At 72.4% G+C, this 103,399-nt stretch carries 92 protein-coding genes, 3 tRNA genes and 1 pseudogene (1 of these 96 cut by a window edge); 42 read left to right on the top strand and 54 right to left on the bottom strand.

All coding sequences use genetic code 11. The features are described from left to right. The first annotated feature begins 152 nt into the window (after positions 1-152). The gene (gene era / locus ACZ62B_RS23835) at positions 153-1,106 is read left to right on the top strand and encodes a GTPase Era (protein ID WP_344564485.1); all 954 of its coding nucleotides are present in this window, start codon (positions 153-155) and stop codon (positions 1,104-1,106) included. Here era and ACZ62B_RS23830 read toward each other — a convergent pair whose 3' ends face one another. Genes ACZ62B_RS23830 through ACZ62B_RS23820 form a run of 3 tightly spaced genes read right to left on the bottom strand, consistent with a single transcriptional unit; the run spans position 1,107 to position 3,834 of the window. Next, positions 1,107-2,417 carry a GH1 family beta-glucosidase gene (locus ACZ62B_RS23830; protein ID WP_469691981.1) on the bottom strand — a complete coding sequence of 437 codons (1,311 nt, stop codon included), beginning with the start codon at positions 2,415-2,417 and terminating at the stop codon, positions 1,107-1,109. Between the two features lie 58 nt (positions 2,418-2,475). Then, positions 2,476-2,742, bottom strand: a complete 267-nt coding sequence (locus ACZ62B_RS23825; protein WP_344564489.1) for a protealysin inhibitor emfourin — start codon at positions 2,740-2,742, stop codon at positions 2,476-2,478. A gap of 21 nt (positions 2,743-2,763) precedes the next feature. Beyond that, entirely contained in the window at positions 2,764-3,834 is a 1,071-nt protein-coding gene (locus ACZ62B_RS23820; RefSeq protein ID WP_344564491.1) for a M4 family metallopeptidase, read from the bottom strand. Positions 3,835-4,180: 346 nt separating this feature from the next. Between ACZ62B_RS23820 and leuA the strand changes: the two genes are divergently transcribed. Both leuA and ACZ62B_RS23810 read left to right on the top strand, forming a co-directional pair. Continuing rightward, positions 4,181-5,902, top strand: a complete 1,722-nt coding sequence (leuA, locus tag ACZ62B_RS23815; RefSeq protein ID WP_344564493.1) for a 2-isopropylmalate synthase — start codon at positions 4,181-4,183, stop codon at positions 5,900-5,902. A 185-nt stretch (positions 5,903-6,087) separates the two neighbouring features. Beyond that, the gene (locus ACZ62B_RS23810; protein WP_344564495.1) at positions 6,088-6,789 is read left to right on the top strand and encodes a TerB family tellurite resistance protein; all 702 of its coding nucleotides are present in this window, start codon (positions 6,088-6,090) and stop codon (positions 6,787-6,789) included. 42 nt (positions 6,790-6,831) lie between these two features. On the opposite strand, the gene ACZ62B_RS23805 is transcribed toward ACZ62B_RS23810, so the two are convergent. Continuing rightward, positions 6,832-7,377 (bottom strand): GNAT family N-acetyltransferase, encoded by a 546-nt coding sequence (locus ACZ62B_RS23805; protein WP_469691979.1) that lies wholly within the window; start codon positions 7,375-7,377, stop codon positions 6,832-6,834. Between the two features lie 343 nt (positions 7,378-7,720). On the opposite strand from ACZ62B_RS23805, the gene ACZ62B_RS23800 reads away from it, so the two are divergent. The 9 genes from ACZ62B_RS23800 (at position 7,721) to ACZ62B_RS23760 (ending at position 18,692) form a co-directional block, all read left to right on the top strand. Next, a complete protein-coding gene (locus ACZ62B_RS23800) occupies positions 7,721-8,473 on the top strand; it encodes an SCO2525 family SAM-dependent methyltransferase (RefSeq protein ID WP_344564499.1) in 753 nt (250 codons plus the stop codon). 55 nt (positions 8,474-8,528) lie between these two features. After that, positions 8,529-10,370 (top strand): SCO2524 family protein, encoded by a 1,842-nt coding sequence (locus tag ACZ62B_RS23795; RefSeq protein WP_344564501.1) that lies wholly within the window; start codon positions 8,529-8,531, stop codon positions 10,368-10,370. Between the two features lie 3 nt (positions 10,371-10,373). Further along, entirely contained in the window at positions 10,374-11,291 is a 918-nt protein-coding gene (locus ACZ62B_RS23790; protein WP_344564503.1) for an SCO2523 family variant P-loop protein, read from the top strand. Continuing rightward, positions 11,288-12,253, top strand: a complete 966-nt coding sequence (locus ACZ62B_RS23785) for an SCO2522 family protein (RefSeq protein ID WP_469691976.1) — start codon at positions 11,288-11,290, stop codon at positions 12,251-12,253. Before ACZ62B_RS23790 ends, ACZ62B_RS23785 begins: the two co-directional genes overlap by 4 nt. Before the next feature lies 1 nt (position 12,254). Beyond that, positions 12,255-13,271, top strand: coding sequence for an SCO2521 family protein (locus tag ACZ62B_RS23780; RefSeq protein ID WP_469691974.1), 1,017 nt, complete (start codon positions 12,255-12,257; stop codon positions 13,269-13,271). 72 nt (positions 13,272-13,343) lie between these two features. Next, positions 13,344-14,465 carry a hypothetical protein gene (locus ACZ62B_RS23775; RefSeq protein ID WP_469691973.1) on the top strand — a complete coding sequence of 374 codons (1,122 nt, stop codon included), beginning with the start codon at positions 13,344-13,346 and terminating at the stop codon, positions 14,463-14,465. A gap of 152 nt (positions 14,466-14,617) precedes the next feature. Continuing rightward, the gene (locus tag ACZ62B_RS23770; protein WP_469691971.1) at positions 14,618-16,702 is read left to right on the top strand and encodes an MMPL family transporter; all 2,085 of its coding nucleotides are present in this window, start codon (positions 14,618-14,620) and stop codon (positions 16,700-16,702) included. 62 nt (positions 16,703-16,764) lie between these two features. Beyond that, a complete protein-coding gene (locus tag ACZ62B_RS23765) occupies positions 16,765-18,033 on the top strand; it encodes a sensor histidine kinase (RefSeq protein WP_344564513.1) in 1,269 nt (422 codons plus the stop codon). Then, positions 18,030-18,692, top strand: coding sequence for a response regulator (locus ACZ62B_RS23760; protein ID WP_469691966.1), 663 nt, complete (start codon positions 18,030-18,032; stop codon positions 18,690-18,692). Before ACZ62B_RS23765 ends, ACZ62B_RS23760 begins: the two co-directional genes overlap by 4 nt. Positions 18,693-18,704: 12 nt before the next feature. Here the strand turns inward: ACZ62B_RS23760 and ACZ62B_RS23755 are convergent, their stop codons facing one another. From ACZ62B_RS23755 to ACZ62B_RS23735, 5 genes are all read right to left on the bottom strand, one after another. Continuing rightward, positions 18,705-18,941, bottom strand: a complete 237-nt coding sequence (locus ACZ62B_RS23755; protein WP_344564517.1) for a hypothetical protein — start codon at positions 18,939-18,941, stop codon at positions 18,705-18,707. A gap of 147 nt (positions 18,942-19,088) precedes the next feature. Next, positions 19,089-20,570, bottom strand: coding sequence for an alpha/beta hydrolase (locus tag ACZ62B_RS23750; protein ID WP_468878458.1), 1,482 nt, complete (start codon positions 20,568-20,570; stop codon positions 19,089-19,091). 107 nt (positions 20,571-20,677) lie between these two features. Then, on the bottom strand, positions 20,678-21,403 hold the full coding sequence (locus tag ACZ62B_RS23745) for a DUF4328 domain-containing protein (protein WP_469691964.1): 726 nt from the start codon (positions 21,401-21,403) through the stop codon (positions 20,678-20,680). A gap of 118 nt (positions 21,404-21,521) precedes the next feature. Beyond that, positions 21,522-21,794 carry a DUF397 domain-containing protein gene (locus ACZ62B_RS23740; RefSeq protein ID WP_469691962.1) on the bottom strand — a complete coding sequence of 91 codons (273 nt, stop codon included), beginning with the start codon at positions 21,792-21,794 and terminating at the stop codon, positions 21,522-21,524. Further along, positions 21,776-22,609 (bottom strand): helix-turn-helix domain-containing protein, encoded by an 834-nt coding sequence (locus ACZ62B_RS23735; protein WP_468878466.1) that lies wholly within the window; start codon positions 22,607-22,609, stop codon positions 21,776-21,778. Before ACZ62B_RS23735 ends, ACZ62B_RS23740 begins: the two co-directional genes overlap by 19 nt. A gap of 115 nt (positions 22,610-22,724) precedes the next feature. Between ACZ62B_RS23735 and ACZ62B_RS23730 the strand changes: the two genes are divergently transcribed. Genes ACZ62B_RS23730 through ACZ62B_RS23710 form a run of 5 tightly spaced genes read left to right on the top strand, consistent with a single transcriptional unit; the run spans position 22,725 to position 25,358 of the window. Then, a complete protein-coding gene (locus ACZ62B_RS23730; protein ID WP_085572112.1) occupies positions 22,725-22,934 on the top strand; it encodes a hypothetical protein in 210 nt (69 codons plus the stop codon). Next, positions 22,931-23,146, top strand: a complete 216-nt coding sequence (locus ACZ62B_RS23725; protein ID WP_073931979.1) for a hypothetical protein — start codon at positions 22,931-22,933, stop codon at positions 23,144-23,146. The genes ACZ62B_RS23730 and ACZ62B_RS23725 overlap by 4 nt, the downstream gene beginning before the upstream one ends. A 21-nt stretch (positions 23,147-23,167) precedes the next feature. Continuing rightward, entirely contained in the window at positions 23,168-23,914 is a 747-nt protein-coding gene (gene recO, locus ACZ62B_RS23720; RefSeq protein WP_073931980.1) for a DNA repair protein RecO, read from the top strand. A 21-nt stretch (positions 23,915-23,935) separates the two neighbouring features. Continuing rightward, positions 23,936-24,769: an isoprenyl transferase gene (locus tag ACZ62B_RS23715; RefSeq protein ID WP_344564529.1), complete on the top strand. Its 834-nt coding sequence runs from the start codon at positions 23,936-23,938 to the stop codon at positions 24,767-24,769. Positions 24,770-24,815: 46 nt separating this feature from the next. Continuing rightward, positions 24,816-25,358, top strand: a complete 543-nt coding sequence (locus tag ACZ62B_RS23710) for a hypothetical protein (protein WP_344564531.1) — start codon at positions 24,816-24,818, stop codon at positions 25,356-25,358. 137 nt (positions 25,359-25,495) lie between these two features. Here ACZ62B_RS23710 and ACZ62B_RS23705 read toward each other — a convergent pair whose 3' ends face one another. The 4 genes from ACZ62B_RS23705 to ACZ62B_RS23690 form a co-directional block, all read right to left on the bottom strand. Continuing rightward, entirely contained in the window at positions 25,496-25,903 is a 408-nt protein-coding gene (locus ACZ62B_RS23705; RefSeq protein WP_468878473.1) for a Fur family transcriptional regulator, read from the bottom strand. A gap of 62 nt (positions 25,904-25,965) precedes the next feature. Next, complete coding sequence (locus ACZ62B_RS23700; protein ID WP_344564535.1) at positions 25,966-26,868, bottom strand: metal ABC transporter permease; 903 nt, start codon at positions 26,866-26,868, stop codon at positions 25,966-25,968. 5 nt (positions 26,869-26,873) lie between these two features. After that, complete coding sequence (locus ACZ62B_RS23695) at positions 26,874-27,644, bottom strand: metal ABC transporter ATP-binding protein (RefSeq protein ID WP_344564537.1); 771 nt, start codon at positions 27,642-27,644, stop codon at positions 26,874-26,876. Between the two features lie 23 nt (positions 27,645-27,667). Continuing rightward, the gene (locus tag ACZ62B_RS23690) at positions 27,668-28,654 is read right to left on the bottom strand and encodes a metal ABC transporter substrate-binding protein (protein ID WP_469691958.1); all 987 of its coding nucleotides are present in this window, start codon (positions 28,652-28,654) and stop codon (positions 27,668-27,670) included. A gap of 161 nt (positions 28,655-28,815) precedes the next feature. Between ACZ62B_RS23690 and ACZ62B_RS23685 the strand changes: the two genes are divergently transcribed. After that, entirely contained in the window at positions 28,816-30,198 is a 1,383-nt protein-coding gene (locus ACZ62B_RS23685; protein WP_468725754.1) for a glycine--tRNA ligase, read from the top strand. A gap of 141 nt (positions 30,199-30,339) precedes the next feature. Here the strand turns inward: ACZ62B_RS23685 and ACZ62B_RS23680 are convergent, their stop codons facing one another. Further along, complete coding sequence (locus ACZ62B_RS23680) at positions 30,340-31,428, bottom strand: chitinase (protein ID WP_468725756.1); 1,089 nt, start codon at positions 31,426-31,428, stop codon at positions 30,340-30,342. 188 nt (positions 31,429-31,616) lie between these two features. On the opposite strand from ACZ62B_RS23680, the gene dusB reads away from it, so the two are divergent. Continuing rightward, complete coding sequence (dusB, locus tag ACZ62B_RS23675; protein WP_468725758.1) at positions 31,617-32,771, top strand: tRNA dihydrouridine synthase DusB; 1,155 nt, start codon at positions 31,617-31,619, stop codon at positions 32,769-32,771. On the opposite strand, the gene ACZ62B_RS23670 is transcribed toward dusB, so the two are convergent. Next, a complete protein-coding gene (locus ACZ62B_RS23670; RefSeq protein WP_469691955.1) occupies positions 32,772-34,475 on the bottom strand; it encodes an alkaline phosphatase family protein in 1,704 nt (567 codons plus the stop codon). A gap of 482 nt (positions 34,476-34,957) precedes the next feature. Here ACZ62B_RS23670 and ppdK point away from each other — a divergent pair, with 482 nt between their 5' ends. Beyond that, positions 34,958-37,678: a pyruvate, phosphate dikinase gene (gene ppdK / locus ACZ62B_RS23665; RefSeq protein WP_469691954.1), complete on the top strand. Its 2,721-nt coding sequence runs from the start codon at positions 34,958-34,960 to the stop codon at positions 37,676-37,678. A 215-nt stretch (positions 37,679-37,893) separates the two neighbouring features. Then, positions 37,894-38,193 (top strand): hypothetical protein, encoded by a 300-nt coding sequence (locus tag ACZ62B_RS23660; protein WP_469691952.1) that lies wholly within the window; start codon positions 37,894-37,896, stop codon positions 38,191-38,193. A gap of 12 nt (positions 38,194-38,205) precedes the next feature. Here the strand turns inward: ACZ62B_RS23660 and ACZ62B_RS23655 are convergent, their stop codons facing one another. Next, a complete protein-coding gene (locus tag ACZ62B_RS23655; protein ID WP_468878490.1) occupies positions 38,206-39,522 on the bottom strand; it encodes a 5'-methylthioadenosine/S-adenosylhomocysteine nucleosidase in 1,317 nt (438 codons plus the stop codon). A 139-nt stretch (positions 39,523-39,661) separates the two neighbouring features. Here ACZ62B_RS23655 and ACZ62B_RS23650 point away from each other — a divergent pair, with 139 nt between their 5' ends. Then, positions 39,662-40,330, top strand: a complete 669-nt coding sequence (locus tag ACZ62B_RS23650) for a hypothetical protein (RefSeq protein ID WP_469691951.1) — start codon at positions 39,662-39,664, stop codon at positions 40,328-40,330. Positions 40,331-40,361: 31 nt separating this feature from the next. Here the strand turns inward: ACZ62B_RS23650 and ACZ62B_RS23645 are convergent, their stop codons facing one another. The 5 genes from ACZ62B_RS23645 to ACZ62B_RS23625 form a co-directional block, all read right to left on the bottom strand. Next, positions 40,362-40,796 carry an excalibur calcium-binding domain-containing protein gene (locus ACZ62B_RS23645; protein ID WP_468725771.1) on the bottom strand — a complete coding sequence of 145 codons (435 nt, stop codon included), beginning with the start codon at positions 40,794-40,796 and terminating at the stop codon, positions 40,362-40,364. A 149-nt stretch (positions 40,797-40,945) separates the two neighbouring features. Then, the gene (locus ACZ62B_RS23640) at positions 40,946-41,896 is read right to left on the bottom strand and encodes an SMP-30/gluconolactonase/LRE family protein (protein ID WP_468878499.1); all 951 of its coding nucleotides are present in this window, start codon (positions 41,894-41,896) and stop codon (positions 40,946-40,948) included. Positions 41,897-42,020: 124 nt separating this feature from the next. Further along, entirely contained in the window at positions 42,021-42,371 is a 351-nt protein-coding gene (gene nirD, locus ACZ62B_RS23635) for a nitrite reductase small subunit NirD (RefSeq protein WP_469691950.1), read from the bottom strand. Beyond that, positions 42,368-44,965: a nitrite reductase large subunit NirB gene (nirB, locus tag ACZ62B_RS23630; RefSeq protein WP_344564575.1), complete on the bottom strand. Its 2,598-nt coding sequence runs from the start codon at positions 44,963-44,965 to the stop codon at positions 42,368-42,370. Before nirB ends, nirD begins: the two co-directional genes overlap by 4 nt. Next, positions 44,965-46,191, bottom strand: a complete 1,227-nt coding sequence (locus tag ACZ62B_RS23625) for an NAD(P)/FAD-dependent oxidoreductase (RefSeq protein ID WP_469691948.1) — start codon at positions 46,189-46,191, stop codon at positions 44,965-44,967. The genes nirB and ACZ62B_RS23625 overlap by 1 nt, the downstream gene beginning before the upstream one ends. Before the next feature lie 173 nt (positions 46,192-46,364). Here ACZ62B_RS23625 and ACZ62B_RS23620 point away from each other — a divergent pair, with 173 nt between their 5' ends. Then, on the top strand, positions 46,365-47,147 hold the full coding sequence (locus tag ACZ62B_RS23620) for a sulfite exporter TauE/SafE family protein (RefSeq protein WP_344564579.1): 783 nt from the start codon (positions 46,365-46,367) through the stop codon (positions 47,145-47,147). Between the two features lie 126 nt (positions 47,148-47,273). Further along, positions 47,274-48,827 carry an outer membrane protein assembly factor BamB family protein gene (locus ACZ62B_RS23615; RefSeq protein WP_469691945.1) on the top strand — a complete coding sequence of 518 codons (1,554 nt, stop codon included), beginning with the start codon at positions 47,274-47,276 and terminating at the stop codon, positions 48,825-48,827. Positions 48,828-48,842: 15 nt separating this feature from the next. Here the strand turns inward: ACZ62B_RS23615 and ACZ62B_RS23610 are convergent, their stop codons facing one another. Together ACZ62B_RS23610 and ACZ62B_RS23605 are read right to left on the bottom strand one after the other, a co-directional pair. Continuing rightward, entirely contained in the window at positions 48,843-49,493 is a 651-nt protein-coding gene (locus ACZ62B_RS23610) for a class F sortase (RefSeq protein ID WP_344564585.1), read from the bottom strand. A gap of 118 nt (positions 49,494-49,611) precedes the next feature. Then, positions 49,612-50,157: a hypothetical protein gene (locus ACZ62B_RS23605; protein ID WP_344564587.1), complete on the bottom strand. Its 546-nt coding sequence runs from the start codon at positions 50,155-50,157 to the stop codon at positions 49,612-49,614. 304 nt (positions 50,158-50,461) lie between these two features. On the opposite strand from ACZ62B_RS23605, the gene ACZ62B_RS23600 reads away from it, so the two are divergent. Continuing rightward, the gene (locus ACZ62B_RS23600) at positions 50,462-50,866 is read left to right on the top strand and encodes a hypothetical protein (RefSeq protein ID WP_468725786.1); all 405 of its coding nucleotides are present in this window, start codon (positions 50,462-50,464) and stop codon (positions 50,864-50,866) included. Here the strand turns inward: ACZ62B_RS23600 and ACZ62B_RS23595 are convergent. The 3 genes from ACZ62B_RS23595 to ACZ62B_RS23585 all read right to left on the bottom strand — a co-directional run bounded on the left by ACZ62B_RS23595 (position 50,863) and on the right by ACZ62B_RS23585 (position 54,496). Beyond that, on the bottom strand, positions 50,863-51,279 hold the full coding sequence (locus ACZ62B_RS23595; RefSeq protein WP_344564591.1) for a gamma-glutamylcyclotransferase family protein: 417 nt from the start codon (positions 51,277-51,279) through the stop codon (positions 50,863-50,865). The genes ACZ62B_RS23600 and ACZ62B_RS23595 overlap by 4 nt on opposite strands. A 77-nt stretch (positions 51,280-51,356) precedes the next feature. Then, positions 51,357-53,696: a molybdopterin oxidoreductase family protein gene (locus ACZ62B_RS23590; RefSeq protein ID WP_344564593.1), complete on the bottom strand. Its 2,340-nt coding sequence runs from the start codon at positions 53,694-53,696 to the stop codon at positions 51,357-51,359. 98 nt (positions 53,697-53,794) lie between these two features. Next, the gene (locus ACZ62B_RS23585; RefSeq protein WP_344564595.1) at positions 53,795-54,496 is read right to left on the bottom strand and encodes a SanA/YdcF family protein; all 702 of its coding nucleotides are present in this window, start codon (positions 54,494-54,496) and stop codon (positions 53,795-53,797) included. Between the two features lie 212 nt (positions 54,497-54,708). On the opposite strand from ACZ62B_RS23585, the gene ACZ62B_RS23580 reads away from it, so the two are divergent. From ACZ62B_RS23580 to ACZ62B_RS23550, 7 genes and pseudogenes are all read left to right on the top strand, one after another. Continuing rightward, positions 54,709-55,476, top strand: coding sequence for a sirohydrochlorin chelatase (locus tag ACZ62B_RS23580; RefSeq protein WP_469691941.1), 768 nt, complete (start codon positions 54,709-54,711; stop codon positions 55,474-55,476). A gap of 148 nt (positions 55,477-55,624) precedes the next feature. Continuing rightward, positions 55,625-55,762 (top strand): hypothetical protein, encoded by a 138-nt coding sequence (locus tag ACZ62B_RS23575; protein ID WP_344564597.1) that lies wholly within the window; start codon positions 55,625-55,627, stop codon positions 55,760-55,762. Next, positions 55,756-56,424 (top strand): bestrophin-like domain, encoded by a 669-nt coding sequence (locus ACZ62B_RS23570; protein WP_469691989.1) that lies wholly within the window; start codon positions 55,756-55,758, stop codon positions 56,422-56,424. Before ACZ62B_RS23575 ends, ACZ62B_RS23570 begins: the two co-directional genes overlap by 7 nt. 202 nt (positions 56,425-56,626) lie before the next feature. Continuing rightward, entirely contained in the window at positions 56,627-57,901 is a 1,275-nt protein-coding gene (locus tag ACZ62B_RS23565; RefSeq protein ID WP_468889348.1) for a deoxyguanosinetriphosphate triphosphohydrolase, read from the top strand. A 92-nt stretch (positions 57,902-57,993) separates the two neighbouring features. Then, complete coding sequence (locus tag ACZ62B_RS23560; RefSeq protein WP_344564602.1) at positions 57,994-59,259, top strand: NAD(P)/FAD-dependent oxidoreductase; 1,266 nt, start codon at positions 57,994-57,996, stop codon at positions 59,257-59,259. 148 nt (positions 59,260-59,407) lie between these two features. Beyond that, positions 59,408-61,333, top strand: coding sequence for a DNA primase (gene dnaG, locus ACZ62B_RS23555; RefSeq protein WP_468725793.1), 1,926 nt, complete (start codon positions 59,408-59,410; stop codon positions 61,331-61,333). Positions 61,334-61,439: 106 nt separating this feature from the next. Then, positions 61,440-62,671, top strand: a pseudogene (locus tag ACZ62B_RS23550) (RNA polymerase sigma factor). 173 nt (positions 62,672-62,844) lie between these two features. On the opposite strand, the gene ACZ62B_RS23545 reads toward ACZ62B_RS23550, so the two are convergent. The 4 genes from ACZ62B_RS23545 to ACZ62B_RS23530 all read right to left on the bottom strand — a co-directional run bounded on the left by ACZ62B_RS23545 (position 62,845) and on the right by ACZ62B_RS23530 (position 68,521). Next, entirely contained in the window at positions 62,845-64,773 is a 1,929-nt protein-coding gene (locus ACZ62B_RS23545) for an ABC transporter ATP-binding protein (RefSeq protein WP_468725794.1), read from the bottom strand. After that, positions 64,773-66,506, bottom strand: coding sequence for an ABC transporter ATP-binding protein (locus tag ACZ62B_RS23540; protein ID WP_344564608.1), 1,734 nt, complete (start codon positions 66,504-66,506; stop codon positions 64,773-64,775). The genes ACZ62B_RS23545 and ACZ62B_RS23540 overlap by 1 nt, the downstream gene beginning before the upstream one ends. Before the next feature lie 104 nt (positions 66,507-66,610). Then, the gene (locus tag ACZ62B_RS23535; RefSeq protein WP_344564610.1) at positions 66,611-68,065 is read right to left on the bottom strand and encodes an FGGY family carbohydrate kinase; all 1,455 of its coding nucleotides are present in this window, start codon (positions 68,063-68,065) and stop codon (positions 66,611-66,613) included. Between the two features lie 150 nt (positions 68,066-68,215). Next, a complete protein-coding gene (locus ACZ62B_RS23530; protein ID WP_344564612.1) occupies positions 68,216-68,521 on the bottom strand; it encodes a YtxH domain-containing protein in 306 nt (101 codons plus the stop codon). Between the two features lie 147 nt (positions 68,522-68,668). Here ACZ62B_RS23530 and ACZ62B_RS23525 point away from each other — a divergent pair. The 4 genes from ACZ62B_RS23525 (at position 68,669) to ACZ62B_RS23510 (ending at position 69,739) form a co-directional block, all read left to right on the top strand. Beyond that, positions 68,669-68,741, top strand: a tRNA-Asn gene (locus ACZ62B_RS23525). Between the two features lie 5 nt (positions 68,742-68,746). Further along, positions 68,747-68,819: transfer RNA gene (locus ACZ62B_RS23520), tRNA-Asn, on the top strand. Between the two features lie 177 nt (positions 68,820-68,996). Continuing rightward, positions 68,997-69,073, top strand: a tRNA-Ile gene (locus tag ACZ62B_RS23515). A gap of 144 nt (positions 69,074-69,217) precedes the next feature. Then, positions 69,218-69,739, top strand: a complete 522-nt coding sequence (locus ACZ62B_RS23510) for a hypothetical protein (protein WP_344564614.1) — start codon at positions 69,218-69,220, stop codon at positions 69,737-69,739. Positions 69,740-70,021: 282 nt separating this feature from the next. On the opposite strand, the gene ACZ62B_RS23505 is transcribed toward ACZ62B_RS23510, so the two are convergent. Both ACZ62B_RS23505 and ACZ62B_RS23500 read right to left on the bottom strand, forming a co-directional pair. Continuing rightward, positions 70,022-70,186: a hypothetical protein gene (locus ACZ62B_RS23505; RefSeq protein WP_344564616.1), complete on the bottom strand. Its 165-nt coding sequence runs from the start codon at positions 70,184-70,186 to the stop codon at positions 70,022-70,024. Positions 70,187-70,251: 65 nt separating this feature from the next. Further along, positions 70,252-70,938: an ANTAR domain-containing response regulator gene (locus ACZ62B_RS23500; protein ID WP_468725803.1), complete on the bottom strand. Its 687-nt coding sequence runs from the start codon at positions 70,936-70,938 to the stop codon at positions 70,252-70,254. A 254-nt stretch (positions 70,939-71,192) separates the two neighbouring features. Here ACZ62B_RS23500 and ACZ62B_RS23495 point away from each other — a divergent pair, with 254 nt between their 5' ends. Next, positions 71,193-71,495 (top strand): STAS domain-containing protein, encoded by a 303-nt coding sequence (locus ACZ62B_RS23495; protein ID WP_344564620.1) that lies wholly within the window; start codon positions 71,193-71,195, stop codon positions 71,493-71,495. Next, positions 71,492-72,445 (top strand): anti-sigma factor RsbA family regulatory protein, encoded by a 954-nt coding sequence (locus tag ACZ62B_RS23490; RefSeq protein WP_469691935.1) that lies wholly within the window; start codon positions 71,492-71,494, stop codon positions 72,443-72,445. The genes ACZ62B_RS23495 and ACZ62B_RS23490 overlap by 4 nt, the downstream gene beginning before the upstream one ends. A gap of 28 nt (positions 72,446-72,473) precedes the next feature. Here ACZ62B_RS23490 and mreB read toward each other — a convergent pair whose 3' ends face one another. The 12 genes from mreB to ACZ62B_RS23430 form a co-directional block, all read right to left on the bottom strand. Next, the gene (gene mreB / locus ACZ62B_RS23485; RefSeq protein ID WP_344564624.1) at positions 72,474-73,511 is read right to left on the bottom strand and encodes a rod shape-determining protein; all 1,038 of its coding nucleotides are present in this window, start codon (positions 73,509-73,511) and stop codon (positions 72,474-72,476) included. Between the two features lie 127 nt (positions 73,512-73,638). Then, on the bottom strand, positions 73,639-78,561 hold the full coding sequence (locus ACZ62B_RS23480) for an SAV_2336 N-terminal domain-related protein (protein ID WP_469691933.1): 4,923 nt from the start codon (positions 78,559-78,561) through the stop codon (positions 73,639-73,641). Then, positions 78,551-79,615, bottom strand: coding sequence for an AAA family ATPase (locus ACZ62B_RS23475; protein WP_344564628.1), 1,065 nt, complete (start codon positions 79,613-79,615; stop codon positions 78,551-78,553). The genes ACZ62B_RS23480 and ACZ62B_RS23475 overlap by 11 nt, the downstream gene beginning before the upstream one ends. A gap of 31 nt (positions 79,616-79,646) precedes the next feature. Then, complete coding sequence (locus tag ACZ62B_RS23470) at positions 79,647-81,344, bottom strand: VMAP-C domain-containing protein (RefSeq protein WP_469691931.1); 1,698 nt, start codon at positions 81,342-81,344, stop codon at positions 79,647-79,649. After that, positions 81,341-81,682, bottom strand: coding sequence for a CU044_2847 family protein (locus ACZ62B_RS23465; RefSeq protein ID WP_344564636.1), 342 nt, complete (start codon positions 81,680-81,682; stop codon positions 81,341-81,343). The genes ACZ62B_RS23470 and ACZ62B_RS23465 overlap by 4 nt, the downstream gene beginning before the upstream one ends. 75 nt (positions 81,683-81,757) lie before the next feature. Continuing rightward, positions 81,758-83,119 (bottom strand): carboxyl transferase domain-containing protein, encoded by a 1,362-nt coding sequence (locus tag ACZ62B_RS23460; protein WP_468725811.1) that lies wholly within the window; start codon positions 83,117-83,119, stop codon positions 81,758-81,760. Beyond that, the gene (locus tag ACZ62B_RS23455) at positions 83,112-84,593 is read right to left on the bottom strand and encodes an acyl-CoA synthetase (protein ID WP_469691929.1); all 1,482 of its coding nucleotides are present in this window, start codon (positions 84,591-84,593) and stop codon (positions 83,112-83,114) included. Before ACZ62B_RS23455 ends, ACZ62B_RS23460 begins: the two co-directional genes overlap by 8 nt. 97 nt (positions 84,594-84,690) lie before the next feature. Further along, entirely contained in the window at positions 84,691-85,767 is a 1,077-nt protein-coding gene (locus ACZ62B_RS23450) for a MerR family transcriptional regulator (RefSeq protein WP_469691927.1), read from the bottom strand. Between the two features lie 74 nt (positions 85,768-85,841). Beyond that, a complete protein-coding gene (locus tag ACZ62B_RS23445) occupies positions 85,842-87,335 on the bottom strand; it encodes a sensor histidine kinase (RefSeq protein WP_469691926.1) in 1,494 nt (497 codons plus the stop codon). After that, a complete protein-coding gene (locus ACZ62B_RS23440) occupies positions 87,332-88,036 on the bottom strand; it encodes a response regulator transcription factor (protein ID WP_344564643.1) in 705 nt (234 codons plus the stop codon). Before ACZ62B_RS23440 ends, ACZ62B_RS23445 begins: the two co-directional genes overlap by 4 nt. Before the next feature lie 46 nt (positions 88,037-88,082). Next, entirely contained in the window at positions 88,083-88,907 is an 825-nt protein-coding gene (locus tag ACZ62B_RS23435) for an ABC transporter permease (protein WP_469691924.1), read from the bottom strand. Then, entirely contained in the window at positions 88,904-89,836 is a 933-nt protein-coding gene (locus tag ACZ62B_RS23430; protein WP_344564647.1) for an ATP-binding cassette domain-containing protein, read from the bottom strand. The genes ACZ62B_RS23435 and ACZ62B_RS23430 overlap by 4 nt, the downstream gene beginning before the upstream one ends. Positions 89,837-90,095: 259 nt before the next feature. On the opposite strand from ACZ62B_RS23430, the gene ACZ62B_RS23425 reads away from it, so the two are divergent. Next, the gene (locus ACZ62B_RS23425; RefSeq protein ID WP_344564649.1) at positions 90,096-90,968 is read left to right on the top strand and encodes an ATP-grasp domain-containing protein; all 873 of its coding nucleotides are present in this window, start codon (positions 90,096-90,098) and stop codon (positions 90,966-90,968) included. A gap of 192 nt (positions 90,969-91,160) precedes the next feature. After that, positions 91,161-91,934 (top strand): IclR family transcriptional regulator, encoded by a 774-nt coding sequence (locus tag ACZ62B_RS23420; protein WP_344564651.1) that lies wholly within the window; start codon positions 91,161-91,163, stop codon positions 91,932-91,934. Between the two features lie 13 nt (positions 91,935-91,947). Here ACZ62B_RS23420 and ACZ62B_RS23415 read toward each other — a convergent pair whose 3' ends face one another. After that, positions 91,948-93,156: an RNA-guided endonuclease InsQ/TnpB family protein gene (locus tag ACZ62B_RS23415; protein ID WP_469691922.1), complete on the bottom strand. Its 1,209-nt coding sequence runs from the start codon at positions 93,154-93,156 to the stop codon at positions 91,948-91,950. 182 nt (positions 93,157-93,338) lie between these two features. Here ACZ62B_RS23415 and ACZ62B_RS23410 point away from each other — a divergent pair, with 182 nt between their 5' ends. After that, complete coding sequence (locus ACZ62B_RS23410; RefSeq protein ID WP_344564655.1) at positions 93,339-94,193, top strand: SMP-30/gluconolactonase/LRE family protein; 855 nt, start codon at positions 93,339-93,341, stop codon at positions 94,191-94,193. Positions 94,194-94,228: 35 nt separating this feature from the next. Here the strand turns inward: ACZ62B_RS23410 and ACZ62B_RS23405 are convergent, their stop codons facing one another. The 9 genes from ACZ62B_RS23405 to ACZ62B_RS23365 form a co-directional block, all read right to left on the bottom strand. After that, a complete protein-coding gene (locus ACZ62B_RS23405) occupies positions 94,229-94,582 on the bottom strand; it encodes a zinc ribbon domain-containing protein YjdM (protein ID WP_344565068.1) in 354 nt (117 codons plus the stop codon). Between the two features lie 102 nt (positions 94,583-94,684). Beyond that, on the bottom strand, positions 94,685-95,110 hold the full coding sequence (locus ACZ62B_RS23400) for an ATP-binding protein (protein WP_344564657.1): 426 nt from the start codon (positions 95,108-95,110) through the stop codon (positions 94,685-94,687). Next, entirely contained in the window at positions 95,107-95,268 is a 162-nt protein-coding gene (locus tag ACZ62B_RS23395) for a hypothetical protein (RefSeq protein ID WP_344564659.1), read from the bottom strand. Before ACZ62B_RS23395 ends, ACZ62B_RS23400 begins: the two co-directional genes overlap by 4 nt. Further along, the gene (locus ACZ62B_RS23390) at positions 95,265-96,974 is read right to left on the bottom strand and encodes a SulP family inorganic anion transporter (protein WP_344565070.1); all 1,710 of its coding nucleotides are present in this window, start codon (positions 96,972-96,974) and stop codon (positions 95,265-95,267) included. Before ACZ62B_RS23390 ends, ACZ62B_RS23395 begins: the two co-directional genes overlap by 4 nt. 2 nt (positions 96,975-96,976) lie before the next feature. After that, positions 96,977-97,318, bottom strand: a complete 342-nt coding sequence (locus ACZ62B_RS23385) for an ArsR/SmtB family transcription factor (RefSeq protein ID WP_344564663.1) — start codon at positions 97,316-97,318, stop codon at positions 96,977-96,979. Between the two features lie 127 nt (positions 97,319-97,445). Beyond that, a complete protein-coding gene (locus tag ACZ62B_RS23380) occupies positions 97,446-98,852 on the bottom strand; it encodes an FAD-dependent monooxygenase (RefSeq protein ID WP_468725024.1) in 1,407 nt (468 codons plus the stop codon). Beyond that, complete coding sequence (locus tag ACZ62B_RS23375) at positions 98,842-100,053, bottom strand: MAB_1171c family putative transporter (protein WP_344564667.1); 1,212 nt, start codon at positions 100,051-100,053, stop codon at positions 98,842-98,844. The genes ACZ62B_RS23380 and ACZ62B_RS23375 overlap by 11 nt, the downstream gene beginning before the upstream one ends. 31 nt (positions 100,054-100,084) lie before the next feature. Next, a complete protein-coding gene (locus tag ACZ62B_RS23370) occupies positions 100,085-101,290 on the bottom strand; it encodes an MAB_1171c family putative transporter (RefSeq protein WP_344564669.1) in 1,206 nt (401 codons plus the stop codon). Then, positions 101,287-101,814 carry a toxin gene (locus ACZ62B_RS23365; RefSeq protein WP_344564671.1) on the bottom strand — a complete coding sequence of 176 codons (528 nt, stop codon included), beginning with the start codon at positions 101,812-101,814 and terminating at the stop codon, positions 101,287-101,289. Before ACZ62B_RS23365 ends, ACZ62B_RS23370 begins: the two co-directional genes overlap by 4 nt. Before the next feature lie 268 nt (positions 101,815-102,082). Between ACZ62B_RS23365 and ACZ62B_RS23360 the strand changes: the two genes are divergently transcribed. Then, positions 102,083-103,399 carry the 5' portion of an extracellular solute-binding protein gene (locus tag ACZ62B_RS23360; protein ID WP_344564673.1) on the top strand. 33 nt of this gene lie beyond the right edge of the window, so only the first 1,317 of its 1,350 coding nucleotides appear in the window; it begins with the start codon at positions 102,083-102,085; the stop codon falls past the right edge of the window.

Here is a 103,399-nt window from a genome sequence, read left to right as displayed (position 1 = left end):
CGGGAAAACCCATTATACCTCTCCCCCCCCCCCCCCCCCACCCCCCCCCCCCCCCCCCCCCCCCCCCCCCCCCCCCCCCCTCCCCCCCCCCCCCCCCCCCCCCCCGGGACGGTGGTACGGCGAGGTCTCCCGGATCAGGGACAATGGGCGGCATGAGTGTTCGTACCCAGTCATCCGAGCAGCCCGCCGAAGCTGTCCACCGGGCCGGCTTCGCCTGCTTCGTGGGCCGTCCCAACGCGGGCAAGTCCACCCTCACGAACGCTCTGGTCGGGCAGAAGGTGGCGATCACCTCGAACCGGCCGCAGACCACCCGGCACACCGTGCGCGGAATCGTGCACCGCGAGGACGCGCAGCTCATCCTGGTGGACACCCCCGGACTGCACAAGCCGCGCACCCTGCTCGGCGAGCGGCTGAACGACGTGGTCCGCACCACCTGGGCCGAGGTCGACGCGATCGGCTTCTGCATCCCCGCCGACCAGAAGATCGGCCCCGGCGACCGCTTCATCGCCAAGGAACTGGCCGGGATCAAGAAGACCCCGAAGATCGCGATCGTCACCAAGACCGACCTGGTGGACGGCAAGGCGCTGGCCGAGCAGCTGATCGCCGTCGACCAGCTCGGCCAGGAGCTGGGCATCACCTGGGCCGAGATCGTCCCGGTGTCGGCGACCGCGAACAAGCAGGTCGACCTGCTGGCCGACCTCCTGATCCCCCTGATGCCGGAGGGCCCCGCCCTCTACCCCGAGGGCGACCTCACCGACGAACCCGAGCAGGTCATGGTCGCGGAGCTGATCCGCGAGGCGGCCCTGGAGGGCGTTCGCGACGAGCTCCCGCACTCCATCGCCGTGGTCGTCGAGGAGATGCTCCCGCGCGAGGACCGCCCCGCCGACAAGCCCCTCCTCGACATCCACGCCAACCTCTTCATCGAGCGCCCCAGCCAGAAGGGCATCGTCATCGGCCCCAAGGGCAAGCGCCTGAAGGACGTCGGCATCAAGTCCCGCAAACAGATCGAGGCACTCCTCGGCACCCCGGTGTTCCTGGACCTGCACGTGAAGGTCGCCAAGGACTGGCAGCGCGATCCGAAGCAGTTGCGGCGCCTGGGCTTCTGATCACCGGTGCTGCTCGCGCAGCAGTTCCCTGAACCAGGCGTACGACGCCTTCGGGGTCCGTTCCAGCGTGTCGAAGTCGACGTGGACCAGGCCGAAGCGGCGGGCGTAGCCCTCCGCCCACTCGAAGTTGTCCATCAGGGACCACACGAAGTAGCCGCGGACGTCCACGCCCGCCTCCACCGCCCGGTGCAGCGCGCGGATGTGGCCGTCGAGGTAGGTGATGCGGTCCCGGTCGTCCAGGCCGTCGTACGCGCAGCCGTTCTCGGTGACGACCACCGGCGGGAGGCGGTCGCCGTACCGGGCGCGGAAGGCGGTGAGGAGTTCCGTCAGGGCCTCCGGGACCACCGGCCAGCCGAAGTCCGTCACCGGGTACCCCTCGATCTCCCGTACCGAGAAGGGGAGTTCGGCCGGCATCCGGACCCCGCCGAAGTCGGTCTCCGTGCCCTGCGGGGCGCCCACGCCCGTCGGCGCGTAGTAGTTGATCCCGTACCAGTCCAGCGGCTCCGCGATGACCTTCAGGTCCGCCTCGACGTCGCCCGGCATCAGCTCGCCGATGCCCTCCGGGTAGCGGCCGAGCAGCAGCGGGTCGGCGAAGAGGCGGTTCAGCAGGAGGTCGTAGAAGTCGGCCGCCGCCGCGTCCGCCTCGTCCTTCGAGGCGGGCCAGGTCGGGCCGTGGGAGTTCGCGATGCCGATGTCGTCCGCCCCCGCCGCCCGCAGCGCCCGTACCGCGAGCCCGTGCGCGAGGAGCTGGTGGTGGGCCACCGGAAGCGCGTCGAACAGCAGCTTCCGGCCGGGGGCGTGCACGCCCAGCGCGTGGCCCAGCAGGGTGTGCTCGGCGGGCTCGTTGAGGGTGATCCACTTCGTCACCCGGTCGCCCAGCCGCCCGGCGACCTCCGCCACGTACTCCGCGAACCGCTCCGCCGTACCGCGCTCCAGCCAGTCGAGATCGGCAGGCAGGTCCCAGTGGAACAGCGTCGGCACCGGCCGTACGCCCGCCGCGCACAGCTCGTCGACCAGCCGGTCGTAGAAGTCCAGGCCACCCCGTGCCCGCGTCCTCGGCCAGGAGACCGAGAAGCGGTACGCGTCCACGCCCAGGCCGGCCAGCAGCGCCACGTCCTCGCGATGGCGGTGGACGTGGTCGCAGGCCACCGCCGCCGTCGAGCCGTCCCGCACCCGCCCCGGCTCGGCCGAGAACACGTCCCACACGGACGGCTCCCGCGTGTCCGCCGCCCCCTCGATCTGGTGCGCCGAGGTCGACACGCCCCACAGGAAGCCGGCCGGGAAACGGGGGATCGGGTTCGTCGTCGCCATGGCCCGGATCATCCGCACCCGAGCCGGTCCACGTCAACGCCCCTGGCGCGCGAGCGAGTTACGCACCTTCCTTCAGCACCCTCCTGATCAGCTCCCGCTGCTCGTCCGTCAGCCGGGGGTCCGCGCAGTACACCGACCTCCCGTCCACCGTGATCCGGTAGCCGAAGCCGTCCGGCACCCCGGCCGGAGGCGTGCCCCGGCCGGTAGCCATGACCCGCTCGGCCAGGGCGTGCCACTCGTGGGCGTCGGCCCGGCCCGAGGTGTCCACCTCGGCCCGCCGCTCGATCCCCGCGAACCCGCCCGTACGCCGCACCTGAATACGCATGGGTCCGTGTCTAGTACGGAACTACAGCGTCCGCACCCCCACCCGCTCCCAGGCCTTCGACACCGCCTGGAGCTCCTCGCCCTCCCCGTACCGGGCGCGCGCCGCCTTCACCGTCAGCGTCGCGAAGTCCGTGAACTTCGCGTCCTGCTCCAGCTCCCCGCCGGTCAGCACGTCGTACCAGACCTGCCCCGCCCGCTCCCAGGCGTGCCCGCCGAGGGTGGTGGCCGCCAGGTAGAAGGCGTGGTTCGGGATGCCCGAGTTGATGTGCACCCCGCCGTTGTCCCGGCCGGTGCGGACGTAGTCGTCCATCGTCGCGGGCTGCGGGTCCTTGCCGAGGACGTCGTCGTCGTACGCCGTGCCCGGCTCCTTCATGGAGCGCAGCGCCTTGCCCGTGACGCGCGGGGCGAGCAGCCCGGCCCCGATCAGCCAGTCGGCCTCGTCGGCACTCTGGCCGAGCGTGTACTGCTTGATGAGCGCGCCGAAGACGTCCGACACCGACTCGTTGAGCGCGCCCGGCTGGCCGAAGTAGGTCAGGTTCGCGGTGTACTGCGTGACGCCGTGGGCGAGTTCGTGGCCGATGACGTCGACGGGGATGGTGAAGTCGAGGAAGATCTCGCCGTCGCCGTCGCCGAACACCATCTGCTCGCCGTTCCAGAAGGCGTTGTTGTACTCCTCGTCGTAGTGCACGGTCGCGTCCATCGGCAGCCCGTCGCCGTCGATGGAGTCGCGGGCGTACGCCTTCAGCAGCAGCTCGAACGTGGCGCCGAGCCCGGCGTAGGCGCGGTTGACGGTGGCGTCCTGGCCGGGTTCGTCGCCCTCGCCGCGCACCTTCGTCCCCGGCAGGTCGGTGCCGTGCCGGGCGTCGTACACGGTGCGCTGCGGCTTGCCGGGCTCGGCCTCGGCGAGCAGGGCGACGGCCGGGGCGCCGGCGACCGTGGTGAGGTGGCGCCGGGTGCGCTCGTGGGCGTCGCGCTGGATGGTGCGGCGCGCGCGCCCGGAGAGCGCGGGGTCGTCGGACTGCGCGAGCCGGTCGAGGACGTGCGGCGGGATGATCGTGCAGAAGACGGGCTCGAAGCCCCCGTTCTTGGTCATGTCCGGCACGATGACACTGTGTTGGTCGACTGTCACTAGAGGCAACCTTGATTGGGTGAAATGCCGTTATTCAGCCACTGTGGGGGTAGCCGTGTGTTATCCGGGCGGGTGGTTTGTGGCGGATCGCGCAGTTCCCCGCTCCCCTTTCGGGTGTGGTGATCCCGCATACTGATACATGCGGCCCGCGTCAGGGAAAGCTCGGCTAGCATGCTCCGCATCATGCGTTTCGGGCTGCTTCTCCTTAGCTGCCGCGGTGAGGGTCTGCAGTAGAGGCCGACCCCCTCCCCGCGGAGTTCGGCGCTGCGCCGTCGGCCGTCCTTCAGGACACACCGAGGAGCCCCGCATCATGGCGAACCGCCAGCAGCCCAGCCCCATGCCGATCCACAAGTACGGCCGCTACGAGCAGGTCGACATCCCCGACCGCACCTGGCCGGACAAGCGGATCACCACCGCCCCCCGCTGGCTCTCCACCGACCTGCGCGACGGCAACCAGGCCCTGATCGACCCCATGTCGCCCGCCCGCAAGCGCGCCATGTTCGACCTGCTGGTCAAGATGGGCTACAAGGAGATCGAGGTCGGCTTCCCGGCCTCCGGCCAGACCGACTACGACTTCGTCCGCTCCATCATCGAGGAGCCCGGCGCCATCCCGGACGACGTCACCATCTCCGTACTGACCCAGGCCCGCGAGGACCTGATCGAGCGCACGGTGGAGTCCCTGAAGGGTGCCAAGCGGGCCACCGTCCACCTGTACAACGCCACCGCCCCCGTCTTCCGCCGCGTGGTCTTCCGCGGCTCCAAGGACGACATCAAGCAGATCGCCGTCGACGGCACCCGCCTGGTCATGGAGTACGCCGAGAAGCTGCTGGGCGACGAGACGGAGTTCGGCTACCAGTACAGCCCGGAGATCTTCACCGACACCGAGCTGGACTTCGCGCTGGAGGTCTGCGAGGCGGTGATGGACGTCTACCAGCCCGGCCCGGGCCGCGAGATCATCCTCAACCTGCCCGCCACCGTCGAGCGCTCCACCCCGTCCACGCACGCCGACCGCTTCGAGTGGATGGGCCGCAAGCTGTCCCGCCGCGAGCACGTCTGCCTGTCGGTCCACCCGCACAACGACCGCGGTACGGCGGTGGCGGCGGCCGAGCTGGCGCTGATGGCCGGCGCCGACCGCGTCGAGGGCTGCCTGTTCGGGCAGGGCGAGCGCACCGGCAACGTCGACCTGGTCACCCTGGGCATGAACCTGTTCTCCCAGGGCGTCGACCCGCGGATCGACTTCTCCGACATCGACGAGATCCGCCGCACCTGGGAGTACTGCAACCAGATGGAGGTCCACCCGCGCCACCCGTACGTGGGCGACCTGGTCTACACGTCCTTCTCCGGCTCCCACCAGGACGCCATCAAGAAGGGCTTCGACGCCATGGAGGCCGACGCGAAGGCCAAGGGCGTCACCGTCGACGACATCGAGTGGGCGGTCCCGTACCTGCCGATCGACCCCAAGGACGTCGGCCGCTCCTACGAGGCCGTCATCCGCGTCAACTCGCAGTCCGGCAAGGGCGGCATCGCGTACGTCCTGAAGAACGACCACAAGCTGGACCTGCCGCGCCGGATGCAGATCGAGTTCTCGAAGATCATCCAGGCGAAGACGGACGCCGAGGGCGGCGAGATCACGCCGACCGCCATCTGGGACGTCTTCCAGGACGAGTACCTGCCCAACCCGGAGAATCCCTGGGGCCGAATCCAGGTCGCCAACGGCCAGACCACCACCGACCGCGACGGCGTGGACACCCTCACCGTCGAGGCCACGGTCGACGGCACGGAGACCACCCTGGTCGGCAGCGGCAACGGCCCGATCTCGGCGTTCTTCCACGCGCTGCAGGGCGTCGGCATCGACGTACGGCTGCTGGACTACCAGGAGCACACGATGAGCGAGGGTGCCTCCGCGCAGGCCGCCTCGTACATCGAGTGCGCGATCGGCGACAAGGTGCTGTGGGGCATCGGAATCGACGCGAACACCACGCGGGCCTCGCTGAAGGCGGTCGTCTCGGCCGTCAACCGCGCATCGCGCTGACCAGCCGAATCGGCGGTTTGAGGCCCCGCTCGCCGGAGATCGGCGGGCGGGGCCCCGTCATATACCGGCCATATATCTGTGATGGTCACGGAAAGGTCTCGTCCTGGGTACTGACTCCGCCTCCTTGATGTGGCTAACATCACGCAAGCGCGGCGACGACGCTGTGGCGGTTATGGAGGTGCGACGTGCTGCCAGGACGGGGACCCAACGGCCGTGCCGCTGCCACCAGACTGTCGCGCCTGCTGGGCACCCGCACCGCGTGGACGGCCGTCGGTGACGGGGAGTTCTTCTGCCCCGGCTGCGGCGGCGACCGGAACTACCAGCGGCTGACCGGACACCGCCGCTTCGCCCTGCTCGGCGTGCCCGTGCTGCCGCGCGGCGGGACCGGGCCGGTCGTCGAATGCGCCGCCTGCCGCCGCCACTTCGGCACCGACGTCCTGGACCACCCCACCACCACCCGCTTCTCCGCGATGCTCCGCGACGCCGTCCACACCGTCGCCCTCGCGGTGCTGGCCGCCGGCGGCACCTGCTCGCGCGCCTCCCTGGAGACGGCCGCGGTCGGGGTGCGCGCCGCCGGCTTCGACGACTGCACGGAGGAGCAGCTCGCCGCGCTCGTCGAGGCGCTGGAGGCGGACACCGGCCGCTTCACCGGGGAGCCCTGCGCGGCGGGCCTGGCGATCGAGCTGCACGAGGCCCTGGACCCGCTGGCCCCGCACCTCGCCGCGCCGGGCCGCGAGTCGATCCTCCTCCAGGGCGCCCGTATCGCCCTCGCCGACGGCCCCTACATCCCCGCCGAACGCGACGCCCTGGCCACCGTGGGCGCGGCCCTCACCATCTGCTCGGACGACGTGACCCGCCTGCTGGCGGCGGCACGCACACCGTCCTGATGCGGCGCCGGGACGGCACGGGGCGCATCACGGCACGAGGCGTCACAGCACGAGGCACATCACCTCGCGGTCCTCGCCCGGACCGAAGTAGTCCCGGCGCATTCCCCCGTCGGGCGGCTCCGGACGGAAGCCCAGGGAGCGGTAGAGCAGGATCGCGGCGTCGTTGGCGGGCTCCACGGTCAGCCGGACCCGTTCGGTCCCGCACCGGCGCAGCCGCTCCAGGACCTCCACCATCAGCTCCCGGCCCAGCCCGTGCCGGCGCCGGTCCTCGGCCACGCACAGACCGAGTATCCAGCTGTCCCGGTGGAACGCCGCGGTGGCCGCCAGGACGTAGCCGCGCAGCCGGCCGTCACCGTCGTCGAGGACGAGGAGATGGCCGGCGGGACCGGCGTACAGGTCGTGGAGCTGCCGCAGCAGGAACGCCGGATAGGCGACGCCCTGGAAGACCTCCTCGTCGAGCCGCTGGAGTTCGGGCAGGTCGGACTCCCGTGCCGGCCGCAGCAGCGGGGGCGGTGGTTCCGGCGGAGGTGTCGGCCGGGTGAGGCGCTTCTCGTGGCCCAGGGCGCGCTCAAGCGGTTCGGCGGTCATGCCACCCCCAGTCGGGACGTGAGACGTCAACACGGCAGCCGTGGCCGCCGTTCACACGAAGGAGGGAACGCGGACCCCGGTGGCGGCCGGTGGCTGCTTCTGGCTAGAGTGAGCGTCCAACTCGCCGCTCGCAAGGGCGAGTTCATGTGTGACAGGACTGTGCTGACGTGCGCCTGATGTGCGCCCGGTCGCGGAGGACTGGCGTGTTCCCGGCTGTCTCCGCGAGCCCACCGGGCTTACCGTGCGAGCACCGGAGTCGCTTCTTTCGTCCGCCGACGTCCACTGGGGACTCGTGCGCCGGGCACACGGTCTTGTCCGACACTGAATGGAACTTGGCAGGGTGATGATGGATCGCAACGCCGACGCGCCATGGTCGCAGTTCGATCCGGAGGTGTACGTCGACCTCAATTACCGCACCCCGCTCGAGGTCGATCTGCTGATCGTGCGGCTCATGCGCGACTATTTCAGCCGCTGCTACGCGCAGGGTGTTCCGGCATCGGTCCGGGGAGTCGACGTGGGCGCCGGCGCGAATCTCTATCCGGCCCTTTCCATGCTGCCCTGGTGCGAGAAGGTCCTCCTTCTGGAATACGCGACTCCGAATGTCGAATACCTGGAGAAACAGGCGTCCGGCGGGGGGTACGACACGGCGTGGGACGCGTTCTGGGACGTACTGGGTGAGGCTCCCGCCTACCGGGACGTCGAGCCGCGGAGCCGGTTCGGCGAGATCGTCCGGGTGGAACGCGCCAACCTGCTGGACCTCGACGGACAGCGGCGCTGGGACATCGGCACGATGTTCTTCGTCGCCGACTCGATGTCCGAGTGCCCCGACGAGTTCCGGCGGGGAGTGGAGTGCTTCATGGACGCGCTGAACGAGGGCGCGCCCTTCGCCGCCGCGTTCATGAAGGAATCCCTCGGATACCAGGTCGGCGCACACAAGTACCCCGCCTACCGGGTCAACGCGGACCGGATCAGGGAGAGCCTGGAACCCTTCGCCGCCGAGCTGGAAATCCATGACATGGACCACATGGTGCGGCCGGGTCACGAGGGAATGATTCTCGCCCTGGGGCGGCGGAATTCGGCGATTGCCACCCCGTAGGAACGGGGACCATGTCTGAACACAGGGCAACGAGATCTGTACGAGGGGTGCGGGGATGCAGATCAAGCCACGGCAGCATCTGCTGGACATCTGGCGGGCCATGGCCCGCCATTCGTTCGACGACGGGAAGCTCGTCTGGGAGGACACCGACGGGCTGAGCAGCGTCGCCGACGCCGAGCGGCTGCTCTGTCTGCTCTATCCCGCCACCGAGGTCCCCGCGTTCCGCCTCGACCAGCCCGACACCACCGAACGGGACGTGCTGCGCGCACTGGAGGGGGTCGGCAGCCGGCTGGAGATCCCGCCCAACCTGATCACCGCGCTCTCCCAGTTCATGCGCAGCCACACCGGCCCCGACGACAGCCCCACCTTCGCCGGCGGACACTACTTCAGGCCGGCCGAACCCCAGCAGAAACTCACCCACGAGCAGTACCAGCTCGGCGTGGTCGACTCCTACTCCATGTCCGTCACGCTCTGCCTGGCCACGCTCGGATTCCTCAAGGTCTACGAGCCCAGCACCACCCGCCCCGACGTGCGCAAGGCCCTCGCCGAGCTGCGGGAGGCCACCAACACCCGGCTGACCGCCGCGATGATCAGCCTGCTGCGCTCCTTCACCGTCAACGTCTTCGACGCCGAGTCCGAACAAGGACAGCGGCTCATCCAGGTCATCGGCCAGGACAGACAGTCCGACCGGGCCGCCCTCCAGCAGTTCTCCCGCCGCTTCCGCCCGCTGCGCGCCACGATCATCGAAAGCCTCAGCCGCGGCATCCAGGTCGACGAGTCCATCCGCGACGAGAGCCAGCTCTTCGAGTGCGGCTGGGCCTGGGGCGTGGTCAAGGACGCGCCGACCATCACCGACCTGAGCGTCCAGGTCCCCGGCCAGCCCGACGGCATCGCCGACCGGCTGCCGTACGTGTACTTCACCGTCATCGCCCTGGACGGCATCCAGGACCTGTTCTCCGACCGCACCCTCACCCTGGGACTGCTCGACGCCGACCAGCAGAAACTCGCCGAGGCGTTACGCCTGCGCTGGGAGCTCAGCCAGCAGTACTGGTCGGCCATCGCCCGGTTCGGCAGCGAGCGCTGGCCCCTGGAGGACCTGCCCTGGCAGACCACCGGACTGCGGCTGGAGTCGGAGTACTTCTCCCTGACCGTCGCGGCCATCCTCGTGCACGACCTGGTCCGCCGGAAGGCCACCGACGACGACCTCACCCGCACCGTCGCCATCATGGAGCGCCTCGCCGACCGCGGCCGCGTCACCAGCCGCATGACCAGGAACGACCCGGCCATCGAGCTGCACAACCCGGGCGTCACCATGCCGCTCGCCGGCTCCGAACGCTCCGGCTCCCCGCTCCAGTGGCGGATGACCGACTACTCGGCCCAGCTCCTCAAGCGGATCGTCCAGCTCGCGGAACTCTCCCGGAACATCGACGCGCAGGACCGGCTGCTCCGCCTGGGCGAGCAGGCGTTCGAGCACCTGTGGAACCGGCGGATCGAGGACGGCGAGGGAGCCGGTCTCTGGGACCACGCGGGGGCCGTCTACCCGGACTCACGCGTCAGCGAGCGCCTCTCCTGGAGCATCACCGAGCGCGTCACCGAGTGCCTGGTCGCCGCCCGCAACCTCTACGAACAACAGCCCATCCGCAGCCCCGAACTCGCCCAGCTCGCCCGCGACCTGCTCAGCGAGGCCACCCACCTCTTCGGCAAGGAACAGCTGGAGGCCTCCGCGAGCCCCGACGGAAGCCGGGGCCGGGCCATGCGGAGCATAGAAAGCCGCCTGGACCACGCCCGGAGCCTGGTCGACGACCGGCCCGCGACCGCGTTCGCCCTGGCCCTGCCCGTGCTCCAGGAACTCGACACCCTGGCCCAGGCCCGGGACGCCGCCGCCCAGGAGGTGTGAGCCGTGCTCGTCTTCGCCGCCTCCGACAAAGGGGGCACCGGCCGTTCGGTGACCAGCGCCAACCTGGCCTACCAGCGTGCCCTCGCCGGCGACCACGTGGCCTACGTCGACTTCGACTTCGGCTCGCCCACCGCCGCCGCCGTCTTCGACGTACCCGGCGCGATGCGCGGCACCGAGGAACGCGGCCTGCACTCCTACCTGGAGGGCACGGTCACCGAACCGGCCAGGATCGACGTCTGGCGGCAGACCGAGCACCCCCAACTGCGCGCCCGCCCGAACCAGGCCGGCCGCCTGGTGCTGCTCCCCGGTGACGCCGGCGGCGGCGAGTTCGCCATCGGCGAGGACGCCCTCGAACGGTGCGTCGACCTCCTGCTGCGGCTGCACGGCGAGTTCGACCTGATCGTCGTCGACCTCAGCGCCGGCCGCAGCTACGCCGTCGACATGGCCCTCGCCGCGACCGCCCACCCCCGGATGCGCTACGTCCCCTTCCGCTGGCTGGTCTTCCACCGCTGGACCCGGCAGCACGTGATCGCCGCCGCCGGACTCGTCCACACGGACCACGGCATCATCAAGGGCGGCGTCGAACGCGGCCACGACGAGGAGGCGCTGCGGGGCGCCGTCCGCTTCGTCCGGGCCGCCGTACCCGATCCGGACTCGCCCCTGTGGTCCCAGGGCTCGCCGGCCCAGGCCGCCTGGATGCAGGCCTGCGACGAGACGCTGCGCCGGCTCGCCGCGGAACACCGCATCGGCGACAGCGTGGTGCTCGGCGTCGTACCCCTGGAACCCATCCTGCAGTGGCGCGAACAGCTCATCACCGAAGAGGACGTCCTCTCCACACAGATCGCCAACAAGGAGACACTGGAGGCGCTGGAGGAGATCGCGCGACGGCTCACCGACGACGACTGCTGGGGGCGACCATGACGGAAGCGGTGTTCCGCGAGACGGCCGCCGAACCACGCACCCAGGCGGTGCCCCTGTCCCACCTCTCCCTGGAACTCGGCCACCTCTACATGGAGGACTTCGAGGCCGGCCCCGGGCACCTGCGGCGGCACTTCGAACGCGTACGCCCCTGGGCGGAGGCGGCCCGCGCCACCGCCGCCGCCGCGACCGGTGGCAGACGCCCCCGGATCAGCACCTGCTTCCTGATCGACGACTACTTCACCCGCTTCTCCGCCCCCGCCGAAGTCGTCCCCATGCTGCTCCAGGAGGCCGAGCGGGCCGGGCTCGTCGTCGACTACCTGGCCCGCGAGTCCGGCTGCGCCGTCGCCGGCAAGGTGCCCGTCGCCGAGGCCGTGGCCGGACGGATCGTCGAGGAGCCACCGCCCGGCAGCTACGGCCTGCGTCCCCCGGCCACGCAGACCGGCTGGCTGGCCAACGGCGAGCGCGGCCCCGTCGCACGCGCCCCGCAGGCCATGAAGAAGGCCGCCGCCTGGCAGCCGCCGAAGGAGACCGCCGCCCGCCGCCACTCCGTCTTCCTCGACGTCGAACTCTGGGACGACGGTCCCGACGGACACCGCACCTGGTCCTGCCCCTTCCTCGCCGCGGTGTGGCAGCTCGCCCGCCTCGGGCTGCTGCGCAACGAGAGCGAGGCCGTCCTCGTCCCCCAGCCGCACACCGCCTCCGGCTTCCCCGACGACTGGGACGAACTGCCCCCGCTGCTGCGGCTCAACCCCCGCGCGGACCCGTTCGCCGCCTACCGGACCTGCTCGGTGCTGCCCAGCCGGTTCTTACCCGTCGAGCACGCCGTCCGCGTGATCCTCGACCAGATCGAGGTCGACCCCGGAGCACTGGCCCAGACCGCCGAACGCTCCGCCCGCGAGAACGCGGCCGTCCCCGACTCGGTGGCCGACCGCGTCTCCTACGTCTTCTACGCGGGGCAGTGACATGGCGCCGGGGGACATGACGCCGGGGGAGACGCAGCCGCCCGTCGTGCTCGCCTGCGGCGAGGTCCGCACCTGCCTGCTGCCCGCCCTGCAGGCCCTCGACAGCCGCGCCGCCGCCCAGCTCCTCGGACTGCGCGCCGACGAACGCGTCCTGCTCTCCGAGCGCCCCAACCTCTACGGCCGCTCCCCGGACACCCTCACCGGCGTCGACTGCCCCCTGCCCAGCGCCAACGGCGCCAGGATCCGCGCCGTCGGCACCGTCGCCGCCCGCGCCTCCCTCACCGAGGGGCGCGTCCTGCAGAGCTCCGCCTACTTCCGCGTCCCCGCCTCCGGCCCCGACCACCGGCGCCCCTGGGGCCACTACCTCGTACGGCCCGCGACGGTCGAGCCGTTCGGGAAACTGCCGTACGAGGCGGTCGCCCGGGGCCTGCTGAACGGCGGGCGGCACGGCGAACTCGACGTCGGGCTGATCGCCGACGGACTCCTCACCCGCCTGCTGCGCCACCCCCTGCTCGACCACCGCCCGCCCCTGAAGTCCCGCCCCACCCGGCTGCGCTGGGTCGCCCTGCCCGCCGAACGCGACGAGGGGCCGTCGATCGAGCGGTTCACCCTCGCCGAGGACGAGCTGCGCACCGTACGGCTCCGCGTCCCCGCCGGCACGCCCGCCGGTGACATCGCCGGGCTCTGCGACGACCTCGCCCTGCACGACTGGCTGCTCACCACCGTCGTCCGCATCCTGGACGGCATCCGGCTGGGCACCGCGGAACCCCCCGCCCGGCCGCGGTCCCGGGCCGGCGAGGACCGTCCCGCCGTCGTCACGGCGCTGCGGCCCGCCGTCGACCACCTGCTGCACCTGTGGATGCCACGGGCCCGCGTCGCGCACGAACTCGCCCCGCTCTGGGAGGAGCTGGAGGACCGCCCCGGCTTCACCCGGCAGTGGCGCACCCTGGTGCAGCGCATCCGGGACCAGCTCGCCCTGCACGCGATTCCCCACCGGGAGGCCGAGTTGATCCCCTGACCCCGCCGTTTCGGCCCCACGCACATCCCCGCACCCCGATCCGACGCGTATCCCAACGGGGGGAGAAGCGAGATGAGCACGGCACAGTCACCCCAGCCCGAGGAGACGGCACACCCGCCCGGCGCGGGCGCAGGTTCCCGGGCGCAGTCGCCCGACCGGGCCGAGTGGACGCGCAGACTCCTGACCGGCCTCACCGTCGGCCTCGTCGTCTGGGGCGTCGCCGCACTGCTGGACCCCGAGGGCGGAGCGCTCCGGCAGTTGGCCGCCGCGGCGCTCTGCGCCGCCGCCACGGTGGCCCTCCAGCACCTCTTCGCCCAGGGCCGAAAACCCGACGAACAGGTCGAACAGGCCCTGCGGACGCAGAGCGTCCTCGCCGAGACCGCCGCCACCGTGCGGGACGGCCTCGAGCGGCACGACGACGACCTGCGGACCGGCCTGGCCCGGCACACCGAGGACATCCGGCAGCTCGTCGAGACCCGCCTCGCCCAGCAGGCCCCGCCCCCCGAGACCTATCCGCCGCTCGACCGCGTCCGCACCGACGGCGTACCGGAACTGGCCAAGCGCTTCGCCGAGGCCCTCGCCCCCGGACCGCCGATCCTCTACACCTTCGTCCGCCTGGAGATGCAGCGGGTGGTCGGCCACATGGCGGCGCTGACCAGCATGAGCGTGGAGTGCCACGGCGAGAACCACGACTGGATGCTCAGCCTCACCCACGCCGCGGAGCGCTCCGTCGACGCCATCAGCACCTCCGTCGACCGCGAGTTCTGGAACAGCGAGCCCGCCAGCCGCTACCTCGACGCCCAGCGGGAGGCGATCGAGGAACACGGGGTGCCGGTACGGCGGCTGTTCCTGCTGGCGAGCGCGCGCGAACTCGACGACCGGCTGCTGCGGCTGTGCGACGAGCAGCAGGCGCTGCGCATCGAGGTCCGGGTGGCGGTGCTGCCCGAACTGCCGCCGCACCTCCAGCGCGGCACCACCGACGACTTCATCGTCTACGACGAGGAGGTCTCCTTCGAGATCGAGCAGGACCTGCGCGACGTCAACGTCAGGACCCGGCTCATCGCGCGACGCGACCACGTCCAGGACCGGATGAAACGCTTCCGGGAACTGTGGGAGGCGGGCATGAGCATCCGCGAACTGGAGGTACGGGTCGACGACGAGGAGGACGGCACCTGGATGGTCGACCGGGCGTAGCCTCCGGGCGGTTACTCCCGGGGGAGTAACGGCGTCCGCGCGTCACCCCGGGCAGTAGCCGCCAACTCGCCCTCGGGCCTGACGTGGCGGCACCTCGGCGACGGAATTCTGGAGACCGAACCAGACATCCGGACCGGAGGGAGGCCCGTCACATGGGGGCCGCGAAGACACGTGGGGGGACGGGCGGGGGACGACGGCGCGCCGTGCCCTGGCTGGTGCTCGGACTGTGGATCGCCGTACTGGCGATCGCCTCGCCGTTCGCGTCGAAACTCTCGGACGTGCAGCGCGACCGAGCCGTCGACTACCTGCCGGCGAGCGCCGACTCGACGCAGGTCGCGAAGATCCAGGACCGGCTGCCGGGCGGCGAGGCCACCGAGATGGTCGTCGTCTACCACCGCGACGCCGGACTGACCGCCGCCGACCGGGCCACCGCCGCCGAGCAGATCGCCGAGATCGCGGGCGCGCACCGGCTGACCGACCGCCCGGCCGGTGTCCCGTCCAAGGACGGCACCACGCTCATGTACCCGGTCGCCTCCACCGAGCCCGGCCAGGACGAGGAGGCCCGCGACGCCCTGGTCAACGCCGTACGGGACGTCGCCGAGGGCGGCGACGGGCTGAGCGTCGAGGTCGGCGGCGCGGGCGCGCTCGCCACCGATGCCTCCGAGGTCTACAACTCGCTCGACGGCCCGCTGCTCTACACGACCGCCGCCGTCGTCGCGCTGCTGCTGATCCTGATCTACCGCAGCCCGTTCCTGTGGCTCGTCCCGCTCGCCGTCGCCGGAATCGCCGACTACCTCTCCATGGGTGTCGCCTACGGCCTCAACCAGTGGTTCGGCACGTCGGTGTCCGGCCAGAGCTCCGGCATCATGACGATCCTCGTCTTCGGCGTGGGCACCGACTACGCGCTGCTGCTCGTCTCCCGCTACCGCGAGGAACTGCGCCGCATCGAACGCCCCTACGACGCCATGGTCGCCGCCCTGCGCGGCTGCGGCCCCGCCGTGCTCGCCTCCTCCGGGACCGTAGCCGCCGGACTGCTGTGCCTGCTCGCCGCCGACCTCAACTCCAGCCGGGGCATGGGCCCGCTCGGCACCGTCGGCGTGCTGTGCGCGCTGGCCGCCATGCTGACCCTGCTCCCCGCGATCCTGGTCCTGCTCGGCCGCCGCGTCTTCTGGCCGCTCGTACCCCGCTACGGCAGCACGCCCAAGGCCCGCAGGTCGCTGTTCAGCGCGATGGGCAGCTCCGCCGAACGCCGGCCCCGCGCCGTCCTCGTCGGCGGTGCCCTCCTGCTCGGCGCGCTGGCCCTCGGCTCGCTCAACCTGCCCGGCGGCCTCAAGCAGGAGGACACCTTCACCACCGAGCCCGAGGCCATCGCCGCCATGGAGACCCTCGCCGCCGCCTACCCGGAGCGCGGCACCCAGCCCATCACCGTCATCGCCCCCACCGACCGTGCCGACGCCGCGCTCGCCGAGGCCCGCGACACCCGCGGCGTCGAGAGCGCCGAGCGGGGCCGCAGCGGCGACGGCTGGACCGAGCTCACCGTCCTCGCCTCGGCCCCGCCCCAGTCGGCCGCCGAGACCGCCACCATCGAGGCCCTGCGCGAGGGGCTCGACGGCTCCTACGTCGGCGGCCCCAGCGCCCAGCAGATCGACCTGGAGGACACCAACGCCCGGGACACCGTCATCGTCGTACCGATCGTGCTGCTGTCCGTGCTGCTGATCCTGGTGGTGCTGCTGAGGTCGCTGGTCGCACCGCTGATCCTGGTCGCCGCAGTCGTCGCCGTGTGGGGCGCGGCCCTCGGCATCGGCGGACTCGTCTTCGAACCGCTCTTCGGCTTCGAGGGCACCGACCCCGGGCTCGGTCTGCTGTCCTTCGTGTTCCTGGTGGCCCTCGGCGTCGACTACGGCATCTTCCTGATGCACCGCATGCGCGAGGAGTCCCTGGGCGGCGCCGAACCCACGCAGGCCGCGCTCACCGCGCTGCGCACCACGGGCGGTGTCATCGCCTCCGCCGGGCTCGTCCTCGCGGCCACCTTCGCGGTGCTCACCAACATGCCGATGGTGCAACTCGTCGAGCTGGGCTTCGTCATCGCGGTCGGTGTCCTCCTCGACACCTTCCTCGTCCGCACCTACCTGGTGACCAGCGCGAGCGTGGCGCTGCGGCGCCGGGTGTGGTGGCCGGGCAGGCTCTCCAAGGTCCCGGAGCCCGTCCCGCGCGAACGGCAGCCGGAACCGGTGTAGCAGTCCGCGTGCCGACGACAAGGGCGCCCCTCCCTCCCGGAGGGGCGCCCTCCTCCCGGAGGATGTACCCCGTGCACACGACGACAGCCGGTCTCACGGCAGCGCAGCACCCCCGCCGCGGCGAGCGGATCATGGCCGCGATCAACCGCGACCCCCTGACCGCCCCGCACGCCGTCCGCAACGACGCGATCCTCGCCGCGTGCACCGCCGTGCTCGCCCTCGCCCTCGCGCTGTTCGTCGGCCACGGCCGCGAACCCGACGCGCTCGGCTGGACGCTGCTGCTCGCCGCCCACGTACCGCTGCCGTGGCGCAGGCGCCGGCCGCTGCTGGTGCTCCTGCTGGTCCTGGTGCCGGTCGTGCCGTACCACGCCCTCGACAACAACCACGGCGCGCCCATCGCCGCGTCCATGATCGTCCTCTACACCGTCGCGTCGACCAGCACACCGCGCCGCACCCTCCTCCTCGGCACCACCGTCATCGGCACGACCCTCACCATGAACGCCCTCACCAACCCCGACGGCTTCACGGAACTGCTCCGCATCACCGGCTGGGTCGTCGCCGTGCTCTTCCTCGGCGTCGACGTCCGCTTCTACCGCCAGTACGTCACCGCCATCGTCGAACGCGCCGAGCGCGCCGAACGCACCCGCGAGGAGGAGGCCCGCCGCCGGGTCGCCGAGGAACGCCTGCGCATCGCCCGCGACCTGCACGACCTGCTCGCCCACAGCATCACCCTCATCGGGGTGCAGACCTCCGTCGCCGCGCACGTCCTGGCCGCCGACCCCGAACGCCTCGACCGCGAGACCGTCGCCAAGGCCCTCGACGACATCGCCGAGACCTGCCGGACGGCCCGCGGCGAACTCCGTACGACCCTGGAGGTGCTGCGCGACAACGCCGGCGGTCCCTCGGACACCCGCGGCCCGCTGGCCGGACTCGACGGCGTACCCGACCTGGTGGAGGCCGCGCGCCTCGCCGGCGCCCGCGTCGAACCGGCCGTCCGGGTCGCCGGTCCCGTACCGCCCGCCGTCGGCGCCGCCGCCTACCGCCTCGTCCAGGAGGCGCTGACCAACGCGGTCCGGCACGCCGGACCCGAACCGGCGGTCCGCGTCGACCTGCACGAGGAGGACGGCGCCCTGCGCCTGTCCGTCACCGACGACGGCACCGGCCCCACCCCCGGCACCACTCCCGGCTTCGGTCTGGTCGGCATGCGGGAACGGGCCCGCAGCGTGGGTGGCACACTCGACGCCGGACCACGGGCGGGCGGCGGTTTCCAGGTCACGGCGACCCTGCCGCTGACGCCCACGACGACTCGGGAAGGAACGGTGACCGGATGACCATCCGCGTGCTGCTCGCCGACGACCAGACCCTCGTACGGGAGGCCTTCGCGATGCTCGTCGAGTCGGCGCCCGACATGGAGGTCGTCGGCCAGGCCGCCACCGGCCGGCAGGCGGCGGAACTGGCCCGCACCGAGCGCGCCGACCTCGTCGTCATGGACATCCGCATGCCCGACCTCGACGGCATCGAGGCGACCCGCCTGATCGCCGCCGACGACGACCTCGCGGGGGTCAAGGTCCTCGTCCTCACCACCTACGACACCGACGAGAACATCGTGGACGCGCTGCGCGCCGGCGCCTCCGGCTTCCTGGTGAAGGACACCAGACCGGCCGAACTCCTCGACGCCATCCGCACGGTCGCGGCCGGCGAGGCCCTGCTGTCACCGGGCCCCACGGCCCGCCTGATCGAACGCTTCCTGCGCAGCCCGTCCGCGCCGGCCACCGCAGGCCCCGAGTGCCTCTCCGAGCGCGAACGCGAGGTGCTCACGCTGGTCGCGCGCGGCCTGAACAACGCCGAGATCGCCGACTCGCTGGGCCTGAGCCCGCTCACCGCGAAGACCCACGTCAGCCGGACCATGGGCAAGCTCGGGGCGCGGGACCGGGCCCAACTGGTCATCGTGGCCTACGAGTCGGGGCTGGTGGCACCGGGAAGGACGTGAGCGGGCCGGAGGTCAGAGCGTGTGGTGCAGCCACCGCTGGATGGTGCTGTTGATGCTGCCGGACAGGGCGCTCAGACTCTCGATGGCCTCACGGTCCTCGGGCCGGGGCGGGATGCCGGCGGCGGTCAGGGCGGCGTGGAGCTCCAGCCGCCGCCGGTCGCGCGGGTCGATGCCGGTGCCGAGCCGGTCGGCCGGGCGCGGCGGGGCCAGCAGGTAGTCGCCCTCCAGCGTGAACGCGGTCGCGGTCATAGCGGTCTCCTCACCAAGAGGTGTCGGTACTGCAGGACAGGAGGCCGGCCGCGGGAGCCCCGGTTGCGCACGGGGCGAAACGTCACGCCGATGGCGTCATCGGCAGCTCATCGCCCTGTCGGACGAACGGCCCGGAGAACGCCTGTCCTAACGGCAGTACGCGTCCCGGGTGGGCCGTTCGCCGGTGGCGAGGAAGTGGGAGACCGTGCGGTCGCCGCACGCGTTGCCGTTGGCGAGGTAGGCGTCGTGGCCGGTGGAGTCCACGGTGACCATGACGGCGCGCCGGCCGAACGCCTCGCGGAGCTTGCGCGCGCCGCTGAGCGGGGTGGCGACGTCCCGTTCGTTCTGGACCAGGAGGATGTTGGACGGTCCCCGGCCGGTGATGCGTACAGGCGCCTCGCGGGGCTCGTACGGCCAGGCGGCGCACGGCATCACGTTGCGCGGCATCCCTGCGGTGAGCGGGTACTTGGCCCGGCTCTCCGCGACGCCCTTCTCGTACACGGCGGCCGACTTGGGCCAGGCCACGTCGTTGCAGAGCGTCCCCACGCCGACGGCGGTCACGTTCTGGAGCACCGCCTCCGGCGGGGCGGGGGGCGCGGGCGGTACGGTGCCGGACCGCGCGGCGAGCATCAGCTTCGCGAGGGCCGGGTACCGGCTGGGCCGGTAGAGGCTGTCCAGCATGGTCTGGCGCAGGACGTTGCCGTTCAGCTCCTCCGGGTTGGCGCCGGGCCAGGGGAGCGGCTCTCGGTCGAGGCGGGCGGCGAGCCGCAGGAACAGCGGACGCACCTCGGCGGCCGTCTCCGCCACCCGGTCGGGGTTGTCGGGCGCCGACGCCCACTCCGCGAAGTGCGGGAACGTGTCCTCGACACCCCGCTCGTGTCCGGCGAGCCAGGCGCGGGCCACCCGGGTCGGGTCGGGGTCGTCGTTGCTGTCCAGCACGATCCGGTCCGTGCGGTGCGGGAACATCTGGCTGTAGACGGCTCCGACGTACGTCCCGTACGAGACACCCCACGCGGAGATCCTCCGCTCGCCCAGCGCGGCCCGGAGGCGGTCGAGGTCGCGGGCGTTGTCGCGCGTGCTGATGTGGCGGATCAGCTCACCGGCGTTGCGGACGCAGGCGGTCGAGATGCGCTCGGCGGTGGCGGTGTTCTCGTCGATCGAGCCGTCGGGTGCGGGCCAGGGGCGCAGCTTGGAGGTGGCGAGGTCGGCGTGGTCCAGCCCGCAGTCGACGGAGGTGGAGGGGGAGACGCCGCGGGGCGCGAAGCCGATCAGGTCGTACTGGTCGCGGACCCGCTGGGGGAGTTTCTGGCCCTTGCCGGAAGGGTCGTTGAGGCTGGAGCCGCCCGGTCCGCCGGCGATGAGGAAGAGGGCGCCGCGGCGGGACGCGGGGCTCTCGGCGGGGATACGGGAGACGGCGAGGGAGATCTGCGGCCCGTCGGGGTCGGCGTGGTCCATGGGGACCTGGAGGGTGGCGCACTCCTGGCGGGGGCCGGCGCCGGTCGCGTCCGCACAGGGCCCCCAGTCGAGGGACGCGGGTACGACGGCCTGGGCGGTCAGGGGCGGGAGCAGGGCGACGAGGAGGGCGGCGGGTACGGCGGTGAGGGCGAGGGTGCGTGTGGTCGATGGCATGCGTACGAGCTTCGTCGCAGCACGGCCCTGCTCACATCCGGGCAATACCCTTGTTCTTGTTGGGGTTTACCCCAGGGAGTTGCGCCGGGCGCCTGCTCGCACGTGGCTCAACGGTGCGTATGAACTCCGTCCAGGGAAGCGTCCCGACCCTCGGCCGCCTTCAGTCGTTCCAGGGTTGCCAGCCGTACCGTGAACACCACGGCGGCCCCGGCGGTGGCGACGTACAGGAGGTCGGTGACGAGGGACAGCGTCAGGACGTCGCTGACCTCGGCGAACGAGTCGACCATGTCGACGCGCGCGGCGGTGAACCGGCCGAGCAGTGTCGTTCCGACGAACAGGCCCCACCACAGGTTCACCGGCCACATCGGCAACCGGTGCGATTTCCCCTCGGTCGGCAGCAGTGCGCAGGCATTCCACATGTCGGCCGCGATGCGGTACGGCAGCCACAGGTTGGCCACGGGGACGAACCAGGCACCGATCGCCCATCCGGGTCCCTTGCGGAACCAGTTCGGTGCCAGGAGCTCGGTGCGGCGGCGCGTCTGGAAGAACCAGGTGATGAAGAGCGCCGCGCAGAGCAGGCCCGTGACCAACTGGACCTGTCCCGCCCTCTCGTACAGCGAGTACGCGGCGTCCAGGTCCGACGCGGTCGTGGCGGTCATGTCGCCGTCGATCACCGTGCGGAGCCGGACAACGGTGTACGCGGCGAACAGGTCACTGAGCGCGGAGACGGCGAACGCCGCCACCACGGCGACGAGGAGGCCGCGCGAGGCGCGCGGCGGCACGCTGCTGGGCAGTGGGCGATACGGGCTGAGCCCATCTTTGGACGCGAGCATGACGATGGCCCCCCACGGGCGGTAAGACGGCAGACACCCGCGGAAGATCGCGCGCGGACGCACGATACGCCGGACGGCGAGAGGCCGTCCACATCAATTCGCCTGCGACCAGGGCCTCCTAGCGGCCGATGCCGCCTATGAACTCCGTCCAGGCCACCGCCCCGACGACGATCACCGGACCGCCGGTCACTTTGCTGTCCCGGACGGGGACGATGCCGGGGAGTCCGGCGGCTACTTCGACGCAGTTGCCGCCGTTGCCGTCGCTGTAAGTGCTCTTGCGCCAGCTGGCGGCGCCGGGGAAGTCGTGGGCGACCTCGACGCAACTCCCGCCTTCACCGTTGCTGTACATGCTCTTGCGCCAGCGTGCGTTGCTCAGGTCGTACTCGCGCATTGTCTGAAGTCCTCCGAGGCCGACTCGATCAGTGCCCGGGACGCCTCTCGTGGCAGCGCGTCCGTCCTGAGCAGATCGTATGCCGACTGAGCCCTCTTCACCACGGCCGGATCGTCCAGCAGATTCCCCGAATACACAGCTTCTGTATAGGCCGTTGGCGGCGCGTCCTCGAACTCCATGAGCCGGAGATCTCCGGTCATCACGGCGTACCCACCAGCCGTGTACGGCAGCACCTGCACCGCCACTGTCCGCTCGCGCGCGAGCGTCGCGATGTGCTCCAGTTGCTCAGCCATCACGGTCTCCCCGCCAACCGGGATCCGCAGGACGTTCTCGTGCAGGATCGCCCAGTACTTCGGCCGAGTTGCGTCCGCGAGGATGCGTCCGCGTTCCATGCGACCCGACACCTTCTCGTCGATGAACTCATCGGAGGCGAAGGGATTCATAGCCAGGGTGACCGCCCTCGCATAGTCCGGCGTCTGCAAGAGGCCCGGCACCAACGCGTGCGCGAACTCGCAGATACTGATCGCCAGTGTCTCCAGCTCCGCCGCCTTGGCGAAGTAATCCGCATACCGCCGGTCATCAATCAGCTTCCTGCACAGCCGCTCGAAAATACCGTCGGTTTGCAGCGTGTCGTCGATCCGCTGGGCCACATCCAATTGTGGCTTGCGAATCGCCTGTTCGAACTGGCCGATGTAGCCGCCCGAAACGAACACCCGCGCACCCAGCTCCACCTGCGTGAACCCCGCGTCCTCGCGCCGGCGCTTCAGTTCCGCGCCGAAGAACTCCCACGCCGCCTGACGCGAACCGTTGGCCATAACCAACCCCCTTGTACTGACCCGCACTTGTAGAGCAAGAGCCCCTTCCGAGTGTAGGCACGGAACGTCACCCTTGGGGTACGAAGAGTGAAAGCCGAAAAGGAAGGGGAACACGGTGAAGGCACAGCACTCGGCGCTCTGCGTCGAAGAAGCGGAGGAAGTGGTGAAGGAATTGCGGGCGGCACTCGCGAAGGCCGGAATTTCCCTGCCGTCACTGGGGCTGGACCCGGTGAGTCTCGCGCGGGAGGCGCCCTGTCCACTCGTCGAATTGGGACGGTGTTCCGTGGAGACCGCGCGGCGGATCGCGGCGGCGGTGATGCGGTGAAGCCGCCCGTCGGCGCGTACGTCGTGGACACCAGGACCGAGCGGATCGGCGTGGTCATGGGGCATGAGGGGCCCTACGTCCAGCTGAGACCGTACGGCGGCGGCCGGGAGTGGGACGCCGACCCCGGTGTCGTACGGCACGCGACGCCCGCCGAGCGGCTGCGCGCGGCGACGGCGTACGCCAATGCCCGGAGTCGCGGTGAGGTGCCCTGAACGTGGGCGACAATGGATGCCATGAGTCTGTTCCGCGACGACGGCATCGTGCTGCGCACCCAGAAGCTGGGTGAGGCGGACCGGATCATCACACTGCTCACGCGCGGTCACGGGCGGGTACGCGCGGTGGCGAGGGGCGTGCGCCGGACGAAGTCGAAGTTCGGTGCGCGTCTCGAACCGTTCTCGCACGTGGACGTGCAGTTCTTCTCGAAGGGGAGCGAGCTGATCGGACGCGGCCTGCCGCTGTGCACGCAGAGCGAGACGATCGCGCCGTACGGTGGCGGGATCGTGACGGACTACGCGCGGTACACGGCCGGGACGGCCATGCTGGAGACCGCCGAGCGGTTCACCGATCACGAGGGCGAGCCGGCGGTGCAGCAGTACCTGCTGCTGGTCGGGGCCCTGCGGACGCTGGCGAGGGGCGAGCACGCGCCGCATCTCGTGCTCGACGCGTTCCTGCTGCGCTCCCTCGCCGTCAACGGGTACGCGCCCAGCTTCACCGACTGCGCGAAGTGCGGCATGCCCGGACCGAACCGGTTCTTCTCGGTCGCGTCCGGCGGTGTCGTCTGCGCCGACTGCCGGGTGCCCGGCAGCGTCGTACCCTCGCCGCAGGCCCTGGGACTCCTCGGAGCGCTGCTTACGGGAGACTGGGAGACCGCGGACGCGTGCGAGGCGCGGTACGTCCGGGAGGGGAGCGGGCTGGTGTCCGCCTACCTGCACTGGCATCTGGAGCGCGGGCTGCGCTCGCTCCGCTATGTAGAGAAGTAAGCACGAGGAGACGAGAGACACATGGTGGTACGCGGGTTCCTGGGGCGTCAGCGCCAGGAGTACAGGACGCCGGAACCGCACCCGTCCGGTGCGCGGCCTCCGAAGATCCCCGGGGAACTGGTTCCCAAGCATGTGGCGATCGTCATGGACGGCAACGGGCGGTGGGCGAAGGAGCGGGGGCTGCCGCGTACCGAGGGGCACAAGGTCGGCGCCGAGCGGGTGCTGGACGTGCTCCAGGGCGGGATCGAGATGGGGGTCGGCGCGATCTCGCTGTACGCCTTCTCCACCGAGAACTGGAAGCGGTCGCCTGACGAGGTGCGCTTCCTGATGAACTTCAACCGGGACTTCATCCGCAAGACGCGCGACACGCTCGACGAGCTGGGTGTGCGGGTGCGGTGGGTCGGGCGGATGCCCAAGCTGTGGAAGTCGGTGGCCAAGGAGCTCCAGGTCGCCCAGGAGCAGACGAAGGGCAACGACCGGCTGACGCTGTACTTCTGCATGAACTACGGCGGGCGGGCGGAGATCGCGGACGCCGCGCAGGCGCTCGCGGAGGACGTGCGGGCCGGGCGGCTCGACCCGTCGAAGGTCAACGAGAAGACGCTGCAGAAGTACATGTACTACCCGGACATGCCGGACGTGGACCTGTTCCTGCGGCCGAGCGGGGAGCAGCGGACGTCGAACTACCTGCTGTGGCAGAGCGCGTACGCCGAGATGGTCTTCCAGGACGTGTTGTGGCCGGACTTCGACCGGCGTGACCTGTGGCGGGCGTGCCTGGAGTTCGCCTCCCGCGACCGGCGGTTCGGCGGGGCGATCCCGAACGAGGAGCTGCTGGCCATGGAGGGCAAGCAGGAGTAGCCGGCGTTACGATCACGGCTCGTCACCGAAGGACCGGGGAGGGGCCGTGACGGAACAGGCCGTGGTACTGGACGAGGAGACCGTCGAGCTGGAGTTCATGCAGCTCCGGGAGGACATGGCGGACGCCGTGCGGCTGGTGATCCGCAAGCGCGGCGGCGTCACGCGTCTGCTGAACCACCCCGCCTTCCTCGCCTGCGTCGTGTCGGCGGGGATCGTGCTCGTCGTCCTCGGCGTCCTGAGCGGCGTGGCGGCGGGGGTGGGGTGGGGTGTGGGCCTCACGGTATGGGCGGTGGCGGTGTTCCTGAACCCTGGTACCTCGGCCGGGCGCATGCTCGAGGCGAACAGGCATCACGGTCTGATTCGGATCACCGTCGGCTCCGGGGGCGTGCGCATGGTCAGCGAGCACAGTGATCTGCGCATGGGGTGGGCGAACTTCGGCAGCTACGCGGAGTCCGGGCGGGTTTTCGTGCTGCGCAGTCCTGACCGGGCGGGGAATTGCGCGCTGGTGCTGGTGAAGCAGGGGGTTCGTGGGGAGCGGGGGGTGGAGCGGTTGAGGGAGCTGCTCGATCGGCATCTGGCCCGTGTGTGACGGGTGCGCGGTGTTGTGGCCGGGCGGGGGTGGGTCGCGCTGCCCGGCGCTTACGGGGTGCCGTCGCGCCCACCCGTGCCGCCCTGGGGGTACCTCCCAGGCCTTTAAGGCACTGGGGGAGGCACGACTGCCCGCGGCTAGGTGGCGCAGTCCGCGCAGGTGCCGAAGATCTCCACCGTGTGGGCCACGTTGACGTAGCCGTGTTCCGCTGCGATGGCTTCCGCCCATTTCTCCACCGCCGGGCCCTCCACCTCGACCGCCTTGCCGCAGTTGCGGCAGACCAGGTGATGGTGGTGGTCGCCGGTGGAGCAGCGGCGGTAGACGGACTCGCCGTCGGCGGTGCGCAGGACGTCGACCTCGCCGGCGTCGGCGAGGGACTGGAGCGTGCGGTAGACCGTGGTGAGCCCGACCGAGTCGCCCTTGTGCTTGAGCATGTCGTGGAGTTCCTGCGCGCTGCGGAACTCGTCGACCTCCTGAAGGCACGCCGACACGGCGGCACGCTGCCGGGTGGAGCGGCCCTTCACGGGCGGTCCTGCGGTCGTCACGGGAATGCCTCCTCACATCTGGCCTCTGCCCGGGCCATTGTGCCAGTCCGGGCAGAGGGCAGTCAGGCGCCGACCGTGTCGCCGGCCTCGCGGCTGGCCGGAATCGCGCACTCCGCGGGGTCGCCGCCGGGATGGGCGGCGGCCAGTGCCCGGGCGCGGCGGCGGGCCAGCGGGGCGGCCAGCGCGGTCAGCGCGATGAACGCGCCGATGGTCAGCAGCACGATCGTCGCGCCGGGCGGCACGTCCTGGTAGTACGAGGTGACCGTGCCGCCGATGGTCACGCTCACGCCGATCGCGACGGCGATGGCGAAGGTGGCGGCGAAGCTGCGGGTGAGCTGCTGGGCCGCCGCGACCGGCACCACCATGAGCGCGCTCACCAGCAGCAGGCCGACCACGCGCATGGCGACCGAGACGGTCACCGCGGCCGTGATCGCCGTGAGCAGGTTCAGGAACCGCACCGGCAGGCCCGTCACCCGCGCGAACTCCTCGTCCTGGCTGACGGCGAAGAGCTGTCGGCGCAGGCCGACGGTGACCAGGACCACGAACGCGGCCAGCAGGCAGATCGCGGTCACGTCGGACTCGGAGACCGTGGACAGGGAGCCGAAGAGGAACGAGGAGAGGTTGGTGGTGGAGCCGCCGGGGGCGAGGTTGATGAACATGACGCCGCCGGCCATGCCGCCGTAGAAGAGCATCGCGAGGGCGATGTCGCCGCGGGTCTTGGCGTACCAGCGGACCAGTTCCATGAAGACGGCGCCGAGGACGGAGACCAGGGTCGCCATCCACACCGGGGACCAGGTGAGCAGGAAGCCGAGGCCGACGCCGGTCATGGCGACGTGGCCGATGCCGTCGCCCATGAGGGCCTGGCGGCGCTGGACGAGGTAGATGCCGACGGCGGGGGCGGTGATGCCGACCAGGACGGCGGCGAGCAGCGCCCGCTGCATGAAGGCGTAGTCGAGAATGTCCATCGGATTCAGCTCAGCAGTCCCGTGCGGATCGGTTCGGCACCCGCGGGGGCGTGCGGGTGGACGTGGTCGTGGCCGGGCAGGGCGTGCTGGCCGACGGCCTTCGGGGGCGGGCCGTCGTGCAGGACGCAGCCGTCGCGGAGCACGACCGCCCGGTCGATCAGGGGCTCCAGGGGGCCCAGTTCGTGCAGGACGAGGAGGACGGTGGCGCCCTCGGAGACCTGGTGCCGCAGGGTCTCGGCGAGGATCTCCTGGCTGGCCAGGTCGACGCCCGCCATCGGCTCGTCCATGATCAGCAGGTCGGGTGCGGCGGCGAGCGCGCGGGCGATCAGGACCCGCTGGTGCTGGCCGCCGGAGAGGGCGTCGACGGAGTCCTTCGCCCTGTCCGCCATGCCGACCAGGTCGAGGGCGTGGCGTACGGCCGCGTGGTCGGCCTTGCGGAACAGGCCGAAGCGGGTGCGGGCCAGGCGGCCGGAGGAGACGACCTCGGTGACCGTGGCGGGCACGCCGCCGGCGGCGGTGGTGCGCTGCGGGACGTAGCCCACGCGCGCCCAGTGGCGGAACCGGTGCCGCGGGGTGCCGAACAGTTCGATCTCCCCGGCGCTGACGGGCACCTGGCCGATGACGCTGCGCACGGCCGTCGACTTGCCGGAGCCGTTGGCGCCGAGCAGGGCGACGACCTCACCGCGGCGCACGGTGAGGTCGATGCCGCGCAGGACGGGGCGCGAGCCCAGCTCGGCGCGGACGCCGCGCAGGGAGATGACGGGCTCGGTCGTCATGCCGTTCTCCGGTGGTTCGTCGGTCACTTGGTTCCCAGGGCCGTCTGCAGGGCCTTGAGGTTGGCTTCCATGACCTGGAAGTAGTCGTCGCCGCGGGAGGCGTCGGTGATGCCCTCGATCGGGTCGAGGACGTCCGTCTTCAGTCCGGTGTCACCGGCGAGGGTCTTGGCGGTCTTGTCGCTGACGAGCGTCTCGTAGAAGACGGTGGTGACGCCGTCGGCCTTCGCCATCGTCTGGAGTTCCTTCACGCGGGCCCCGCTGGGCTCGGTCTCGGGGTCCAGGCCGCTGATGGCCTCCTCGGTCAGACCGTAGCGCTCGGCGAGGTAGCCGAAGGCGGCGTGGGTGGTGATGAAGACGTCGGTCTTCTTGTCCGCGAGGCCGGTCTCGAACTTCTCGTCGAGGTCGTTCAGCTTGCCGACCAGGGCCGCGGTGTTCTTCTTGTAGTCGGCGGCGTGGTCGGGGTCGGCCTTCTCGAAGGCCTTGCCGACGCCCTCGGCGACCTCGGCGTACTTGACCGGGTCGAGCCAGATGTGGGGGTCCTTGCCGCCTTCGTGCTCGTGCTCGTGGCCGTGTTCCTCCTCGGCGTGCCCCTCCTCGGCGTGCCCCTCCTCGTGGCCGCCGACCTCGGTGCCGTGCTCCTCCAAGGAGGTCAGGGTCGCCGCGTCGATCTTCGTCTTCACCGGGGACTGGCCGATGGCCTCGTCGACGGTGGGCTGGAGGCCCTTGAGGTAGAGCGCCGCGTCGGACTCCTCGAGCTGCGCGGTCTGCTTGGCGCTGATCTCCAGGTCGTGCGGTTCCTGGCCGGGCTCGGTGAGACTGGTGACGCTGACGTGCTCGCCGCCGATCTGCTCGGCGAGGAAGGCCATCGGGTAGAACGACGCGACGACGTCGAACTTGTCGGTGTTGCCCGCGGCGGCGCTGTCGGAGGAACAGGCGGTCAGGGTGCCGAGGCCGAGGGCGGTGACCGCGGCCAGCGCGGCCGTGGATATGTAGTGTCGTCGTACGTTCATGACACTCATTTTCAACAAATATGGAAACCGTTGTCAACAAAGCACGTGAGGGCGCTGTAGGGGGCACCGAATTGGTCGCGGGGCAGGCCGCGCCGGTAGCCTGAGGGCTTCGCTGGAAGCAATCTCGCTTCGTCGCCCGTCGTCGTAATGAAGAGAGCACCGTGGCCGCCGACAAGATCGACACCATCGTCAGCCTGAGCAAGCGCCGTGGCTTCGTATTCCCCTGCAGTGAGATCTACGGCGGCCAGCGTGCCGCCTGGGACTATGGACCGCTGGGTGTCGAGCTCAAGGAGAACCTGAAGCGCCAGTGGTGGCGCTACATGGTCACCTCGCGCGAGGACGTGGTCGGTATCGACTCGTCCGTGATCCTGGCCCCGGACGTGTGGGTCGCCTCCGGCCACGTCGCCACCTTCACGGACCCGCTGACCGAGTGCACCTCCTGCCACAAGCGGTTCCGCGCGGACCACCTGGAGGAGGCGTACGAGGAGAAGAAGGGCCGCGCCCCGGAGAACGGCCTCGCCGACCTCAACTGCCCCAACTGCGGCAACAAGGGCACCTTCACCGAGCCCAAGCAGTTCTCGGGCCTGCTCTCCACCCACCTCGGCCCGACGCAGGACTCCGGCTCCATCGCCTACCTGCGCCCCGAGACCGCCCAGGGCATCTTCACCAACTTCGCCCTGGTGCACACCGCCTCGCGCAAGAAGCCGCCGTTCGGCATCGCCCAGATGGGCAAGTCCTTCCGCAACGAGATCACGCCCGGCAACTTCATCTTCCGCACCCGCGAGTTCGAGCAGATGGAGATGGAGTTCTTCGTCAAGCCGGGCGAGGACGAGAAGTGGCAGGAGTACTGGATGGAGCAGCGCTGGAACTGGTACACCGGCCTCGGCATGCGCGAGGAGAACATGCGGTGGTACGAGCACCCGCAGGAGAAGCTCTCCCACTACTCCAAGCGCACCGCTGACATCGAGTACCGCTTCCAGTTCGGCGGCAGCGAGTGGGGCGAGCTGGAGGGCGTCGCCAACCGCACCGACTACGACCTCACCGCCCACTCCAAGGCCTCCGGCCAGGACCTCGCCTACTACGACCAGGAGGCCGGCGAGCGCTGGACGCCGTACGTCATCGAGCCGGCGGCCGGTGTCGGCCGGGCGATGCTCGCCTTCCTGCTCGACGCGTACGTCGAGGACGAGGCGCCCAACGCCAAGGGCAAGATGGAGAAGCGGACCGTGCTGCGGCTCGACCACCGCCTCGCGCCGGTGAAGGCGGCCGTCCTCCCGCTGTCCCGCAACGCGGAGCTGTCGCCGAAGGCGAAGGGTCTCGCCCAGGCCCTGCGCCGGCACTGGAACATCGAGTTCGACGACGCCGGCGCGATCGGGCGCCGTTACCGTCGCCAGGACGAGATCGGTACGCCGTTCTGCGTCACCGTCGACTTCGACACGCTGGACGACAACGCGGTGACCGTGCGTGAGCGCGACACGATGAAGCAGGAGCGCGTCTCGCTCGACCAGATCGAGGGGTACCTCGCGTCGAGGCTCGTCGGCTGCTGAACGCCGGTTGGTGTTGCCGTACCAGGGGGCTCTGCCCCCTGGACCCCCGGGAACTATGCCCACCCCTCACCCGACTCGGTCGGGTGAGGGGTGGGCGTTCGGGGTTTCGGTGGCCTGGGTTCTCGGTTCGGCCTTCTCGGCTCAGCGGCCCTGCAGGGACTTCACGTTGTCGCCGAAGGTCCAGTTCCTCGAGCCGTCCCAGTTGATCGACCAGGTCATCAGGCCCTTGAGGCCGCCGCGGTAGTGGTTCCAGGCCTGGGCGACCAGGGACGGGGACATGTGACCGCCGCCGGCGCCCGGCTGCGCGGGCAGGCCCGGCACCTGCTTGTCGTACGGGACCCGGATCGTCGTGCCCTGGACGACCAGCCCCTTGTCGAGGCAGTCGGTCTGGGCGACGAAGCCCTGCACCGTGCCCGCGGAGTAGGCGTCGCGGGAGCAGCCGTACATGCTGCCGTTGTAGTACTGCATGTTCAGCCACCACAGGCGGCCGTTGTCCGCGTACTTCTTGATGATCGGCAGGTAGGCGCCCCAGATCGAGCCGTAGACCACGCTGCCGCCGGTGACGTAGGCGGTCTCCGGGGCCATGGTCAGGCCGAAGTTCGACGGCATGCGGGCGAGGACGCCGTCGATGATGCGGATCAGGTTGGCCTGGGACGTGGACAGCTGGTTGATGTTGCCGCTGCCCACCAGGCCGGTCTCGATGTCGATGTCGATGCCGTCGAAGTTGTACTCCTTCAGGATCGGGACGATCGTCTCGACGAAGCGGTCGGCGACGGCGGTGGAGTTGAGGTCGATGCCGGCCGTCGCGCCGCCGATGGAGAGCAGGATCGTCTGCCCGGACGCCTTGGCCGCGCACATCTCCGCCGGGGTGGCGACCTTCACGTCCCGGTCCATGCCGTCCTCCCACAGGGCGGTCCCGTCGGAGAGGATGACCGGGAACGCCGCGTTGATCACGTTGTAGCCGTGGGCGGCGATGCGGGAGTCGGTGATCGGGGTCCAGCCGAAGGGCGGGTGGACGCCGTTGGCGGCGCCGTCCCAGTTCTCCCAGTAGCCCTGGAGGACCTTCCCGGCGGGTTTCGACTTCACCGCACAGGTCTCGGCGGCGGCGGGCGCGGCGTCCGGCGCGGCGGCGGCCGGTGCGGCGGTGGCGGTGGCGGTGAGCGGGGCGAGGACGGCGGTGGTGAGGGCGGCCGCGAGGAGACGCAGCCTGTGAGGGATCCGGCGGTTCATGGGGCCTCCCGGTGGGGGTGCGGTGAGGTGATCATGAGTGGGGCACGGTGTCGCAGTCATGACAATGACTTTGGTCCAGACCTTTCGTCAAGAGGTCTGGACCAACGAGGGGCAGGGGCCGGGAAGCCCGCCGGCAGCCGTCGTACCGCCCCCGACCGGCCGCCCGTGCCATGCGGGACAATGGGGGAATGCCCACGCTCACGCCCCCGACGAACCCGACCCTTCAGATCGGCCCGCACACGGTCCAGCCGCCCGTCGTGCTCGCCCCCATGGCCGGGATCACCAACGCGCCCTTCCGCACCCTGTGCCGGGAGTTCAGCGGCGGCAAGGGCCTGTTCGTCAGCGAGATGATCACCACCCGGGCGCTGGTCGAACGCAACGACAAGACCATGCAGCTCATCCGCTTCGACGAGACCGAGAAGCCGCGCTCCATCCAGCTCTACGGCGTCGACCCGGCGACCGTCGGCAAGGCCGTCCGCATGATCGCGGAGGAGGGCCTCGCCGACCACATCGACCTCAACTTCGGCTGCCCGGTCCCCAAGGTGACCCGCAAGGGCGGCGGCTCGGCCCTCCCGTACAAGCGGAACCTGCTGCGGTCCATCCTGCGCGAGGCGGTCAGCGGGGCCGGGGACCTGCCGGTGACGATGAAGATGCGCAAGGGCATCGACGACGACCACCTGACCTACCTGGACGCCGGCCGGATCGCCGTCGAGGAGGGCGTGACCGCCATCGCGCTGCACGGCCGCACCGCCGCCCAGCACTACGGCGGCACCGCCGACTGGGACGCCATCGCCCGGCTGAAGGAGCACGTCCCGGAGATCCCGGTGCTCGGCAACGGCGACATCTGGTCGGCCGAGGACGCGCTGCGGATGGTGCGCGAGACCGGCTGCGACGGGGTGGTCGTGGGGCGTGGCTGCCTCGGCCGGCCGTGGCTGTTCGCGGACCTGGTGGCCGCCTTCGAGGGGCGTACGGAGGACTTCGTGCGGCCCACCCTCCGCGAGGTCGCCGACGTCATGGTCCGGCACGCCACGCTGCTGGGGGAGTGGATCGGCGACGGGTCGCGCGGGGTGATCGACTTCCGCAAGCACGTGGCCTGGTACCTGAAGGGCTTCGCGGTCGGCTCCGAGATGCGCAAGCGGCTCGCGATCACCTCCTCGCTCCAGGAGCTGCGGGCCGGGCTCGACGAGCTGGACCTCGACCAGCCCTGGCCGGCCGGCGCCGACGGCCCCCGCGGCCGCACGTCCGGCAACAACCGGGTGGTGCTGCCGGACGGCTGGCTGAAGGACCCGTACGACTGCGCGGGCGTCGGCGAGGAGGCGGAACTGGACACCTCCGGCGGCTGATCAGCCCCCGGTGGGGTGCGGGACGGAGCCGTAGGCCGTCAGGAAGCGGTCGCGGAACGCGCTCATCTTCCACACCGGCGCGCCCTTCGCCGGCCGGAGTCCTTCCGTCCAGTTCCAGGCGTCGGTCTTCTCCAGCACCTCCGGGTCCTTGGCGACGACCGACACCGGCACGTCCCGGCTCGCGCCGGTGCCGCTGACGCGGGCGATGGGCTGGTGGTCGCCGAGGAGGACGAGGACGGTGTCGTCGGTGCCGTAGCGCTCCAGCCACTGGGTGAGGCAGGTGAGCGAGTACTCGATCGACCTGCCGTACTCCCGCCGGGACCCGGTGGAGTCGGCGATGACGTCGGACGGCTTCCCGCCCGCCTTCCGGATCGCGTCGAAGACCGAGCCGTCGCCGAGCTCGTCCCAGCCGACCAGCTCCGGGATCGGCGCCCAGGGCTGGTGGCTGGAGGTGAGGATGACCTCCGCCATCAGCGGCCGGTCGCGCTTCCGGCCGTGCTCCAGGCGCTGGAAGGCCTCCAGGGCGTACTGGTCCGGCATGGTCGACCAGCTGAACCTCGGCCCCTCGTAGCCGAGGCCGAAGGCGTCGTAGACCTTGTCGAGGCCGTACCACTCGGCCTCCGGCCAGGCCTTCCGCACACCCGGCATGACGCCGACGGTGTCCCAGGCGCCGGTCTTCTCGAACGCCTTGGTGAGGGTGAGGCGGTCGCCGGAGGTGACGGTGCGGTAGCGCTGCTGGTTGTCGATCCACAGGCCGGACAGGGCGGTGGAGTGACCGAGCCAGCTGCTGCCGCCGTACGTCGCCGAGGTGAGCCAGCCGCTGCGGGCGTGGTAGCCGGCCTTCGCGAGCGCGGCGGTGCGGGTGTCGAGGACGCGGGTGACGCCGGGGGCGATCAGCGGGTCCTCGACGGCGGTGCGGCCGTAGCTCTCGACGAAGGCGAGGACGACGTCCTTGCCGCGCAGGTCCGGCAGGAGCCGGTCGGGGGGAGTGGCGCCGAAGGCGTCCGCCCGCGCCTCCTTCGCGAACGCCGCCTCGTCGCGCAGGGTGTCCACCACGCGCCGCGTCTGTCCCTTCAGGGCGCCCGCCGCGCGGTCGGAGGCGACCGGCACACCGGAGATCTGCACCCCGAGCGCGGCGCAGGTGACCCACGCCGTCCCCGCGATCAGCGCGCCCCGAGCGGCGCGGACGCGGTGCCGGGCCAGCAGGTCGCCGAGCCGGACGGTGGCCAGCGCCATGACGGTCACCAGGAGCAGGGCGAGGGCGACCGCGCCGACGGCGGCGGCGGTCGCGGTCGCGCCGCCCATCGAGTCCGCGACATAGGCCCGGGCGTCGTCGAGCAGCCCCCAGTCGAGTACGACGTTGAAGCCGCGGCCCAGATACTCGGTGAACCCGATGTCCAGCAGGTTCAGCACGGTCAGCACGCCGATGCCCGCCCCGCACAGCGCCGCCACGACGATCCGCGGCCGGCGGGGCAGGGCGAGCAGCAGTATGGCCCCGATGATCGCCTCCGCCGGTATCCGGGCGAACCGGTCGGGCCGGAGCCCCGGCGCGGTGTTCGGCATCAGCAGGGCGCCGACGACGAGGGCGGCGGCGAGGACGTGGACCGCCCGGCGGAGGGCGCGGGCGGCGACGGGGTGCGCGTCCCGCGCGTCGCGCAGGCGGGTGCGGACGCGCGCGTCGCGCAGGCGTGTGAAGACGGGCAACCCGGAGGTCCCTTCCGTACCGAGCCCGGTGGGAGGCGGACCCGGCGTGGGGGTCCGGGTCCGCCGTCTTCTCGTACGGGCGGCGGGAACGGTGTGTTCACCTGGTCCGCATGGTGGAACCCGGTTCGCTGTGACAGCGTGATTCTCGCCACCCTTGATAAGGGTTGCGCTCAGATGAGCGGATCATGGGCGACTGCACTTCTCAAAGGGTGGCACTCAGTGCCATCTCTTGATCGTTCATCGAGCGAAATCAGACGTGGCGATTGCCGCTCATATGAGCGCTCAGGGGCTGGTGGGAAGGCTGATGCGTTCAAGAAGTGAAAACATTCGGCCCTCGCGGCTTGCCAAGCTTTGACTTTCGATCCGCTGGCGGACGACTGGTTACAGGCGCATGACGCACAAGTGGACGTACCCAGACGCCTTTGATCTGGGTACATTCTCGCCGTCAGGGCAGCCACCGCGTCCTCGAGGAGTCGAGACCCGTGTCGGAAAACAAAGATCCCCACGTAGCGAAGTTCGTTTACGACTTCACCGAGGGCAACAAAGACCTGAAGGACCTGCTCGGCGGCAAGGGCGCCAACCTCGCCGAGATGACCAACCTGGGCCTTCCCGTCCCGCCCGGCTTCACCATCACCACCGAGGCGTGCAAGACCTACCTCGACAGTGGCGAGGAGCCGGCGGCACTGCGTGACGAGGTGAGTGCGCACCTCGACGCCCTCGAAGCGACCATGGGCAAGAAGCTCGGCCAGGCCGACAACCCCCTCCTCGTGTCGGTCCGCTCCGGGGCGAAGTTCTCCATGCCGGGCATGATGGACACCGTCCTCAACATCGGCCTCTCCGACAAGTCGGTGCAGGGCCTGGCCAAGCAGGCCGGCGACGACCGGTTCGCGTGGGACTCCTACCGGCGCCTCATCCAGATGTTCGGCAAGACCGTCCTCGGCGTCGACGGCGACCTGTTCGAGGACGCGCTGGAGGCGGCGAAGGCGGCCAAGAAGGTCACCGTCGACACCGAGCTGGAGGCGGCCGACCTCAAGAAGCTCGTCACCAAGTTCAAGAAGATCGTCAAGACCGAGGCGGGGCGGGACTTCCCGCAGGACCCGCGCGAGCAGATGGACCTCGCCATCAAGGCGGTCTTCGACTCCTGGAACGGCGACCGCGCCAAGCTCTACCGCCGCCAGGAGCGCATCCCGCACGACCTCGGCACCGCCGTCAACGTCTGCTCCATGGTCTTCGGCAACCTCGGCCCCGACTCCGGCACGGGCGTCGCCTTCACCCGCGACCCCGCCTCCGGCCACCAGGGCGTCTACGGCGACTACCTGCAGAACGCGCAGGGCGAGGACGTCGTCGCGGGCATCCGCAACACCGTGCCGCTCGCGGAGCTGGAGTCGATCGACAAGAAGTCGTACGACCAGCTCATGCAGATCATGGAGACCCTGGAGAACCACTACAAGGATCTCTGCGACATCGAGTTCACCATCGAGCGCGGCCAGCTCTGGATGCTCCAGACCCGCGTCGGCAAGCGCACGGCGGGCGCGGCCTTCCGCATCGCCACCCAGCTCGTCGACCAGGGCCTGATCGACGAGGCCGAGGCGCTCACCCGCGTCAACGGCGCCCAGCTCGCCCAGCTCATGTTCCCCCGCTTCGACGAGGACGCCAAGGTCGAGCAGGTCGGGCGGGGCATCGCGGCCTCGCCGGGCGCGGCGGTCGGCAAGGCGGTCTTCGACTCGTACACCGCCGTGAAGTGGTCGCGTTCCGGCGAGAAGGTCATCCTGATCCGCCGCGAGACCAACCCCGACGACCTGGACGGCATGATCGCGGCCGAGGGCATCCTCACCTCGCGCGGCGGCAAGACCTCCCACGCGGCCGTGGTCGCGCGCGGCATGGGCAAGACCTGTGTCTGCGGCGCCGAGGAGCTGGAGGTCGACACCAAGCGCCGCCGGATGACGGTCCCCGGCGGGCAGGTCGTGGAGGAGGGCGACGTCGTCTCCATCGACGGCTCCTCCGGCAAGGTCTACCTGGGCGAGGTCCCGGTCGTCCCGTCCCCGGTCGTGGAGTACTTCGAGGGCCGGATGCACCCGGGCGCCGACGACGCCGACGAACTCGTCGAGGCCGTGCACCGGATGATGGCCTTCGCCGACCGCAAGCGCCGGCTGCGGGTGCGCGCCAACGCCGACAACGCCGAGGACGCGCTGCGCGCCCGCCGCTTCGGCGCCCAGGGCATCGGCCTGTGCCGCACCGAGCACATGTTCCTCGGCGACCGCCGTGAACTGGTCGAACGCCTGATCCTCGCCGACACCGAGGCCGAGCGCGAGGAGTCCCTCAAGGCCCTGCTCCCGCTCCAGAAGCGGGACTTCGTGGAACTCTTCGAGGCGATGGACGGCCTCCCGGTCACCATCCGCCTCCTCGACCCGCCGCTGCACGAGTTCCTGCCCGACATCACCGAGCTGTCGGTCCGCGTCGCCCTCGCCGAGTCCCGGCAGGAGCCGCACGAGAACGAGCTGCGCCTGCTCCAGGCCGTGCACCGGCTGCACGAGCAGAACCCGATGCTGGGCCTGCGCGGTGTCCGCCTCGGCCTGGTCATCCCCGGCCTGTTCACCATGCAGGTGCGGGCCATCGCGGAGGCGGCGGCCGAGCGCAAGGCCGCCAAGGGCGACCCGCGCGCGGAGATCATGATCCCGCTCGTCGGCACGGTCCAGGAGCTGGAGATCGTCCGCGAGGAGGCCGACCAGGTCGTCGCCGAGGTCGAACAGGCCACCGGCACCTCGCTCAAGCTCGCCATCGGCACGATGATCGAGCTGCCGCGCGCCGCGCTGACCGCCGGTCAGATCGCCGAGGCGGCGGAGTTCTTCTCCTTCGGCACGAACGACCTCACCCAGACGGTGTGGGGCTTCTCCCGCGACGACGTGGAGGCCTCGTTCTTCACGGCGTACCTGGAGAAGGGCATCTTCGGGGTGTCGCCGTTCGAGACGATCGACAAGGACGGCGTGGGCTCCCTGGTCGCCGCCGCCGCGAAGGCCGGCCGCGCCACCCGCCCCGACCTGAAGCTCGGCGTCTGCGGCGAGCACGGCGGCGACCCGGAGTCGGTCCACTTCTTCCACGAGGTCGGCCTGGACTACGTCTCCTGCTCCCCGTTCCGCATCCCGGTCGCCCGCCTGGAAGCCGGCCGCGCGGCCGTCACGTCGACGGGCAGCGACCACCGCTGAGCCCCTCGGGGCACATGGACCCCGGAGCCGTCGTCTGTCACCCGACCACCCTCACCGATCGGCGGCGGCTCCGGATCACGAAGAAGGGCGGACCCCTGTGCGGGGGGTCCGCCCTTCGGTACGTCACGGCGCTCGTCCCCCTTCCGATGTCGCTTATTTCGGTGTGTTGCCGGGCAGAAAGAGGCCAGCCGGTATGCCGTTCAGGGGGAGGACCGATGAGCTGGAGCGAGTTCAAGAAGGTGCTGGGGGAAGCGGCGGGCGAGATGGCGGCCAGCTACCCGTTCGTCTCCATCATCACCGAGTGGCGGTACAAGGAGGACGACGAGGCGCTGGACGCGATAGCCGAGTACGTCGCGGGGGCGACGCCCACGGGGCTGGAGAAGATGGACAAGTACCTGCGTGAGGCGACCGTCAACGAGCACAGCAGCGAGCAGCGGCAGCGGCTGGTCGTCTTCTACGCCTGCTTCAAGCACCTGGAGTCCCAGAAGACGGGGAGATTCTCGGCGCGTTGGTGACGGTGGCGCCGGTCAGTGCCGGGGCGACCACGCGCCCGTCGGGGTGAGGACGTCCCGCAGCGCTTCGAGGAAGCGCAGCAGCCCTCCGACGGAGGCATGGTCGCCGTCGGCGGCGACCATGCTCCTCAGGCCGCCGCGCCGGACCATCAGCCGGTGCGTCTCGACCGGCAGGGGGCCCAGGCGCCGGGGCTCGGACTCCAGGGAGAAATCACAGGACCACAGATCGGTGTGCGCCACGGCGAAGGGCAGGGGCAGCGGCGGCTGGAGCCTCACGCCCCACGTGGTGACCACGACGATGGACACCCGCCCCGTCAGCAGGTCGACCGGATGCCTGGGCCGCCACACCAGCAGCAACTCCTCGTCGCGTTCGGTGGGACACCAGCGGCGTACGGAGTCCAGTTCGGCCGGCGAGAGCGCCGCCGCGTCCCTGAGCGGCTCCGGAGCGAGGTCCGGCCGGCGCAGCACGTCCAGGACCGTCCGCCGTATGTCCGCGACGGCTGCGGGCACCATCCGGCCCAGCACCGCCCCCAGCGCCGCCGCCGCGTGTGCCGCCGCCCGCTCCTGGGAGCCGGCGGCGTCCGCCTCGGCCTTCCCGCTGTCGGCGCGGTCGCTGATCCCGCGGATGCTCAGCACTGGGAGGCCGCCCGAGAGATGGGCGGCCTGGGAGACTCCGGCGCTCTCCATCTCCACGGCGACGGCATCGCCGTAGACGGTCCTGAGGCGCTGGGCCAGGGCCGACCGGTCGGAGCCGAGCACCACCTCGCCGGCCGCGACGGGCTTGAAGTGGACCTTCGGCACGGTCGCCGGGCGGGGGGCGCGGGAGAAGGGCAGCCGGGCCGCGTTCTTCAGCAGGTCCTCGACCTGCCGGCGTACGTCCGCGGTACCGCGGACCAGGGAGATCCACCGATCGTCGCGCAGAGCGGCGCGGGCCTGTTGCTCCAGGGCGTGCGGGGCGTCCCAGACGCGGGGCCGGGCGAGCCGGCCGTCGTCGGTCTCCTTGCCGCCGTGGTAGGCGTACACCCGGGTGGCGACGACCACATCGCCCAGCGCCACGTCCTTCTTGAGACCCCCGGCCACCCCGACGAAGAACACCGCCTCCGGCTTCAGCCACTCGCGGGCCCGTTCGGTGATGACGGCGGCCGACTGGTTGCCCTCGCCGATCTCCGCGAGAGCGACCCGCCAGGGGGTGCCGGCGAAGGTGCCCACCTCGAACACCGTGCCCGCCGGGTGCGCCCGGGGTACGACGTCGTCGACGTGCGCGCTCACGGCCCTGAACTCCAGGGGGAGCGCGGTGAGCACCACGACACCACCGCTGCCCGTCCGCACCATGCAGCGCCTCCTCGTTCCCGTGACCGCCCTTTACCCGTTCGTCCACCGGCGTACCCGGGCGGAGGCGCCGCCCCTTCGCGTGTGTAGTGTCCTCTGCCGGGACTCACGGACCGCTGCGGCGGGGAGGGCGGGGGACGCGGTGCCGTTTCGGATACGCAGGAGCAGCATCAGGCCGCTGAGCGCCATGGGCGGGTACGCCGTCGACCCCTGGCAGTCGTTCCGGCGCACGGTCGGGGTGGTGCTCTTCGGGTGGGCCGCCGCGGCCGTCACCGCGGGGGCGTCCTACCTGGCGCTGCGGTGGGTGTGGGTGCCCATCGCCGTGGGGTTTCCACTGTGTCTGGGGTTCGTCGTGCTCCTGATGCTGCTCCATCGTGCGGGGTGGATCGCCCTGCTGTCCTGCGTGCCGGGGCTGTTCATCCTCGTCGGGGCCGTCCAGTACGCGCCCGAGGCGGCGTTGGAGGTGCGCGGGGTGCGGGAGAGCGTGGTGATCGTGGCGGACAGCGTGGACGAGACGGGCGGCGACAATCACCGGTTCACGCTGCGCACGGCGGACGGGGAGGAACTGGAGGAGCGGCTCACCTACAACGGTGACGGCTCGGGTCTGGAGGTGGGGGACCGGCTCGACGTCCTCCGCGACCCGGAGGGTGTGGCGCCCATGGAGCAGACGGACGAGGTGGACGCCGCGGGGCGGCTGAACGGTCTGATCGGCGGGCTCGTGGCGTGGACGCTGATGGCGGTCCTCGCCGGGCGGCGCGGGCATGTGCGGCGCCGGCGGGGGAAGACCGACTCCCTGTTGCTGTCCCTGTAGGCCGGGGAGCCGGTCTTCGCGCGGAACGGCGTCAGCGGGTGTCGTCGCGGCGCTTGCGGGCCGCGATCATCACGCCGCCGCCCAGGAGGACGACGGCCGCACCGCCGGCCGCGATGTACGGCGTGGCGTTGCTGCCGCCGGTCTCGGCGAGGTCGGTGCCGCCGCCCTGCTCCTTACTGTCGGAGGAGCCGGTGTTCCCGGTCTCCGTGCCGTCCTCGGCTTCCGTGTTGTCCTCGTGGGGCTTGAAGTCCGCCGGCGGCTGGTCGCAGCCGATGCCGTCGTCGTCGCGGTCCAGGTGCTCGCCGTAGTGGTCGTCGCCCTTGGCGATGTCGCTGTACCCGTTGTCGTACGCCTCGGTGCAGTTCTTGAACGGGTGGTCGCCGTCGTGGGCCTCGGCGGTGGCCGGTACGGCGGCCAGGGCGAGTGCGGCGAGGGCCGCGGCGGCGGAGGTACGGAACGGGTGCATGGCGAAGAGCCCCCCAGATCGGGCGATTGCGTGTGCTCGGTACGAGGGTGACGAAGCTACTGGGGGGCGCGTGCCGTGTGAGGGATATGAAAAGCCTGTGATACGAACGTGACGTGACCGGAAGGTAGCTATCCGCTATGGCGTAAGGGCTACCGCAGCGGCACCGCCACCGCCGTGAACGTCGTCTCCGGGGTCTGCGGGCTGGTGAAGCGGGCGTTGACCAGGTAGAGGCGGTCGCCGAAGCGGGCGGCGGTGGCGGGGACGTCGAAACGGGGGTCGGTGATCGAGCGGCGCAGGGTCGCCTTCGTGGAGTCGGCGTCCAGGTCGAAGACCGTGACGACGTTCGAGCGGTTCTGTACGACGTACAGGGTGCGGCCGACGCGGACCAGGCCGTCGCCGCCCACCACGTTCTCCGCGCCGGACAGGGTGATGCGGGTGGCGCGTCCGGTTCCGAGGCTCACGCGGTACAGCTCGCCCGGGGTGCTCTTGACCACGATCACATCGCACCCGTCGGGCGTGCTCACGATGCCGTTGGCGTTGACGACGTCGGGTACCTGCTCCCAGTCGCCGGTGAGCGGCAGCGCGCGGACCGTGCCGCCACGGCCGCGCGGGACGCCGTACAGGACCGGGGCGAAGGAGTCGGTGAACCAGGCGCGGTCGCGGAAGAGGACCGCGTCGTTGATGAAGTGGCCCGTGGCGGCGGTGAGCCGGTGTGTCCTCCGCAGCTCGCCGGTGCGGGCGTCCACGAGGCGCGCGGTGCCGCCTCCGCCGCCGGCGACGTACAGCAGGCCGTCCCGGCCCAGCTTGAGGCCGATGGCCACGAGGCCGGGGGTGCCCTCGTGGAGGACTACGCCCTTTCCGGTGCGCAGGTCGGTGCGGAGGATCGCTCCGTCGGCGCGGGAGCCCATGTAGGCGTACGGCGCGCCGCCGATGGTGATGCCCTCGGGCAGCCAGCCGTCCGGCAGCGGGAACTCGGTCGGCCAGGCGGGCCGGTGGCCGGCGGCCTGCGCCGTGCCGGTGCCGGCCGCCACCGCCAGCGCGGTGGCGGCGGCTCCGCCGAGCAGGGCGCGCCGGGAAGGTCGGGTGTGCTTCCGGGTCATGGTTCGGGCCTCCGTGACGGATGGGGTGGAACCTGGAACGCGGGCGCAACCGATGTAACCCGATGGACCCGGCCCGATGGACGCAACGACCCGAACTCGACAGGAATTCGACAGGCCCGGCCGGCTACGCCGCCTTCACCTCGTACGCCGTCACCCGTACCGCCTCGTCGTCCAGGCACTGGCCCGACTCCAGGTCGAAGCGCTGCTTCAGGAGGGGGGAGGCGACGAAGGGGCGGCCCTGGTGGGTGCCGGTCAGGCCGCGGGAGAGGACCGCCGCGCCGGTGAAGGGGTCGCGGTTGTCGATGGCGTACAGGCGGCCGGTGCGGTCGGCGAAGACGGCGGCCTGGCGGCCGTCGGGGAGGAGGGCGGCCACCCCGCGGCCGGGGAGCAGCGCGCTCAGGTCGCAGACCGTGAACCAGTCGTCGGTGAGGCGGAGCCGGACCTTCAGATCGGTGGTCTCGAGTGCCAGGGTCATCGCGTCGCGGTTCCTTCCAGGATGTCGTCGGCGGGGCGCAGGCCGATGTTCAGCAGCGGCAGGTCGGGCTTCATCTGGTCGCGCTCGGGGACGAACGCGACCACCGGGTCGGGGGTGTCGGGGGCGTTCACGAAGGACACGAAGCGGGCCAGCTTCTCCGGGTCGTTGATGGTCTCGGCCCACTCGTCGCGGTAGTGCGAGACATGGGCGGCCATCAGGGCCTCCAGTTCGTCGCAGATGCCGAGCGAGTCGTGGACGACGACGTCCCGTACGTGGTCCAGACCGCCGGGGACGCGGTCCAGCCAGACGCTGGTGCGCTCCAGGCGGTCGGCGGTGCGGATGTAGAACATCAGGAACCGGTCGATCAGGCGGATCAGTTCGGCGTCGGAGAGGTCCTGTGCGAGCAGGTCGGCGTGGCGCGGGGTGGCGCCGCCGTTGCCGCCGACGTAGAGGTTCCAGCCGCCCGCGGTGGCGATGACGCCGAAGTCCTTGGACTGGGCCTCGGCGCACTCGCGCTGGCAGCCGGAGACCGCGGACTTGAGCTTGTGCGGGGAGCGCAGGCCCCGGTAGCGCAGCTCCAGGTCGATGGCCATGCGGACGGAGTCCTGGACGCCGTAGCGGCACCAGGTCTGTCCGACGCAGGACTTCACCGTGCGCAGCGACTTGCCGTAGGCGTGCCCGGACTCGAAGCCGGCGTCGACCAACCGGGCCCAGATCACCGGAAGTTGTTCGACCCGCGCGCCGAACATGTCGATGCGCTGGCCGCCGGTGATCTTCGTGTAGAGGCCGAAGTCGCGGGCGATCTCGCCGATCACGATCAGTTTCTCCGGGGCGATCTCACCGCCGGGGATGCGCGGCACGACCGAGTAGGAGCCGTTCTTCTGCAGGTTGGCCAGGAAGTGGTCGTTGGTGTCCTGGAGGGCGGCCTGCTCGCCGTCGAGGACGTGGGTGCTGGCGCCGATGGTCGGGGCGAGGGAGGCGATGATCGAGCCGACCGTCGGCTTGCAGACCTCGCAGCCGTCGCCGCCCCGGGCGGCTTCCCGGCCGTGCCGGTCGAGCAGGTCCCGGAAGGAGGTGACGCGCAGGGCGAGGACGATCTCGTACAGCTCCTCGCGGGTCTGGGAGAAGCAGCCGCACAGTCCCTTGTCGACCTCGACGCCGCTCGCCTCCAGCTCGGCGTTGATCAGCTGGCCCAGCACCTTGACGCAACTGCCGCACGTCGTACCGGCCTTGGTGCACTTCTTCACCTCGGGCACGGTGGTGCACTTGTGCTCGGTGACGGCCTCGCGGATCGTGCCCTTGCGGACGTTGTTGCAGGAGCAGATGATCGCGTCGTCCGGCAGCGCGGACGGGCCGAGCTGCACGGGCGCCCCGGCGCCGGCCGGCAGCACCAGCGACTCGGGCGAGACCGGCGGGACGGAGCCGGTGAAGGCCTTCAGCGTGCCGTACGCCTCCGCGTCGCCGACCAGGATGCCGCCGAGCAGCGTGCCGTCCCGGCCGATGACCAGCTTCTTGTACAGGCCGGCGCGGGAGTCGGAGTAGACGACGTCCAGGCAGTCCTCGGCGGTGCCGTGCGCGTCGCCGAAGGACGCCACGTCCACGCCGAGCAGCTTCAGCTTGGTGGACAGGTCCGCGCCGGTGAAGGACGCCTCGTCGGCGGCGATCGTCGCGGCGGCCGTCTCGGCCTGCTCGTAACCGGGCGCGACCAGGCCGTACACCCGGCCGTCGGCGGCCAGCGCGCACTCGCCGATCGCGAACACGCGCGGGTCGGAGACCGTACGGCACTGCTCGTCGACCGCGATGCCGCCGCGCTCGCCGACCGTGAGGCCGCAGTCGCGGGCCAGTTGGTCGCGGGGGCGGACACCGGCGGAGAACACCACCAGGTCGGTGGAGAGTTCGGAGCCGTCCGACAGCTTCATGCCGGTGACGGCACCCGAGGCGTCGGTCACGATCTCCTGCGTGCCCACACCCGTGTGGACGGTCAGGCCCATCTCCTCGATGGTGCGCAGCAGCGCCGCGCCGCCGCCCTCGTCGACCTGGACGGGCATCAGCCGGGGCGCGAACTCCACGATGTGGGAGGTGAGTCCGAGGCCCTTGAGCGCGCCCGCCGCCTCCAGGCCGAGCAGACCGCCGCCGACCACGGCACCGGTCGTCGACCTCCTCGCGTACTCCTCGATCGCGAGCAGGTCCTCGATCGTGCGGTAGACGAAACAGCCCTCGGCGTCCTTGTTCGGCACCGGCGGCACGAACGGGTAGGAGCCGGTGGCCAGCACCAGGACGTCGTAGTCGACGACCAGCCCGGAGCGGGCCGTCACCTTGCGCGCCTCGCGGTCGACGGTCTCCGCCGGGTCACCGATGTGCAGCTCGATGCCGTGTTCCTCGATGAACGCCAGGTCCGTCATCGACAGGTCCTCGGGCGTCTTCCCCGAGAAGTACGAGGTGAGCTGGACACGGTCGTACGCCGGTCGCGGCTCCTCGCACAGCACGACCACGCGGTGCGTGGCGGTCAGGCCGCGCTCGGCGAGCGCCTCCAGGAAACGCTGGCCGACCATGCCGTGGCCGATGAGCACGATGGTCGATGTGTCCGTGGACATCAGGAGCCTCCGTCATGGGTGAGCAGGTGGAGCAGGGGCCCGCCGTCGGAGGGGAGCGGCTCTGCTCCCTCCCAGGCGCGCGCGAGGGCGCCGACGGTGCCGAGTTCGCCGACCAGGACCCCGCCGACCAGGCGGTCGTCGCGGACGACGACCTTGCGGTAGGTGCCCCGGGTGGCATCGGTGAGTTGGACGACGTCGTCGCCCGGCAGGGCCTCGGTCTCGCCGAACGCGGCCAGGTCGAAGGGGCTGTCGGGGCCGGTGAGGGTGAGCCGGGTCAGGGAGCGGGTGCCGGTGTAACGGGAGCCGGTGTCCCCGGCGAGCAGCGCGGCGAGCGCGTCGGCCTGTTCGAGGGCCGGGGTGGCCAGCCCGTACACCGTGCCGGCGTGCTGGACGCAGTCGCCGATCGCGTGGATGTACGGGTCGGAGGTGCGCAGCTCGTCGTCGACGACGACGCCCTTGCGGACCTCCAGCCCGGCCGCCTGCGCGAGACCCGTGCGGGGGTGCACCCCGCAGGCCAGCACCACGAGGTCGGCGTCGAGGGCGTAGCCGTCGGCCATCTCCACCGAGCGGACCGCGCCGCCGACGCAGCGCACGTCCCGCACCCGGCACTCGGTGTGCACCTCCACGCCGAGGTCGGTCAGATGCCGGCCGAGCAGCTTGGACGCGGCCGGGTCGAGCTGGCGTTCCATCAGCCGCTCGGACTGCTGGGCGAGGACGACCTGCGCGCCGCGCACGGCGAGCGCGCGGGCCGCGGAGACGCCGAGCAGGCCGCCGCCGATCACCACCGCCCGCACCCCCGGCCGTACCGCCTCGGCCAGGCCCAGGCAGTCGTCCAGGGTGCGGAACGCGTGCACGCCCTCGGGCAGTTCGTGGTCCGCGGTGCCCGAGGTGAACAGGCCGCGCAGCGGCGGCAGTACGGGGTTGGAGCCGGTGGCCAGGACGAGCCTGCCGTAGGCGATCACCGAACCGTCCGTGCAGACGACGGTCCGTGCCGCGCGGTCGATGCCGGTGACCCGGGCGCGGGTCAGTTCCGCGGGTGCCGGCAGGGCGATCACCTCGGGGCTGTAACGTCCGGCCAGCACCTCGGCGAGCAGCACCCTGTTGTACGGGCGGTGCTCCTCCTCGCCGATCAGCGTCACGGGCGTGCCGAGCTCGCCGAGCCGCCGGGCGAGTCGTACGCCCGCGAGGCCGGAGCCGATCACCACCACACGCTCGTTCGAGGTCATGCCCTTGAGCCTGCGGTGCGGGTGTTACCCGTCGGCATCCCTTCTGTTTCCCGCACGGAACGCTGCCCTCAGCGGGGGAGCGCGGCGGGTGTGAGGAGGCCGGCCCGGCGGCAACCTCAAGTAACGCTCATCTTGATGGACGTGACATCTATCCCGTCCATAGGCTCCTGACCATGCCCGACATATCTCTGACCACGGTCGTCCTGCTCTGTCTGGCCGCCCTCGCCGCCGGCTGGATCGACGCCGTGGTCGGCGGCGGCGGGCTGCTGCTCCTGCCCGCCCTGCTGCTCGGCCTGCCCGCCGGCACCCCCGCCGCGCACGCGCTCGGCACCAACAAGGCGGTCGCGATCGTCGGCACCACGGGCGCGGCGGTCACCTACGCCCGCAAGGCGCCGGTCGACGTGAAGACCGCCGTACGCATCGGCCTCGCGGCCCTCGCCGGATCGTCGGGCGGGGCCTTCTTCGCGGCCGGGATGAGCACCGAGGTCCTCAAACCGGTGATCATGGTGGTGCTGCTCGCCGTCGCCGCCTTCGTGATCCTGCGCCCCGCCTTCGGCACGGCCCCCGCCACCGGCCCGGCGACCCGCCGTCAAATCCTCGCCGCGATCGGCCTGGCCGGCCTCGGCATCGGCTTCTACGACGGTCTCATCGGCCCCGGCACCGGCACGTTCCTCGTCCTGGCGCTCACCGCCCTGCTCCACCTCGACCTGGTCACCGCCTCCGCCACCGCCAAGATCGTCAACTGCTGCACCAACGCGGGCGCGCTCGCGATGTTCGCCTGGCAGGGCGCGGTGCTGTGGCAGCTCGCGGCGCTGATGGCGGTGTTCAACCTGGCGGGCGGCACGCTCGGCGCGCACACGGCCCTGAAGAAGGGCAGCGGCTTCGTCCGCGTCGTCCTGCTCACGGTCGTCTTCGCCCTGGTGGCGAACCTGGCGTACGAGCAGTGGCTGGCCTGAGCGGCACACAGGGTGATCAACCGGCTGTCATGATCCACTCGCGGGGGTTAGGCTCGAGCGCCGCTCCATGACGCGGGCGGCCGGTGCTGGGGAGCGCCGCAGAACAGGACAAGGGTGGGGAAGAAGATGGCCGAGGACGCCAGACCGTCCGGGACGTGGCCGCTGGGGAAGGCCGCGTGGGTGGCCGGAGCGGGCGCGCTGGTCGGGCTCGCGGTGGAGTTCCACTGGCTGGGGTGGACGTCCTTCCCCGGCAACAGCTGCGGCAGCAGGTACCGGCCCTGCCCGGAGGGCACGACGCCGACCCTCATCCTGGCGTTCCTCCTCACCTTCGTGGGCGCCGTCGCGCTCATCATCGCCCTCGCCGCGTTCAACTCGAGCCGCCCGGGGAAGGCCGTGCCCGGCGCACTCGTCGCGGCGGGCGTGCTGATCGCGCTGTGGCCCGGCTGGCAGGCCTACCTCTGGCTGCGCGGACCGGTGCTCGACCGCGCCTGGCAGGCCGGAGCGGACCGGCCCGCGAGCGTGCGCGGCGTCGGGGCCTGGGCGGTGGGCGGGGACGGCGGCACGGTCGTACGCGCCCGGACCGACGCGCTGATCGCGTACGACTCCGGCAGCGGGGACCGCGGATGGGTGCTGCGGGCGCCCGTGCGGGAGTCGGTGTGCGCGATGAGCGAGCGGATCGTCGACGGCATCGGCCTGGTCGCCTTCGCACGGAACGAGAAGCCCTGCGACACCGTGTGGGGCGTCGACGTACGCAGCGGGCGCAAGGTGTGGGAGCGGAACATCACCGGTGTGACACTGGGGTTCTACCGGGGCGGCGGCGGGCTGCTCTCCGCCGACGCGGGCGTGGCCGTGGCGCTGGGCGAGCACGCGGTCCACGGGTACGGGCTCGCCGACGGCGCGGTGCGCTGGACCGCGAAGACCGCCCCCGCCGCCGGGACCGGGGCCGAGGACGACGTCGAGTGCGAGCCGGTGACGGCCTCCACCGCCGGCGGCACCACCACGGTCGCCGTGACCTGCGGCAGCTACAAGGGGTTCCACTCGGCGTTCCTCCTTACCCTCGACACCGCCACGGGCAAGGAACTGGCCCGGCGGGCGCTCCCGATCGAGAGCGCCCCGCAGTCCGCCGCAGTGCTCTCCGCCGAGCCGTTCACCCTGCTGGTGGAGGAGGAGGACGAGCGCGGCCTCGCCGCCGTACTGTCCTACGGAGACCCGGACGACCTGAAGCGGGAACCGGTGACGATCCCGCTCACCGCCGACGAGGAGGACCTGGCCGTCACCGGGTTCGACCCCAAGTTCGCGGCCCGGCCGGTGTTCCGGACCGTGGTCGCCGACGGGAACCTGATCGTGGCGGCCGCGAAGCCGGGTTCGTCCTCCCCCGAGCGGGTCGTGGCCTACTCGCTCGACGACGGCCGCCGCCGCTGGCACGCGGATCTGGGCACCGAGGTCGTCGCCCTCGCCCCCGCGGGCCCGGACCGGGTGGCCGTACTCGGCGAGTCCCAGCGCCTGTGGACGCTCACCACCGATGACGGCACCCGGGTGGGCGAGGAGGACGGCATCACGGTCCGCGACATCTCGCTCAAGCTCGACAGCGGCCCGCAACTGGTCCGGGCGGGCGACGGCTGGGTCATCGTCAACGCCGACGGCGACAACTATCCCCCGGCGCTCGCGGTCCGTCCTTAGGGGGCGTCCTTCGGCTCAGCGGCTGCCGGTCAGGTGGGCGTACACGACGACGTTCCCCTGATAGCCGGTGGTCCGGGAGTAACCCCCGCCGCAGGTGATGACCCGTAGCTCGGGGCGGGGCGCCGCGCCGTACACCTTCCCGTCGGGGAAGTCCCGGGCGTCGTACACCTCGACGGCGTCCACCGTGAACACGGCGACGGTGCCGTCGCGGCGGTCCACCTCGATGACGCTGCCCTTGCGCAGGGCGCCGAGGGAGTAGAAGACGGCGGGGCCGTCGGCGTTGTCGACGTGGCCCGCGACGATCGCGGTGCCCGTCTCTCCGGGGGTGGTGCCGGCCTCGTACCAGCCGGCCAGGTTCTCGCGGTCGGCCGGGGGCGCGTCGAGACTGCCGGTCCTCGTCAGGCCGAGGCCCGTCAGGGGCGCGTCCACCTCGATCGCGGGGATGCGGATGCGGTCGGGAGGGGAGGGCGGCAGGGCGGGGGCCGAGGCCCGGTCCGCGCCGCGGTCGTCGTCCTCCGCGTGCGCCTGGGCGGCGGACGGCTGCGGCGGCGCCTGCGTCCCGGTCCCGTCGCGCAGCAGCCACATCCCCGCACACAGGGCGCACACCGTGACGGCGGCTATCGCTGCGTTGCCCGGACCCCCGGCCCGGCGGAACCTGCGGCGCATGACGGACTGACCTCATCTCGGATCGGCCCCCGTGCCCCCTCCGGGCCGCGAGGGGCGTCGGACCCGGAGGGGGAGGGGACTTGCGGTACCGGCGGGGACGGGCAGCGGAGGGTGCCCGTCAGATGTCATCGCCTCTCGCCCGGCGATGCAGGAGCCAGGTACCGCCCGCGGCGGCGACGGCGAGAGCCGTCACACCGGCCGCGGTCTGTACGGGGTCGGGGCCCAGCGCGCCTCCGACCCCCGTCTTCACACTCCCCCGGGGAGCCACCTGCCGCGCGTCGGGCGTCAGCGTGACCACCAGGTCACCGGCCACCCGCCGGTCGCTCCCGTCGCACGTCGCGACGATCTCGTACGTCCCCGGCTGCGCGCTCGGCGGCACCTGGAACTGTCCGATCGCGTCCCGTTCGTGCGTGCTCGGCGCCAGCGTGAACCGGCCGGCGCCCACGGCGGTGGCGTCGCCCGCCGCCGTCCCGCCGTCACCGCACGCCGCGGTGTTCACCGTGACGTGCGATCCCGGCGCGACCGAGGACGGGTACACCTCCAGGCTCCCCGTCGACGTGCCGGCACTCTCCCCGGCGTACGCGGGCGCGGCGAGCAGCCCCGCGGTGGCCACGGCGAGCGCGGTGCCGGTCATGCCGGTCAGCAGCCGGGCGGTACGTCGCATCGATGCTCCCTCGGGTTCACGGAGGGGCCACGGCCCGCGGCACCCCCATGTGCCGCCGTCGGACGCGTCCCTGCCTCTTCGAGGTAAGTGCCACCGGGGCCGTACCGCTCCTTGAGGGAGCGTCAGGAGGCGGGCTGAACGGGTGTCAGGGGCACCCGGACGGTCGCCGTCCTTTGTCGCGTTTCAGCAGGTCACCGGTGTCGCGCCGATCCGGTCGCGGTGAAGCACCCGAAGGATGCGGCACACGGGGGTGAACGGGTGACCGGCGCGTCTGCGAGGATCGCGTGCGGGGAGGTGGGGCGGAGTGAGAGTACGCACCGGCGTGCTGCCGGCGGTGTGGGCCCTCGTGCTCTGGGGGCTGTTCCAGGCCGGCCAGGGGGTGACGAGCCACGGGTTGAGCGGCGAGGCCGAGTGCTCCTGGATCAACATGGGTCCGGACGGCGAGGAGCGTTCCTCGCTGATGGAGCCCGGCGATCTGTGCCACACCCGGGACGGGGACGAGAGGACCTACGAGGAGCAGCTGGCCTTCCAGCGCGAGGCGGGCGAGGACGTCGTCACCGGCACGTGGGTGCTCGGCGTCGGGGCGGTCGGACTGGCCGGCCTGTCCGTCGAGCGGCGACTGCGGAGGACCCGGGCGCGAGGGCCGTACGAGGCACGGGCACGGCGCTCGTGGGGTGTGCGGGGACGACGGCCGCGGGGCCGCGTCTAGGCTCTCGCCCCCCGCCACTCCCCGCCCTCGATCGGCTTCCCCCGTACCCGCAGCCGGGCGGCGACGGCGGGCGCGGCGACGTACACCCAGGCCCGTACCGCCGTGCCGTCGCCGGCCCGGACGACGTCCCGCGCCACCCGCTCGTAGAGATTGCGCGGATCGCCCGGCACGTACTCCTCCAGCCGGTCCAGCTCGGTGAGCAGCCCCGCGTACGCCTCCGGCAGCGCGGTCACCAGCTCCCCGCTCACCACGGAGCCCGGCTCCTCGACGGCGTACGGGTATCCGGGCCCCTCGTACAGCACCGCGCCCCGGAGCCGGCCGGGTTCCTCGCGCAGGGTGCGGCCGCGCAGGAAGAGGTCGTGGTTGGTCTCGCCGGGGCGGAGGGTGCCGTAGACGAAGAAGGGGAGGAGCACTGGTTCACCTGCGCGGACGGTCGGTGGAGCGCGGAGCCTTGCGGGAACGATTCTCACCCCGCGCGCACCCGTGGCCGCTACGGCGTGGAAGGCGCGGGCCGGCCGGCCTCCACCGCCTCGAGGCGTACCGCGCACGCCTTGAACTCGGGCATCCGGGAGGTCGGGTCGAGGGCGGGGTTGGTGAGGGTGTTGGCACGGCCCTCACCGGCCCAGTGGAACGGCATGAACACCGTGTCCGGGCGGATCGCGGTCGTGATCCTGGCCGGCGCCACCGCCCGCCCCCGCCGGGACACCACGGCCACCGGGGCGCCCTCTGCCGCGCCGAGCCGCTCCGCGAGCCGGGGGTGCAGCTCCACGAACGGGCCGGGCGCGGCGGCGTTCAGCTCGTCGACGCGCCGGGTCTGGGCACCGGACTGGTACTGCGCCACGACCCGGCCGGTGGTCAGCAGCACGGGGTACTCGTCGTCGGGCTCCTCGGCGACCGCCCGGTGCGACACCGGAGCGAACCGCGCCCGCCCGTCCTCGGTGGCGAACCGGTCGAGGAAGAGGCGGGGGGTGCCGGGGTGGATGCCGGGGGCGGCACCTGGGCGGGCGGCGGAAGCGCCGTCGGCGGTGTCGAGCCGGCCGGCGGCGTCGGCCCGCGCCGGGTCGTCGAGCAGGGCGCCGAGCCCGGCGGCATCCCGCGGAGCGTGTCCGGCACCGCCGATACCGCGAGGATCGGCGGCGGTGCTGGTGCCGGTCTCGGCGGTCCCGGCTCCGATCCCGGTGCTGCCCGCGTTCAGCGGGCCGTCCACCTGCGCCGGGCACGGCCAGAACACGCCGTTCTCCTCCGCCAGCCTCCTGTAGGTGATCCCGGAGTAGTCCGCGGGGCCGCCCGCGCTGGCCCGGCGCAGTTCCTCGAAGACCTCCTCGGGGTCGGTCGGGAAGCCCTTCTCCAGGTTCCGGTCGCCGCCCAGCCGTGCGGCCAGCTCGTGCATGACCTCCAGGTCGCTGCGGACGCCCTCCGGCGGCGTGATCGCACGCCGCCGCAGCAGCACCCTGCCCTCCAGGTTCGTCGTCGTCCCCGTCTCCTCCGCCCACTGCGTCACCGGCAGGACGACATCGGCGAGCGCGGCCGTCTCCGACAGCACCACGTCGCACACCGCCAGGAAGTCCAGCGAGCGGATCCGCTCCTCGACGTGCGCGGCGCGCGGCGCCGACACCACCGGGTTGGAGCCCATCAGCAGCAGCGAGCGGATGTCCGTACCGAGCGCGTCCAGCAGCTCGTACGCGCTGCGCCCCGGCCCCGGCAGCGAGTCGGGGTCCACGCCCCACACCTCGGCGACGTGCGCCCGCGCCGCCGGATCCGTCAGCTTGCGGTAGCCGGGCAACTGGTCGGCCTTCTGCCCGTGTTCGCGCCCGCCCTGCCCGTTGCCCTGCCCGGTCAGACACCCGTACCCGGACAGCGGCCGGCCCGCCCGCCCCGTCGCCAGGCACAGGTTGATCCACGCGCCCACCGTGTCCGTGCCCTTGGACTGCTGCTCGGGCCCGCGCGCGGTGAGCACCATCGCGGCCTCCGGCTCGCAGAACAGCCGTACGGCCTCCCGCAGTTCGGGAACGGGCACGCCGGTGATGCGCTCCACGTACTCCGGCCAGTGCGCCATGGCGGCGGCCCGGGTCTCCTCCCAGCCGCTGGTGCGCTCGCGGATGTACGCCTCGTCGGTGCGCCCCTCGGCGACGATCAGGTGCAGCAGACCCAGCGCCAGCGCGAGATCGGTGCCGGGACGCGGCGCCAGGTGCAGATCGGCCTGCTCGGCGGTCTTCGTGCGGCGCGGGTCGACGACGATCAGCGTGCCGCCGTTCTCCCTCAGCTCGGTGAAGTAGCGCAGCGACGGCGGCATGGTCTCCGCCGGGTTCGACCCGACCAGGATCACGCACCCGGTCCGCGGGACGTCCTCCAGCGGGAACGGCAGTCCCCGGTCGAGGCCGAACGCCTTGCCGCCCGCCGCCGCGGCCGACGACATGCAGAACCGCCCGTTGTAGTCGATCTGGGAGGTCCCCAGCACCACCCGCGCGAACTTCCCGAGCGAGTACGCCTTCTCGTTCGTCAGCCCGCCCCCGCCGAACACCCCGACCGCGTCCGCCCCGTACTCCGCACGCGTCCGCCCGAGCCCCCCGGCGACCCGCGCCAGCGCCTCCTCCCAGGAGGCCGGCACCAGCGCGCCCCCCGCGGACCGCACCAGCGGCGAGGTCAGCCGCACGCTCGACGACAGCACGGCGGGCGCCGTACGCCCCTTCCCGCACAGCGCCCCCCGGTTCACCGGGAAGTCCGCACGCTCACTCACCTCGACGGCTCTCCCGTCGGGGGCCGGCGTCAGATTCATCCCGCACTGCAGGGCGCAGTAGGGGCAGTGCGTGGGCGTCACGGTGTCTCGCATACGCCCAGGCTGCGCCCCCGGTGTTACGCACCGCACCGGCCGTTGTTACACCCCGGGTACGGCGACCTCCCCGCCGGTCGCGCCCCGCGGTGAGGGGTTCATCCGGCCCCCTGCGCGGACGCCTCCTCGAGCGCCCGCTCCACCCCCGGCTCCCTCGGCCCGAGGAAGCGCGGGTCCGGGCGGAAGGCGGCGTCCAGGGCCGCCTTCCCCGCCGCGAAGATCTCCCGGACGCCCCCGTAGTACCAGGTGACGTCGTGGCGGTCGTCCACGCCGATGCCGTACGAGGTGACGCCGGCCGTCCGGCACAGGGCCACCGCGCGGCGGATGTGGAAGCCCTGGCTGATCAGCACCGCGCGGTCCACGCCGAAGATCTTCTTCGCGCGGACGCAGGAGTCCCAGGTGTCGAAGCCCGCGTAGTCGCTGACGATCCGCGCGTCGGGGACGCCGTGCCGCGTCAGGTACGCGCGCATCGCGTCCGGCTCGTCGTACTCCTCGCGGCTGTTGTCGCCGGTGACCAGGACCACCTCGATCCGTCCCGCGCGGTACAGCTCCGCCGCCGCGTCCAGCCGGTGCGCGAGATACGGCGACGGCTCCCCGTCCCACAGACCCGCGCCGAAGACCACGGCGACGTCGGTGCGCGGCACGTCGGCGGTGGTGCGCAGCCGGTCGTCCGTCGTCACGCGCAGCCAGGTCGCCGGCAGCAGCGCCAGCACGCACACCGCCACCACCCCCTGCGCCAGCCGCCGCTGCCCCGTGCGGGTGCGCGGCAGACGCGGACGGCGGACTCTGAAACGGCGCATCGGACGGGCCCTCCCCGGTCGGTCCTCGACCGTGAGAGACGCCCCGCCGAGCCTTCCGGTTCACGTCACGCACTGTGACCGACTTCACGGCCAGGGACGAACTCCCAGGCCGGACCGCCTCACACCCGTCGCCGTCCGCATGGTGAACGGCCGGAAAACACCCGTCACGCCCGCGCAACGGGAAGGCAACGTGCCGCATCCACGATCGGTGCATGACGACGTACACCACGAACCCTCCCGCCCTCGTCGTCGTGGCCCACGGCAGCCGCGACCCGCGCGCGCTGCGCACCGTACGACAACTCCTGGACCGCGTCCGCGCACTGCGGCCGGGCCTGCCCGTGCACCTGGGCCACATCGAGCTGAACGCGCCCCTGCTCCCCGACACCCTCGCCGAGCTGGACGCGCGCGGCACCGACGCCGCCGTCCTCGTACCGCTGCTGCTCAGCCGGGGCTACCACGTCAAGCGGGACATCCCCGAGATGGCCGCCGGGGCACGGCTGCACACGCGCGTGGCCGCACCGCTCGGCCCGCACCCCCTGCTCGTGGACGCCCTGCACGCCCGCCTCACCGAGGCCGGCTGGCGCACCCCGGCCGACGGGGCGACCCGCCGCGCGAGCGGCGTCGTGCTCGCCGCAGCCGGCTCCCGCGACCCCGAGTCGAGGACCGACACGAACCGCACCGCGCGGCTGCTCGCCGACCGCCTCGGCGTCCCCGTCGTCCCCGCGTACGCCTCCGCCGCGCCCCCCACGGTCCCCGACGCCGTCCGCGCCCTGGCCGCCCGGGGCCGCCACCGCGTGGCCGTGGCCTCCTACTTCACGGCCCCCGGCCGCTTCGCCACGGAATGCGCGGCGGCGGCCCCGGGTATCGCGTCCGCCCCCCTGGCCACCCACCCCGCGATGGCCCACCTCCTCCTGCACCGCTACGACCAGGCCCTGCGGACCCCGTCCACCCCACCCCTGGAACTCGCGTCGGCCTTCTGAGGGGATCGGCCGCACGGTCCAACGGGTGTCCCTCGTGCGGGGGCGACCGAACGTTTCCCCTGTTCCCGCCTCCTCGAGCGCCGGGCCATGATCGGCACCCCGCCGGAGCCGACAAGAGGCTCCCGGCCGTGCCGGAGGTGTCCTCCCCGTGGTGGTTGTCGTCATCGTCGCCGCCGTCCTGGCTCTGCTGGCGGGCCTCGCCGCGAACCGGTTCCTGCGGCCGAGGCTGTTCAGCGAGGACGATGACACCGGGATGGCCGTCAAGGACCTCGTCGGCCCCTGCTGACGCTGACCGTTCTGCTCCTCGCGTTCGTCCTGGCCACCGCCAGCAGCTCCTACGGCAAGGCCGAGGTCGCCGCCCGCGGCGAAGCCCGCGCGGTGGACCAGCTCGTCGAGATCGCCGAGTACGCCCCGCAGGCCCAGCAGGCGCGCATCCAGGCCGACGCCGTCTGCTACGCCCGCGCCGTGCGTACCCAGGAGTGGCCGGCCATGGCCGACGGCGACAAGTCGGCGGCCCCCAGCGTGTGGTCGACGGACCTGCGCCGGACCTTCCGCGCCCTGGAGGGCGAGCCGGTCTTCGGCATGCTGGTCGCCGCCGACAACAAACGCTCCGACGAGCGCGAGGAGCGGCTGACCCAGGCCACCCCCAGCATCCCGGACGCCATCTTCTGGTTCCTGCTCGCCACGTTGGTCATCACGGTGATCGGCCTCGGCATGTGCCTGCCCCGCAGGAACAACCGCGGCCAGGTGATCGCGCTGGTGGTGGTCACCGCGCTGCTGACCACGGCCCTGTGCATCATCCAGAACGTCGACAGCCCCTTCTACGGCGTCGTCAAGGTGGAGCCGACCGCGATCGCCGATGTGGAAAAGCAGGCCGCCCGCGACTTCCTCGCCGACAACGAGGCCGACGAACTGCCCTGCGACGACCAGGGCATCCGCACCGCCTGAGCCGACCCTGTTCCATCGAGGGGCGCGCGTACAGGGGCGCGGGGCCGTGCCGACACGCGGCTCCGCCGCGTGGGCGCAAAGAGGGCCTGAGGGCTCCGCCCCCCAGGGACGGGAAGGGGCGGCGGGGGCGAAAGAACCCACCACACCCCCGACCACGCGATCACACCTCCCAACTGTCACACCCTCCCCTTACTGTCATGACATGGAAGGCACCGCACCGCCCCCCGCATACGACCCGACGTCAGTCGCCCGCTGGGCCCCCGAACCCGACAAACGCCCCGGCCGCACCGCCTTCCAACGCGACCGCGCCCGCGTCCTGCACTCCGCCTCCCTCCGCCGCCTCGCCGGAAAGACACAGGTCGTCACCCCCGGCGAGCACAGCCAGGTCTGGGACGCCAGCCCCCGCACCCGCCTCACCCACTCCCTCGAATGCGCCCAGGTCGGCCGCGAACTCGGCGCCGCCCTCGGCTGCGACCCCGACCTCGTCGAGGCCGCCTGCCTCTCCCACGACCTCGGGCACCCGCCCTTCGGCCACAACGGCGAACAGGCGCTGAACGAGTTCGCCGAGGACTGCGGCGGCTTCGAGGGCAACGCCCAGTCGCTCCGCCTCCTCACCCGCATCGAACCCAAGCGCTTCACCCCCGAAGGCTCCGTCGGCCTCAACCTCACCCGCGCCGCCCTCGACGCCGCCACCAAGTACCCCTGGCCCCGCGGCGCCCACCCCACCGACCCGGCCTCCCCGAAGTTCGGCGTCTACGACGACGACCGCCCCGTCTTCGACTGGCTCCGCAAGGACGCCCCCTCCACCCGCACCTGCTTCGAGGCCCAGGTCATGGACTGGTCCGACGACGTGGCCTACTCGGTGCACGACGTGGAGGACGGCCTGCACGCCGGCCACATCGACCCGGACTGCCTGCACTCCACTCCGGAGCGGGAAGCCGTCTTCGCCGTCGCCGTCGGCCGGTACGTCCCCGCCGGCACCGACCCCGCCGAACTCGCGGAGGCCCTCGACCGCCTCCTCGGCCAGGAGTGGTGGCCGCACGGCTACGACGGCACCGCCGTCGCCCAGGCCCGCCTCAAGGACGCCACCAGCCAGCTCATCGGCCGCTTCTGCCTCGCCGCCGAGGGCGCCACCCGGCAGGCCCACGGCGCCGGGCGCCTCACCAGATACGGCGCCGAGCTGGTCGTACCGCGCAGCACCCGCATGGAGTGCGCGGTCCTCAAGGCGGTCGCCGACCGGTACGTCATGCAGCGCGCCGAACAGGAACTGCTCCGCGCCGACCAGCGGATCGTCGTGCTCGAACTGGCCGGGGCACTCACCTCCCGCGCCCCCGACGGCCTGGACCCCCAGTTCCGCACCCTGTTCGAGCGGGCCCCGGACGACCGCGCCCGCAAGCGCGTGATCGTCGACCAGATCGCGTCGCTCACCGACGCCTCGGCCCGCTCGCTTCACGCCCGGCTCACGGGGCAGGCATGAGCCGTGCTGCCTGATCGGGTCGCTTCCCCTTCCGGCATCATGCTGAGTGCGGGACGCTCACAGGTGGCTACACCGTTACGAGGAGGCATCACGTGGTCGACGCGGATCAGACATTCGTCATCGTCGGAGGCGGACTGGCCGGCGCCAAGGCGGCCGAGACGCTGAGAGCGGAGGGCTTCACCGGCCGCGTGATACTGATCTGCGACGAACGCGACCACCCCTACGAGCGTCCGCCCCTCTCCAAGGGCTACCTCCTCGGCAAGGACGAACGCGACAGCGTCTTCGTCCACGAACCCGCCTGGTACGCGCGCCACGACATCGAACTGCACCTCGGCCAGACCGTCGACGCCATCGACCGCGCCGCGCGGACCGTCCGCTTCGGCGAGGACGGCACCGTCGTCCGCTACGACAAACTGCTGCTCGCCACCGGCGCCGAACCCCGCCGCCTGGACATCCCGGGCACGGACCTCGCGGGCGTCCACCATCTGCGCCGCCTCGCCCACGCCGAACGCCTCAAGGGCGTCCTGGCCTCCCTCGGCCGCGACAACGGCCATCTGGTGATCGCCGGCGCCGGCTGGATCGGCCTGGAGATCGCGGCGGCGGCCCGCGAGTACGGCGCGGAGGTCACCGTCGTCCACCGCGGCGAGACCCCGCTGCACTCGGTCCTCGGACCCGAGCTCGGCCAGCTCTTCGCCGAGCTGCACCGCGAGCACGGCGTCCGCTTCCACTTCGGCGCCACGCTCACCGAGATCACCGGCCAGGACGGCATGGTCCTCGCCGCCCGCACCGACGACGGCGAGGAGCACCCCGCGCACGCCGTCCTCGCGGCGATCGGCGCGGCCCCCCGCACGTCCCTCGCGGAGGCGGCGGGACTGGAGCTCGCCGACCGCGCGGACGGCGGGGGCGTCCTCGTCGACGAACGGCTGCGTACATCGGATCCGGACATCTACGCGGCCGGGGACGTCGCGTCCTTCCCGCACGCCCTCTTCGGCACGCGGCTGCGGGTGGAGCACTGGGCCAACGCGCTCAACGGCGGGCCGGCGGCCGCGCGCTCCATGCTGGGCCGGGAGGAGGTCTACGATCGCGTCCCCTACTTCTTCACCGACCAGTACGACCTGGGGATGGAGTACTCCGGGTGGGCGCCGCCGGGGTCGTACGACCAGGTGGTGATCCGTGGTGACGCGGGGAAGCGGGAATTCATCGCGTTCTGGGTCCGGGAGGGGCGTGTGCTGGCGGGGATGAACGTGAATGTGTGGGATGTCACGGATCCGATCCAGGGGTTGATCCGCTCCGGCGTGCGGGTGGACACGGAGGCGCTGGCGGATCCGCATGTGCCGCTGGAGAGTCTTGTCGCCTAGGCGTCTGCCGGGTTCTGTCGCATCGCGTGTGCGGCGCCGCCGTGGTTTCTCGCGCCCGCGCGGCGGAGCCGCATATGTCACAGCCCCGCGCCCCTCCGGGGGCGCTTCAGCTCCCCGGGGTGTCAGTTCGCCCCCGTAGAATTCACGCGTGGCAGGACGGATCAATGACGAGGACGTGAAGGCGGTTCGGGACGCGGTTCCGATCGACGCCGTCGTGTCCGAGTACCTCCAGTTGCGGAACGCGGGCGGGGGGAACCTCAAGGGGCTCTGCCCGTTCCACGACGAGAAGTCGCCGTCCTTCCAGGTCAGCCCGAGCAAGGGACTCTTCCACTGCTTCGGCTGCCAGGAGGGCGGCGACACCATCACGTTCGTGATGAAGGTCGACCACCTCTCCTTCTCGGAGGCGGTCGAGCGCCTCGCCGGACAGGCCGGCATCACCCTGCGCTACGAGGAGGGCGGGTACAACCCCACCCACCAGCGCGGCGAACGCATCCGCCTGGTCGAGGCCCACAAGATCGCCGCCGAGTGGTACGCGGAACAGCTCGCGACCTCCCCCGAGGCGGACACCGGCCGGAGCTTCCTCGCCGACCGCGGCTTCGACCAGGCCGCCGCCGTCCACTTCGGCGTCGGCTACAGCCCCCAGGGCTGGGACCACCTCACCCGCTTCCTGCGCGGCAAGGGCTTCAGCGACAAGGAGCTGATCCTCTCCGGGCTCTCCCAGGAGGGCCGCCGCGGCCCCATCGACCGCTTCCGCGGCCGGCTGATGTGGCCCATCCGCGACATCGGCGGGGAGGTCGTCGGCTTCGGCGCCCGCAAGCTCTACGAGGCGGACAACGGCCCGAAGTACCTCAACACGCCCGAGACCGCGATCTACAAGAAGTCCCAGGTCCTCTACGGCATCGACCTGGCGAAGAAGGACATCGCGAAGGCCTCCCGCGCGGTCGTCGTCGAGGGCTACACCGACGTCATGGCCTGCCACCTCGCCGGGGTGACGACCGCCATCGCCACCTGCGGCACAGCCTTCGGCGGCGACCACATCAAGATCCTGCGCCGGCTGCTCATGGACAACGGCAGCGCGCGTGTGATCTTCACCTTCGACGGCGACGCGGCCGGTCAGAAGGCGGCCCTGCGCGCCTTCGAGGACGACCAGAAGTTCGCCGCCGAGACCTACATCGCCATCGCCCCCGACGGCATGGACCCCTGCGACCTGCGCCTCGCCAAGGGCGACGAGGCCGTCGCCGACCTGGCCGAACCCCGCACCCCGCTCTTCGAGTTCGCCCTCCGCCAGATCGTGGTCCGCTACGACCTGGACACCCCCGCCGGCCGCGCCGCCGCCCTCGACGAGGCCGCGCCGATCGTCGCCCGGATCAAGAACAGCGGCGCCCAGCACGAGGTCGCCGTCCAGCTCGCCGGGATGCTCGGCATCCTCGACACCCAGTTCGTCGTCAAGCGGGTCGCCCAGCTCGCCCGCTGGGCCCGCGAACGCGGCGGCAAGGGCCCGGCGCCGGACCAGCAGCAGCGCGGTGGCGGTGGGGCCCAGCAGTACGCCCCCGCCCAGGCCGCCCCGCGCGGTCCCGCCCTCAACCTCCGCAACCCGGTCTTCGCCACCGAACGCGAACTGCTCAAGCTCGCCCTCCAGCGCCCGGAGCTGGTCTCCCCGGCCTTCGACGCGTACGGCGTCGACGAGTTCACCGCCCCGCCCTACGCGGCCGTACGCCAGGCGATCCTGGACGCGGGCGGCGCGGAGCACGGCGTACAGGACCCGCAGGAGTACCTGATCCGGGTCCGCGAGGCCGCCCCCGACGACACCGTCCGCGCCATGGTCACCGAACTCGCCGTCGAGGCGATCATGCTGCACCGGGGCGTCAAGGGGGTCGACGAGACCTACGCGGGCGCCCAGCTCGTCACCGTCCGCCGCCGCGCGGTCGAGCGCCGCATCCGCGACATCACCAGCCGCCTCACCCGCCTCAGCACCCACGGCGACCCGGGCGAACTGGCCGCGGTGCAGAACGAGCTGTGGGTCCTCCAGCAGTACGACCAGGCCCTGCGGGAACACGGCGCGGCCGCCCTGTGAGGACGGCCGGGGGCGGGCCGGGATAAGCGGCCGGTCACCGAACGGACGCAAAAAGTCATCGCACGCCCCTCGTGGGGACGATGTGTCGTACCCCACACTGGTCCCGGTGCCTGAGTCCTCGGAGCGCGGCCGATCCGTCACCGACGGGTCCCGGACATCCGCGGGTCCGCTCATCGCGTACGGGACGGACAGCGGCGAGGCCGCCGACTCCGTCCCGAAGTACCGCTGCCCCACCCCCTGGCAGCGATCATCCTGGAGGTCGCCCCCGTGCAGACCCAGACCCAGATCCTCACCCAGCCCGACGCCGGCGTCCTCGTCGCCGTGCCCGCGCGGAGCCGCGTCGCGCACCATCCCGGGACACCGCCCGAGCCGGCCGATCCCGTCGAGCCCGGCGGGCCGGTCGCGCCCGTCCGCGCCGAGACCGGGGGGCCCTCCTCGGATCTGTTCCGGCAGTACCTGCGCGAGATCGGGCGCATCCCGTTGCTGACCGCCGCCGAGGAGGTCGAACTCGCCCGCCGGGTCGAGGCGGGGCTGTTCGCCGAGGAGAAACTGCGGCTGGCGCCCGATCTGGACAGCCGGCTCGCCGTCGACCTGGACCGGCTCGTCGTCATGGGCCGGATGGCCAAGCGGCGGCTGATCGAGGCGAATCTGCGGCTCGTCGTGTCCGTCGCCAAGCGGTACGTGGGCCGGGGGCTGACCATGCTGGACCTGGTCCAGGAGGGGAACCTCGGGCTGATCCGGGCGGTGGAGAAGTTCGACTACGCGCGGGGGTACAAGTTCTCCACGTACGCCACGTGGTGGATCCGCCAGGCCATGTCACGTGCGCTGGCCGACCAGGCCCGGACCATCCGAGTGCCCGTGCACGTGGTGGAGCTCATCAACCGGGTGGTGCGGGTGCAGCGGCGGATGCTGCAGGAGCGTGGGTACGAGCCGACGCCGGGCGAGGTGGCCGCGCATCTCGATCTGCCGGCCGAGCGGGTGGGGGAGGTGCTGCGGCTCGCGCAGGAACCGGTCTCCCTCCATGCTCCGGTGGGCGAGGAGGAGGACGTGGCGCTCGGTGACCTCATCGAGGACGGGGACGCGGCGAGCCCGGTGGAGTCGGCGGCGTTCCTGCTGCTCAGGGAGCATCTGGAGGCGGTCCTCTCCACCCTCGGCGAACGCGAGCGCAAGGTCGTCCAGCTCCGCTACGGCCTCGTCGACGGGCGTCCGCGCACCCTGGAGGAGATAGGGCGGCTCTTCGGTGTGACCCGTGAGCGGATACGGCAGATCGAGTCCAAGACGCTGAACAAGCTCCGCGACCACGCCTTCGCGGATCAGCTGCGGGGGTATCTGGACTGAGTTGTTCTCGCCCCCGCCGCCCCTTCCCGTCCCGAACCTGGGGCTCCGCCCCAGACCCCGCTCCTCAAACGCCGGAGAGGCTGACTTCCAGCCCCTCCGGCGTTTGAGGAGCGGGGGTTCCGGGGGCAGCGCCCCCGGGATGGGACGGGCAAGGGCGGCGGGGGCGGGAAACGTCAGTCGACCTCCGCCACCGCCTCCGCGAACTGCGCCTTGTAGAGGCGGGCGTACGCCCCGTCCGCCGCCAGCAGCTTCTCGTGCGCGCCCTGTTCGACGATCGAGCCGTTCTCCATCACCAGGATCGTGTCCGCGTCCCGGATCGTGGACAACCGGTGCGCGATCACGAACGACGTACGCCCGTGCGCCAGTTGCGCCATCGCCTTCTGGATCAGCACCTCCGTACGGGTGTCCACGGAGCTCGTCGCCTCGTCCAGGACGAGGATCACCGGGTCCGACAGGAACGCCCGGGCGATCGTGATGAGCTGCTTCTCACCCGCGCTCACCCCGCTGCCCTCGTCGTCGATCACCGTGTCGTACCCGTCGGGCAGCGTCCGGACGAACCGGTCCGCGTGCGCGGCCCGTGCCGCCTCCTCGATCTCCTCCCGGGTGACCTCGCGCGCGGAACCGTAGGCGATGTTCTCCGCGATGGTGCCGCCGAACAGCCAGGTGTCCTGGAGCACCATGCCGATGCCGGCGCGCAGCTCGTCCCGGGACATCTTCGCTATGTCGACCCCGTCGAGCGTGATCCGCCCGCCGGAGACCTCGTAGAACCGCATCAGCAGGTTCACGAGCGTCGTCTTGCCGGCGCCCGTCGGGCCGACGATGGCCACCGTGTGGCCCGGCTCGACCGTCAGGGACAGGTCCTCGATCAGCGGCTTCTCCGGGTCGTACCGGAACGACACGTGCTCCAGCGCCACCCGCCCGCGCGACTCGGCCGGCTTCTCGGCCGGTGAGGCGTCCGCCTCCTGCTCCTCGGCGTCGAGCAGTTCGAAGACCCGCTCCGCCGAGGCGACACCCGACTGCACCAGGTTCGCCATCGAGGCGACCTGCGTCAGCGGCATCGAGAACTGCCGCGAGTACTGGATGAACGCCTGCACGTCACCGATGGACAGCGTGCCCGACGCGACCCGCAGCCCGCCGACGACCGCCACCAGCACGTAGTTGATGTTCGAGACGAAGAACATCAGCGGCTGCATGACGCCGCTGTTGAACTGGGCCTTGAACCCGGCCTCGTACAGGGCCTCGTTCTCCTCGGCGAACTTCTCCGCCGACTCCTCCTGCCGCCCGAAGACCTTCACCAGGGTGTGCCCGGTGTACATCTCCTCGATGTGCGCGTTGAGGGTGCCGGTCGACCGCCACTGCGCCACGAAGTGCGGCTGCGACCGCTTGCCGACGCGCGTGGCGACGACGAACGACAGCGGCACCGTCACCAGCGCGACCAGCGCGAGGATCCAGGAGACGTAGAACATCATCGCGAGCACACCGATGATGGTGAGCAGCGAGTTGATCAGCTGGCCCATCGACTGCTGGAGCGTCTGCCCGATGTTGTCGATGTCGTTGGTGGCGCGGCTGAGCACCTCACCGCGCTGCCGCTTGTCGAAGTACGACAGCGGCAGCCGCGACAGCTTCGTCTGCACGTCCTCGCGCATGCGGAACATGGTGTGGTTGACCGCGCGGTTCACCAGCCGGGTCGCCACCGCCATCAGCAGGCCCGCGGCCCCGAACACCGCCAGCGCGAACAGCAGGACGTTGCCGACCGCCGTGAAGTCGATGCCCTCGCCGGGGGTGAAGTCGGTGCTGCGGAGCATGTCGGCGACGTCGCCCTCGCCCCGCTCCCGCATCGAGTCGAGCACCTGTTCCTTGGTGGCGCCCTCCGGCATGTCGCGTCCGACGATGCCGGCGAAGACCAGGTCGGTCGCCTTGCCGAGGATCTTCGGCCCGATCACGCTGAGTCCGACGCTCAGGACGACACAGGCCAGCAGCCCGTAGATCGTCGCGCGTTCCGGCCGGAACCGCGCGATCAGCCGTTTGCTCGACCCCTTGAAGTCGATCGTCTGCTGGTCGGGGCCGCCCCCGGCCATCATCCGTCCTCCGGGCCCCGCCATCAGGCAGCCTCCGCTTCCGTCAGCTGGGAGAGCACGATCTCCCGGTAGGTCTCGTTGTCCGCCATCAGTTCGTGGTGCCGGCCGGTGCCGACGACGCGGCCCTCGTCCAGGACCACGATCCGGTCGGCGTCCCGGATGGTCGCCACCCGCTGGGCGACGATCACCACGGTCGCCTCGGCCGTCTCCCGGCCGAGAGCCGCCCGCAGGGCCGCGTCGGTGGCGTAGTCGAGCGCGGAGAAGGAGTCGTCGAAGAGGTAGATCTCCGGCCGCTGCACCAGCGTCCGGGCGATCGCGAGGCGCTGGCGCTGACCGCCGGAGACGTTCGTCCCGCCCTGGGCGATCGGCGCGTCGAGGCCGCCCTCGAGACGCTCCACGAAGTCCTTGCCCTGCGCCACCTCCAGCGCGTGCCACAACTCCTCGTCGGTGGCGTCCGGGTTGCCGTAGCGCAGGTTCGTCGCCACCGTCCCGGCGAACAGGTACGGCTTCTGCGGCACCAGTCCGACCGTCTTCGCGAGCAGCGCCGGCTCGACGTCCGCCACGGGCACGCCGTCCACCAGCACCTCCCCGTCGGTCGCGTCGAACAGCCGGGGGACCAGACCGAGCAGCGTGGACTTGCCGCTGCCGGTGGAACCGATCACGGCGGTGACCTCACCGGGCCGCGCCACCAGGTCGACCTCCCTCAGCACCGGCTCCTCGGCACCCGGGTAGCGGAAGCCCGCGCCCCGGATCTCCAGATACCCGTGCCGGCGCAGCTCGGTGACCGGCGCGAGGGGCGGCACCACGCTGGAGGAGGTGTCCAGCACCTCGTGGATGCGCTCGGCGCACACCTCGGCGCGCGGCACCATCATGAACATGAAGGTGGCCATCATCACGGACATGACGATCTGCATCAGATAGGCGAGGAACGCGGTCAGGTCGCCGATCTGCATCCCGCCGCTGTCGATGCGGTGCGCGCCGAACCACACCACCGCGATCGACGACAGGTTCACCACCGTCATGACCACCGGGAACATCAGCGCCAGCAGGTTGCCCGTGCGCAGCGACACATCGGTCAGCTCGGTGTTGGACTCGCGGAACCGCCCCTGCTCGTACTCGTCCCGCACGAAGGCGCGGATCACCCGGTTGCCGGTGATCTGCTCGCGCAGCACCCGGTTCACCGTGTCGAGCCGCTCCTGCATGGTCCGGAACAGCGGACGCAGCCGCCGCACGATCAGCGTCACGCAGACGCCCAGCACCGGCACCACCGCGACCAGCACCCCGGACAGCGGGACGTCCAGGCCGAGCGCCATCACGATGCCGCCCACGCACATGATGGGCGCCGACACCATCAGGGTGAACGTCATCAGGACCAGCATCTGCACCTGCTGGACGTCGTTCGTCGTACGGGTGATCAGCGAGGGCGCGCCGAAGTGACCCACCTCGCGCGCGGAGAACGACTGCACCCGGTCGAACACGGCGGCGCGCACGTCCCGTCCCAGCGCCGACGCGGTCCGGGCGCCGTAGTACACGGCACCGATGTTGCACACGACCTGGACCAGCGAGATGCCGATCATCAGGGCGCCGTAGCCCAGGATGTAACCGCTGTCACCCTCGACGACGCCCTGGTCGATGATGTCCGCGTTGAGCGTGGGCAGGTAGAGCGAGGCGCAGGTCTGCAGGAACTGCAGCAGCACCAGCAAGGCGATGGGTCTTCTGTAGGGCTGGAGGTAGGTCCGCAGGAGTCGTATGAGCACGCTGAATCTCTCGGAGTGGTCGGCGGGGGCGTTGGTTGCCCGTGGCCCCTATCGTCGAACACTCCACCCGCGTTACCTCAAGCGAATTAATCCACGGGATCCTCTTACCCGCGGAACGCCCCCGGGTGGGTCTGCTCGCGCACCGACACGTACTGCTGGCGCACCGCCTGTCCCACCGCCAGGTCCTCCCCGGGATCCAGCACCTGCGCCACCGCGCCCTGCCACACGGGCGGGGTGCGCGGATCGAGGGTGCCCTGCGACACGCCGAGCGCCCACGCCGCCTGCCGGGCCGCGCCGATCGCCGCGTAGTCCGCGGGCTGCGGCACGACCACCTGCGCCCCGAACAGCGCGGGCGCCGCCGACTGCACGGCCGGCAGCTCCGCGGCCTGGCCCAGCAGGAAGACCCGCCGCACCTCCACGCCCCGGCCGCGCAGCACGTCCAGCGCGTCCGCGAGCCCGCACAGCATGCCCTCGAACGCGGCCCGCGCCAGGTGCTCCGGCTTCATCGACTCGCGCCGCAGCCCGGCCAGCGTCCCGGCGGTGTGCGGCAGGTTCGGGGTGCGCTCGCCCTCCAGGTACGGCAGCAGCACCAGCCCGTGCGAGCCGGGCGTCGACTTCATCGCCAGGTCGGACAGGCTCTCCAGGTCGGGCAGCCCGAGCAGTTCGGCGGTCCCGCGCAGGGCGCGCACGGCGTTCAGGGTGGTGACGACGGGCAGGTGCATGCCGGTCGCGTCCGCCAGGGAGGTGATCATCCCGTACTGGTCGACGAGCGCCTCGGGGTGCACGGCCATCACCGACCCGGACGCGCCCAGCGACACCACCGCGTCGCCCAGCCCGATCCCCAGCCCGAACGCCGCCGCCATCGTCTCGCCCGTACCGGCGGAGATCAGCAGCCCCTCCGGTGTCGTACCGGCCGCCTCCGCCGGGCCGATCACCTCGGGCAGCATCGCCTGGTGCCCGAGCGCCAGCTCCACCAGATCGGGCCGGTAACCGCCGGTGGCCGCCGCCCAGTACCCGGTGCCGGAGGCCCCGCCCCGGTCGGTGGTGCGCCGCACCGGCCGGCCCAGGAGCTGCCACACCAGCCAGTCGTGCGCCTGCATCAGTACGGCGGTGCGCGCCGCGTTCTCCGGTTCGCTGCGGGCCATCCAGCGCAGCTTGGTCACCGGCTGCGCGGCCCCCGGCACACAGCCCACGGCCCGCGCCCACGCCTCGCGCCCGCCGAACGCGTCGATGAGATCCGCCGCCGCGACCTGCGCCCGCTTGTCACCGCCGGTCATCGCCGGCCGTACGGTGTTGCCCTGCGCGTCCAGCGGCACCAGCGCGTTCGCCTGCGCGGAGACGCCGATGGCCTGCACGCCCTCCAGCAGGCCGCCGCCCGCGGCCTCGCCGAGGGACAGCAGCCAGGCCTGCGGGTCGACGTCGGAGGGACGGCCGCCGCTGTCGGTGCCCTGTACCGGATGCTGGGCGTATCCCTGCTTGAGTACGGATCCGGTGTCCGTGTCACAGACGACGATGCGAGTGAAGTCTGGCGCGCTGTCCAGTCCGGCGACTATCCCCATACGGTGATTTTGCCGTACCGCGGCGCTTGCGTGGGCGGTGGGCGCCGTTGGGGTTGTTGTTGTGTCGCGGGTGCGGGTCGTCTGTGGTTGCTCGCGCAGTTCCCCGCGCCCCTGAGGGTGTGGCAGTCACCCCGGGTTCCAGAGGTGCTGTCAGGTGTTGCTCGTGCCCCAGTCGTCCTCCGCCGGGCCGTGGGCCGTGCGTTCGCGGAGGGTGCGGACCCGCTGGGCGACCGAGTCGGGCACGCGGTCGCCGACCTTGTCGCTGACCGCGTGGTACGCCTTGTCCGCGAACTCGCGGCCCTGCTGCGCCGCGCTCTCCGCGGTGTTGCGCACGGCGGGGTTCTGCGTGAACTGCTGCGCGGACCTCTTCATCTGCTCGTAGCGCTCGCGTCCGGCTTTCGTGCCCAGCACGTAACCCAGGACGACTCCGGCGACGAACGTGAGCCGGTAACGCATGACGGCCACCCTTCCCGTTGTTCCGGCGACGGCGCCGGGGAGTACCGATTGGCGGAGCACCCCCCTGCTTGCGCTAATGTATGTGTCGCAGCGAGCGAGCGCCCCCTGGCGGATACCCAGGCGGGTACGTTCGATGCAACGAGGCATTCCTCCGTAGCTCAATTGGCAGAGCAGCCGGCTGTTAACCGGCAGGTTACTGGTTCGAGTCCAGTCGGGGGAGCTCGGTCCTCCGTAGCTCAATTGGCAGAGCAGCCGGCTGTTAACCGGCAGGTTACTGGTTCGAGTCCAGTCGGGGGAGCATGGTGAACGAGGACCCCGTAGGGGTCCTTTTTCATGTCCGGGGGAACCGTGCGAGGCTCGGCGCGGTCTCCATGGTCACGAAGACCGTACGCAGCCGACCATCCGGAGCAGGAGATCGTATGAGCGGCTATGCTGCGGCAGACGGCGCGCACACATGTACGCGACACGCCGTTATGGGGCGGTAGCTCAGCCGGTTAGAGCAGCGGACTCATAATCCGTCGGCCGTGGGTTCGAGTCCCACCCGCCCCACCACGCGCACCAGGGAGGAGCGCCCGCCCCGAAGGGGCGAGCGGCGTCCCCGCGGCGCGGGCCGCGTTCGACTCGCCCCGTGACGCGGCCTGTTGGCGGTGCCGGGGGCGAGCGTGCCCTGTCGGTCCGGTCCGGTACCTTCCCGGCATGACTGAAGACGAGGACTACCTCGACAAGAGTCCGTCGGCCGCTCAGATGGGCAAGGCGGCCGAGTACCTGGTCGCGGCCACCTGCATCCTCGCCACCCAGGGCGAGTTGAACGTCTCGACGTCCCAGGCCGACAACGCGGGGGTGGATCTGGTCTTCCACCGGCGGGGGAGCTCGGTGACCCTGGCCGTGCAGGTGAAGTCGCGCACGTCCACGACGTCGGTCGTCCAGAAGGGCCAGTATCTGGCCGATGTGCGGGCGCAGACGTTCCGACCTCGTGATGACCTGGACATGCTCTTCGTGGCAGTGGACGTCGAGCGCATGGCGATCATGACCGCCTGGCTGATACCGAGCGGCGTGTTCGGCGAGATGGTGAGCGAGCCCAACGGCAAGGGGAAGTACCGGTTCGCCGCCTCCCTGAAGCCGGATTCCAAGGACCGCTGGACGCCGTACCGGCTGACGGTCGCGGAGCTGTCGCAGCGGATACTGACCCGGCTCTCCGAGCTGGAGAAGGCCGAGTAGTACTTTCCCCCGGGTCCTCCTCCACCGGTTCCGGGTCAAGGGGAGCGCGGCGGGCGGTTCCGGCATCCGCCGGCACCCCGCCCCGGCCCCTCTCGTGATCCGCCGGTCGCCGACGCGCCGGCTCCCCCGTCTGTCGTTCATCGGCCGTCGCGACGGGAGGGACGGAACGTGTGTCCGGCGGTCCGTTCCCCGCCCGCCGCATGGACGGCTTCGGCACTGCTGCGGCCGTCCCGAAGGACGTGGAGCAGCGGGACGCACGGGCCTGAGGCGGTGGTCCCGGGCTCACCCGTCCTCGGCGTTGTCGTGGGACGCGGCGGGGGCGTCCGACGGGTCGCGTTCGCCCTCCGCCTGGGACGGGGTGGAGTGCGGGATCTCGGGGGTGGTCCACTCGTCGTCGTCCCGGTCGCCCTCGGCCTGGGACGGAGTGTGCTCGCTCAGCTCGCTCATGGTGCTGCCTCCCGATCGCGGGGCCGGTGGTCGGTCCGTCGCCGGGTACCCCGCGCGGGCCGGTGTCACCGTGCCGAGCGGCGGGCCAGGGCCCTGGACAGGGCGGCGCGGACCTCCTCGGGCGGGGCGGTGCCCTCCGCCTCCGCACCGGCGGTGAGCGCCTCCGCGACCGTGCGGAGCTTGGTGTTGGAGAGCTGGGACGCCTCCCGCAGGATGTGCCACGCCTCGTCCGAGGTGCAGCCGTACGTCGCCATCAGGATGCCGCGGGCCTGGTCGATCACCGGGCGGGAGGCGATCGCCTGCCGCAACTGCTCGACCTCCTCCTGGAGCAGGTGCAGCCGCTCCTCCCGCTCCAGCGCCACCGCCGAGACGGCCCGCGACGGCACGTCCTCCGGCTCCGGCGCCGGGGAGCGCAGCGGGTCCGTGGTGTCGAGGCCGGCGAGTTCCAGGATGCGGCGCGGCTGGCCGTTCCAGCGGGTGGCCGTGACCGGCACCGACCGGCGCCGGCCGTGGTCGCGCAGCACCTCCAGGAACTCCAGTCCCGCCGTGTCCATGAAGTACACGCCGCTCATGTCCACGTCGACCCGCGCCGTGCCGGCGGGCAGCCGCGCCAGCTTCTCGGCCAGGGCCTGGGCACACCCGCGGACCAGCTCGCCGCGAGGGGTGAGCAGCGCCCGGTCCGCGTCCATGCGACCGCCGATGACCAAGGTGTTCAGCCTTCCCGGGAGAGGGATCGATGCCGCGGAGGTCATGTCACCGCCTTGTCGGTGCTCGTGGGTGGTCGGGGCGTTTCGGGTGGGTTCGGCCGCCGCCGGCACCGGAGCGGTAGGCTGCGCACGGTCCCGGCTGCGCTGCGGGTGCGCCTGCCCAGACTGCGGCGCACTACACACCGTGCCGGGGAATGGCCGGGAACCGACGGGGTACGTACAGGCCCGGGAACGTGGGGAGACGGGTGTTGGGCGATCACCACCGGACGCCGTGCGGGACCGGGACTCCGGCGCCGTCCTTGACGGTGCGCCCGCTGGAGGGCGGCCGCGGTGTCCGCGCGGCCGGGGAGATCGGCCTGGCCACGCATACGATCTGGGAGCGCGTGCTGGAGCAGGCGGTGCGCGGGGGTGAGGCCGTGTACCACCTGGAACTGTCCGAGGTGACGTTCGTCGACGTCGCGGGCGCCGGAGCGCTCGCGGCGGCGGCCGGGCGCCTCGGGGACGGCCGCCGGTTCGTGGTGCGCCGACCGCCGCCCGCCCTGAGCCGGGTGCTGGACATGTTCTGGCCCGACCTGTCGACGATCGAGGTGTCGATGTCATGAGTGCCGCGGCCGAACCCCTGGAAGCCCCCGCCGGTCCCTTCGCCCACCCCGCCCTCTTCTACCGGGACGACCGGGAGTACCTGGAGGGCACCGTCCCCTTCGTGCGCGAGGGGCTCGCGGCCGGCGAGCCCGTGGCGGTCGCCGTGCCCGGTGACCGGCTGCGGATGGTCCGGGACGCGCTCGGTGACGACGCGGACGCCGTCCGCCTCCTCGACATGCGCGAGGCCGGACGCAACCCCGGCCGGATCATCCCCGGCGTGCTGCGCGCCTTCGCCGACAGCCGGCCGGCCGGGAAGCGGGTGCGGATCATCGGCGAGCCCGTCTGGGCCGGCCGCTCCGCGACCGAGTACCCCGCCTGCGTCCAGCACGAGGCACTGATCAACGCCGCCTTCCAGGGCCGTACGGCGACGATCCTGTGCCCCTACGACGCCGTACGCCTGCCCGCGCACGTCCTCGCCGACGCCCACGCCACCCACCCCACCGTCATCCCCGCCGGCGCCCTCCCGGTGCGGGACAGCGAGGCGTACGCCCCCGACGCGGCCGTCGCCCGCTACAACGAGCCGCTGCCGCTCGTGGCGGACGCGATGACCTTCCCGTTCACCGCCGATTCGCTGCCCTCGGCCCGGCACGCCGCGTCCGACGAGGGACGGCGGCTCGGCCTCACCGGCGTCACCCTGGACGACCTGGCCCTCGCCACGGCCGAGCTGACCACGAACAGCGTGCTGCACGGCGGCGGTTCGGGGGTGCTGCGGGTCTGGGCCGAGGACGGCCACGTACTGTGCGAGGTGCGCGACCGGGGCCGGATGACCGACCCCCTCGCCGGGCGCCGCCCCGCCTCCCGCGACCAGCGCGGCGGACGCGGCCTGCTGATGGTCAACCTGATCGCCGACCTGGTGCGCGTGCACACCGGGGACGAGGGCACGACGATCAGGTGCTGGTTCCCCCGCTGACGGCCCGTCCGGCCGCCCGCCCGTGCGCTCAGGCGCGCAGCGGGTCCAGCACGATCGGTGCGATCCTGCCCTCCAGCATCTCGCCCAGCCCCTGCACGGCGCAGAGTTCCGGCCGTTCGGCGATGTGCACCGGCATGCCCGTCGCCTGACGCAGCATCTGGTCGAAGCCCGGCAGCAGGGCGCTCCCGCCGACCATCATGATCCCCCGGTCGACCAGATCGGCGACCAGGTCCGGCGGGCACTCCCGCAGCACCTTGCCGATGCCGTCGAGGACGGCGGTGAGCGGCCTCTGGATGGCCCGCCGCACGGCGGCCGTGTCGACCCGCACGGAACGGGCCAGACCGGTGGCCACGTCCCGCCCGTGGATCTCCGTCGACTCCGGGCCCTGCGGGGTGAGCCCGTTGCCGTGCAGGGCGAGCTGCAGGGGCCGTACGGACTGGCTCGGCAGCATCAGCTCGTGCTGGTGGCGCAGGTGCTGCACGATCGCGTTGTCCACGGCCTCCCCGCCGACGGGGACGCGCTCCGCCGTCACGATCGCCCCGAGGGAGAGCACGGCCACCTGCGTGGCCGCCGCCCCGCACACCATGATCATGGTGGCCTCGGGCCGCTCCACCGGCAGACCGCAGCCGACGGCGGCGGCGATGAGCGTGTCGACCAGCTCCACCCGGCGGGCACCGAGACCGACCAGCGTCTCGATCGCGGCGCGCTGGGCGAGCGGATCGGCGTCGTGCGGGACACAGGCCGCGGCCCGCAGCCGGGGCCTGCGGCGCAGCGTGCGGCGCATCCTGTCCCCGATGAGCTGCCGCAGCATGCGCTGCGCCATCTCGATGTCGACGACCGTGCCGCCGGAGACGGGACGTACGACGCGGATGTAGTCCGGCGTACGGCCCGTCATCTTCTCCGCGAACTCGCCGACCGCCATCAGCGCTCCGGTACGGGTGTTCACGGCGGCGGTGGACGGCTGGTCGACGACGAGTCCGGCGCCCTTGACATACACCCGGGTGCGGGCCGCCCCCAGGTCGACGGCGAAGTGGCAGCGGCGCAGCTGCTCCAGACTGGCGGTCACGGCGGATCCTCCCGAGTGCGCACCCAGCGGCCCGCCGGGCGGCGGACCTCTCAGGCATCGTGCGCGGCGGGCGGGGGCGGGCGCCTTTCCTGGGGGACCGGGTGGGGGACCGCCGAACGGGGCGGGGTCAGGAGTCACCGCGCGGCGGCAGGGAGCGGACCGCTTCGAGCAGGGGGCGCAGGCCCGGCACGGTGAGACTCGCCGGACCGGACCGGCGGAGGACGCCGTCGGTGTGCCGGCAGCCGATGAAGGGCACACCCGCGGCCCCGGCGGCGGCGCTCTCGACGGCGGTCGACCCGATCATCACGCAGCGGGCCGGTGCGGTGCCGAGCCGGTCGAGGGCGCGGTGCAGGACGTCCGGGCGGGGCATCAGCCGGGAGAGGTCGGCGGAACGGCCGTGCACTCCGCCTGTCAGGTGCGGGGTGATGCCCGCACGGTCCAGGAAGGTCCCGGCCGCGCCGGCCGAGTGATCGGTGACCACGGCCAGGCGCAGGCGGCGGGCGGACAGCGCGCGCACCAGATCGACGGCCAGGGGCTCGGGGCGGGCGGTGCGGGCGGCTCTCGTCTCGTGGCGGTCCAGGTGCACGCGCACTTCCTCCACCAGCGGGCTGCCGGCCAGCGCGCGGAGCAGTTCGACGGGGGTGACGTCGTTCCCGGCGGGGACCACGGGGCCGCCCCCCGGCACCAGCGGCCTGCCCGACAGCGCGTCCCCGGGGTCCCGTTCCTCGACGGCGAGACGGGCCAGGTCCTGTACCACCTGGGCCGCACGACCGTCGTGGAACAGCCTGGTGAGCGTGCCATCGAGACCGAGGACGACGGCGTCGGCGGCCATGAGCACGTCGCCGGGGCCGATCCCCGGCTGCCGTGCGATGCGCGACGCCCGTGCGGCGGAGAGGGCGCTGACCAGGAGGTCCCAGCGGACGGTGCAGCCGGGCACGTCGTCCGCTCCCAGCCGGTTCAGGAGTTCTCGGCGCAGGAGGCCCCGGCCGGCGGGCGGAAGGCGCTCGACGACCTCGCGCAGCCGGGTCACGACATGCCGGCGGAGGAAGCCGTCCACGTCGTGCGGGCCGTACCCGACCAGGGTGACCGGATCGGACACCCGCCACACGGCCTCGCCCCGGACCACGGCGACGGACCTGTGCCGCAGCTCCGGCCCCGTCACCTCCAGCGCCGTCCGGTGTTCGGCCAGGTCGACCTCGTAGTAGCGGTCGGCACCGGGCACACGGGTGGTGCCCAGCCCTCTGCCGGGAAGCGTGTAGACGACCGTTCTCGTCTCGTCCCGCGACGGCGGGAGGTGGCCGTCGGGCGTGAGGAAGGGGCCCCGCACCAGGGGCGGCGGGTCGGTGTCGCGGGGGACGGCGGTGTACCAGCCCGCCGTCCGGTCGCCGTCGAGGGGCCGGAGCGACTCGGTGACGTGCCGTTCCGTCGCCAGTTCCTCCCGGAGGGACGGCGCGAGGGCGAACACGCCGTGCGCCTCGGACGAGTCCAGCACCGCGCGGACCGCCCTCTCGGCGGGCAGTTCGGCCCGTCCCTCGTCCCACATACGCCACACGGTCACGATCAGCCGGGGCCCGCCCACCTCCCTGAGCATGTCCGGGAACCCCCGTAGCGCGGCGCTCAGCAGCAACGCCGTCGGGCCGCCCGGCGGGACGAGCACCGTGTAGCCCTCGTCCCGCCCGAGGAACCGGTACGCCTCGGAGGGCACCCCGGCGGCCGTCAGCACCCGGGTGACCGCCCGCCCCAGGGCCGTGAGCGTGTCCTCGGACTCGGGATCGTCCGCGCAGTCGAAGAAGAAGCAGGTGTGGGCGGTGGCGTGGTCCGCCGGGGCGGGGGCGGCGGGCTCGGGCGGGTCACCGAGCGGGTCCGGGGGCGGGGACGTCGTCGGGTCCCAGGCGGGGTACGTGCCCTCGGGCAGCTCGTCGGGTGCGGTGAGCGGGTCGTACGCCGGGTCGTCGGGCGGCGTTCCGGAGGCGGGGTCGTCCTGTGCCGGATCGCCGAGTTCCTCGCGCAGTTCGCGCCCCAGGGCCAGCAGCTCCGGGTGCCGGCCGCCGGCCAGCTCGTACTCCTCGTACACCGCCAGGGCCTCCTCGGTCCGGCCCTGACGTCGCAGGGCGATGAGGTGGAGGCGACGGAAGTCCTCGCGGGAGGGGTGGGCGCGTACCAAGGCCTCCAGGTTCGCCGACGCGCGCGCCGGGTCCCCGAGGTCCAGGGCGAGTTCCGCGCGCCGGCGGTGGAGGTTCAGGCGGAGCTGGACCAGGCGGGTGCGGGCGGTCCGGGCGGCGGGGCCGGGGACGTCCGCGAGGGGATCGCCGCCGTGCCAGAGCCCCAGCGCCTCGGTGATCAGGGCGTGCGCCCCCGCGAGGTCGTCCCGGCGGCGCGCCTCGTCGGCCCGGCGGACCAGGTCCTCGCAGTGCACCACGTCCACGTGGTCGGCGCTGGTGTGCAGGGCGAAGCCGTGGGAGAGCGTCGCCAGCACGCCGGGTCCCAGGGCGTCGCGCAGCCGGGACGCCGTGGCGCCCAGGACCGCCATGGCGTCGTCCGGTTCGTCGGGCGCGTTCCACAGGCCCCGCCTGAGCTCGTCGTGCGTCACGGTACGGCCGTGCTTGAGCAGCAGCATGGCCAGCACGGCGCGTTCGTGCGGTCCCAGCGCGGGGGAGCGGCCGGCCAGTTCGACGCCGAACGGGCCGAGGGCGCGGTAGTGGCGCCGTTCCCCGTACGCCGCTTCGGCGCGGTGCGGCAGTTCCGGGTCGAGGAGCAGGTCCCTGCCCCGGGTCTGTGCCTCGGGGGAGGGAGACATCAGCAGTTCGAACGCGCGCGCGTACGTCTCCCGCAGGTCCTGCGGAAGATGGCCCAGGTTGCGCCGGTCGATGGGAACCGTCAGCCGCGAGGTACCCCACGCCAGCGTCAGCAGCATCTCGCACAGGGCCCTCAGGTCCTCCGACCGCCCCGCCGGGCCCGAGGTCCGGCCGGGTTCGAAGAGGCTGAGCTTCGCCGTTCCGTCGGGCAGCAGCACCACCCGGGACAGACCGAGCCCGCCGTGCGTCAGGCCCGCCATGTGTACGGCGGTGAGGGCCCGCGCGAGCTGGGCGCCGACCGACACCAGCAAGGGTGCGGGCAGACGGTAACCGTTGGGCGCGGCGAGGGAGTTGAGGGCCACGCCCTCCAACTGCTCCATGACGACGTACGGGATGCCGTCGCCGTCGAGGCCGGCCGCGTGGACCCGCACCACGTTCGGATGGTCGAGCCCGCCCAGCAGGCGGGCGTCGCGCCGGAACGCCTCCCGCCGCGTCGGGTCGGTGATCCTTCCGTGCAGCCGCAGGGCGACCGTCCGGTTCTCCTCCCTGTCCTCGGCCTGCCACACCGTCCCGGTCGGCGTGATCCGCCGCACCAGCCGGTAACGGCCGCCCGCCACACGCGGGACGGAGGGCCCGCCGAGGCCGGACGCCGTCACGTCCCCGCCGGCCAGCCGTCGTGCGTTGTCCGTGTCGATCGTCGCGATCGCCTGGCCGTCCACGGCGGTCCCGGTCCCGGTGCCGGAACCGGCCGGCACCGACGCCCGGAAGTCTCCCGGTGCCCGGCCCGCCCGGTCGTCGATCAGGGCGCCGACGCGGTGCAGCAGGGCGGTGGTGTCGTGCCGGGCCGAGCGGGGCAGGCCGCGCAGCAGCAGTTCCCGTACGCCGGGACGGAAGGCGTAGGAACCGGGCGGCCCGGGGACGGCGGTGAGCATGCCGCTGAGGATCACCTCGGCGAGGTGCTGGGGGCGCGGGTCCGGGTCGGTGGCGGCCTGCACCAGACGCATGACCGGCAGGTCGGGACGGCTCAGGGCCAGATGACCGGCCAGCCGGAAGGCCTCGGGGGAAGCGGTGCCGCGGAAGCGGAGGACCAGGTCCTCGGGGGAGAGGAGGCCGAGGTCCGTGCGGTCGTCGACGTCCGCCGGGAAGGGCCGGCGCAGGTCGGCCACCGCCGCCGGGTGTCCCGTGCCGCCCGGGTCCGCGATCAGCCGGGCCCAGTTCGCCAGCCAGTCCGGAGCCGGTTCCAGCACGGGCAGCGGCAGCATCCCGTCCGGTGCGTGCCGGCCCGTGGTGCCGGAAGGGCCGTAGGCGTCGTAGGGCGTGAACGTGAGCGTCGCGGAGGGCGCGGCGGGGCGCGGGGCCGAGAGCCGGCCCGGGACGGTGAGCAGGGCCGTGTCCCGCCACAGGTGTTCCGGGAGCGGCTGGACGACGGCCAGGGGCATGCGGTGGGCCCAGCGGCGGAGGACGCCGTACCACAGGTCGCCGGCGGGGCCCCGGCGCCACTGCGGGCCCATGCAGTCGCTGATCACCAGGGTGACGCAGCGGCCGTCGGCCGGGGCGTGCGCGCCGGGACCGCGCACCGTGCCGTCGGGGCCGACGGACAGCGGGGTCACCGTGCGGAAGACGCCGGACTGGGCGAACGCCGTGTGCAGTTCGCGGATCAGGGGGCGCCACACGGGCATCGTGGGGCCGGTGTCGTGCACCAGGTTCAGCCGCAGCCAGCGTTCCCGGGCGGGCCGCATGACGGGCAGCCACCAGTCGGGGGCGGCGCCGAGACGGGCGATGCGGTCGGCGGTCGCCCTCTCGTCCAGTTCCCTGCCCACGGGAGCGTCCACCCGGCGTTTGAGCGGGCGCAGGGACCGCTGCAGTGCCAGGGGGCGGCGCAGCATCGGGGGTGCCGGGGCCAGCAGGGCGGCGTGGGGTTCGCCCGGCACGTCGCGCGAGGGGGCGGGGGACGGCAGATGGAGGGGGGTGCGCGAAGGCCCGGAGGGAGGAGCGGGCGGCGTGGACGCGGGCGGAGGCGGCGGGGGAGGCACGGACGGCGCGGGCCCGGCGGGCCGTTCGGGGACGGCGGGCTCCGGCGACGGCGGGTGCGGGCCGGTGCCGGGTTCCCGGTCCATGGCCCGTGCCAGCCACAGCAGTTCGGCCAGTTCCAGCGGGGCCGGGCGCGGGCCCCCGGCCGCCTCGGCCAGTACGTCGGCCAGGCGGGCCAGGGCGTCCGGAGAGCCGGAGCCCTCCGTGGACCGGTCAGAAGGCATCGGCCTGCGGGGTCTGCCCCAGGTACGGCATCAGCTGCTCCGCCAGGTCGTCGAGGGACTCCGCGCCGAGTCCGGAGGCGCCGGCCAGGTAGATCGCGTTGAGGAGCTGGTCGGTGGCCAGGTCCCCGGCGCCCGCCCGTGCCAGGAAGCGCTCGATCAGGCCCCGCGCGTACGCGTCGGGCTCCCCGAGGTGCGCGCGGACGATGTCGGCGAGTTGCCGGTCGTCCGGCTGCCGCAGGCGCAGCGTGACGCAGCGGCGCAGGAAGGCGGGCGGGAACTCGCGTTCGCCGTTGCTGGTGAGGACGACGAAGGGGAAGGCCCGGCAGCGGACGCGGCCGTGCTCGACCGGCACCCGTTCCCCGGTGCCGTCGACCATCACCTCCGCCCTCCCGTGGTGGCGGTGCCGGGCGGTGCGCACCAGCTCGGGAATCTCGTACTGGCCCTCCTCCAGCACGTTCAGCAGGTCGTTGGGCAGGTCGAGGTCGCTCTTGTCGATCTCGTCGATGAGCAGGGCGCGGGGGCGGGTGTAGGGGAGGAGCGCGGTGCCCAGGGGACCGAGGCGCAGATGGTTCTCCACCCCCGACTCGTCGCCGGCTCCCGCACCGGGGGAACCGCCGTGTGCCCCGTCGTACCGCTCGGCGGGGAGTCCGGCCGTCCGCCGGGCCGCGTACAGGCGGGAGAGCGGGTCGTACTGGTAGAGGCCGTCGTGCAGGGTGCTGCGGCTGGTGATGTTCCAGCGCAGCACCGGGCCGAGGCGCAGCTCGCGGGCGACCGCGTAGACCAGCGAGGACTTGCCGGTGCCGGGCGGGCCGGTGACCAGCAGCGGGCGGCGCAGATACAGGGCCGCGTTGACCAGCTGGACCGTCCGCGGGGTCGCCCGGTAGGTCGCGGCGCGGTGGCTGCGGTCGGGGGAGACGGCGGCGGCGTCGGCGTCCTCGTCGGGCGGGTCGAGCGCGGGACGGCCGTCGAAGGCCCGCCAGGGCGGGGGCGGCGGCAACCGGGTGATGCCGTCGTGCGGCTCCTCGGTGCCGGTGTAGACGGGCCACAGGGGCATGGGCTCTTCTCCGTGGGGCTCGGCGGGCGGATCAGGCGACGGGGGAGTGCAGGGGCGCGGCGGTCCCGGGGAAGCAGCGCGGGTCGTCCCACAGCAGCTGCACGTCCCTCGCCCAGTGCCGGTCCGCCTCGTCGGCGGCGTCCGCGGTCAGGCGTAACGACAGGACGTGGTGCGGAAGGTCGGCGGGCGGGACACCGGCGACGGACTCGGTGAGCTCGTCGAGGAAGGCCTCACCCGAACAGGGACCCTCGTGGCCGGCCTCCGGGCAGCCCGTGCGGGACCACAGCAGCACGGGGACGGGGACGGTCAGACCGACCTCGAAGTGCTGCCGCGCGGCCGCGGGGGACGAGGCGAAGCCGATCAGGTCCGCGCCGTCGTCCCACAGCCGCTTGCGCAGGCTCTGCGGCCGCTCCGGCGTGCCGCACCCGATGCGGTGCACGGCCGCCGCCGTACCCCCGTCCAGCTTCTGCCACTTCTTGTGGAGCTGGTGGCGCAGCCGGTTGCTGCGGTGACGGGCGCGGTCCGCCACCACCAGCGGGTAGGCGCAGCCGAGCGGGGTGGGGTCGTCCGCGCCGCACTCCCAGCGCGCCACCGGCTCGTTCAGCCGGCCGCGCGGCAGCACGAAGGCGAGCAGCTCCTCGGCCCCCGGCACGAGCTGGGCGACGGCCTCGTCGATGTGCTCCTGGACGTAGGCCCGCACCCCGGACCACGGCAGCCGGCGGGCGCCCACGGGGCGGCGCCGTCCGTCGCGGTACGCGGACACCTCGACGGTGACCTGGTCGGGGCCGGTCCCGCTGTGCTCGATGTCCACGACGATGGGCGACCAGGCGGCGGCCCGTCCGGGCGGTCCGTCCGGGGCCGCGTCACCCGGGCCGCCCCGCTCGTCGGGGCCGTCCAGCAGCTCCCGCACCCGGGCGGCGAACCGGGACACCGCCTCCGGCGCGGACACCTCCCACTGCACGTACGCCGCCGCCGACGCCAGGGAGCCGAACCCGCCCTTCGGCAGGGCGGGGCCGAAGGCACCCACGGCGTCGACGTACAGCCGGTCGTGGTCGAGCGTCCGCCCGTCCCGCTCGGCCCGCCGCACGAGGCCGTACAGCTCCCTCAGCTCGTCCGGGGTGTGGCCCGGGGTCGGCACCAGCTCGCCCAGACCGCTCCAGTAGCGGGCCATGACCTCGGTGGGCAGCATGCGGCCCGCGCGCACGTCCCGGCCACCCGCGACGGCCGTGACCATGCCGACCACCGCGCCGTCGGCCAGCGTCACCGCCGCCCCGCTGAATCCGTCGGCCAGCGGCTGTCCGTGTCCGGAGGCCGCCTCCAACTGCACCCATTCACCGGCGATCAGCGGACCGGGCACCGCACGGTACAGCGCGAGGGCGCCCTCGTCGTAGCCCCGGGGGAAGCCGTACGCGACCAGCTCGGGCGAGGGGATGCCGCGCTCCGCGCCGGGCGGCGCGAAGACGGCCGGGGCGAGCGGCACCTCCCGCTCCAGCTCCAGCACGGCCACGTCGCCGGGGTCGGTGTCGCCACCGCGCCAGCCGCCGTGGACCGCCACCGTCGCGGCGACCACGCCCAGTTCGGCGCGGTTGGGGAAGCTCACGGACACCGTCGACGTGCCGCTCGCCGCTATGACGTGGGCGCAGGTGAGCACCTGACGCGCCGAGACGAGGAAGCCCGCGCCGACCGCGTTCCCGCACTCGATCCGGGTGTGCCAGGCAGCGCTGCTCATCGACGGCCGGCGGCCTCGTGGTCCGGCTCGGGCGTCCAGCTCAGCTTGACGACCAGATGCCCCTCCGCCGAGCCCTTGGCGATGACGGCACCGGCTTCCGCGGTCAGTTTCACCCCGAACTCCAGCTCCACCGCGTCCGGTCTGAGGGAGCCGTCGCGGAACACGCGCAGCGCGGACTCGGCCGCCGCCCGTACGCCCTCCAGGGAGCCCTCGAAGGTGCGCGCCGCCTGCGCCGGGCCGTTGCCGCGCGAGACGAGCCGGGCCCCGGACTCGTCCTCCACGCCCTCCACCACGACCGTCGCGCCGCCTTCGGTCGTGAACTGCGTCAACCCGTCCATGGCGCGACATGCCCCCCGTGGTGTGCGACTGTGGTGAACTCCTATGTTACGCGCGGTGCTTGACGTGTCACGGGGTCAGTCGGCCGAGTGCCCCTCCGTGCGGCCCGCCGCCCCCACCACTCCCCGGACCACCCCCAGCTCCACCAGGTCCTGCGGACGCAGACGGAGCCGGTCCGCCGTGCTCTCCACCTCCTCCGGGGGCCGCTTGAGGATGGCCGCCGCGAGTTCCGGGGCGATCACCGAGAAGTAACTGTCGGGGGTGGCCCAGGTGTTGCCGGGGGCCGCCAGGGCCAGCGCGCCGCCGGAGCCGCCCTCGCCGACGACCAGCGTGGTGACCGGTGTGCGGGCGGCGGCCACGGCGCCGAACAGGTCGGCGATGGCGGCCCCCGCGCCCTGCCGCTCCGCCTCCGCGTCGTTCGCCGCGCCCGGCGTGTCCACCAGCGTCAGCACCGGGATGCCGAGCCGGTCCGCGAGCCGGACCAGCCGGGCGGCGGTGCGGTACCCGGCGGGCCGGGTCGCCGTCCCGGTCTGCGCCGCGTAGGCGACCGTGCGGCCCTCCCGCTCACCGAAGCCGCACAGCATGCCGTCCGGGTCCGTGCCGCCGCAGCGGTCGCCGCTGACGGTGACGCGGGAGGTGAGGCAGGCGTCCAGGTAGGCGGTGGCGCGCGGGCGTTCGGGGGAGCGGGCGCGGCGGACGGCGTCCCAGCCGGTGGCCGGGAGGTCCGCCCTGCCCAGCGCGGGCGGCGGCGGGACCGGGGCGGCGGAGGGCCGGGTCAGCAGCCGCAGCCAGCGGCCCAGCGTGCCCCGCAGCTCCTCCGGCCGCACCAGCGCGTCCGCCGCGCCCGCCGCCACCTGCGCCTCGGCCGTGTACGCCGCCGGGTCCGCGTCCGCCGGCCGCACCCGTGAGCCGGCGAAGCCGACCTGCGCGCCGGGCAGGGCGAGGACCACATCGGCGCCCGCGCCCAGGGTGGCCCACCCGCCGCCGGTCGTCGGGTCCCGCACCACCGCGATCTGCGGCAGCCCGGCCTCCCGCGTGAGCGCCGACTCCCGCGCCACCCGCTGGAGCTGGGTGAGCGCGAGCATGCCCTCCTGCATCCTGCTGCCCCCGGTGGCGACCAGCGGCACCACCGGCAGCCGGTGGGCGCGGGCATGGGCGTACGCCGCCACCAGACGGTCGCCGGTGCGCTCGCCGAGCGAGCCGCCGAGGAAGCCGAACTCGAAGACGACGACGACCGCCCGGGTGCCCTCGATGCCCGCGGTGCCGCAGACCACGGACTCCCGCTCGCCGGTGCGCTCGGCGGCGCGGGCGCGGGCGGCACCGTAACCGGGCCAGCCGAGCGGGCCGTCGGGGGCCGACTCCCTCGTGGGGTGGCCGAGTTCGGTGAAGTCGTCCGTGAGGAGGGCGACGACCTCCCGCGCGGACAGCCGGTCAGCCACGGGACAGCGCCCGCTTCATGATCTTCCCCATGTCGTTGCGGGGCAGGGCGTCGAGGTGGTGGACCACGCGCGGGCGCTTGTGCGGGGCGAGGCGCCCGGCGACATGACCGGCCAGCTCCTCCAGGCCGGGCGGGGACTGCGGATCCGCCGGCACCACCCACGCCACGATCCGCTCACCCAGATCGGCGTCCGGCTCCCCGGTGACCGCCGCCTCCCGCACCCCCGGGTGCTCCAGCAGCGCGTTCTCGATCTCACCCGCGCCGATCTTGTACCCCCCGCTCTTGATCAGGTCGGTGGCCTTGCGGCCGACGATGCGGACATGGCCGTCGGCGTCGCGCACCGCCATGTCCCCGGTGCGGAACCAGCCGTCGGCCGTGAACGCGGCGGCCGTCGCGTCGGGCCGGTTCAGGTACTCCGTGAACAGGTTCGGCCCGCGCACCTGGATCTCGCCGACCGTCTCACCGTCGTACGACGTGATCGGCGACCCGTCCTCCTCCACCAGCCGCAGCTCCACGCCCGGCAGCGGCACGCCCACCGTGCCGGGGCGGGCCTCGCCGTCCACGCGGATGCCGGGCCGGGGGTCCGGGGGTGTCCACCGGGACGAGCACAGCATCAGGGTCTCCGTCATGCCGTACCGCTCGACGACCCGGCGCCCGGTCGCCGCCGCGATCCGCTCGTGGTCGTGCACGGGCAGCGCGGCCGAACCCGACACCAGCAGCCGCGCCCCGGCCAGCGCCTTCACCAGCCCGGGGTCGCCGGGCAGGGCCTCGGCGAGCCGGTGGTACATCGTCGGCACGCCGAACAGCATGCTCGCGCCGCCGCTCAGCTCGCGCGCCACGCCCTCGGAGGTGAACCTGCCCAGGTGGCGCACGGAGCCGCCGCGCCGCAGCGGGCCGAGGGTGCCGAGGACGAGGCCGTGCACATGGAACAGCGGCAGCCCGTGCACCAGCACGTCGTCACCGGTCCACCGCCAGGCGTCGGCGAGGGCGTCCAGGGTGGTGGCGATCGCGCGGCGCGGGATGACGGCGCCCTTGGGCGGGCCGGTGGTGCCGGAGGTGTAGACGATCAGGGCGGGGTCCTCCGGGTCCCGCTCCCGGTCGTCCGGGAGCGCACCCCGCGCCGCCGGGTCCACATCGAGCCGGGGCAGGCCGCCCAGGGGAGCGGGGAGCTCTTCGCCGGGCGCGGTGAGCACCAGCTCCGGGGCGCTGTCGGTCAGGATGTGGCCGAGTTCCTTCCCTCCCGACTTCGGGTTGAGCGGCACCACGGTCACCCCGGCGAGCAGCGCCGCGGTGACCGCGACCGCGGTCTCCAGCGCCGGCGTGGCCCACACGGCGACCCGGCGCGTCTCCGTCAGACCCCCGGCCACCGCTCCGGCCGCCGAGGCGAGTTCCCCGTACGTCAGTGAGCGCTCGCCGAAGCGCAGGGCGGGCCGGTCGGCCGGACCGTCGGTCAGGGCCGGGAAGAGAGAGGACACGCGTCGTACTCCTTAACCAGCTGTCGTCGACCAGCTGTCGTCGACCAGCTGTCGTTCGAAGGCCGCGGGGGCGGGACAGGACCGATCGTCGCGTGGATCAGGCCGCTTTTTCCACCACGTCCGCGACCACGCAGGCGATGTTGTCCGGACCGCCGGCCTCGTTCGCCGCGGTGACCAGGGTGTGGACCGCCTCGTCCGGGGCCGGAGCGGTGGTCAGCAGCCGCCTGATCGTGTCGTCGCCGACGACGGTCGGGAGGCCGTCGGAGCACAGCAGATAGCGGTCGCCCAGGTGGGCGTCGTGGAGTCGGAGATCGGGGGCGGACGTGGTGGACTCCGTGCCGGTGAGGGCCTTCAGGAGGAGCATGCGCTGGGGGTGCGAGGCCGCCTCCTCCGGGGTCAGGCGGCCCTCGTCGAGCATCGACTGGACCACCGTGTGGTCGTGGGTGATGCGGAACAGCTCGCCGTCGCGGAGCAGATACGCGCGGGAGTCGCCGATGTGGACCAGGGCCAGGCGGGAGCCCGTCCAGAGCAGGGCGGTCAGCGTGGTGCCCGCCTCCTCCGTTCCGTCCGCCGCGTCCCGCACCGCCCGCGCCGCACCCCGCACCGCGTCCTCCAGCAGGTTCAGCACTCCGCCCGCCGGTGTCTCCCGCGTGTCCAGGAACCGCAGCGCCTCCACCGCCGCGCTGCTCGCCGGCGCGCCCGCCGGACCGAAACCGTCGGCCACGGCCAGCAGCCGGGCACCGGCGTACGCCGTGTCCTGGTTGACGGGGCGGACGCGGCCCCGGTCGGAGTGGGCGCAGTAGCGCAGCTCCAGCGTGCTGTTCACGGTGGTGTCCCTTCTCGACTCTTCCGTCAGGTGATCGACCAGGAACGCGGCGAGGTCCCGCCGTGCGGCCGTCTCCGCCTCCACCCGGGCCCAGTACGCCCGGATCTCCACGGCGGCGGCGCCGGGGTCGAGGGAGCACACGTGACGGATGCCGGCCAGCGGCATGCCCACCCGCCGCAGCCACGCCACCAGCCGGGCCCGCTCCAACTGCGCGGCCGCGTAGTAGCGGTAACCCGTGTCGGGGTCCACCCGGGCGGGTCGCAGCAGGTCCAGCTCGTCGTACAGGCGCAGCGCCTTCGGGGACAGCCGGCACGCCTTCGCGAACGCGCCGATCGTCAGCATGTCCATCCGCCTCTCCGTTCCACGTCTCTGCGTTCCGCCACCGATGCTGGGGCTTCCCCGAAGGTGAAGGTCAAGCGTGGTCATCCGTGGTGCGGGGGGAGGAGGACGCGGAACGTGGCGCCCTCGCCCGGGGCCGTACGGAGTTCCACCCGCCCGTGGTGGGCCGTCACCAGGGACCTGACGATCGCGAGGCCGAGGCCCGCGCCCCCGTCCCCGGTACGGCCACGGGCGGCGTCGGCGCGGTAGAACCGGTCGAAGGCCCGGGCGGCCTGGTCGGCGGACAGGCCCGGGCCCTCGTCGTGGAGTTCCAGGACGGCCAGCCCGTCGTGCGTGCCGACCCCGATGCGGACCGGCGTGCCGGCCGGGGTGTGGGCGACCGCGTTGCCGACGAGGTTGGACGTCACCTGGCGCAGCTTCGCCTCGTCGCCGAGCACCGGCGCGCCTCCCGGCGGGCCGCCGCCGGGCCCGGTGAGGGTGACGGGCCGCCCGGGATCGAGCGCGCGCAGGTCGTGCAGGGCGTCGGCGGCCAGGGTGCGCAGGTCCATGGGGGTGAGACGCAGGGGGAGGTCCGCCGCGGACCCGGGCTCGTCGAGCCGGGCGAGCAGCAGCAGGTCCTCGACCAGCCGGATCAGCCGCCCCGCCTCCCCCTCGACGCGGCCCATCGCGGCATCGACGTCGGCGCGTTCGGGCATGCCGCCCATCCGGTACAGCTCCGTGAACCCCTTGATGCCGAACAGCGGGGTACGCAGCTCATGGCTGGCGTCCGCCAGGAAGCGGCGCATCCGTTCCGCGGCGGCGGCCCGTGCGGCGTCGCCCTCCTCGATCCGGTCCAGCATGCCGTTGAGCACCCCGGCCAGCCGGCCGAGCTCGGTGCGGGAGCCGGCCAGCGCGGGCACACGGCTGGACAGATCGCCGTCCGCGATGGCCACCGCGGTGGTCTCGATCCGGCGCAGAGGGCGCAGCCCGACCCCCACCGCGAACCACCCGGCCGCGCCGAGCAGCACCAGCACGAGGGAGTCGATCACCAGCACCCGGGTGCCGAGCTGCCGGATCGTCGCGTCGACCTGGGCGAGCGAGCCGGCGACCACGACGCTCCCCTCGTCGGCCTCCTGTCCGTCCGGGCCGTCGAGCGGCAGGGCGATCGCCCGCCAGGCCGTGCCGCCGTCCCGTGCCGGAACCTCGAAGGCCCGTCCGTCGCGTGCGCCGACCTCGGCCGCGTCCAGGCCGGGCAGGGCGGGGGCGCTGCCCGCGGCGGGCCGGACCACCCGCCGCACCCGGCCGGCCGGGTCCACGTAGACGACATGGACGTCACCGGCCAGCTGCTGCTCCACGCTCCGCCGCACCTGCGGTGTCCGGTCACCGGCCACGTCGGCCAGGTCGCTGAAGCGCGAGGTGATCGTGGCGGCGGTACGGAGCCGTTCGTCCACCTGCTCGACCAGGTCCCGTTGCAGCAGGGTGACGACGAGGGCGCTGCCCCCGAGCAGGGCCACCACCAGCAGTACCAGAGAGATCGCCAGCAGCCGGACGCGCAGCGAGACGCGGCCGCGCAGCCGGCCCGTCCGCGTCCTCCTCACCGCCGGGGCCTGCGCAGCACGTACCCGGTGCCGCGCACCGTGTGGATGAGTTTCGGGTCCTCCTGGTCCACCTTGCGGCGCAGATAGCTGATGTAGGAGGCGACGATGCTGTCGTCCCCGCCGAAGTCGTAGTGCCAGACCAGCTCCAGCAGCTGGGCCTTGGACAGTACCCGTCCGGCGTTCTCCATCAGCACCCGCAGCAGGCTGAACTCGGTCGGCGAGAGCTGCACGGGGTGCCCGCCCCGGGTCACCTGGTGGCTGTCGGGGTCGAGCTCCAGCGTGCCGACGACCAGCCGCCCGTCCACCGGGCGTCCGCTGGTGCGGCGCAGGATGGCCCGGATGCGCAGCACCAGCTCCTCGAGGTTGAACGGCTTGGTCAGATAGTCGTCACCGCCCGCCCGGAGCCCGCCGATCCGGTCCTCGGGCGCGTCACGGGCGGTGAGGAACAGCACCGGCGGATGTCCCGGCGGCGCGGAGGAGCGCTGCTCGCGCAGCCGCCGGACCACCTCGAAGCCGTCGAAGTCGGGCAGCATCACGTCCAGCACGATCAGATCGGGGCGCCGCTCCCGCACCGCCGCCAGCGCCTGCGCGCCGGTCTCCACCGGGACCACGGCGAACCCGGCCAGCCGCAGGCTCGCGGACAGCAGTTCGCGCAGCGTCGGCTCGTCCTCCACCACCAGCAGCCGCTCGGATCCCGTCATCCCCTCCACGCTCCCGCCTGTTCGCCGGCTTCCAGTGTCCAGGCTCCTACGCGTCCCGCTCGCGGAAGACGACGAACGCCACGGCGAGCAGGGCCGCCACACAGGCCGCCATGACGGCGAGCCCGGGCCAGGGACCCAGCAGCGCCGGATCACGGTGGCCGGTGATGATCTGCCCGCCGGCCATGGGCGGCCAGTACTTCGTCATCCAGTCACCGAACGCCCCGGGCAGCGCCGGAGCGAACGCCTGCACGATCAGCAGCACGCCGAACAGGGTCGTCACCGTCGCCGTCGTACTGCGGATCACCGTGCCGATCGCCAGCCCGAACAGCGCGGCCAGCGTCAGATACAGCGCCCCGCCCCAGATGCCGCGCGGCGCACCCGGATCGGACAGGGCGAGATGCGGGGCGCCGGCCCCCGCCAGTGCCGCCTGCCCGACGAGGAACCCGCCCAGGGAGACCAGCAGTCCCACCGGAAGCGCGACCGCGACCAGCACCGCGGCCTTGGCGGCCAGCACGCGGGTCCGCCTCGGTACGGCGGTCAGCGTGCCGACGATCGTGCGGGCGCCGTACTCGGAGGTGATGACCAGACCGCCCAGCAGGCCGAGAGCGATCTGGGCCAGCAGATAGCCGCGCAGACTGGTCGCCAGCGGGTCGAAGGAGGCGCGGTCGGCGGCGCTCAGGTCCGCGTACCCGCCGCCGGCGGACGTGCCGTTCAGCACGGCCAGCCCGATGCAGAAGGCCAGGGTGCCCAGGACGATGCAGAGGGTCGACCGCATCGTACGGATCTTGATCCACTCGGCGTGCAGACAGTGCGGGAACCCCGCCCGGCCCGCTGCCGCCCCCCTCCGGACGCCCACGGCGCTCGCGCTCATCGAACCGTCTCCCTCTCCTGTGCGAGTGCGTCCTCCGTGTGGTACTCGACGGCATCACGCGTCAGGTCCATGAAGGCCTGCTCCAGGGACGCCTGCCGGGGCGCCAGCTCGTGCAGCTCCACCCCGCCCGCCGCGGCCAGCGCGCCGATCTCGGCCGCCTCGAGGCCGGTCACCACCAGCCCGTCCACGCCGTCCTCGCGCACCCGGACCGCCGCGGACAGCATCCGCCGCAGCGCCGCCGCCCGCGGAGTGCGCACCACGACCTCCCGGCCGGAGTACGCGCCGATGAACTCCTTCATGGCGGTGTCCGCGATCAGCCGTCCGCGGCCGATCACGATGAGATGGCCGGCGGTGAGCTCCATCTCGCTCATCAGGTGACTGGACATCAGCACCGCGCGGCCCTCGGCCGCCATCCGCCGCATGAGACCGCGGATCCAGACGATTCCCTCCGGGTCGAGGCCGTTGAGCGGCTCGTCGAAGACGAGCACCGGGGGATCGCCCAGCAACGCCCCCGCGATGCCGAGCCGCTGCCGCATGCCGAGGGAGAAGGTACCGGCCCTGCGGTGGGCGACCGCCTCGAGACCCACCTCCGCCAGCACCTCGGACACGCGCCGGCGCGGGATGCCGTTGCCGGCCGCGAGGGCCAGCAGATGGTGCCGCGCCGTGCGGCTCGGCAGCACCGCGCCCGCGTCCAGCAGCGCGCCGACCGCCCTGAGGGGCGCCGGCTGGGCGACGTACGGACGTCCGCCGACGGTGGCGGTACCGGAGGTGGCGGCGTCCAGGCCCAGGACCATCCGGAGCGTGGTCGACTTCCCGGCACCGTTGGGGCCGAGGAACCCGGTCACCTCCCCCGGACGGACGGCGAACGTCAGATCGTCGACGGCGAGGACCTCGCCGTAGCGCTTGGTGAGTCCGCGGACTTCGATCACGGCGACTCCAGGGCCGATGGGTGTGTGCGTGGTGGTGCGCGCCGTCGTGGCGCCGCGCACCACCCACCGTGACCGGGGCGTCTGGGCCGGTCTGCGCGATCCTGAACGCCCGATGGGAAGCCTGAACCCGAACCGTGGGAAAACCCCAGGTCACGGGAGTCCGACCGGTCGGAGGCGGACGGGAGTTCACACGGAACACTCAGAATCGGAACTGTTAGCCTGCTCGTCGATCAGCTGTTCGGACGAGGAGTGAGTCGTCGTGCCCCGTATCGCGCTCGTGACCTGCCGGCCCGGCCCCGACGTCTCCGAGGACCGGGATCTGCCGGGGCTGGTGCGGGCGCTGGAGGAGGCCGGGGCCGAGGCGTCCGCCGAGGTGTGGGACGACGACGCCGTCGACTGGGCCCGCTTCGACCTCGTCGTGATCCGCTCCACCTGGGACTACAGCTGGCGGTCGGCGGAGTTCACCGCGTGGGCCGAGCGGTGCGGCACGCTCACCCGGCTGGCCAATCCGGCGGACGTGGTGCGCTGGAACACCGACAAGCGGTACCTCGGGGAACTCGCCGCCGCCGGGGTGCCGGTGGTGGACACCCGGTACATCGCGGCGGGCGATCCGCTCGACCTCCCGGACGGCCACGAGTACGTCGTCAAGCCCACCTCCGGCGCCGGCGCCCGGTTCGCCGCCCGCTACACCCCCGACGAGCACGACACGGCCGTACGGCACCTGCGGCGCATGCACGCCGAGGGGTTCACCGCGATGGTGCAGCCCTATCTGCGCGGCATCGACACCACCGGCGAGCGGGCGCTGCAGTACTTCGGCGGGAACCTGCTGCACGTGAGCCGCAAGGGGCCCGTCCTCGCCCCCGGCACGCCCTACGACCGGCGCAAGGTGGCCCACCCCGGGCTGACCGACTGGACCCCGACCCTCGAAGAGGCCGCTGTCGCCAGAAAGGCGTTGGCCTCCGTGCCGGGCAGGCCCGAACTGCTGTACGCACGGGTCGACCTCGTGGACGGGGAGGACGGCCGGCCCCGCGTGATGGAGCTGGAACTGGTCGAACCGAACCTGTTCCTGTGGCTGCACCCGGAGTCGGTGCCGCGCGTCGTGGAGGAGATCCTCAAGGCGGCGGTCCGCTGACCGCCGCACGCTGCGGCAATCCTCACGTGAACTCCGCCCGGCCCTCCGTGGACACCCGCGTACGACGGTGGGGGCGGCCGTCCCATTGCCCGGGTCGCCCTGTATGGCTAGCCTGTGTGTTCGCCATTCCGATCGCCTGTTGAAATCTCGAACGACCGCAGGCGCCTGAGACACATAGGGAGGGGGCCGGTCGTGGGACGCCTCGTACCAGCCGTGACCCGGGCTCTCGACATTCTCGAGCTCTTCCTCGACGGGGACGGGACGCTCTCCGCCCCCGACATCGTGCGCAGGCTGCAGTTGCCGCGCACCACCGTGCACGAGCTGGTGACCACGCTCGCCGCCCGGAAGTACATCGTCCCGGTGGCGGGCCAGCCCGGACGCTACCGGCTCGGCGTACGCCCGTACCAGCTCGGCGCCCGCTACGCCGAACACCTCGACCTCGCCGCCGAGGGCCAGCAGGTCGCCCGCTCGGTCGCCGAGACCTGCGACGAGACGGTGCACGTGGCGATCCTGGAGGACACCGACGTCATCTACATCGCCAAGGTGGACTCCACCCACGCGGTGCGGATGGTGTCGGCGGCCGGCCGCAGACTGCCCGCCCACTGCACCTCCGTCGGCAAGATGCTGCTGGCCTCCCTTCCCGAGCACGAACTCGCCGCGCGCGTCCCCGACGACGCCGAGCTGTCCGCGATGACCCCCAACAGCATCACCGACGTGGCCGTCCTGCGCGAGACCCTCGCGGAGATCCGCGCCCGGGGCGTCGCCGTGGAGAGCCGCGAGTCCAACCCGGACGTCTCCTGCGTCGCCGCCCCGGTGCGCGACCGTACGGGGCAGGTGGTCGCCGCGCTGTCCATCTCCGTACCGATGATCCGCTGGAGCGACGAGCGGCTCGGCGAGCTGGAGCAGCTCGCCGCGAAGGGCGCCGCCGAACTGTCCGAGCGGCTGGGCTACCGGAGCGTGGCTTGACTTCCTCCCCCGCCTAAAGGCGGGGGATTCCAGCGGTCGCCCGCTGGGTTTCCTGCTTCACCGACGACCGCCCCGTCCGGGAGGGCTCCCGTTGAGGTCTTACACCGTCTCCACAGGCAGATGCCGCCAGCCCGGCGGCCAGGATGTTACGCGCCGCGTTCACGTCGCGGTCATGCACCGCGCCGCAGTCGCACGTCCACTCGCGGACGTTCAGCGGCAGCTTCTCGCGGACCGTTCCGCAATTCCCGCACAGCTTGCTGGAGGGGAAGAAGCGGTCGATCACGACGAGTTCGCGCCCGTACCAGACGCACTTGTACTCCAGCATCATGCGCAGGTCTGTCCAGGCCGCGTCGGAGATGGCGCGGGCGAGCCTGCCGTTCTTCAGCAGGTTGCGGACGGTGAGGTCCTCGATCACGACCGTTTGGTTCTCACGGACGAGCCGAGTGGTGAGTTTGTGCAGGAAGTCGCGACGGCGGTCGGTGATCCGGGCGTGGACGCGGGCGACCTTGTGGCGGGCTTTCTCCCGGTTCGCCGAGCCCTTCGCCTTGCGCGACAGCTCCCGCTGAGCCTTCGCGAGGCGGGTGCGGCCACGGCGCTCGTGCTTGGGGTTGGTGACCTTCTCTCCGGTGGACAGGGTCACCAGGGAGGTGATCCCGGCGTCGATGCCGACGGCCGCCGTGGTGGCGGGCGCGGGAGTGATGGTGTCCTCGCACAGCAAGGACACGAACCAGCGGCCCGCACGGTCGCGGGACACGGTCACTGTCGTCGGCTCCGCCCCTTCGGGAAGGGGACGGGACCAGCGGATGTCCAGGGGCTCCGCCGTCTTCGCCAGCGTGAGCTGTCCGTTACGCCACTTGAAGGCGCTGCGGGTGTACTCGGCCGACGCGCGGGACTTCTTCCGCGACTTGTACCGCGGGTACTTCGACCGCTTGGCGAAGAAGTTCCCGAACGCTGTCTGAAGATGGCGAAGCGCCTGTTGGAGCGGGACGGAGGACACCTCGTTGAGGAAGGCTAGTTCCTCGGTCTTCTTCCACTCCGTCAGCGCGGCGGATGACTGCACATAAGAGACACGACGCTGCTCGCCGTACCAAGCCCGCGTACGCTCCTCCAGCGCCTTGTTGTAGACGAGGCGGACGCAGCCGAACGTGCGGGACAGCTCAGCTGCCTGCTCGCCCGTGGGATAAAAGCGGTACTTGGAAGCCCGCTTGACCTGATGCGTCACGCCTCACATTCTATCAATTTGCATGTGAACGGCAGATGTTTGCCAGTGGTCGCAGACGCCGAATCGCCTTGGCGGTGATTCGGCCTGCCCTGCTTTGCTCTGCAGGAGCTTCGTCTCGCCCCCGCAAGCGGGAGGTGCCCCCGCCCTGGCCTGAAGGCCGGGGTAACCATGAAGGAGTTCTGATGACACACATCTACGACGTCGCCGTCCGCGCGGAGGCGGCCCTGGGCGAGGGCCCCACCTGGGACCCGGCCACCGGCCGCCTGCTGTGGATCGACATCCTCGGCTCCCGCGTCCACACCTACGACCCGGCCACCGGCCGGCGCACGGTCCGCCGCACCGACCAGCACGTGGGTGCGGTCAAGCCCCGCGCGGGCGGCGGACTCGTCCTCAACCTGCGGGACGGCATCGGCCTGCTCGACCCCGACGGCACCTTCCGCTGGCTGCACCGCGAGGTCGTCCCCGGCCGCCGCGCCAACGACGCCGCCGTCGCCCCCGACGGCAGCCTCTTCGCGGGCACCATGCGCTACGACGAGGCGCCGTGCGGCGGCACGCTGTCCCGGGTCGGTGGCGACGGCACGGTCAAGGTCCTCCTGGACGACGTGGCGGTGAGCAACGGCACCGGGTGGAGCCCGGACGGGCGGCTGATGTACTACATCGACTCGCCGACGCGGCGTATCGACGTCTTCGACGTCGGTGAGGCGGACGGCAGGATCGCGAACCGCCGCTCGCTGGTCGCGATCGAGGACGGGGCCGGGTTTCCCGACGGGCTGTGCGTGGACGCGGACGGCTGCGTCTGGGTCGCCCTGTGGGGCGGGGGCGCGGTGCGCCGTTACACCCCGTCCGGGGAGCTGGACCGGGTGATTCCCCTTCCCGTTCCCCTCGTCACGGCCTGTGCCTTCGGTGGTTCCGACCTGACGGACCTCTACATCACCACGGCCCGAGTGGGCCTGACGGCCCCGCACCCCTTGGCGGGCTCGCTGCTGGTGGTGCCCGGGGCGGGCAAGGGGGTGCCCCAGCCTCCGTTCGCCGGCTGACCCGGCCCGGGGGCACCTGCCCCCGGGCCGCTCGGTCAGGACTTCTTGACCACGCCGGACTTGAGCTGCATGGGACCGAACCCGTCGATCCTGCAGTCGATGTCGTGGCCGTCCACCCCGTCCACGAGGCGGATGTTGCGCACCTTGGTGCCGGCCTTGATCCCGGACGGGCTGCCCTTGACCTTCAAGGTCTTGACCACCGTCACCGTGTCGCCGTCGGCGAGTACGTTGCCCACCGCGTCCCGGATCACCCCGCCTTCGGTGCCGCCCGTAGGTTCCGCGGCCGCGGGCGACCACTCATGGCCGCACTCGGGGCAGACCAGGAGCGCGCCCATCTCGTAGGTGTATTCGCCGGAGCACTCGGGGCACGGCGGCAGCGTCTCGGTCACATCACTCATGGTCTTTCCCTTGCCTTGCTTCATCGTGTGCGTCAGGTGCGTCAGGTGCGTCAGGTGCGCCGGGCTTCATGCCGCCACGGCGTGCTCGCCCGTTCACAGGGGGAGGGTGATCCAGATGCTCTTGCCCCTGCCGTCCGCGTCGCCGCGGACGACGGCGGTGCCGCCGGCCCCCAGGGTCAGTTCCATGACGGTGCCCAGTCCGCCGCCGCCCGCTCCCGTCACCGCGGCGAACAGGGCCGGCCGGTAGGGGTGGCGGTCGTGGACGGCGAACGCGAACGTGTCCTTGCCCGCCGCGTAGATCACGGTGATGTTCGGGGACAGACAGGCGGCGTGCTGAACGCTGTTGGCCACCAGCTCGGACAGGATCAGCAGCGCCGGATCCACCATGGGATGCCGTCGGCTGGTGCCCCACTCGGCGAGGACCCTCTCGGTGGTCTCACGCGCGACGCGGACCGCCGGGCCTGTCGCGGGCAGGGTCAGTACGTGCCGCAGGGGCAGGGCTCCCGGCCGGGCGCTCACCGGACGGCCTCGGCGCGGGCCGGACGGACCACGGCAATCACGGGAATCACGGAAGTCTCCCGCCGGTCATGCTCCGGGCTTTCCCGGGTGGCGCCTTCGAGCAGGCACATCGCCTCGCTGCCGGGTGCCTCGGTCAGGTGAGGGAAGGGAGTGGTCAACGGGAAGCCTCTTCGACGACGGGGGCGGCGGGCAGGAGACCGGCCCGTTGCAGGTGGGCGCGGGCCCCGGCGATGGCCTCTGGGGTGCTGGCGTACTCGCGGCCCTCCGACTGGAGCAGGTCCAGTGCGCCGACGGACCGCAGGGCGTGGCGCTGGCCGGGGCGTATCCCGGAGGCCAGCACCGCGATGCCGCGCCGGTTCAGCTTTTGGACCGCGTCCTTGAGGACCAGGGCGCCGGTCGCGTCCATCGTGGTGATCCGCGACATCCGCAGGATCACCACCCGCACATCGGCCACGTCGGAGAGCTCCAGCAGGAAGCGGTGGGCGCCGGCGAAGAACAGCGGGCCGTCGATCCGGTACGCGACGATGTGTTCGGCCAGCAGCGCGTGCTCCTCCTCACCGTGCTCGCCGGGAAGGTCGGCCTTGAAGTCCACCTGATCCATCCGGGCCTGGTTCGCGACCGCCCGCAGCGCCAGGGCGCCTGCGACGGCCAGGCCGATGATCACGGCGTAGACGAGATCCAGGGCCAGCGTGGCGACGGCCGTCAGGACCAGCACGATCGCGTCCGAGCGGGTGGCGCGGGCCAGCGCGAGCAGCGCGCCGACCTCCACCATCCGGATCGCGGTCGCCAGCAGCACCCCCGCCAGTGCGGCCAGGGGGATCCGGGAGACCAGCGGGGCCGCGGCGAACACGATCGCGGCCAGCACGGCGGCGTGGGTCAGGGAGGCCAGCCGCGAGCCCGCGCCGGTGCGGACGTTGACCGCGGTACGGGCGATCGCGGCCGTCGCGGGGACGCCGCCGAAGAGCGGGGCGGCCAGGTTCGCGACGCCCTGCCCGAACAGCTCCTTGTCCGGGTCGTGTCTCTGGCCCACCGTCATGCCGTCCGCGACCGTCGCGGACAGGAGCGACTCCAGAGCGGCCAGCGCGGCGACCGCGACGGCGGGGGCGAGCAGTGAACCGAGCGCGGACGGATCGAGGAAGGCGAGGGAGGGGGCGGGCAGACCGGAGGGCAGGTCGCCGATCGGGGCGGCCGCCTCCAGGTGGAAGAGCTCGGACGCCAGGGTCGCGCCGATGACCGCGACGATGGAGAACGGGACGGTGGGCCGCCACCGGGCCCCCAGCAGCATCACGGCGGCCACCGCGAGCGCGAGGGTGACGGCGGTCCAGTTCGGCGTCCTCACGAACGCCTCGACGGCCCGCCAGGTCACCACCAGGACTCTGTCGCCCTCGGGCTTGGCCACGCCCAGCGCGTTCGGGACCTGTTGCAGGGCGATCACGCAGGCGATGCCGAGGGTGAAGCCCTCCACCACCGGGGCGGGGATGTAGCGCATGTAGCGGCCGGCCTTCAGCAGGGCCAGCGCGATCAGCAGGACGCCTGCCATCAGCCCGACCGTCAGTACCCCGCCGGGCCCGTACTGGGTGACGATCGGCACCAGCACCACCGTCATCGCCCCGGTCGGCCCGGAGACCTGCAGGTTGGAACCGCCGAACAGCGCCGCGAGCGCACCGGCCACCACGGCGGTGGCCAGTCCCGCCTCGGCGCCGAGTCCGGAGGAGACACCGAAGCCGAGCGCGAGCGGCAAAGCCACAATGGCGACGGTCAGCCCGGCGAGCAGATCGCGGCGCGGGTCGTGGGCCATGACGGCGAAGTCGGCGCGGGCGGGCAGCAGAGCGCGCACCCGGCCTGTGACCTGGTCGAGGAGCATGCTCACGAAGTCGGGACCTCGGTTTCCCGCAGCTCCGCCAGGAGTTCGTTCTGCCCGGCCAGCATCTCGGTCAGGATCCGCCGCGCGGCCCGCATCAGCTCCGCCACGTCCCCGCCCGCCAGCTCGTAGACCACGGTCGAGCCGTGACGGGTCGAGGTGACGATGCCCGAGCGGCGCAGAACCGCCAACTGCTGGGACAGCGCCGAGGGCTCCACCTCGATCGCCGCGAGCAGGTCCCGCACCGGCATCGGACCGGCCTGCAGCAACTCCAGCACGCGGATGCGGACCGGATGCCCGAGCATCCGGAAGAAATCTGCCTTGGCCTGGTACAGCGGAACCGGCACGACCGGGGACTCCCTTCGACCTGCGAACCCAGCGAATACAGCATGTAGTGAATTGAAGAATTCTGCAATTTGTGGATCGGTGGAGGGCCCGTGGTGCCGGCTGCGGCGGGGGCGAAAACCCTTCGGTTCACACCCCCGTACGGTCGAGCCCCCGCAGAACCTCCCGCTCGCCCGGAGTCAGCGGAGGCTCCACCGACGGAGGCAGCGGGGACCCGGCCAGGGCCGCCAGCATCGCCGAGGGCCGGAACATCCGCGTCGGCGGCGTACGCAGACTGCTGACGTCCCACATCACCGACGCCGCCGCGTGAGAACCCGTCGCCGCCCTCGTCAGCCGCCGCGTGTACGCCGTCATCACCCGGTCGCCGACACCCGGCGGCGTCCCGCCCCGCACGTCCGGATACAGCACGTCCTGGCTGACGGCCATCGACCACGCCGCGTCCGCCGCCCGCGCCGCCCCCCGCACCACCCGCCGCGCCAGCCCGGGCGCGCCGAACCCACCGGCCCGCCCCAGCTCGCGCCCCAGCACCCGCGCCCCGAACGCCGCCACCGACATCCCGTGCCCGTACGCGGGGTTGAACGTGGCGAGCGCGTCCCCGAGGACCACGAACCCCTCCGGCCAGCGCGGCATCCGCTCCAGATACCGCCGTACATTGCTGGTCGACCGGCTCAGATGCACGTCGGACAGCGGTTCCGCGCCCGAGATCAGCCGTCCCACGATCGGGTCCGGCAGTTCGAGCGTGTACCGCAGGAACCCCGCCGGGTCCGCCGGCGGCTCACCGCCGCGCGAGCCGCCGCAGCTCACCAGCCAGCGGCCCCCCTCGATCGGCATCACCATCGCGCTCCGCGCCGGCCGGGACACGTACGGGTTGGCCTGGACGACCGTCAGCGGGAAGCGTTCCGCCCCGTCCGGCACCCGGTACACGCGCGACGCGTTGACCAGCCCGGAGTCCACCGCCCGTTCCCGCACGCCGGTCAGCCCGAGCCCGTCCAGCCAGCCGGTGACCCGCGTCCCGCGTCCGCTCGCGTCGACGACCAGGTCCGCCTCCAGGTCCGTGTCCCCGCCGGGCGCCGCGATCCGCACCCCGCGCACCCGCCCCGCGGAGCCCGTGAGACCCACCACCGCCGCCCTGCGGACCTCCACCGGCACCTGCTCCCGTACGGTCGTGCGCACCACCCAGTCCACCAGCGCCCGGCTGCACGTCACCATCGCCGGGCCCTCGCGCCGCCACCGCCGCAGCCAGCCCTCGGGGGTGAGCGCCAGCACGCCCGAGCTGAGCGGGATCTCGTGCGCCCCGGCGGCGAGCAGCCGCTCGCGCAGCCCCGCGCCCGGCAGCAGCTCCTCCATGGCGTCCAGGCCGCCCGCCATCAGCAGATGCGCGTGCCGCCCCTGCGGCAGCCCCTTGCGGTGCTCCGGGCCGTCCGGCAGTTCGTCGCGGTCCAGGACGATCACCTCGTCCGCTCCCGCGCTCCACAGCACCGCCGCGGCCAGCATGCCGGCCAGCCCGGCACCGATGACGACAGCTCTACGCGACATGGGGCTCCTCGGGTTCGGTCACGGTTCCGGTCGGGGAGGACGGCGCCGCGCCCGCGTCCGCGCGTGCGGCCGGAGGGCGGTGCAGCGCCTGTGCCAGCTCCACCAGTCCACCGGTGCCGGAGACCTCGGTGGCGTGCAGCCGGTACGTTCCGGCGGTCTCGGGAGGTTCCTCGCGGGCGGCGGCCCGGTGTGCCGCGTCGGCGAGCATGGCCGCCTCCGCCGCCAGCCGCGCCTCGTGGGGGGAGCGGCCCGCGTCCAGGGCGGTGTCCCGGACCCGCTCGCGGACCCGGTGGTCGAAGTACGGTGCCAGCGCGAGCAGCGCGTCGTGGATCGACACCTCACGCCACTGCAGCCGCGCCTGCGGGAGCTGCCACCAGGCGGCCTGCGGCTTGGGCGCGGTCGACGCCGGCCCCACCAGCGACCACAGCGGGCCCAGCCGCCGGTAGTCGCCGAGCCCCCGCCACTGCGCGAGGACGGACGGCAGCAGCCTCGGCAGCACGAACCCGGCCGAACACAGCAGCGCGGCCAGCGAGGCCATCGGCGGGGCGACCGTGGTGGACAGGAAGTCCAGGTCATGGCCCGTCCAACGGGCCACCACCGCCGTGTACTTGGTGAGCTGGAAGCCCACCACGTCCAGCAGCGCCCCCACGAGGATCAGCCGCAGTCCGGTCCGCAGCAGCCCGCCGACCTCGCGTCCCCACTTGACGCAGACGGCGCACATCACCAGCATCGCCGCGCTGTGCCCGACCAGGTAGAGCAGGATCATCTCCCGCATGAACGGGGTGTTGGCGTAGTACGTGTCGAGGTCGGTCAGCCGCTCGGTGTCCGCCTCGGCGAGCGCGAACAGGACGACGATGGCGGCGACCAGCAGCCCGTAGGCGGCCACACTGCGCAGCACCATGCGCCGCACCCGTTCGCGCGACCCGCCCCGCCAGTTGATCAGCAGCACCAGCACCGCGCAGCTGTACGCGGAGAGCATCCCGTAGGTCAGCGGGGCCCCGAAGTTGGGGACGCCGGTGAGGGAGTTGACGCAGGCCAGGGTGGCCGGGGCGGCGCACACGAAGACCAGGGCGCCCAGGATGACCGCGGCGCAGGTGGACAGCGTCAGCGGGTTGCGCAGGGCCGCCGTGCGCGGGCGGCGGAACAGCAGCACGGACGTCATCCCGAACACGAGGGCCGCCAGGTAGACGACGAGACTCATACCGGCCGGCTCCTTGCGTCCGGGGCCCGGTTCACGCGGTCCCCGCCGTGGTCGTACCGCTCGGCACCGCGTCGGCCGCCGGCACCGGGGCCGGGGCGGCACCGGCCAGCGCGTCGGCGATCCGGACCAGGGCGGCCGGGTCCGGCACCCGGTCCGGCACCCGGTCCGGGAGCCGGCCGTCGCCGCCGTCGCGCCGCGGGACCCGGCGCCCGGCGTCCGCCTCCTCCCGTACCGCGGCGGTGATCACCGCCGCCCACGCGGCGGCCTCCGCGCGTTCCGCCTCCCCCGTCGCCGCCAGCACGCCGGCGCGGGTCCGGTCGTACAGCTCCCGGTCGAAGTAGGGGTCCAGGTGGCTCAGCGCGTTGTGGACGCTGGTCTGCCGCCACATCAGCCGTGTGGTGGGGGAGGCGAGCCTGGGGCGGGGCAGCCGCAGCGTCCGGCGGGTGAGGAGGTCGTCCAGCGCCCGCTCCAGCGGTTCGAGGCGGGCGTACGTCCGCCGCGCCCGCCGCCACTCGGTGATCCGGGGCGCCGCCAGCGGCACCAGCACCCCGACGACCGTCAGCAGGGCGCCGAGCCCGGCGGCGGCCGGGGAGACGGTCGTGCCGAGCTTCGACCAGTCCCGTCCGGACCAGCGGGCGCCCACCGCGACCAGCTTGGCCACGCTGTACCCGGCCCCGCACAGCGAACCGGTGCCGAGCAGCGTCAGCCCCGCCCGCAGTCCGCCCCGTACCCGGCGCGCCCAGCGCAGCGCCGACACGGTGGTGACGGTCACCGCGGTGAGGTGCGCGACCAGGTAGAGCACGATCATCTGGGCGATGAACGGTGTCGTCGCGTAGTAGGTGTCCAGGTCGGTACGGCGCTCCACGGGCGCCTCGCCGAGTGCGAACGTCACCGTGATGCCGAGGACGACGACGGCGTAGGCGAGCAGCCAGCGGCGGGCGGTGCGGCGCACCCGGGGCCCGCCGCGCCAGTGCACGACGAGGAGCTGGGACGCGGCGCAGTACCCGGTGATCGCCACGTAGGTGACCGGCGCCGCGAGGTTGGGCACGTCGCCGATGCGGTTGACGGCGCCGACCGTCGGCGGCGCCCCCAGGAAGAAGCACAGCCCCGCCAGGCCCAGCACCGCGCAGATCGCCCGCAGGTACGGGTCGCGCCGGTGCCGCAGCAGGTCGGGGGCCCGTACCAGCAGGCCGAGCCAGAGCGCCCCGCAGCTCACGTAGTTGATCAGGCCGCTCATCTCCTGGTCCCGCGGTAGTTGAGCGCGGCCCCGATGCGTCCGGCGAGGTCCCGCGGGTTCTCGGGGTCGCCGCCCTCCGCGGCGTACACCGAGTCGGTGGAGGCCTCCAGCCAGGTGCGCAGCCGGCGGCCCATCAGCATGCCGAAGCGGTCGGCCTCCTGCTCCTCCGCCAGGCTGAAGTCGGTGCGCGCGGCGACGGGTCCGGGCCGTTTGCCGGTGGCCGTGCCGGTGTCCGCCCGCCGGCGGTTCATGTGCCACACCTCGTGGCAGAGGATCACGATCTGGTGCCAGACGGCGGCCCGTTCGTCGACCACCACGTCGTCGTGGCCCTCGCGCTCCAGCCACAGCCCGCTCGCCGTGTGCGGGGGGAACGCCGCCCGGTGGACGACCACGTCACGTCCCCGCCAGGCGCTGACGGAGGCGACCAGCGCCTCGAACAGGACCTCGGGGTCCGCCGGGACCGTCACCCGGATGGGGCCGATGAGGGCGTCAGCGAGACGACGCATCTCCTTCCTGGTACGCACCGCTGTCTCCCTGTTTCCCTGGGTGTTGCCCGGTCACCTGTGCAATATGCCAAGTCGGGTGCCGTCCCGGCCAGTTCCCCGCACGACGCGGTCACCCGGTGACCGCCACGGCGTCCCGGGTGCCACGGCCAGAGTAGGGCGCGCGGAAGGACCCGCTGTGAGTTCTTGCCCGAACCATTGACGCGCCCGCCCATCACATCTACGGTCCGTTCGAAGTTACGGGCATCATTCGATATTTCGAACAATCTATGAGCAGATAGGGCAGGGCATGGGACGACCTGGCCTGGATCGCAGGCAACTCCTCGCCGGACTGGGCGGGTTGACCGTCGCCGGAAGCTTCGGCTTCGCGGCGCTCGGGACCGGGGCCGACGCGCTCGCCTCCGGTGCGGACACCCGCGTGCGCTACTGGAACCTCTTCAGCGGCGGCGACGGGTACAACATGATCTCGATGCTGGACTCCTTCCGGGCGGCGAATCCCGGCATCGACGTGAAGGACTCCACCCTCCAGTGGGGCAACCCCTTCTACACCAAGCTCGCCATGGCGGCCGCGGGCAACCGAGCCCCCGACCTCGCGGTCATGCACATGGGCCGGGTCACCGGCTTCTCGCCGGGGCGGCTCCTCGACGCCTGGGACGTGGGCCTCCTCGCGAAGTACGGCGTGCGCGAGGAGGACTACAACCCCGCGCTGTGGAACCGCGGCGTCATCGACGGCAAGCTCTACGCCCTGCCGCTCGACATCCACGTCCAGCTCTGCTTCTACCGCAAGGACGTGCTGAAGAAGGCGGACCTGCTCGGCGACGACGGCCGGATGGTCCCGGTGACCTCCACCACCGAGTGGTTCGACGTCCTGAAGAAGGCCAGGAAGGCCCAGAAGAAGGGCCTGCAGACCATCGGCCTGTGGACCAACGACCAGAACTTCCAGTGGTGGTTCTTCGTCACCTTCTACACCCAGCTCGGCGGCACCTGGTTCGACGACGCCGACACCGAGGTCACCTTCGACACCGACAAGGCCACCGAGGTCCTGGAGTTCCTCCGCCGGCACGTCACCGACGGGTACGTCGTCCCGGGCGCGCCGACCGGCGAGCAGTTCGTCAACGGCGCCCCGTTCACCTGGGAGGGCAACTGGTCGGTGCCGGTCTTCTCCGGCGCGGAGCTGGACTACGGCGCCACCCCGCTGCCGCCCGTCTTCGGCGAGCAGGCCACCCATGCCGAGTCCCACGCGTTCGTCCTGCCGCACCAGGCCGGCCGCGGCGGTGCCGTCAACGAGGCCGCCCACCGGCTCGCCGCCTACGTCGTCCAGAACGCCCAGCAGTGGGCCGCCGGCGGACACATCCCCGCCCACACGCCGACCCTGTCCACGGACGCGTACAAGAAGCTCGAACCGCAGAACGAGTACGTCTCGGCCATGGACCACCAGGCCACCGAGCCGAAGGTGTGGTTCGCGGGCTCCACCGGCGTCCTCGCCCAGGACCTCGGCCCCGTCGTCGTCTCCTCGACGATGGGCTCCGCCAAGCCGGACGCCGTCGCACGGCGGATGAAGAGCCGGCTCACCACGCTCCTCGCCTCGAAGAACCCGATGGACGGC

This window comes from Streptomyces sp. NPDC053426, assembly GCF_055585405.1.
The sequence above is the reverse complement of the archived record's forward strand: the minus strand, read 5'-3'. Positions and strand labels throughout refer to the sequence as shown.

Bases quoted from the DNA above. Each gene is read 5' to 3' on its own strand.
- era (WP_344564485.1), top strand. From the start codon at position 153: ATGAGTGTTCGTACCCAGTCATCCGAGCAGCCCGCCGAAGCTGTCCAC.
- ACZ62B_RS23830 (WP_469691981.1), bottom strand. From the start codon at position 2,417: ATGGCGACGACGAACCCGATCCCCCGTTTCCCGGCCGGCTTCCTGTGG.
- ACZ62B_RS23825 (WP_344564489.1), bottom strand. From the start codon at position 2,742: ATGCGTATTCAGGTGCGGCGTACGGGCGGGTTCGCGGGGATCGAGCGG.
- ACZ62B_RS23820 (WP_344564491.1), bottom strand. From the start codon at position 3,834: ATGACCAAGAACGGGGGCTTCGAGCCCGTCTTCTGCACGATCATCCCG.
- leuA (WP_344564493.1), top strand. From the start codon at position 4,181: ATGGCGAACCGCCAGCAGCCCAGCCCCATGCCGATCCACAAGTACGGC.
- ACZ62B_RS23805 (WP_469691979.1), bottom strand. From the start codon at position 7,377: ATGACCGCCGAACCGCTTGAGCGCGCCCTGGGCCACGAGAAGCGCCTC.
- ACZ62B_RS23800 (WP_344564499.1), top strand. From the start codon at position 7,721: ATGATGGATCGCAACGCCGACGCGCCATGGTCGCAGTTCGATCCGGAG.
- ACZ62B_RS23795 (WP_344564501.1), top strand. From the start codon at position 8,529: ATGCAGATCAAGCCACGGCAGCATCTGCTGGACATCTGGCGGGCCATG.
- ACZ62B_RS23785 (WP_469691976.1), top strand. From the start codon at position 11,288: ATGACGGAAGCGGTGTTCCGCGAGACGGCCGCCGAACCACGCACCCAG.
- ACZ62B_RS23780 (WP_469691974.1), top strand. From the start codon at position 12,255: ATGGCGCCGGGGGACATGACGCCGGGGGAGACGCAGCCGCCCGTCGTG.
- ACZ62B_RS23775 (WP_469691973.1), top strand. From the start codon at position 13,344: ATGAGCACGGCACAGTCACCCCAGCCCGAGGAGACGGCACACCCGCCC.
- ACZ62B_RS23770 (WP_469691971.1), top strand. From the start codon at position 14,618: ATGGGGGCCGCGAAGACACGTGGGGGGACGGGCGGGGGACGACGGCGC.
- ACZ62B_RS23765 (WP_344564513.1), top strand. From the start codon at position 16,765: ATGTACCCCGTGCACACGACGACAGCCGGTCTCACGGCAGCGCAGCAC.
- ACZ62B_RS23760 (WP_469691966.1), top strand. From the start codon at position 18,030: ATGACCATCCGCGTGCTGCTCGCCGACGACCAGACCCTCGTACGGGAG.
- ACZ62B_RS23755 (WP_344564517.1), bottom strand. From the start codon at position 18,941: ATGACCGCGACCGCGTTCACGCTGGAGGGCGACTACCTGCTGGCCCCG.
- ACZ62B_RS23750 (WP_468878458.1), bottom strand. From the start codon at position 20,570: ATGCCATCGACCACACGCACCCTCGCCCTCACCGCCGTACCCGCCGCC.
- ACZ62B_RS23745 (WP_469691964.1), bottom strand. From the start codon at position 21,403: ATGCTCGCGTCCAAAGATGGGCTCAGCCCGTATCGCCCACTGCCCAGC.
- ACZ62B_RS23740 (WP_469691962.1), bottom strand. From the start codon at position 21,794: ATGCGCGAGTACGACCTGAGCAACGCACGCTGGCGCAAGAGCATGTAC.
- ACZ62B_RS23735 (WP_468878466.1), bottom strand. From the start codon at position 22,609: ATGGCCAACGGTTCGCGTCAGGCGGCGTGGGAGTTCTTCGGCGCGGAA.
- recO (WP_073931980.1), top strand. From the start codon at position 23,168: ATGAGTCTGTTCCGCGACGACGGCATCGTGCTGCGCACCCAGAAGCTG.
- ACZ62B_RS23715 (WP_344564529.1), top strand. From the start codon at position 23,936: ATGGTGGTACGCGGGTTCCTGGGGCGTCAGCGCCAGGAGTACAGGACG.
- ACZ62B_RS23700 (WP_344564535.1), bottom strand. From the start codon at position 26,868: ATGGACATTCTCGACTACGCCTTCATGCAGCGGGCGCTGCTCGCCGCC.
- ACZ62B_RS23695 (WP_344564537.1), bottom strand. From the start codon at position 27,644: ATGACGACCGAGCCCGTCATCTCCCTGCGCGGCGTCCGCGCCGAGCTG.
- ACZ62B_RS23690 (WP_469691958.1), bottom strand. From the start codon at position 28,654: ATGAACGTACGACGACACTACATATCCACGGCCGCGCTGGCCGCGGTC.
- ACZ62B_RS23680 (WP_468725756.1), bottom strand. From the start codon at position 31,428: ATGAACCGCCGGATCCCTCACAGGCTGCGTCTCCTCGCGGCCGCCCTC.
- dusB (WP_468725758.1), top strand. From the start codon at position 31,617: ATGCCCACGCTCACGCCCCCGACGAACCCGACCCTTCAGATCGGCCCG.
- ACZ62B_RS23660 (WP_469691952.1), top strand. From the start codon at position 37,894: ATGAGCTGGAGCGAGTTCAAGAAGGTGCTGGGGGAAGCGGCGGGCGAG.
- ACZ62B_RS23655 (WP_468878490.1), bottom strand. From the start codon at position 39,522: ATGGTGCGGACGGGCAGCGGTGGTGTCGTGGTGCTCACCGCGCTCCCC.
- ACZ62B_RS23645 (WP_468725771.1), bottom strand. From the start codon at position 40,796: ATGCACCCGTTCCGTACCTCCGCCGCCGCGGCCCTCGCCGCACTCGCC.
- ACZ62B_RS23640 (WP_468878499.1), bottom strand. From the start codon at position 41,896: ATGACCCGGAAGCACACCCGACCTTCCCGGCGCGCCCTGCTCGGCGGA.
- nirD (WP_469691950.1), bottom strand. From the start codon at position 42,371: ATGACCCTGGCACTCGAGACCACCGATCTGAAGGTCCGGCTCCGCCTC.
- nirB (WP_344564575.1), bottom strand. From the start codon at position 44,965: ATGTCCACGGACACATCGACCATCGTGCTCATCGGCCACGGCATGGTC.
- ACZ62B_RS23625 (WP_469691948.1), bottom strand. From the start codon at position 46,191: ATGACCTCGAACGAGCGTGTGGTGGTGATCGGCTCCGGCCTCGCGGGC.
- ACZ62B_RS23620 (WP_344564579.1), top strand. From the start codon at position 46,365: ATGCCCGACATATCTCTGACCACGGTCGTCCTGCTCTGTCTGGCCGCC.
- ACZ62B_RS23615 (WP_469691945.1), top strand. From the start codon at position 47,274: ATGGCCGAGGACGCCAGACCGTCCGGGACGTGGCCGCTGGGGAAGGCC.
- ACZ62B_RS23610 (WP_344564585.1), bottom strand. From the start codon at position 49,493: ATGCGCCGCAGGTTCCGCCGGGCCGGGGGTCCGGGCAACGCAGCGATA.
- ACZ62B_RS23605 (WP_344564587.1), bottom strand. From the start codon at position 50,157: ATGCGACGTACCGCCCGGCTGCTGACCGGCATGACCGGCACCGCGCTC.
- ACZ62B_RS23590 (WP_344564593.1), bottom strand. From the start codon at position 53,696: ATGCGAGACACCGTGACGCCCACGCACTGCCCCTACTGCGCCCTGCAG.
- ACZ62B_RS23585 (WP_344564595.1), bottom strand. From the start codon at position 54,496: ATGCGCCGTTTCAGAGTCCGCCGTCCGCGTCTGCCGCGCACCCGCACG.
- ACZ62B_RS23580 (WP_469691941.1), top strand. From the start codon at position 54,709: ATGACGACGTACACCACGAACCCTCCCGCCCTCGTCGTCGTGGCCCAC.
- ACZ62B_RS23565 (WP_468889348.1), top strand. From the start codon at position 56,627: ATGGAAGGCACCGCACCGCCCCCCGCATACGACCCGACGTCAGTCGCC.
- ACZ62B_RS23545 (WP_468725794.1), bottom strand. From the start codon at position 64,773: ATGGCGGGGCCCGGAGGACGGATGATGGCCGGGGGCGGCCCCGACCAG.
- ACZ62B_RS23535 (WP_344564610.1), bottom strand. From the start codon at position 68,065: ATGGGGATAGTCGCCGGACTGGACAGCGCGCCAGACTTCACTCGCATC.
- ACZ62B_RS23530 (WP_344564612.1), bottom strand. From the start codon at position 68,521: ATGCGTTACCGGCTCACGTTCGTCGCCGGAGTCGTCCTGGGTTACGTG.
- ACZ62B_RS23510 (WP_344564614.1), top strand. From the start codon at position 69,218: ATGACTGAAGACGAGGACTACCTCGACAAGAGTCCGTCGGCCGCTCAG.
- ACZ62B_RS23505 (WP_344564616.1), bottom strand. From the start codon at position 70,186: ATGAGCGAGCTGAGCGAGCACACTCCGTCCCAGGCCGAGGGCGACCGG.
- ACZ62B_RS23500 (WP_468725803.1), bottom strand. From the start codon at position 70,938: ATGACCTCCGCGGCATCGATCCCTCTCCCGGGAAGGCTGAACACCTTG.
- ACZ62B_RS23490 (WP_469691935.1), top strand. From the start codon at position 71,492: ATGAGTGCCGCGGCCGAACCCCTGGAAGCCCCCGCCGGTCCCTTCGCC.
- ACZ62B_RS23480 (WP_469691933.1), bottom strand. From the start codon at position 78,561: ATGCCTTCTGACCGGTCCACGGAGGGCTCCGGCTCTCCGGACGCCCTG.
- ACZ62B_RS23475 (WP_344564628.1), bottom strand. From the start codon at position 79,615: ATGCCCCTGTGGCCCGTCTACACCGGCACCGAGGAGCCGCACGACGGC.
- ACZ62B_RS23470 (WP_469691931.1), bottom strand. From the start codon at position 81,344: ATGAGCAGCGCTGCCTGGCACACCCGGATCGAGTGCGGGAACGCGGTC.
- ACZ62B_RS23465 (WP_344564636.1), bottom strand. From the start codon at position 81,682: ATGGACGGGTTGACGCAGTTCACGACCGAAGGCGGCGCGACGGTCGTG.
- ACZ62B_RS23450 (WP_469691927.1), bottom strand. From the start codon at position 85,767: ATGGACATGCTGACGATCGGCGCGTTCGCGAAGGCGTGCCGGCTGTCC.
- ACZ62B_RS23440 (WP_344564643.1), bottom strand. From the start codon at position 88,036: ATGACGGGATCCGAGCGGCTGCTGGTGGTGGAGGACGAGCCGACGCTG.
- ACZ62B_RS23435 (WP_469691924.1), bottom strand. From the start codon at position 88,907: ATGAGCGCGAGCGCCGTGGGCGTCCGGAGGGGGGCGGCAGCGGGCCGG.
- ACZ62B_RS23410 (WP_344564655.1), top strand. From the start codon at position 93,339: ATGACACACATCTACGACGTCGCCGTCCGCGCGGAGGCGGCCCTGGGC.
- ACZ62B_RS23390 (WP_344565070.1), bottom strand. From the start codon at position 96,974: ATGCTCCTCGACCAGGTCACAGGCCGGGTGCGCGCTCTGCTGCCCGCC.
- ACZ62B_RS23380 (WP_468725024.1), bottom strand. From the start codon at position 98,852: ATGTCGCGTAGAGCTGTCGTCATCGGTGCCGGGCTGGCCGGCATGCTG.
- ACZ62B_RS23375 (WP_344564667.1), bottom strand. From the start codon at position 100,053: ATGAGTCTCGTCGTCTACCTGGCGGCCCTCGTGTTCGGGATGACGTCC.
- ACZ62B_RS23370 (WP_344564669.1), bottom strand. From the start codon at position 101,290: ATGAGCGGCCTGATCAACTACGTGAGCTGCGGGGCGCTCTGGCTCGGC.